At 34.5% G+C, this 115,343-nt stretch carries 113 protein-coding genes and 2 tRNA genes; 54 read left to right on the top strand and 61 right to left on the bottom strand.

What is annotated here, in order from left to right:
• Window positions 1-167: 167 nt before the first annotated feature.
• The gene (locus tag A6I66_RS08565; protein WP_084399593.1) at window positions 168-638 is read right to left on the bottom strand and encodes an OsmC family protein; all 471 of its coding nucleotides are present in this window, start codon (window positions 636-638) and stop codon (window positions 168-170) included.
• Window positions 639-787: 149 nt separating this feature from the next.
• The gene (locus tag A6I66_RS08560) at window positions 788-1,945 is read right to left on the bottom strand and encodes a THUMP domain-containing class I SAM-dependent RNA methyltransferase (protein WP_067147792.1); all 1,158 of its coding nucleotides are present in this window, start codon (window positions 1,943-1,945) and stop codon (window positions 788-790) included.
• 173 nt (window positions 1,946-2,118) lie between these two features.
• On the opposite strand from A6I66_RS08560, the gene A6I66_RS08555 reads away from it, so the two are divergent.
• The 5 genes from A6I66_RS08555 (at window position 2,119) to A6I66_RS08535 (ending at window position 6,866) form a co-directional block, all read left to right on the top strand.
• Window positions 2,119-2,850, top strand: a complete 732-nt coding sequence (locus A6I66_RS08555; RefSeq protein WP_067147789.1) for a class I SAM-dependent methyltransferase — start codon at window positions 2,119-2,121, stop codon at window positions 2,848-2,850.
• 49 nt (window positions 2,851-2,899) lie between these two features.
• Complete coding sequence (locus tag A6I66_RS08550; RefSeq protein WP_067147786.1) at window positions 2,900-3,574, top strand: ZIP family metal transporter; 675 nt, start codon at window positions 2,900-2,902, stop codon at window positions 3,572-3,574.
• A 277-nt stretch (window positions 3,575-3,851) separates the two neighbouring features.
• Window positions 3,852-5,678: a DUF885 domain-containing protein gene (locus A6I66_RS08545; RefSeq protein ID WP_067147784.1), complete on the top strand. Its 1,827-nt coding sequence runs from the start codon at window positions 3,852-3,854 to the stop codon at window positions 5,676-5,678.
• Between the two features lie 228 nt (window positions 5,679-5,906).
• Complete coding sequence (locus A6I66_RS08540) at window positions 5,907-6,287, top strand: nuclear transport factor 2 family protein (RefSeq protein ID WP_067147780.1); 381 nt, start codon at window positions 5,907-5,909, stop codon at window positions 6,285-6,287.
• Between the two features lie 150 nt (window positions 6,288-6,437).
• Window positions 6,438-6,866: a DUF4268 domain-containing protein gene (locus tag A6I66_RS08535; RefSeq protein WP_067147777.1), complete on the top strand. Its 429-nt coding sequence runs from the start codon at window positions 6,438-6,440 to the stop codon at window positions 6,864-6,866.
• A 130-nt stretch (window positions 6,867-6,996) separates the two neighbouring features.
• On the opposite strand, the gene A6I66_RS08530 is transcribed toward A6I66_RS08535, so the two are convergent.
• From A6I66_RS08530 to A6I66_RS08520, 3 genes are read right to left on the bottom strand one after another with little or no spacing between them, the layout of a single operon-like run.
• The gene (locus A6I66_RS08530; protein ID WP_067148092.1) at window positions 6,997-7,497 is read right to left on the bottom strand and encodes a GNAT family N-acetyltransferase; all 501 of its coding nucleotides are present in this window, start codon (window positions 7,495-7,497) and stop codon (window positions 6,997-6,999) included.
• A gap of 14 nt (window positions 7,498-7,511) precedes the next feature.
• On the bottom strand, window positions 7,512-8,138 hold the full coding sequence (trhA, locus tag A6I66_RS08525; protein ID WP_067147773.1) for a PAQR family membrane homeostasis protein TrhA: 627 nt from the start codon (window positions 8,136-8,138) through the stop codon (window positions 7,512-7,514).
• On the bottom strand, window positions 8,139-8,816 hold the full coding sequence (locus A6I66_RS08520; protein ID WP_067147769.1) for a DUF4294 domain-containing protein: 678 nt from the start codon (window positions 8,814-8,816) through the stop codon (window positions 8,139-8,141).
• Window positions 8,817-8,993: 177 nt separating this feature from the next.
• Here A6I66_RS08520 and A6I66_RS08515 point away from each other — a divergent pair, with 177 nt between their 5' ends.
• The gene (locus tag A6I66_RS08515; RefSeq protein ID WP_067147766.1) at window positions 8,994-10,082 is read left to right on the top strand and encodes a M42 family metallopeptidase; all 1,089 of its coding nucleotides are present in this window, start codon (window positions 8,994-8,996) and stop codon (window positions 10,080-10,082) included.
• A gap of 68 nt (window positions 10,083-10,150) precedes the next feature.
• Window positions 10,151-10,702: an NUDIX hydrolase gene (locus A6I66_RS08510; protein ID WP_067147764.1), complete on the top strand. Its 552-nt coding sequence runs from the start codon at window positions 10,151-10,153 to the stop codon at window positions 10,700-10,702.
• On the opposite strand, the gene A6I66_RS08505 is transcribed toward A6I66_RS08510, so the two are convergent.
• The 3 genes from A6I66_RS08505 to A6I66_RS08495 form a co-directional block, all read right to left on the bottom strand.
• The gene (locus A6I66_RS08505) at window positions 10,699-11,280 is read right to left on the bottom strand and encodes a YceI family protein (RefSeq protein ID WP_067147761.1); all 582 of its coding nucleotides are present in this window, start codon (window positions 11,278-11,280) and stop codon (window positions 10,699-10,701) included. The two genes, A6I66_RS08510 and A6I66_RS08505, sit on opposite strands and share 4 nt — an antisense overlap.
• Window positions 11,281-11,378: 98 nt before the next feature.
• Window positions 11,379-12,656, bottom strand: coding sequence for a hypothetical protein (locus A6I66_RS08500; RefSeq protein WP_067147759.1), 1,278 nt, complete (start codon window positions 12,654-12,656; stop codon window positions 11,379-11,381).
• 28 nt (window positions 12,657-12,684) lie between these two features.
• A complete protein-coding gene (locus A6I66_RS08495) occupies window positions 12,685-13,269 on the bottom strand; it encodes a YceI family protein (protein ID WP_067147755.1) in 585 nt (194 codons plus the stop codon).
• A gap of 407 nt (window positions 13,270-13,676) precedes the next feature.
• On the opposite strand from A6I66_RS08495, the gene A6I66_RS08490 reads away from it, so the two are divergent.
• From A6I66_RS08490 to A6I66_RS08480, 3 genes are read left to right on the top strand one after another with little or no spacing between them, the layout of a single operon-like run.
• On the top strand, window positions 13,677-14,162 hold the full coding sequence (locus tag A6I66_RS08490) for an acetyl-CoA carboxylase biotin carboxyl carrier protein subunit (protein ID WP_067147752.1): 486 nt from the start codon (window positions 13,677-13,679) through the stop codon (window positions 14,160-14,162).
• A 53-nt stretch (window positions 14,163-14,215) separates the two neighbouring features.
• A complete protein-coding gene (locus A6I66_RS08485) occupies window positions 14,216-15,664 on the top strand; it encodes an acetyl-CoA carboxylase biotin carboxylase subunit (RefSeq protein ID WP_067147749.1) in 1,449 nt (482 codons plus the stop codon).
• A gap of 11 nt (window positions 15,665-15,675) precedes the next feature.
• Entirely contained in the window at window positions 15,676-17,217 is a 1,542-nt protein-coding gene (locus A6I66_RS08480; protein WP_067147747.1) for an acyl-CoA carboxylase subunit beta, read from the top strand.
• Window positions 17,218-17,297: 80 nt separating this feature from the next.
• On the opposite strand, the gene A6I66_RS16910 is transcribed toward A6I66_RS08480, so the two are convergent.
• The 5 genes from A6I66_RS16910 to A6I66_RS08455 all read right to left on the bottom strand — a co-directional run bounded on the left by A6I66_RS16910 (window position 17,298) and on the right by A6I66_RS08455 (window position 20,204).
• Complete coding sequence (locus A6I66_RS16910; RefSeq protein WP_245683446.1) at window positions 17,298-17,483, bottom strand: hypothetical protein; 186 nt, start codon at window positions 17,481-17,483, stop codon at window positions 17,298-17,300.
• 330 nt (window positions 17,484-17,813) lie between these two features.
• On the bottom strand, window positions 17,814-18,434 hold the full coding sequence (locus A6I66_RS08470) for a DEAD/DEAH box helicase (protein ID WP_067147741.1): 621 nt from the start codon (window positions 18,432-18,434) through the stop codon (window positions 17,814-17,816).
• Window positions 18,435-18,561: 127 nt separating this feature from the next.
• Entirely contained in the window at window positions 18,562-19,143 is a 582-nt protein-coding gene (locus A6I66_RS08465) for a YceI family protein (protein ID WP_067147738.1), read from the bottom strand.
• Between the two features lie 28 nt (window positions 19,144-19,171).
• The gene (locus tag A6I66_RS08460; RefSeq protein ID WP_067147736.1) at window positions 19,172-19,525 is read right to left on the bottom strand and encodes a SnoaL-like domain-containing protein; all 354 of its coding nucleotides are present in this window, start codon (window positions 19,523-19,525) and stop codon (window positions 19,172-19,174) included.
• A gap of 94 nt (window positions 19,526-19,619) precedes the next feature.
• On the bottom strand, window positions 19,620-20,204 hold the full coding sequence (locus A6I66_RS08455) for a Crp/Fnr family transcriptional regulator (protein ID WP_067147733.1): 585 nt from the start codon (window positions 20,202-20,204) through the stop codon (window positions 19,620-19,622).
• A gap of 105 nt (window positions 20,205-20,309) precedes the next feature.
• Here A6I66_RS08455 and A6I66_RS08450 point away from each other — a divergent pair, with 105 nt between their 5' ends.
• Window positions 20,310-21,521 (top strand): multidrug effflux MFS transporter, encoded by a 1,212-nt coding sequence (locus A6I66_RS08450; RefSeq protein ID WP_067147730.1) that lies wholly within the window; start codon window positions 20,310-20,312, stop codon window positions 21,519-21,521.
• A 1-nt stretch (window position 21,522) separates the two neighbouring features.
• Here A6I66_RS08450 and A6I66_RS08445 read toward each other — a convergent pair whose 3' ends face one another.
• Window positions 21,523-22,041: a DinB family protein gene (locus A6I66_RS08445; RefSeq protein ID WP_067147727.1), complete on the bottom strand. Its 519-nt coding sequence runs from the start codon at window positions 22,039-22,041 to the stop codon at window positions 21,523-21,525.
• Window positions 22,042-22,062: 21 nt separating this feature from the next.
• Complete coding sequence (locus tag A6I66_RS08440) at window positions 22,063-23,835, bottom strand: ABC transporter ATP-binding protein (protein WP_067147723.1); 1,773 nt, start codon at window positions 23,833-23,835, stop codon at window positions 22,063-22,065.
• Between the two features lie 220 nt (window positions 23,836-24,055).
• Here A6I66_RS08440 and A6I66_RS08435 point away from each other — a divergent pair, with 220 nt between their 5' ends.
• From A6I66_RS08435 to A6I66_RS08425, 3 genes are read left to right on the top strand one after another with little or no spacing between them, the layout of a single operon-like run.
• On the top strand, window positions 24,056-24,670 hold the full coding sequence (locus A6I66_RS08435) for a fumarylacetoacetate hydrolase family protein (protein ID WP_067147720.1): 615 nt from the start codon (window positions 24,056-24,058) through the stop codon (window positions 24,668-24,670).
• A gap of 17 nt (window positions 24,671-24,687) precedes the next feature.
• Complete coding sequence (locus A6I66_RS08430) at window positions 24,688-26,607, top strand: DUF294 nucleotidyltransferase-like domain-containing protein (RefSeq protein ID WP_067147717.1); 1,920 nt, start codon at window positions 24,688-24,690, stop codon at window positions 26,605-26,607.
• On the top strand, window positions 26,608-27,273 hold the full coding sequence (locus A6I66_RS08425) for a 3'-5' exonuclease (protein ID WP_067147715.1): 666 nt from the start codon (window positions 26,608-26,610) through the stop codon (window positions 27,271-27,273).
• Between the two features lie 8 nt (window positions 27,274-27,281).
• On the opposite strand, the gene acs is transcribed toward A6I66_RS08425, so the two are convergent.
• Window positions 27,282-29,189, bottom strand: a complete 1,908-nt coding sequence (gene acs / locus A6I66_RS08420) for an acetate--CoA ligase (RefSeq protein ID WP_067147712.1) — start codon at window positions 29,187-29,189, stop codon at window positions 27,282-27,284.
• A 504-nt stretch (window positions 29,190-29,693) separates the two neighbouring features.
• Here acs and A6I66_RS08415 point away from each other — a divergent pair.
• On the top strand, window positions 29,694-30,788 hold the full coding sequence (locus tag A6I66_RS08415) for a heparan-alpha-glucosaminide N-acetyltransferase domain-containing protein (protein WP_084399573.1): 1,095 nt from the start codon (window positions 29,694-29,696) through the stop codon (window positions 30,786-30,788).
• 135 nt (window positions 30,789-30,923) lie between these two features.
• Window positions 30,924-31,721 carry a carbonic anhydrase gene (locus tag A6I66_RS08410; RefSeq protein ID WP_067147709.1) on the top strand — a complete coding sequence of 266 codons (798 nt, stop codon included), beginning with the start codon at window positions 30,924-30,926 and terminating at the stop codon, window positions 31,719-31,721.
• Window positions 31,722-31,912: 191 nt separating this feature from the next.
• Here the strand turns inward: A6I66_RS08410 and A6I66_RS08405 are convergent, their stop codons facing one another.
• From A6I66_RS08405 to A6I66_RS08380, 6 genes are all read right to left on the bottom strand, one after another.
• Window positions 31,913-32,866, bottom strand: coding sequence for a phosphoribosylaminoimidazolesuccinocarboxamide synthase (locus A6I66_RS08405; RefSeq protein WP_067147706.1), 954 nt, complete (start codon window positions 32,864-32,866; stop codon window positions 31,913-31,915).
• A 205-nt stretch (window positions 32,867-33,071) separates the two neighbouring features.
• Window positions 33,072-33,758 (bottom strand): hypothetical protein, encoded by a 687-nt coding sequence (locus tag A6I66_RS08400; protein ID WP_067147703.1) that lies wholly within the window; start codon window positions 33,756-33,758, stop codon window positions 33,072-33,074.
• 156 nt (window positions 33,759-33,914) lie between these two features.
• Window positions 33,915-34,649, bottom strand: a complete 735-nt coding sequence (locus A6I66_RS08395; RefSeq protein WP_067147700.1) for an SDR family oxidoreductase — start codon at window positions 34,647-34,649, stop codon at window positions 33,915-33,917.
• Window positions 34,646-35,047 (bottom strand): MauE/DoxX family redox-associated membrane protein, encoded by a 402-nt coding sequence (locus tag A6I66_RS08390; protein WP_084399571.1) that lies wholly within the window; start codon window positions 35,045-35,047, stop codon window positions 34,646-34,648. The genes A6I66_RS08395 and A6I66_RS08390 overlap by 4 nt, the downstream gene beginning before the upstream one ends.
• A gap of 147 nt (window positions 35,048-35,194) precedes the next feature.
• Window positions 35,195-35,995, bottom strand: a complete 801-nt coding sequence (locus tag A6I66_RS08385; RefSeq protein ID WP_067147694.1) for a haloacid dehalogenase type II — start codon at window positions 35,993-35,995, stop codon at window positions 35,195-35,197.
• Window positions 35,996-36,048: 53 nt separating this feature from the next.
• On the bottom strand, window positions 36,049-36,651 hold the full coding sequence (locus tag A6I66_RS08380) for a TetR/AcrR family transcriptional regulator (RefSeq protein ID WP_067147691.1): 603 nt from the start codon (window positions 36,649-36,651) through the stop codon (window positions 36,049-36,051).
• A 406-nt stretch (window positions 36,652-37,057) separates the two neighbouring features.
• Here A6I66_RS08380 and A6I66_RS08375 point away from each other — a divergent pair, with 406 nt between their 5' ends.
• Complete coding sequence (locus A6I66_RS08375; RefSeq protein WP_067147688.1) at window positions 37,058-37,480, top strand: hypothetical protein; 423 nt, start codon at window positions 37,058-37,060, stop codon at window positions 37,478-37,480.
• A 180-nt stretch (window positions 37,481-37,660) separates the two neighbouring features.
• Here A6I66_RS08375 and A6I66_RS08370 read toward each other — a convergent pair whose 3' ends face one another.
• The 6 genes from A6I66_RS08370 to A6I66_RS08345 all read right to left on the bottom strand — a co-directional run bounded on the left by A6I66_RS08370 (window position 37,661) and on the right by A6I66_RS08345 (window position 47,189).
• The gene (locus A6I66_RS08370) at window positions 37,661-37,906 is read right to left on the bottom strand and encodes an AbrB/MazE/SpoVT family DNA-binding domain-containing protein (protein ID WP_067147685.1); all 246 of its coding nucleotides are present in this window, start codon (window positions 37,904-37,906) and stop codon (window positions 37,661-37,663) included.
• Window positions 37,907-38,047: 141 nt separating this feature from the next.
• A complete protein-coding gene (locus tag A6I66_RS08365) occupies window positions 38,048-40,051 on the bottom strand; it encodes a S41 family peptidase (protein ID WP_067147682.1) in 2,004 nt (667 codons plus the stop codon).
• 1,015 nt (window positions 40,052-41,066) lie between these two features.
• Complete coding sequence (locus A6I66_RS08360) at window positions 41,067-42,377, bottom strand: hypothetical protein (protein ID WP_067147680.1); 1,311 nt, start codon at window positions 42,375-42,377, stop codon at window positions 41,067-41,069.
• A gap of 67 nt (window positions 42,378-42,444) precedes the next feature.
• Window positions 42,445-42,969, bottom strand: coding sequence for a hypothetical protein (locus A6I66_RS08355; RefSeq protein WP_157614150.1), 525 nt, complete (start codon window positions 42,967-42,969; stop codon window positions 42,445-42,447).
• Window positions 42,970-43,269: 300 nt separating this feature from the next.
• Window positions 43,270-45,801 carry a T9SS type A sorting domain-containing protein gene (locus A6I66_RS08350; RefSeq protein WP_169815719.1) on the bottom strand — a complete coding sequence of 844 codons (2,532 nt, stop codon included), beginning with the start codon at window positions 45,799-45,801 and terminating at the stop codon, window positions 43,270-43,272.
• A 434-nt stretch (window positions 45,802-46,235) separates the two neighbouring features.
• On the bottom strand, window positions 46,236-47,189 hold the full coding sequence (locus A6I66_RS08345) for a PhoH family protein (protein WP_067147670.1): 954 nt from the start codon (window positions 47,187-47,189) through the stop codon (window positions 46,236-46,238).
• 211 nt (window positions 47,190-47,400) lie between these two features.
• Between A6I66_RS08345 and A6I66_RS08340 the strand changes: the two genes are divergently transcribed.
• The 7 genes from A6I66_RS08340 to A6I66_RS08310 all read left to right on the top strand — a co-directional run bounded on the left by A6I66_RS08340 (window position 47,401) and on the right by A6I66_RS08310 (window position 53,992).
• Complete coding sequence (locus A6I66_RS08340; protein ID WP_067147667.1) at window positions 47,401-48,297, top strand: SAM hydrolase/SAM-dependent halogenase family protein; 897 nt, start codon at window positions 47,401-47,403, stop codon at window positions 48,295-48,297.
• A 239-nt stretch (window positions 48,298-48,536) separates the two neighbouring features.
• Window positions 48,537-49,250 carry a gliding motility-associated ABC transporter permease subunit GldF gene (gene gldF, locus A6I66_RS08335; protein WP_067147664.1) on the top strand — a complete coding sequence of 238 codons (714 nt, stop codon included), beginning with the start codon at window positions 48,537-48,539 and terminating at the stop codon, window positions 49,248-49,250.
• Window positions 49,251-49,252: 2 nt separating this feature from the next.
• On the top strand, window positions 49,253-49,738 hold the full coding sequence (locus tag A6I66_RS08330; protein ID WP_067147661.1) for a hypothetical protein: 486 nt from the start codon (window positions 49,253-49,255) through the stop codon (window positions 49,736-49,738).
• On the top strand, window positions 49,731-51,398 hold the full coding sequence (gene gldG, locus A6I66_RS08325; RefSeq protein ID WP_084399569.1) for a gliding motility-associated ABC transporter substrate-binding protein GldG: 1,668 nt from the start codon (window positions 49,731-49,733) through the stop codon (window positions 51,396-51,398). The genes A6I66_RS08330 and gldG overlap by 8 nt, the downstream gene beginning before the upstream one ends.
• Before the next feature lie 175 nt (window positions 51,399-51,573).
• Window positions 51,574-52,692 (top strand): DNA polymerase III subunit beta, encoded by a 1,119-nt coding sequence (dnaN, locus tag A6I66_RS08320; RefSeq protein WP_067147658.1) that lies wholly within the window; start codon window positions 51,574-51,576, stop codon window positions 52,690-52,692.
• A 226-nt stretch (window positions 52,693-52,918) separates the two neighbouring features.
• Window positions 52,919-53,281, top strand: a complete 363-nt coding sequence (locus A6I66_RS08315) for a CidA/LrgA family protein (RefSeq protein ID WP_067147655.1) — start codon at window positions 52,919-52,921, stop codon at window positions 53,279-53,281.
• A gap of 3 nt (window positions 53,282-53,284) precedes the next feature.
• Complete coding sequence (locus A6I66_RS08310; protein WP_067147652.1) at window positions 53,285-53,992, top strand: LrgB family protein; 708 nt, start codon at window positions 53,285-53,287, stop codon at window positions 53,990-53,992.
• A gap of 54 nt (window positions 53,993-54,046) precedes the next feature.
• Here the strand turns inward: A6I66_RS08310 and A6I66_RS08305 are convergent, their stop codons facing one another.
• Entirely contained in the window at window positions 54,047-55,636 is a 1,590-nt protein-coding gene (locus A6I66_RS08305) for an aspartate:alanine exchanger family transporter (protein WP_067147649.1), read from the bottom strand.
• Between the two features lie 208 nt (window positions 55,637-55,844).
• Between A6I66_RS08305 and A6I66_RS08300 the strand changes: the two genes are divergently transcribed.
• A complete protein-coding gene (locus A6I66_RS08300) occupies window positions 55,845-56,858 on the top strand; it encodes a M28 family metallopeptidase (protein ID WP_067147646.1) in 1,014 nt (337 codons plus the stop codon).
• 272 nt (window positions 56,859-57,130) lie between these two features.
• On the opposite strand, the gene A6I66_RS08295 is transcribed toward A6I66_RS08300, so the two are convergent.
• The 14 genes from A6I66_RS08295 to rlmF form a co-directional block, all read right to left on the bottom strand.
• Complete coding sequence (locus A6I66_RS08295; protein WP_067147644.1) at window positions 57,131-57,739, bottom strand: hypothetical protein; 609 nt, start codon at window positions 57,737-57,739, stop codon at window positions 57,131-57,133.
• Between the two features lie 375 nt (window positions 57,740-58,114).
• Window positions 58,115-59,407, bottom strand: a complete 1,293-nt coding sequence (locus A6I66_RS08290; RefSeq protein WP_067147641.1) for a cryptochrome/photolyase family protein — start codon at window positions 59,405-59,407, stop codon at window positions 58,115-58,117.
• Window positions 59,397-59,882 (bottom strand): SRPBCC family protein, encoded by a 486-nt coding sequence (locus A6I66_RS08285; protein WP_067147638.1) that lies wholly within the window; start codon window positions 59,880-59,882, stop codon window positions 59,397-59,399. The genes A6I66_RS08290 and A6I66_RS08285 overlap by 11 nt, the downstream gene beginning before the upstream one ends.
• A 3-nt stretch (window positions 59,883-59,885) precedes the next feature.
• Window positions 59,886-60,359, bottom strand: a complete 474-nt coding sequence (locus A6I66_RS08280) for a TspO/MBR family protein (protein WP_067147635.1) — start codon at window positions 60,357-60,359, stop codon at window positions 59,886-59,888.
• Window positions 60,352-61,047 (bottom strand): lycopene cyclase domain-containing protein, encoded by a 696-nt coding sequence (locus tag A6I66_RS08275; RefSeq protein ID WP_067147632.1) that lies wholly within the window; start codon window positions 61,045-61,047, stop codon window positions 60,352-60,354. The genes A6I66_RS08280 and A6I66_RS08275 overlap by 8 nt, the downstream gene beginning before the upstream one ends.
• A 2-nt stretch (window positions 61,048-61,049) precedes the next feature.
• Window positions 61,050-61,499, bottom strand: coding sequence for a sterol desaturase family protein (locus A6I66_RS08270; protein ID WP_067147629.1), 450 nt, complete (start codon window positions 61,497-61,499; stop codon window positions 61,050-61,052).
• A complete protein-coding gene (locus A6I66_RS08265) occupies window positions 61,496-61,933 on the bottom strand; it encodes a hypothetical protein (protein ID WP_157614148.1) in 438 nt (145 codons plus the stop codon). The genes A6I66_RS08270 and A6I66_RS08265 overlap by 4 nt, the downstream gene beginning before the upstream one ends.
• The gene (locus A6I66_RS08260) at window positions 61,933-62,775 is read right to left on the bottom strand and encodes a phytoene/squalene synthase family protein (RefSeq protein WP_067147623.1); all 843 of its coding nucleotides are present in this window, start codon (window positions 62,773-62,775) and stop codon (window positions 61,933-61,935) included. Before A6I66_RS08260 ends, A6I66_RS08265 begins: the two co-directional genes overlap by 1 nt.
• Window positions 62,759-64,240, bottom strand: coding sequence for a phytoene desaturase family protein (locus tag A6I66_RS08255; RefSeq protein ID WP_067147620.1), 1,482 nt, complete (start codon window positions 64,238-64,240; stop codon window positions 62,759-62,761). Before A6I66_RS08255 ends, A6I66_RS08260 begins: the two co-directional genes overlap by 17 nt.
• A gap of 49 nt (window positions 64,241-64,289) precedes the next feature.
• On the bottom strand, window positions 64,290-65,258 hold the full coding sequence (locus A6I66_RS08250) for a fasciclin domain-containing protein (protein ID WP_067147616.1): 969 nt from the start codon (window positions 65,256-65,258) through the stop codon (window positions 64,290-64,292).
• Between the two features lie 203 nt (window positions 65,259-65,461).
• A complete protein-coding gene (locus A6I66_RS08245; RefSeq protein WP_067147613.1) occupies window positions 65,462-66,355 on the bottom strand; it encodes a MerR family transcriptional regulator in 894 nt (297 codons plus the stop codon).
• 155 nt (window positions 66,356-66,510) lie between these two features.
• Window positions 66,511-66,586, bottom strand: a tRNA-His gene (locus tag A6I66_RS08240).
• A 113-nt stretch (window positions 66,587-66,699) separates the two neighbouring features.
• Window positions 66,700-67,416: a bacillithiol biosynthesis deacetylase BshB1 gene (bshB1, locus tag A6I66_RS08235; RefSeq protein ID WP_067147610.1), complete on the bottom strand. Its 717-nt coding sequence runs from the start codon at window positions 67,414-67,416 to the stop codon at window positions 66,700-66,702.
• 367 nt (window positions 67,417-67,783) lie between these two features.
• The gene (gene rlmF, locus A6I66_RS08230) at window positions 67,784-68,644 is read right to left on the bottom strand and encodes a 23S rRNA (adenine(1618)-N(6))-methyltransferase RlmF (protein ID WP_067147607.1); all 861 of its coding nucleotides are present in this window, start codon (window positions 68,642-68,644) and stop codon (window positions 67,784-67,786) included.
• 241 nt (window positions 68,645-68,885) lie between these two features.
• Here rlmF and A6I66_RS08225 point away from each other — a divergent pair, with 241 nt between their 5' ends.
• Window positions 68,886-69,542 carry an HAD family hydrolase gene (locus A6I66_RS08225; protein ID WP_067147605.1) on the top strand — a complete coding sequence of 219 codons (657 nt, stop codon included), beginning with the start codon at window positions 68,886-68,888 and terminating at the stop codon, window positions 69,540-69,542.
• Here A6I66_RS08225 and A6I66_RS16750 read toward each other — a convergent pair.
• Together A6I66_RS16750 and mscL are read right to left on the bottom strand one after the other, a co-directional pair.
• Window positions 69,539-69,703: a hypothetical protein gene (locus tag A6I66_RS16750; RefSeq protein ID WP_169815718.1), complete on the bottom strand. Its 165-nt coding sequence runs from the start codon at window positions 69,701-69,703 to the stop codon at window positions 69,539-69,541. The genes A6I66_RS08225 and A6I66_RS16750 overlap by 4 nt on opposite strands.
• A 7-nt stretch (window positions 69,704-69,710) precedes the next feature.
• Window positions 69,711-70,154 (bottom strand): large conductance mechanosensitive channel protein MscL, encoded by a 444-nt coding sequence (gene mscL / locus A6I66_RS08220; RefSeq protein ID WP_067147602.1) that lies wholly within the window; start codon window positions 70,152-70,154, stop codon window positions 69,711-69,713.
• Window positions 70,155-70,361: 207 nt separating this feature from the next.
• Here mscL and A6I66_RS08215 point away from each other — a divergent pair, with 207 nt between their 5' ends.
• Together A6I66_RS08215 and A6I66_RS08210 are read left to right on the top strand one after the other, a co-directional pair.
• A complete protein-coding gene (locus A6I66_RS08215) occupies window positions 70,362-70,964 on the top strand; it encodes a SatD family protein (RefSeq protein ID WP_067147598.1) in 603 nt (200 codons plus the stop codon).
• Complete coding sequence (locus tag A6I66_RS08210; protein WP_067147595.1) at window positions 70,958-71,674, top strand: DUF3307 domain-containing protein; 717 nt, start codon at window positions 70,958-70,960, stop codon at window positions 71,672-71,674. The genes A6I66_RS08215 and A6I66_RS08210 overlap by 7 nt, the downstream gene beginning before the upstream one ends.
• Here the strand turns inward: A6I66_RS08210 and A6I66_RS08205 are convergent.
• The 3 genes from A6I66_RS08205 to A6I66_RS08195 all read right to left on the bottom strand — a co-directional run bounded on the left by A6I66_RS08205 (window position 71,671) and on the right by A6I66_RS08195 (window position 76,172).
• Window positions 71,671-72,078: a DM13 domain-containing protein gene (locus A6I66_RS08205; protein WP_067147592.1), complete on the bottom strand. Its 408-nt coding sequence runs from the start codon at window positions 72,076-72,078 to the stop codon at window positions 71,671-71,673. The two genes, A6I66_RS08210 and A6I66_RS08205, sit on opposite strands and share 4 nt — an antisense overlap.
• A 72-nt stretch (window positions 72,079-72,150) precedes the next feature.
• Complete coding sequence (gene ccsA / locus A6I66_RS08200; protein WP_067147589.1) at window positions 72,151-75,354, bottom strand: cytochrome c biogenesis protein; 3,204 nt, start codon at window positions 75,352-75,354, stop codon at window positions 72,151-72,153.
• Window positions 75,355-75,776: 422 nt separating this feature from the next.
• Window positions 75,777-76,172, bottom strand: a complete 396-nt coding sequence (locus A6I66_RS08195; RefSeq protein ID WP_067147585.1) for a group III truncated hemoglobin — start codon at window positions 76,170-76,172, stop codon at window positions 75,777-75,779.
• 57 nt (window positions 76,173-76,229) lie between these two features.
• Between A6I66_RS08195 and A6I66_RS08190 the strand changes: the two genes are divergently transcribed.
• The 12 genes from A6I66_RS08190 (at window position 76,230) to A6I66_RS08135 (ending at window position 89,622) form a co-directional block, all read left to right on the top strand.
• Window positions 76,230-76,997 carry a Rossmann-like and DUF2520 domain-containing protein gene (locus A6I66_RS08190; protein WP_067147582.1) on the top strand — a complete coding sequence of 256 codons (768 nt, stop codon included), beginning with the start codon at window positions 76,230-76,232 and terminating at the stop codon, window positions 76,995-76,997.
• On the top strand, window positions 76,978-77,508 hold the full coding sequence (locus tag A6I66_RS08185; protein WP_067147579.1) for a KdsC family phosphatase: 531 nt from the start codon (window positions 76,978-76,980) through the stop codon (window positions 77,506-77,508). The genes A6I66_RS08190 and A6I66_RS08185 overlap by 20 nt, the downstream gene beginning before the upstream one ends.
• Before the next feature lie 175 nt (window positions 77,509-77,683).
• Window positions 77,684-78,610 carry a geranylgeranylglycerol-phosphate geranylgeranyltransferase gene (locus A6I66_RS08180; protein WP_084399590.1) on the top strand — a complete coding sequence of 309 codons (927 nt, stop codon included), beginning with the start codon at window positions 77,684-77,686 and terminating at the stop codon, window positions 78,608-78,610.
• Window positions 78,611-78,614: 4 nt separating this feature from the next.
• Window positions 78,615-79,208 (top strand): Maf-like protein, encoded by a 594-nt coding sequence (locus A6I66_RS08175; protein ID WP_067147577.1) that lies wholly within the window; start codon window positions 78,615-78,617, stop codon window positions 79,206-79,208.
• 30 nt (window positions 79,209-79,238) lie between these two features.
• Entirely contained in the window at window positions 79,239-80,198 is a 960-nt protein-coding gene (locus tag A6I66_RS08170; RefSeq protein ID WP_067147574.1) for a septum formation inhibitor Maf, read from the top strand.
• Window positions 80,199-80,538: 340 nt separating this feature from the next.
• On the top strand, window positions 80,539-81,090 hold the full coding sequence (locus tag A6I66_RS08165; protein WP_067147570.1) for a mechanosensitive ion channel domain-containing protein: 552 nt from the start codon (window positions 80,539-80,541) through the stop codon (window positions 81,088-81,090).
• An 80-nt stretch (window positions 81,091-81,170) separates the two neighbouring features.
• Window positions 81,171-82,247, top strand: coding sequence for a magnesium/cobalt transporter CorA (corA, locus tag A6I66_RS08160; protein ID WP_067147567.1), 1,077 nt, complete (start codon window positions 81,171-81,173; stop codon window positions 82,245-82,247).
• 294 nt (window positions 82,248-82,541) lie between these two features.
• Window positions 82,542-83,360 (top strand): hypothetical protein, encoded by an 819-nt coding sequence (locus A6I66_RS08155; protein ID WP_067147564.1) that lies wholly within the window; start codon window positions 82,542-82,544, stop codon window positions 83,358-83,360.
• A gap of 147 nt (window positions 83,361-83,507) precedes the next feature.
• A complete protein-coding gene (locus A6I66_RS08150; protein WP_067147561.1) occupies window positions 83,508-83,759 on the top strand; it encodes a hypothetical protein in 252 nt (83 codons plus the stop codon).
• A gap of 547 nt (window positions 83,760-84,306) precedes the next feature.
• A complete protein-coding gene (locus A6I66_RS08145) occupies window positions 84,307-86,823 on the top strand; it encodes a PIG-L family deacetylase (RefSeq protein ID WP_067147558.1) in 2,517 nt (838 codons plus the stop codon).
• A 122-nt stretch (window positions 86,824-86,945) separates the two neighbouring features.
• On the top strand, window positions 86,946-88,667 hold the full coding sequence (locus tag A6I66_RS08140) for a sodium:solute symporter (protein WP_067147555.1): 1,722 nt from the start codon (window positions 86,946-86,948) through the stop codon (window positions 88,665-88,667).
• Window positions 88,636-89,622 carry a Gfo/Idh/MocA family protein gene (locus A6I66_RS08135; protein ID WP_067147552.1) on the top strand — a complete coding sequence of 329 codons (987 nt, stop codon included), beginning with the start codon at window positions 88,636-88,638 and terminating at the stop codon, window positions 89,620-89,622. Before A6I66_RS08140 ends, A6I66_RS08135 begins: the two co-directional genes overlap by 32 nt.
• Before the next feature lie 111 nt (window positions 89,623-89,733).
• On the opposite strand, the gene A6I66_RS08130 is transcribed toward A6I66_RS08135, so the two are convergent.
• Window positions 89,734-90,585, bottom strand: a complete 852-nt coding sequence (locus tag A6I66_RS08130; RefSeq protein ID WP_067147549.1) for a DUF2911 domain-containing protein — start codon at window positions 90,583-90,585, stop codon at window positions 89,734-89,736.
• Between the two features lie 358 nt (window positions 90,586-90,943).
• Between A6I66_RS08130 and A6I66_RS08125 the strand changes: the two genes are divergently transcribed.
• Complete coding sequence (locus A6I66_RS08125; protein WP_067147546.1) at window positions 90,944-91,159, top strand: hypothetical protein; 216 nt, start codon at window positions 90,944-90,946, stop codon at window positions 91,157-91,159.
• A 204-nt stretch (window positions 91,160-91,363) separates the two neighbouring features.
• Here A6I66_RS08125 and murA read toward each other — a convergent pair whose 3' ends face one another.
• The 3 genes from murA to A6I66_RS08110 form a co-directional block, all read right to left on the bottom strand.
• On the bottom strand, window positions 91,364-92,674 hold the full coding sequence (gene murA / locus A6I66_RS08120) for a UDP-N-acetylglucosamine 1-carboxyvinyltransferase (RefSeq protein WP_067147543.1): 1,311 nt from the start codon (window positions 92,672-92,674) through the stop codon (window positions 91,364-91,366).
• Window positions 92,675-92,679: 5 nt separating this feature from the next.
• On the bottom strand, window positions 92,680-93,333 hold the full coding sequence (locus A6I66_RS08115) for a DUF4290 domain-containing protein (RefSeq protein WP_067147540.1): 654 nt from the start codon (window positions 93,331-93,333) through the stop codon (window positions 92,680-92,682).
• Window positions 93,334-93,399: 66 nt separating this feature from the next.
• The gene (locus A6I66_RS08110; protein ID WP_067147537.1) at window positions 93,400-93,693 is read right to left on the bottom strand and encodes a DUF493 family protein; all 294 of its coding nucleotides are present in this window, start codon (window positions 93,691-93,693) and stop codon (window positions 93,400-93,402) included.
• Between the two features lie 179 nt (window positions 93,694-93,872).
• On the opposite strand from A6I66_RS08110, the gene A6I66_RS08105 reads away from it, so the two are divergent.
• The 5 genes from A6I66_RS08105 (at window position 93,873) to A6I66_RS08085 (ending at window position 98,445) form a co-directional block, all read left to right on the top strand.
• A complete protein-coding gene (locus A6I66_RS08105; RefSeq protein WP_067147534.1) occupies window positions 93,873-94,412 on the top strand; it encodes an AAA family ATPase in 540 nt (179 codons plus the stop codon).
• Between the two features lies 1 nt (window position 94,413).
• The gene (locus tag A6I66_RS08100; RefSeq protein WP_067147532.1) at window positions 94,414-96,321 is read left to right on the top strand and encodes a RecQ family ATP-dependent DNA helicase; all 1,908 of its coding nucleotides are present in this window, start codon (window positions 94,414-94,416) and stop codon (window positions 96,319-96,321) included.
• 30 nt (window positions 96,322-96,351) lie between these two features.
• Window positions 96,352-97,299, top strand: a complete 948-nt coding sequence (gene fmt, locus A6I66_RS08095; protein ID WP_067147530.1) for a methionyl-tRNA formyltransferase — start codon at window positions 96,352-96,354, stop codon at window positions 97,297-97,299.
• A 190-nt stretch (window positions 97,300-97,489) separates the two neighbouring features.
• Window positions 97,490-97,762: an HU family DNA-binding protein gene (locus A6I66_RS08090; protein ID WP_067147527.1), complete on the top strand. Its 273-nt coding sequence runs from the start codon at window positions 97,490-97,492 to the stop codon at window positions 97,760-97,762.
• A 122-nt stretch (window positions 97,763-97,884) separates the two neighbouring features.
• Window positions 97,885-98,445, top strand: a complete 561-nt coding sequence (locus tag A6I66_RS08085) for a YqgE/AlgH family protein (RefSeq protein ID WP_067147524.1) — start codon at window positions 97,885-97,887, stop codon at window positions 98,443-98,445.
• On the opposite strand, the gene A6I66_RS08080 is transcribed toward A6I66_RS08085, so the two are convergent.
• Both A6I66_RS08080 and A6I66_RS08075 read right to left on the bottom strand, forming a co-directional pair.
• Window positions 98,442-99,284, bottom strand: a complete 843-nt coding sequence (locus A6I66_RS08080) for an aminotransferase class IV (RefSeq protein WP_067147521.1) — start codon at window positions 99,282-99,284, stop codon at window positions 98,442-98,444. The genes A6I66_RS08085 and A6I66_RS08080 overlap by 4 nt on opposite strands.
• 70 nt (window positions 99,285-99,354) lie before the next feature.
• Complete coding sequence (locus A6I66_RS08075; RefSeq protein ID WP_067147518.1) at window positions 99,355-99,747, bottom strand: START-like domain-containing protein; 393 nt, start codon at window positions 99,745-99,747, stop codon at window positions 99,355-99,357.
• A 131-nt stretch (window positions 99,748-99,878) separates the two neighbouring features.
• On the opposite strand from A6I66_RS08075, the gene A6I66_RS08070 reads away from it, so the two are divergent.
• From A6I66_RS08070 to A6I66_RS08060, 3 genes are all read left to right on the top strand, one after another.
• Window positions 99,879-99,952 (top strand) — tRNA-Met (locus A6I66_RS08070).
• Window positions 99,953-100,623: 671 nt separating this feature from the next.
• A complete protein-coding gene (locus A6I66_RS08065) occupies window positions 100,624-101,433 on the top strand; it encodes a transporter family protein (protein ID WP_067147515.1) in 810 nt (269 codons plus the stop codon).
• A 365-nt stretch (window positions 101,434-101,798) separates the two neighbouring features.
• Window positions 101,799-104,015 (top strand): FUSC family protein, encoded by a 2,217-nt coding sequence (locus A6I66_RS08060; protein ID WP_067147512.1) that lies wholly within the window; start codon window positions 101,799-101,801, stop codon window positions 104,013-104,015.
• Window positions 104,016-104,062: 47 nt separating this feature from the next.
• Here A6I66_RS08060 and A6I66_RS08055 read toward each other — a convergent pair whose 3' ends face one another.
• From A6I66_RS08055 to A6I66_RS16635, 3 genes are all read right to left on the bottom strand, one after another.
• Complete coding sequence (locus tag A6I66_RS08055; protein ID WP_245683445.1) at window positions 104,063-106,330, bottom strand: TonB-dependent receptor family protein; 2,268 nt, start codon at window positions 106,328-106,330, stop codon at window positions 104,063-104,065.
• Window positions 106,331-106,379: 49 nt separating this feature from the next.
• Window positions 106,380-107,675 carry a PQQ-dependent sugar dehydrogenase gene (locus A6I66_RS08050; RefSeq protein ID WP_067147506.1) on the bottom strand — a complete coding sequence of 432 codons (1,296 nt, stop codon included), beginning with the start codon at window positions 107,673-107,675 and terminating at the stop codon, window positions 106,380-106,382.
• A gap of 306 nt (window positions 107,676-107,981) precedes the next feature.
• Window positions 107,982-108,149: a lmo0937 family membrane protein gene (locus A6I66_RS16635; protein WP_157614146.1), complete on the bottom strand. Its 168-nt coding sequence runs from the start codon at window positions 108,147-108,149 to the stop codon at window positions 107,982-107,984.
• 411 nt (window positions 108,150-108,560) lie between these two features.
• Here A6I66_RS16635 and A6I66_RS08045 point away from each other — a divergent pair, with 411 nt between their 5' ends.
• Genes A6I66_RS08045 through A6I66_RS08035 form a run of 3 tightly spaced genes read left to right on the top strand, consistent with a single transcriptional unit; the run spans window position 108,561 to window position 111,867 of the window.
• Complete coding sequence (locus A6I66_RS08045) at window positions 108,561-110,693, top strand: catalase (RefSeq protein ID WP_067147503.1); 2,133 nt, start codon at window positions 108,561-108,563, stop codon at window positions 110,691-110,693.
• Window positions 110,694-110,712: 19 nt separating this feature from the next.
• Window positions 110,713-110,994, top strand: coding sequence for a SemiSWEET transporter (locus A6I66_RS08040; RefSeq protein WP_067147499.1), 282 nt, complete (start codon window positions 110,713-110,715; stop codon window positions 110,992-110,994).
• Between the two features lie 24 nt (window positions 110,995-111,018).
• Window positions 111,019-111,867 (top strand): SDR family oxidoreductase, encoded by an 849-nt coding sequence (locus A6I66_RS08035; RefSeq protein ID WP_067147496.1) that lies wholly within the window; start codon window positions 111,019-111,021, stop codon window positions 111,865-111,867.
• A gap of 9 nt (window positions 111,868-111,876) precedes the next feature.
• On the opposite strand, the gene A6I66_RS08030 is transcribed toward A6I66_RS08035, so the two are convergent.
• The gene (locus A6I66_RS08030; RefSeq protein WP_067147493.1) at window positions 111,877-112,413 is read right to left on the bottom strand and encodes a hypothetical protein; all 537 of its coding nucleotides are present in this window, start codon (window positions 112,411-112,413) and stop codon (window positions 111,877-111,879) included.
• 276 nt (window positions 112,414-112,689) lie between these two features.
• On the opposite strand from A6I66_RS08030, the gene gntA reads away from it, so the two are divergent.
• Window positions 112,690-113,370: a guanitoxin biosynthesis heme-dependent pre-guanitoxin N-hydroxylase GntA gene (gene gntA / locus A6I66_RS08025; protein WP_067147489.1), complete on the top strand. Its 681-nt coding sequence runs from the start codon at window positions 112,690-112,692 to the stop codon at window positions 113,368-113,370.
• Between the two features lie 3 nt (window positions 113,371-113,373).
• On the top strand, window positions 113,374-113,967 hold the full coding sequence (locus A6I66_RS08020; protein ID WP_067147486.1) for a DUF1989 domain-containing protein: 594 nt from the start codon (window positions 113,374-113,376) through the stop codon (window positions 113,965-113,967).
• A gap of 93 nt (window positions 113,968-114,060) precedes the next feature.
• On the opposite strand, the gene A6I66_RS16630 is transcribed toward A6I66_RS08020, so the two are convergent.
• The 3 genes from A6I66_RS16630 to A6I66_RS08010 are packed head-to-tail and all read right to left on the bottom strand — an operon-like array spanning window position 114,061 to window position 114,969.
• Complete coding sequence (locus tag A6I66_RS16630) at window positions 114,061-114,213, bottom strand: hypothetical protein (RefSeq protein ID WP_157614144.1); 153 nt, start codon at window positions 114,211-114,213, stop codon at window positions 114,061-114,063.
• Window positions 114,214-114,240: 27 nt separating this feature from the next.
• Complete coding sequence (locus tag A6I66_RS08015) at window positions 114,241-114,543, bottom strand: HPF/RaiA family ribosome-associated protein (protein ID WP_067147483.1); 303 nt, start codon at window positions 114,541-114,543, stop codon at window positions 114,241-114,243.
• A gap of 18 nt (window positions 114,544-114,561) precedes the next feature.
• Entirely contained in the window at window positions 114,562-114,969 is a 408-nt protein-coding gene (locus A6I66_RS08010) for a VOC family protein (RefSeq protein WP_317047674.1), read from the bottom strand.
• Window positions 114,970-115,343 lie beyond the last annotated feature (374 nt).

Raw genomic sequence — 115,343 nt, 5'->3', positions numbered from 1 at the left:
CTATCGATTTTAAATTATGCCAGAGAATTTAAGAAAATGAAACCTAGGTATTTGGTTGATTATAGTTAGCATATAGCTTACCGCCTATCTCATACAGCCCATCAATGTCACACTAGCTTGTGGAAGTGTTACCGAATTGCTTTTGCAACTTTAAAACTCCAAAAGCCTCAAACCAAAACCTCCGCTTCATGCGAAATAGGAAAATTACACGAATTAGCAATAAAACACAGTTTATTTGCTTTTTCATGTAAACTGAGAGCTAAATCTTTTTGCGACTTATCTTTAATAGTAACGAGGGGTTTTAGTTGCACACTTGTAAATTGGCCGCTTCCATTTGTATTTACTTCTAAAATACCTTCGGCATCGTCAGAATAGCTTAAAACTTCTATTTTATGCTGAGCACAGACATATAAATACGACATCATATGGCAGGAAGCTAAAGCGGATAAGAGCAAATCTTCGGGGTTATAACAACGTTCATCACCTCTAAAAGCTTTAGCAGCCGAAACCTTTAATGCCTCCGCTTTATTAGGTACAGTCACCTTATGATTTCTGCTAAAGTTTCTCGGATTCGCTGTCGAATCACCTTCAGATAATTCCCAGCGTATATGCGTCTTAAACTTATGGTTCTGTAACATAAATGATAGTGATTTGTTTTTCTTAGATTCAGGAGTCAATCAAAAAATCTGCTTCAGTTTGAAAACTAATCATTCAAAACTTTAAAGCTAGCAGACCTATCCAATCTAAAATCTAGAACTTTAAAATTAGAACCCTGTCTTCCGAAGCACTAATTCATATATTTCCCCTTCTTGCTTCCTTCATACATCACGTATTTTACCAAACGTGATTCTAGCTTAGCATTGAATAATTGTATTTTGCGAGAAGGTCGTAATCCTACAAATTTAAGGGCATCCAAATTGGATGTAATAAACCAAGCATCGGTACCTGGGTAATTCTGTTTTAGGGTGTCGCCAATGTTTTTATAAAAGTCTTCCATATCAATATTTAAACGCTCACCGTAAGGGGGATTAAATACCATGTGTAATTTTTCGTCGCCACCTTTTTGGGTTTTAAAGAAATCTTCATGTTTAATCTCTATAAAATCTTCTAACTGGGCATTTTTCACATTTTCCTTAGCCTTAGCAACAGCACTAGGGGCTTTATCGTAACCTATAATTTTATGATGAAAATCCCTTGTTTTACTCAGAAGCGATTCTTCAATTTTCTCAAATAAATCAACATCCCAATCTTCCCAGCGCTCAAAGGCAAACTCCTTTCGCATTAGATTTGGTGGAATGTTACAAGCAATCATAGCCGCCTCAATAAGCATGGTTCCCGAACCACACATAGGGTCCATAAAATCGGTTTGTCCGTCCCATCCAGAAAGCATAATCATACCAGCCGCTAACACTTCATTTATAGGTGCAATATTGGTAGCTGTTTTATACCCACGTTTGTGTAAGGAATCGCCCGAAGAGTCTAACGAAATGGTGCAACGGTTTCTATCGATATGCACATTAATTTTTAAATCTGGAAATTTTAAATCCACGTTAGGACGCTGTCCATCGGTATCTCTAAATTTATCTACGATAGCATCTTTTGTTTTCTGAGCTATGAATAAAGAATGTGAAAACAAATCGGAGTGAATGGTAGCGTCTATAGCCAAAGTCCCAGTCGGTTTCAAATACTGAGACCAATCCATCGCATAGATTTTATTGTATAAATCTTGCTCGTTTTTCACATTAAAAGCATGGATCGGTTTCAAAATTTTAATGGCCGTACGTAAGCCTAAATTCGCTTTATACATAAAGCCTTTATCGCCCGAAAAAGATACATTTCGCACTCCTTTTTTAATATACTGTGCGCCTAATTGTGTTAGTTCTTTTTCCAATAAATCTTCAAAGCCAAATAATGTTTTGGCTACCATATTAAAATTTTCTCCCATATTTTACGTCTGTTGACTTTTTTAAGCCCAATAGATTGCAAAAATAATGTAATTTTGTGGCAAACGTAAAGTTTATTGATAATTCGGGGGATTAAGAATTAATACCAACAAGTTAACACGATGTATTATGCGCCCCACAAACAAAAGAATTTCTGTTTTCACAGAAAATATTTATGACAAATAATACAACAACTTGGTTTACTTCTTGGTTTGACACGCCTTTTTACCACATTTTATACAAAGATCGAAACGACAGGGAAGCCCATGCTTTTATGGACACGCTTACCAACTACCTAAATCTTCCGGAAAACGGTAAAATATTAGATTTAGCCTGCGGAAAAGGACGCCATTCCCGCTATCTTAACAAAATTGGCTACGATGTAACTGGTGTTGATTTAAGTGAAAACAGTATCAAATTTGCCAAGCAATTTGAAAACCATAGGTTAAAGTTTGAGAGGCATGACATGTGTAAACCGTACCACAAACAGTTTGATGCGGTTTTTAATTTATTTACAAGCTTTGGCTACTTTGAGGATGATGCCGATAACCTAAAAACAATTGAGGCTATTAAACAAAATTTAAACGAATTTGGTTTTGGCGTTATCGATTTTATGAATAGTGAATACGTCATCAATAATTTAGTCCCAGAAGAAACTAAAGTGGTTGACGATATTGAATTTTACCTCAAACGTTATGTAAAAGACCAATATATTATAAAAGATATTACTTTTACTGTCGACGAAAAAGTGTATCATTTTCAAGAACGCGTTCGTGCTTTTACTTTAGCCGATTTCGAAGCCTTATTTGAACAAGCTGAAGTCTATTTACTAGATGTTTTTGGCGACTATAAACTCAATAAATTTAGTCCGAAATCATCAGAACGCTTAGTCATGATTTTTAAATAGTGAATTTACCATATCTAATTTTGCTCGCTCAATGAGCCGTTTTTATTGAATGAATAAATTTTTACTTCCCATACTCGCCGTATTTTTAGGTTTTGGAATTGCCTTAGTCTCTAAAAAACAAAAATCTTGGAATACCAAGCTCCTACTCTCTTTCAGTGGGGCCTTTTTATTAGCCTTAACGCTTTTTGAATTGCTTCCAGAAGTCTATCATCATTTAGATACCAAACTGGCAGGATTACTTATTATGGGAGGTATTTTACTGCAAATTACCTTAGAGCTCTTTTCTAAAGGTGCCGAACATGGGCATGTACACATTCATAAAGACCACTCGACTTTTCCGTGGACCCTTTTCATCAGTTTGTGTATACATAGTTTTCTTGAAGGTTTTTCAATTCATGACCATAACGATATGGTTTATGGCGTCCTAGTACATAAAGTTCCAATTGCAACGGTTATAACCCTGTTTTTAATGCAATCGAACTACACAAAACTTCAAATTGGTGCTTTTTTATTAGTCTTTGCTTTTATGACACCATTAGGGACGTATATTTCAAACAATGCTCATGCTGTTCATGTTTATACTAATGTGATTAATGCCATAGTGATAGGAATCTTTTTTCATATTTCAACCACCATACTGTTTGAGAGTGGCGACGGACATAAATTTAATTTATCAAAATTTATAGCCATCATTGTTGGTGTAGGCATTGCCTATATGATTTAAAGTCTTGCCAATCAAAAATGGATTGTATGACACGTTTTAAGTTTTTTGACTTCAATTAAATACTTAATTTTCATTATTGCTATATCAAAACTTTTTTAAGACTATTAAAGAGTCACACGTTTAAGTGTTACAATTTAAAACAATATTACTGTTTTTTATTACACATTGAAACAATCAAAAATTCTACTGTGTTAAAAACCAAGATTATTTAGCACTATTCATGTCGATTTATAACTTTACGGCTTCAAAATTGATATTTATTGTAATACTTACCTAAATGAAACAAAATTTCTTTAAACTTTGCTTGTCACTCTCTATAATAGCTTTAACTATTTCTTGTAAAAGGGAAAGTAAAACAACCTTAACGGAAGAAGCTATGACTAAGGAATCTAAAAAAGTTAATGATTTCTTCCAAACTACCTTTAATGCCTTTGTAGATCGTCATCCCGAGTTTCAAACACGTTTAGGTATAAAAAAAGATTATGATAAATTAAATGATAATTCGCCTGCTGCGGCAGAAAAAGAATTAGAAATCAACAAACAGGGTTTAAAATGGTTAAATGATTCTGTTCAAGTTGAAGCGCTTTCTAAATCAACGTTACTAAGCTACAAACTTCTTAAACAAAAGTTAGAAAACGACATTGAAAACTACAAATACAGATTGCATAATTACCCTGTAAACCAAATGTTTGGTGCGCAATCTGGTAAACCTGCTTTTTTAATAAACATGCATCGTATCGATGATTCGAAAGATGCTGAAGCTTATATTTCAAGGTTAAAAGCATTCAAACCTTACTTTACACAACTTGTAGAAAACTTAAAAGCCCGTGAAGCTATTGGTGTAATACCTCCAAAGTTTGTATACGATAAAGTGATACAGGATTCTGAAAATATTTTAGTAGGACAACCTTTTGAAGCTTCAATCTCTAAAAGCACCCTTTTGGAAGACTTCATGACTAAAGTAAACAAACTTGATAGCGACGAAGAAACTAAAAAGGCTCTAGAAGCAAAAGCCAATGATGCTTTGTTAAACTATGTAAAACCGGCTTACCATACCTTAATCACATTTATGAAAGCCCAAAAAGAAAGAGCTAACACCGATGCTGGTGTTTGGAAATTCCCTAATGGTGAGGCTTTTTATAAAAGTGCTTTATTCAAGACTACCACAACGCATTTAACCGCCGATGAGATTCACAATATTGGCTTATCGGAAGTGGATCGCATTCATAATGAAATGGACGCTATTAGAGTTAAAGTTGGTTTTGAAGGGGACTTAAAAGCCTTTTTTAACTTTATGCGCACCGATAAACAGTTTTATTACGCTGATACTCCAGAAGGGAAAGCCGCGTATTTAAACAAAGCTGTTCATATTATAGACAGTATGAAAACCCGCTTAGACGAGATTTTTATCACCAAACCTAAGGCTGATATTATTGTGAAAGCTGTAGAACCATTTAGAGAGCAATCGGCCGGAAAAGCCTTTTATAATCGTCCTGCTGCCGATGGTTCTAGACCCGGAATATATTATGCTAACCTATACGACATGGCCTCTATGCCAACTTACCAAATGGAAGCCTTAGCCTATCATGAGGGGATTCCTGGTCACCATATGCAATTAGCCATTCAGCAGGAATTAGAAGATGTTCCGATGTTTAGAAAATTTGGTGGCTATACAGCGTATACAGAAGGTTGGGGACTATACTCTGAGTTTATTCCTAAAGAAATGGGCTTCTATGCCGATCCGTATTCAGATTTTGGAAGATTAGCTATGGAACTATGGCGCGCTTGCCGATTGGTTGTGGACACCGGAATTCACGCTAAAAAATGGACACGTGAAGAAGGTATTAAATACTATACCGATAATACGCCTAACGCCGAGTTAGATGCTGTTAAAATGGTTGAAAGACACATTGTAATGCCTAGTCAAGCGACAGCATACAAAATAGGAATGCTCAAAATTTTAGAATTGAGAGAAAAAGCCAAAACTGCTTTAAAAGACAAATTCGATATTCGCGAATTTCATGAGGTGGTTATTTCCCAAGGTGCCATTCCTTTAAATGTTCTAGAAGAATTTGTAGATGCGTATATCGCTTCAAAATCGTAAGTACTGCGTTTCTTAAATACGCTTAAAGGAGGCTATTTGTAAAGTATACTTTATGTTATATTAAGCCTGTCGAAATATTTTTAATTCACTGATAATTTTTATCGGTTTCGACAGGCTCAACTTGACTAATCAAATATTATTGACTTTTCAAACAGCCTCTTATTATTTTTAATGAAAAAATGTATTTTAAAAAATTTATAATACTTTGGATTCCTAAAGTGTTATAACATGGTCAAAATAATCACAAATACAGACTGCGGTAATGCACCCAAAAAGGAATTCATTAAACAATTCAATATAGCATTTGCTCAAGGAGATATCGATTTTATATCTGAAAATGTTACGGATAATTTTGAGTGGCAAATGATTGGAAAAAAGCAAATAAAAGGTAAATCGAATTTCATAGAAGCATTAAAAGAGATGCAAGCTGAAGACGTTGTTGAACTCATTCTAGAAAAAGTATTAACCCACGGAAAAGAAGGTGCTGCTAGTGGAATTTTGAAGATGAAAAATGGAAAAGATTATGCGTTCTCCGACTTTTACACCTTCAGTAGTGCTAAAGGTTCGCAGATTAAAGCATTGACCTCCTATGTTATTGAAATTTCATAGAATTATAAAAACCTTTTATTAGGAATACTTTCAAAAACTAAATATCATAGTAACTTTGTAATCTAAATAAAAGTTATTGGTTTAAATGTTTTAAACGTCATCTTTGAGAGATAAAACAATTTTATAAAACCATTTTCAAAAACAAACAACGTGTTTTCAAAAGAAGAATCTAGACGATTAAAACAAGAATTTTGGACCAGCTTCGGAAAATCTTTTCCTCGAAAATGGATCTTATATAACACAAAATTAAAAGGGTTTAGCTTTAAATTTCACTTCGATAATAAAACTGCTTTGGTCGCTTTAGATGTGGAAGATGATTTGGAACACCGTATTAAATATTGGGAAAAGCTCCTAGCTTTACAATCTATTTTGAAGGACGAATTTTTACCAGAAGTGATTTACGAAGAAGAATATATTCTTGAAAACTACAAAGAGATCTCTAGAATTTACGTACCTCTAGAACAAAAAGTATCGATACATAACAAAGATTCTTGGCGTGATGTCATGACGTTTTTCAATGAAAAAATGAGCCTGTTTGAGGCTTTTTTTGAGGAATACAAGGATATTATTGAAGGATAATGAAGGTAAAAGTTTGATATTAGATGTTAGATAGTAGATAGTTTAAAGTTAGGGCTTTTGTTTCAATATTTACGTTGTTCCACTGCTTATAGCCTACAGCTTAAAGCGTACCGCCTAAAGCATGCCTAACTTACCTCCTATCAACACGCTTACTCATTTCGTAATCGTCCATAACAAATCCTTGCCCGATGTCGGCTACTAACGGACGGACAATTTTAAAGCCCATATTTTCATAAGCACTTATGGCGTTTTTATTATTGATGTTTACAGTCAAACGTATTTTATCACGATCACATTTTCCCGCCATATCCTCTACAAAATGTATCGCTTGCTTGCCTATATTTTGTCCTCGAAAGGCTTTCAGTATATAAATTTTACTTAAAAACAAAGTGTCTGGTTCTTCTCGAATCGCCAAATATCCTACGGCCTGTGTTTTCCATACCATGGTATAATAATGAAAATCGTTTTCAACCTGTTGTGCTATCGCTTCAGCCGATTGAAATTTATCTAACATATAGTCAATTTGAGGCTTGCCAACTATAGGAATATAATGTTCACGCCAAATGGTATCAGCTAAAGCTTCAATCAATATATAATCAGTGGCATTTTCAGCTTTACAAAATTCAACCATAAGCAAGGTTTTATTCAAATGATATAAAGAAAAATCATTAAAAAATGACAAACAGCACCAGCTAATACAAAAAGGTGCCAAATAACATGATTATAAGGAATTTTTTCAAGGGCGTAAAAAATGATTCCAAACGTGTAGGACCCACCCCCTGCTGCTAAATACCACATCCCTTGAGGACCAATAGCTTCCGATAAATTCGAAATATCTAATACAACAAGCCAACCGGTTATAAGGTATAACAAGGTTGAAAAGACTTCAAAACGTCCTGTGAAAAATAACTTTAATACCGCGCCTAAAAGCGCAATACTCCAAACCGTACAAAATAAAAACACCCCTAAGCTATCATTTAAGGCTATTAGGCATACGGGGGTGTACGTTCCGGCTATAAGCAGGTAAATACTAATATGATCAATAATTCTAAAATAATGTTTACGTTTCTCACTTTTAGAGGCATGATAAAAGGTTGATGCACAAAATAAAATAATTATGGTAATCGCGTAAATAACAACACTTACTAAACTCCAGGCTGTTTTCTCAGAATTATAATGCACCAAAAGATACAGAGCCACCAAACCGAAAAAAGCTCCTAAACCATGCGAAAAAGCATTTAATTTTTCTTCTAATGGTGTTTGAATACGCATTTATTCAGGCGTTTTTTGATAAATCCACTTATCGGTTAACTCGTAAAAATTAAATTTAATGGCAGGAGGCTGAGGCTCTAACAAGCCATTTTGAAAAGCACGAAGTAGAATATCTTCAATAAGATAATCTTCCTTGACATTAACAGGGTCAAACTCACGTTTTAAGGAAATATCGAACATACTTGCTGTAGTATTGTACCAAAAGGCACGCCATCCACTACGTAATTCTTTCACCAAATCGAAGGCCGTTGTACCTGTTTGCCGGTGAATTAATTTTACTAAAATTTGCCCCTCAGTACGTGTTAATTTCTTTAGTTCATCAGAAAACTCACCTTCGATATATTTTTGAATTTGTTTCGTGTAACGTTTCTTCTGACGATTTTTTTTTAGAGTAGACAATCTCGTGTTCATAGAATCTAAGCGTTCGGCAGCCATTTTAGCATAAGGGTATACTTTTAAGGTCTTTCTTCTTAAAATTAAATAGCGAACCCGTTCTTTTCGGCTATCAAACTTTAATCGGTGTAATAATACCACCTCATCTAAATTAATAGACTGCCTTGGTATCGAATCCCCTTCAATAATCAGGTATTCAATAGACGTAGTATCCTGTTCGATGTTGTTAATTTGCGAAAAAACTAAAAACGGACAAAAGACCAATAAATATTTTAAACAATTCATTTATTTAAAAGTGGGGCATTTAACAGGTAAAAATAAAGAAATTATAATCACTATTAACCTTAGGCATTTATTATCTCACTTTTGTTTTATTATTTTTAACAAATTCTGTATTACAATATCCATTTTAAACCTTTTCATCTCTATTAATATTGTTATTTTAGTGCAAAACTTTTTTAAATGGCAAACAAGAGCATTCTTAACAAAAAGTCGATTGACTTTTTAGAAAAATATTTAAATAATGCAGCCCCAACAGGCTACGAGTGGACAGGTCAGAAGATCTGGATGGATTACCTAAAACCTTATGTAGATACTTTTATCACAGACACTTACGGAACTGCTGTTGGTGTCATTAATCCTGATGCTAAATACAAAGTGGTTATTGAAGGACATGCCGATGAAATTTCATGGTATGTTAACTACATTTCAGACAACGGTTTAATTTATGTGATAAGAAACGGAGGTAGCGACCACCAGATTGCGCCGAGTAAAGTAGTAAACATTCATACTAAAAACGGTATCGTAAAAGGTGTGTTTGGTTGGCCGGCGATTCATACCAGAGATAAATCGAAGGAACAAGCTCCAAAACCAGACAATATTACCATTGATGTTGGTGCAAAAGATAAAGAAGAAGTAGAAAGTTTAGGAATTCACGTAGGTTGTGTCATTACTTACCCAGATGAATTTCATGTACTAAACGGCAATAAATTTGTTTGTCGTGCTTTAGATAACCGTATGGGTGGCTTTATGATTGCTGAAGTGGCTAGGTTGCTTAAAGAAAATAAAAAGACCTTACCATTTGGATTATACATTACAAACTCGGTTCAAGAAGAAATAGGTTTACGCGGTGCTGAAATGATTACACAAACCATTAAACCAAATGTGGCAATCGTAACCGATGTAACCCATGATACTACAACGCCTATGATTGAAAAAACCAAGGAAGGCGATTTAGAAATAGGTAAAGGTCCTGTTGTTGCTTATGCCCCAGCGGTTCAGCAAAAATTACGAGATTTAATTACAGATACTGCTGAAGCGAAAAAGATTCCGTTTCAACGTTCGGCCTTATCAAGAGCCACAGGAACAGATACCGATGCTTTTGCTTATAGCAATGGTGGCGTAGCTTCTGCTCTAATCTCTTTACCGTTGCGTTACATGCATACCACGGTAGAAATGGTACACCGCGATGATGTTGAAAATGTGATTAAATTAATTTATGAATCCTTACTCAACATAAAAGACGGCGAAACCTTTAGCTATTTTGAATAATATTTAAATTTAATGGCGCATGACAAGATTTGAATATTCATTTTTTGTCATGCGTCTTTTTTATACCCATGGACGAATTAATTGATGTTGCCGATAAAAACGGAAAACTTTTAGGCGTTTCTGAATTAAAATCTATAATCCACCAAAAAGGATTGTACCACCATACGGTTCATATTTGGTTGTACACAAATAAGGGTGAAGTTTTACTATCGCAGCGCTCGGCTAAAAAGGCCATTTGTCCGCTTATGTGGGATGTGTCGGTTGCCGGACATGTAGATGCTGGAGAAACATTAAAACAAGCTGCCATTCGAGAAATTCAAGAAGAAATTGGCTTGTTAGTTACCGCAAAAGACCTTCAACAAATAGGTGTTTTTAACTGTTTTCAATCGTATGAAAATGGTATGATAGACAACGAATTTCACAATACTTTTTTAGCGGAATTAAAGGTTCCTCTATCCGAATTAAAACCTCAGGAAGAAGAAGTAGAAGCCTTAAGATTAGTAGATTTAAATGAATTTGATCAACTCATTGAAAACATACATGAAGACAACCTTCATTTTGTGCCCTCTAACCAAGCTTATTATGCATTTGTGTTAGAAGAAATAAAAAATCGGCTTTAAATGCTTTCCAAAAACAGTTGAAACTCAATCTCAACATGATTTCCAAGCTGTACTAATCCAAACAGTTTAGTTGGTGCTATAATATTAAAATCATCCAAAGCTAAATCTAATTGTCCACTTACTTCTAGTTTGTTAGAAACCTTATAAGCCACTGGAATTCTATAATGATTGGTAACGCCAGCTAAAGAGATATCAACCAAAACCTCAACTTGTTTTTTCTTATTAAAATTAAGAATCTCTTTAAGGCTAAGTTTTATCTCTGGATGTAAATCGGTTTTTAAAACCTCATTAAAATCGCGATTTATTCCTCTCCCGCCACAATTAAAATTTATGTTTTCTAAAATTAAATCTGACTTGGAAAACAGCATTTTATCGCCATCAACATTGTAGTGCACCGGAATGGCATTATCAAACTTAGTAATATCATATTTACAGGTAAAACCGCGTACATTACTTGTGCCTATAACCGACAAGTGACTACCGGGACCTATTTTATAGGATCTATTTTCTAGTACCGTATCTCGGTTGGCAAAACCTAGAGTAACAAATATTAATATTAAAAATAGAATTTTTTTCATGCCTAAATTTTAAAAATAAAAGTTAAAAGAAAGTCTCAGAATATAGCGGCTTTATCGCTACACCCTGAGACTTTTTTATCATAATCGAACTCAGGTTACTAGAAACTAATAGCAGCCTCTAACATAAATCCGTTAAATTTACCCGCTTCAAGAGCGCCACCAAAGCCTTTGTAATCTTGGTTCACGTATTCAGCTTTCATTAAAATGTTTTTGGTCATAAACCATCCTGCACCAATTTGAGTTCTATTAATGGTTATATCTTGTGCTTTATCATCATACTCTGAATCCACGATATTATAACGACCACCTACATAAAAATTATCCGTTTTACCAAATCGGTATAATAACTCACCTGCATATTGATTTGTTACTCCTTCTATATCAGCTCCAGCATCAACATTTGTAGCGCCACTAGCTCGTTCTATAGTTCCGAAAAACTCAAATCCTTTATAACGTATAAATGGGTTAATCATCACAGCAGTTACACTATTTTTAAAGCTAGGTGAAAAACGACCAGATCTAAAGTTATCAGAGGTTGCTCCTTCTTCCTGCATCACGTGGTAATATCTAGAACCAGCTCTATCGGCATTATATAAATATAAATTTGGTGTATAACCAGTATTATACAATGATCCTGTTAACCTTACTCTTAAATCGTCATTCAATTGCTTATCATAACCTAATTTTGCTAAAAAAGAAGCACCTCCAGTAGTACCGTTATCACCAGCGACTACAGACTGATTCAATTTACCATTAGAAAAACCAACCATTCCTAAAAATCCGTTTCTTCTATAATAAAGCTCTGCCCCTACTTCGGTGGTAAATGAATCCATGATTAGGTTACCTACAAATGGGTTAAATATTGTTTGCGCATTATCACTTCTTCTAAAATGTGCATCACCATAGTTGTTCTCCATATGACCAATTTTAATAGTCGTGTATTGCATCAAATCAGACAAAAAGCCTTCACTAATAAAATCCAATTTATCAATTTGAAAATACCCACCTTTCACATATGGCTCTGGGTGGTGACGTGATGATAGATATGTTCTTAAGTGCATTCTAACACCATCGGCAAGTGCCACATCTAAATCTAAGTTTGCCGTTGGTAAGTTAAAATTAGATCCTAATTCTACTAAAGGGACTGCACCAGAGTTTTCATGATCTAATGCTTGAAATTGTAAAGAAAAAGAGCCTCCTACCCTAACTTTTACACCATCGAATGTGGTTTCAGTATCCTTTGGGGATTCAAAAACATTAATTCCAGATTTATCAGGTGCTCTGAAATTGTCGATATGTCGCTTGTCTTGAGCATATATGCTTAAGCCTGCTAAAACGAATACTCCTAAAACTAAATTTTTAATTATCGATTTCATAGTTATACTAATTTATAGTTGTTGTTACTTATTTAAATGTTGTTTTAAATTTTATGGTTAAATCATCTCCCGTAGTTATGGCTCCCAACATAGCTGTAGGTGGATCTACATTAAATTGAGTCATTTTAATTTTCTTCTCGCCATCTAAAGTAGCCATTGCGCCCTTTACTGTAAGTTTAAAATCAAGAGCTATACTTTTTTTAGTTCCGGCAATGGTTAAATCACCAACGGTTTTCAAATCGTAAACACCATTGCCCTTTGCGTTTACACTTTCTACTTTAGTTAATTGAAAAGTAATTTGCTTGTGTTTTTTAGTATTTAGAGCCTTGTAGGTATTCTTATCCATACCACTCTTACCACTTTTTAAGCTTTCGGCTTCAATAGCTATAGACAAAGCCTCTATTTCTCCGGTTTCGAGGTTGCTAAAAACTATTTTTCCTGTTTGACTTTCGGCATCTTCCTGCCAATCGTGAATGCTAGATGTTCCGTAAATCGTTAATGACGATTCACTGTTTACTAACTTTAATTCTTGTGCTTGTATTAAATTAACAGACAGAAATAAAAGTGCTATGCAGCTTAAATACCCCTTAGTTTTGTTGTTTATCTTCTTCATTTCATTTGTTTTTGTTTAATGCAAATATCGAGAGGTTCTACATATGAAAACATGACGTAAATCATATTCTATTCTGAAATATTTAACATATTAATTGTTAAGCAGATATGAAAAACTCCTACACAAAAAACCCTTTAAATTGTTGAATTCTCTGTAGTTTTCTCCTTTTTAGAAAAAAATGCATTTGTTAAAACAAGATCTCATTATTAAAAATAATTGTTAAAACACAAAAAAACCTTCCTGACTCCACTTGCTCTTGAGTTTTAAACACATTCTGCCCAATAGAATTGATTCTTCACTTAGAAAAACAAACGGCTATAATTGCTTAATTTCCAGTCTTTTTTATATAGTTTAAAAAATTTACACTGTAATAAATTGCTTATATTTAATAACAATAATTTTCTACTATGGGCAAAACATACAACGTGCATGTTAATGACAATCAGGAGTTCGTTATCGAACCACAGGAGGTTTCAAGTCTTAACCTCATTAAAACGTCTCATAATAATTACCACGTACTTCAAGAAAACAAATCCTTTAAGGCTGAAGTATTGCAAGGCGATTTAAACACCAAGCAGTATTTAGTAAAAATTAACGGAAGCGCGTACCAAGTCAAAATATTAGATGATTTAGATCTTCTTATAAAAAATATGGGATTTAGCAATGCTGTTTCCCATCATACCAATACCGTAGTGGCTCCTATGCCTGGTTTAATTTTAGACATTTTTGTTGAAGTCGGCCAACAGGTTGAAGAAAACAGTTCTCTACTCATTCTTGAGGCCATGAAAATGGAAAATAATATCCTCTCTCCAAGGAGCGGCACTATAAAATCTATAGAAGTTAAAAAAGGGGAAGCCGTAGAAAAGAGCCATCTTTTAATCGAGTTTGAATAAGCTTACTATCATTTTAAAACCACTTCTTAAAAGCACCAACTAAAAACACTTTTATGAAAAAAATATTAGTTGCTAATCGCGGTGAAATTGCCCTTAGAGTCATGCGAACGGCTAAAAAAATGGGCATTAAAACGGTTGCTATCTTTTCTGAAATTGATAGAAATGCACCCCATGTTAAATTTGCTGATGAGGCGATTTGCATCGGACAAGCGCCGTCCAATCAATCGTATTTAAAAGCTGATAAAATTATTGAAGTTGCCAAATTACTGAACGTCGATGCCATTCATCCTGGTTACGGTTTTTTAAGTGAAAATGTACTGTTTGCTGAACTGTGTGAAGCTAACCAGATTATTTTTATTGGTCCGAAATCCAAAGCCATAAAAATTATGGGCAGCAAATTGGCAGCTAAAGAAGCTGTTAAAGCATATAATATTCCTATGGTTCCAGGAATTGATGAAGCCATTACCGATGTTTCTAAAGCCAAATTGGTGGCCGCAGAAATTGGTTATCCCATCCTCATTAAAGCTTCGGCAGGTGGTGGCGGAAAAGGCATGCGTATTGTTGAAACCGAAAACGACTTAGAGTCGCAAATGAAACGTGCCATTAGCGAAGCCACTTCGGCTTTTGGTGACGGATCGGTATTTATTGAAAAGTATGTACGGTCACCAAGGCATATTGAAATTCAGATTATAGCCGATACACACGGAAAAACCTTGCATCTTTTCGAACCGGAATGTAGCATCCAACGCCGACATCAAAAGGTGATTGAAGAAGCACCGTCATCGGTTTTAAGTGAATCTTTGCGTACTGAAATGGGAAAAGCAGCCATAAAAGTTGCACAATCATGTGATTATATTGGTGCTGGTACGGTTGAGTTTCTATTAGACGAACAACACAATTTTTATTTCTTAGAAATGAATACCAGATTACAAGTGGAACACCCGGTTACGGAATTCATCACAGGATTAGATTTAGTCGAACTTCAAATTCAAATTGCACGTGGTGAAGTGCTACACATTAATCAAGCTGATTTAAAAATTAAAGGCCACGCCTTGGAGCTTCGCGTTTATGCCGAAGACCCTTTAAATGATTTTTTACCTAGCGTAGGGCTTTTAAAAACTTATAAAATTCCTAGCGGACAAGGCATTCGTGTTGATAATGGTTATGAAGAAGGTATGGAAGTTCCTATTTTTTACGACCCCATGCTTTCCAAACTCATCACTTACGGTAAAACCCGAGAAGAAGCCATTCAACTTATGAGAAAGGCTATTGATGATTACAAAATAGCAGGCATTAAAACGACGCTGCCTTTTGGCAAATTCGTTTGCGAGCATGAAGCTTTTAAATCGGGGCACTTCGATACGCACTTTATTAAAACCTATTACACTTCTGAAGCTGTAAAAGACTACGCCATAGAAGAAGCCAAAATGGCGGCACTTATTGCTGTTAAGCAGTTTTTTGAAGATCGAAACACCATTAATCTTCCTCATTCTAATTCATAAATATATACTCCATGAGTTCTAAAATAGAAAAACTAAAACACCTATATAACCTTGCTCGATTAGGAGGCGGCCAGGAGCGTATTAACAAACAGCATGAGAATAATAAACTTACTGCTAGAGAGCGTATACAATATTTATTAGACGAAGCCTCTTTCGAAGAAGTAGGCGCCTTAGTAACCCACAGAACCACCGATTTTAATATGGCGTATAAGGTGTTTTACGGCGATGGTGTGATTACGGGTTATGGAACCATTAACGGCCGTTTGGTATATGTTTACGCCCAAGATTTTACGGTTTTTGGCGGTTCATTATCAGAAACTCATGCCGAAAAAATATGCAAACTCCTAGATATGGCCATTAAAGTTGGAGCGCCCGTTATCGGGTTAAACGATTCAGGAGGCGCCAGAATTCAAGAAGGTGTGCGCTCGTTAGGAGGTTACGCCGATATATTTTACCGTAATGTACAAGCTTCCGGTGTTATACCACAAATATCTGCAATAATGGGCCCTTGCGCTGGTGGTGCTGTTTATTCACCTGCCATAACCGATTTTACCATTATGGTAGAAAATTCAAGTTATATGTTTGTTACTGGTCCGAGTGTGGTTAAAACAGTAACCAATGAAGATGTTTCTAGCGAAGAACTTGGTGGCGCCCATACGCATGCCTCGAAGTCTGGCGTGGCGCATAAAAAGTCTCTAAACGATGTGCAATGCCTAGACGATATAAAAAAACTTTTGAGCTACCTCCCTCAAAACAACAAGGAAACGGCTAAAAAAATAGATTACGCTTTAAATGATGAGGTACGTGAGGTTTTATCGGACTGCGTTCCAGAAAACCCCAACAAGCCTTACGACATGAATACCGTTATTGAGGGGATTATTGACACCGATTCCTTTTATGAAATCCATAAAGAATACGCCGAAAGTATTATTGTTGGTTTTGCTCGCTTAGGCGGAAGAAGCATTGGTATTGTAGCCAATCAGCCCATGTCTTTCGCAGGGGTACTTGGCGTGCGAAGTTCCAGAAAAGCGGCCCGTTTCATTCGTTTTTGCGATTGTTTTAATATCCCATTGCTGGTTTTGGTTGATGTACCAGGCTTTCTTCCTGGCACCTATCAAGAATGGAATGGTATTATCACGCATGGTGCTAAATTACTTTACGCATTTAGTGAAGCGACAGTGCCTAGGATAACTGTCATTACCAGAAAAGCCTATGGAGGTGCTTACGATGTAATGAACTCCAAACATATTGGTGCCGATTTAAACTTTGCTTGGCCAGGTGCCGAAATTGCGGTTATGGGAGCTAAAGGTGCGAGTGAAATTATCTTCAAAAAAGAAATATCTAAAGCCGCTAATCCTGAAGAAAAACTCATGGAGAAAGAACAGGAATACGCCGAAAAATTCGCAAATCCTTATGAAGCAGCCAAACGCGGATTTATTGATGAAGTCATTCTACCTAAAGACACTAGAAGAAAACTCCTTAAAGGTTTTGCCATGCTTGAAAACAAGATTGTTGAAGGCCCAAAACGCAAACATGGGAATATTCCTTTGTGATGTTTTATGGTTTTCTCTAGGAATTTAGGCTGAATTAAAAATCCATCAATTTATGAATTTGGACTGAGCCAAAACCCATATTAATTAAAGCCATTACTATGTGTTCCTTTTTTATCCCTACGTAGAATTATCCAAATTAGAAGCGCAGAAATAAGCGTCAGTAGTGTGAAAAATTTCTCGAAATTGGTTTCTGCTAAAAGATTTCCAACCGTATTCAATCCGAATAATATTAAAAATATCCATAAAATAATGTTGACTATTTTCATTGATAAAAATGCTTTTATGTATTTTCCCTTTATAAAAAGGATGACACATAAAAATAGATTTATTAATATCGAGATCGTTTCAAAAACATACATCTCAGAGTCATTTTTCAACCTCCCTCCCCAAGTTAATTCATAAGGAACTATTTTTAGAATAATGCTTAAATGAAAAAGTATGACTGCTAAAAGTATCCATAACATTATTTTAATAGCAGTTTTCGGATTCATTTTTAGCTTTCTCAGTAGTTTTATTAATAGTATTTAAAATTATGGTAACCAGTTTTTGGTTTTAAATTTAGACAAGATCAATAAATCAAAGCCTATGAATTTCCTTTAACCCTTTTTGTATGTTACTACTTCAGAGTTAAACATAAAACTGTCTTGCCAACGCTCAAAACGTTTATCAAAATGCTCGGCGAAAACCAAATATTGACATCTCCCAATACTTTCTGGGGTTCTAGTAACCTCAGCAAAATTATTATTTCTAAATAAGAAATCGGCATCCTCAACAATACACATTTGAAGTTTGTTTAGGTTGATGCCATTGAGGTAAAATATTCTGTTTAAACGCTTCGGAGTCGCAATAACCACATCTACCCCATCATAAATATCATCACGTTGTTGATCAATGTTTTTTTGATCATAAGCGCTATAAACACGTAAATCGGTACCCCGTAAAAATGCATTAAACTCCAATTCTAAGTCTAAGGCTGCCTGTTTATCTTTTACAAAAATTAAAACTCTAGGCGCATCTTCAAACGCTTTGCCTTTAAGTTTCTGAATCACACTAAGCACGATGCTCGTTGTTTTCCCAGAATCTTTTGGAGCAATACAAAACAGATTAGCGCCACCTTTAATTTTTGATAATATTAATTTTTGAACCCCAATAGGCTCATTAAAACCTTTACTTTTTAATGAATCTTTTAACGGCTCAATTAACTTTTTAAATGACATGCTTTATGGCTTTACGAACAACAAATATAAGGCAACAAGCAACAAAAACGGCTAAAAAATAATAAGGCACCCTAAATAGGGTGCCCTAAAACGCTAATAATCCTCTTTTTCAATAGGTGATTTTATACTAAAACTCTAAATCGGCTACAATATCAAATTCATCGTAAATGGCTTTTTCTTTTAAGTTATCAAAGAAATTAGATGATGCATATTGTATATCAAACTTTGTTCTATCAATTTTTAATGAGGCAGTGGCTTTACTTCCATAGATCGACATTGTAAATGTTACCGCATGTGTTTTACCTTTAATGGTTAAATCGCCTGTCACATCGTAAGCATTTTTACCGGAAGCTTTTACTTTAGTAAACACTAAAGACGATGTTGGATATTTTTCAACACCAAAGAAGTCATCGGATTTTAAATGGGCTTCTAATTTTGGTTTACTATCTTTTCCTTCTAAATCGGTACTCACTAAGCTTGTCATATCAATAACAAACTCACCTCCGGTTAATTTATCGTTATCGAATTCTAAAACACCAGATTTAAGTTGTACGGTACCTTCGTGAGACCCAAGCACTTTATAGCCTTTCCAAACGACTTTACTGCTTTCAATTTTAACTTGTTTTTTTTCTCCTTTATAGTTTGTAAATGCTGAAGTTACTACAACAGCTAATACTAAAATTGCTAAACTTTTAATGGTCTTTTTCATAAGTAATTTATTTTTAATGTTTAACCTGTTATGATCCGTAATACATGCGTTCTTTTACTATTTTTCCGTTCTTCCACTCCTGAACTACGACTTTATTATAATTAATGAGTCCTAAGTCTTTATGTGTCAAATCAAATGCCCATTCCACCATGGTAATTTTTTCACCAATGGTAACGTGTAAGGGTTTCGCCGAACGAAATGTTGTTATGCCCTGAAAAAATGCAGCTACCCTTTTTCTGTTTTGTTTTTTACCCAGGTATTCCATTCTATTATTTTCTTGCATAACCACATCATCATCATAATACAAATCAAACGCTTCAAGACCTTGGCCTTGAATTATAAGATCATTAAGGTTGCTAACCTGTTCAATTAATTTATTCATAATACATGATGAATTATTACGGTACAAAGGTCTGAAACGTCCCCGTGATATAAAATGAAGTAGTTTATTAAATAAAGTTAATCTAGATTAACATTTACTGCTCGAGAATAAGCTGGCTTTTAATTTTGCTTAAGAATTCCTTAGTAATACCTAGGTATGAAGCGATCATGTACTGAGGGATTCGTTGCTCAATTTTAGGATACTGATTTCTAAAATAAAGAAACCTGTCTTTTGCAGAAAGACTAAAACTTCTAATGATTCTTTTCTGTGAAGCTACTAAAGCCTTTTCGATGATACGTCTAAAAAAACGCTCTAGCTTTGGAATTTCAGCATATAGATTTTCTATCTCATCGTAAGAAAACATTATGAGCTCGGTATTTTCAATACATTGTATGCTAAAATCGGCTGGCGTTTGTGTTATAAAACTCCCGATATCGGAAGTCCACCAATCTTCAATGGAGAACATAACGATGTGTTCTTGACCTTCATCATCCACATAATATGTTTTTGTACAGCCAGAAATGACAAAACATTCGTATTTACAAACATCACCTTGCTGAACCACAAATTGCCCTTTTAAGTACTTTCGATAACTAACTTTCGATTCTAAAATCGCTTCTTCCTCCTTGGTTAGTGTAACATGCTGCCCGATGTAGTTTAAAAGTGGCTGTATATTCATAGGTGTGATTATGCTTTACTTGATATCAAATTTAACAATAATATCATTGTCTTAATATATCGTTAAGTTATTAAAAAAGGATTTTAATTGAATTACTTTTGCAAGATGCTAAAAAACCAACATTTTAAAATTGAATTTGTAGCCTTAATGGCTTCACTTATGTCAATTGTTGCCCTTTCCATTGATGCATTATTACCGGCTTTACCTGAAATCGGAGCTCATTTAGGGGTTATCGATGCCTCCGACAATCAGTTGTTAATTACCATGATTTTTCTGGGTATTGGTTGCGGACAGCTTATTTTCGGCCCCTTATCGGATAGTTTTGGCAGGAAACCCATTGTTTTTATAGGTTTTTCTGTTTTTATTATGGCTAGTATTATTTGTGTAACAACAACAAGTTTTGAGGTGATGATTGTGGGACGCATCCTTCAAGGTATAGGGTTAGCATCCCCTAGAAGTTTATCACTTTCTATGATTCGCGACTCCTATGAAGGGGATTATATGGCAAAAATCGTATCAATTGTGGTGATGTTTTTTATTCTTGTACCTGTAGTGGCTCCTACCCTTGGGCACCTCCTCATGGCTTATTTTAGTTGGAAATCCATTTTCTATTTCAACCTCATTTTTGGAATGATTATCATGTTCTGGTTTTGGCAAAGACAACCTGAAACTCTTCCTAAAGAAGGACGAATTAAATTCTCGGCGAATCTATTTTACGACGGCACTCGAAAATTCTTTAAGGAGCGTGAAGCAGTTGCTTTTACCCTAGTTTCGGGATTTATTACGGGATCATTTATGGTGTACCTCAGTACAGCACAGCAGATCTTCCAGGTACAATACCAGATGGCTGAAATGTTTCCATACATTTTTGCAAGTTTAGCCATCTCTATTGGTTTAGCTACTTTTATGAATAGCCGATTGGTTGAGAAATATGGTATGTGGCGTATTGCCTATACTGCTACCGTAGGTTATGCCATCGTTTCGGTGCTTTACGTGATTTTATTTTGGTCTGGCAACAATCCTAGTATATACATTTTACTCATGTTTTTTGCAGCTCAATTTTTTGCTGTTGGTTTTCTCTTCGGAAATCTAAGAGCTTTAGCCATGCAACCTCTAGGTCATATTGCGGGCATTGGCGCAGCAATAAACGGCTTTGCTTCAACCATTATGGCGGTTCCTATAGCTAATTATATTGGAGGCTACATCAAACACTCGGTACTCCCCATTTTTATAGGATTTTCGGTATTTGGCGTTTTATCTTTATTGGTTTTCACTTTATTGAAACGCAAAAGGAAGTTACTTACTACAAAGGCCTAAATTAAAGATATTTCTGTTGTAAGACTTGCAGGTGATGTATTTCATGGCCCACAATTACAAAGGCCGCGGCTCGGGCAGACATGGGGTTACCGCTAACCATACCCATATGTTTAAATTCGGTTTCCGACATTTCATTTAGTAGAACCATAGTGTTTCGACGCACGGCTTCATAAGCTTCTATAAGATCTTTTAATGATTTTTCGTTAGCGTTTGAAGTGGCCACAAAATCATCTTGCTCATAACCAGGAAGATTGGTTTTGTCTTGGCGAGAAATTCTAAAACAACGGTAACTAAAAACGCGCTCGTTATCAATAATATGCTGAAGCACTTCTTTAATAGTCCATTTTCCAGGCGCATAACGCCAGCTTAATTTAGCTTCTGGAATGCTTTTAAAATCATGTAAAACAGTTGTTCTCCCTTTTTCAAGAGCCTCTAACAAATCTAAATCTGTAGGGACTTTATCAATATAGGTTTTATAAAACTCAGGATATTCTGAAGGGCTTAAACTAGCTACTTTCATCTTAATTAAAATTAGGTTGAACTATATTTTAGCTTGATAGGTGTATAAATCGTAATACCTTCCTCCAACGGCAATTAATTCGTCGTGGGTTCCACGTTCTACGATATTTCCGGCTTCAATTACTAAAATTTGATCGGCTTTTCTAATGGTACTTAATCGATGCGCTATAACGATGGTGGTTCGATCTTTCACCAATTCATTTAAACTCTTCTGAATTAAGGCTTCACTTTCGGTATCTAAATTTGAAGTGGCTTCGTCTAAAATAATAAGTTTAGGATCGGCAAGAATGGCACGAGCGATAGCCAATCTTTGACGTTGCCCTCCAGAAAGTTTCACGCCTCGTTCTCCTATTAAAGTTTCTAAGCCTTTGTCAAATCTATCGGTAAATTCATCTACATAAGCAGCTTTAACAGCATTCTGAAGTTCCGCTTCGGTAGCATTTGGCCTAGGGAAAAGGATGTTATCTCTAATCGTCCCTTCAAACAAAAACTCATCCTGTAAAACCACACCCAAATTTTTTCTAAAACTGTTTAATTTTACTTTAGATAAATCTTGTTGATCGACTAAAACGGTACCTGATTTCGGATTCAAAAAAGTAGCCGACAATCCCGCAATGGTCGATTTTCCCGAACCTGAACTTCCTACTAAAGCCGTAACGGTTCCGGAAGGTGCCTTGAAATTTATTTTGTGTAATACGTCTTTGTCTTCTTCGTAAGCAAAAGACACATCTTTAAATTCAATATCACCTTTAAAATTTTGAAGTTCTATGGTACGCTGTTCGTTGTCTTCTTCAGCAGTCATATTCATCAACTCTTCGGTTCTGTCTAATCCCGCTAAAGCTTCCGTCAATTGACTCCCAATATTACTCATTTGCACTATAGGCGCAATCATAAATCCGAGTACCAAAGTGAAAAACAAAAAATCACCCGTTGTCATGGCATTTTGCATCATATAATAACCACCAATCCCCATAATTCCTGTGGTGGCCACACCAATTAAAAAAGTCGATGAGCTGGTCATGATAGAGGTTGCTGTTAAACTTTTTTTCACGTTTTGAAACAAGCGCTCCACCCCTTGTTCAAAAACAAGATTTTCTTGTTCTTCAGCATTAAACGCTTTTATAACCCTTACCCCGGCTAAAGTTTCGGTAAGTCTGCCTTTAACTTCTTGATTAATTTTCCCTCGGGTTCTAAACACTGGACGAATGTATTTAAAGGCACGCAAGGCGATATATCCGAAAATGGAAATCGGCACGAACACAAAAAGTGTCATCCAGGCATTCAACTTTATTAAAATTATTAAAGAAACAATGGCTGTGAACGTCCCTCCTACTAATTGTACCAAACCTGTGCCTATTAAGTTTCTTACCCCTTCCACATCACTCATGATTCGAGACACTAAACCGCCAGTTTTATTGTTATCAAAAAAACTAATGGGTAAAGACAGTACTTTTTTCTGTACTTGGGCACGTAATTCACTGATTAAAAATTGCGCCTGAACGCTTAATATTTGCGTTAATGCGTATGATGTTAAGGCTTGTACTAAAATAGCCGATAGCACAATGATTATTAAGCTGTAAAGCTGCGACGGATCATTACTTGGCACAACGTCATCTAGAAGTACTTTACTTTGCCACGGTAAAATAAGTCCGGCTAAACTTCTTATTACTATTAACAGTAACCCTAAAAAAACCAAATTTCGCCTTGGCCAAATAATGGTTTTAAACGCTTGTGTCATGGTCACTTTAGACTTTCTTTTATCTTTTTTTGTAGTCGTGGAACTGAGGTGCTTCATAGAATTCTTTTGAACGCGAAGTGAGTTATGTAAATCAAACTTTATCTATAGCAAAAATAGACCTAAATTCTTTTCTAACGCTGCCTTATCTCTTTTTTTGAATAAGCGCGATAACTCGATACGCTAACGGTATAAAATTTATATAATTTGTAGGACGAAAAATAGCTTAATTCATTACTTTTAGTGTCTGAAAATTAACAATTAAATTTATACAAAAATCATGAAAATTATAGGCATTGGTAAAAACTACGTAAATGATAAAAGTGAAGTTGCAGCGCTTAAAACTGGGGCACAAACCATCTTTTTAAAAGCTGAAAGCACTTTAGTTGAAAACAACGCAGACATTGTTTTTCCATCCATAACAGAGCAATTAATTTACGAAGTAGAATTAGTCGCTAAAATCGGGAAGCAAGGTAAAGATATTTCTGAAGCTGATGCAGCCTCTTACATTAGCGAAATAGGTATTGGTATCGATTATACTGCTAAAGATGTACTTGCAGCAAGTCGTGAAAATAAAGGTCCGTGGGCATTAGCAAAAGGTTTTGACGGTGCGTCGCCAGTGGCTGGTTTTAAATCGATTTCTAATTTCCCAGATTTGAATGATATCAACTTTAACCTATTAATAAATGGTGAAGAAAAGCAAGTTGGTAATACAAGTGATATGATTTACAACTTCGAGGAAATTATTGCTTATGTGTCTAAATTTATGACTTTAGAACCTGGTGATTTAATTTTCACAGGAACGCCTGCAACTGGTGCTGGTCAAAACGTAAAAGGCGATCATTTACAAGCTTCTGTTGAAGGTGAATTGTTATTAGATTTTAAACTTATTTAATCTGGTAAGCTTACCTCATGAAAAATTCTATTGCAGAACGTGTTCTTGATTTCTTAATTAAGTATCCGCCTTTTAATTTACTAAGTACCAATGATTTGTTTGAAATATCTAAAGAGGTTTCAATCATTTACATGGAAAAGGGTGATACACTGTTTGAAAGAGGCGATGCTGCAAAATCAGATTTTTACATGGTAAGAAATGGTGGTGTAAAATTGTTACACACCATGGGCGACAATACCCAAGAAATTATTAACATTAGTGATGCTGGCGATGTTTTTGGAATACGCCCACTGATAGCGAAAGAAAACTATAAACTCACGGCTACCGCCAATGAAGAATCTATAGTTTACGCCATTCCTATTAGTGTTTTTACGGCCGTTACCAAAGACAACGCTAGCATTAATAAGTTCCTTATTACGGCGTTTGCAACCAATGCATATGACCCTTACACGGCAGAGGAAGCTGGTAAAATATTTGTGGACTATTTACCCAATAGTTCGCAAGATATCGTCAATTTTCAAACCGCCAACTACACCAAAAACCCCATCACATGTGCTGTAGATTCAACCCTAAAAGATGCCGCTATAAAAATGCGGGATCATAAAATTGGTTGTATAATCGTGGTCAACAATGTAAATAATCCTGTAGGTATAATTACCAATAGCGACATCAAAAATAAAATTGCTACGGGCCTTTTTCCTATTGACACCCCCGTAAATAATATTATGACCTCGCCTGTTATAACTTGTAAAAAGGGCTTAACGGTTGCCGACGGACAACTTCAAATGATCAAGCATCACATTGGCCATTTGTGTGTTACTAAAGACGGTACAGTAAACTCGAAACTGGTTGGTGTTTTAACACATCATGATGTCCTTGTTACATTAGGTAATAGTCCGACTGTTATTTTAAAAGAAATTACTCGTGCCAACAGAACTAAAAAGTTGCGATCGGCACGATTAAAAGCCAATAGTTTACTAAAAAGCTATTTAGAGCAAAATATACCTGTAGGGCACATTGTGAAAGTTATAGCCCAAATTAATGATGCCGTAACGGTTAGGGCTATTGAAATCGCCTTAAAAAAAATGCCTAAGAATCCGCCTGTGAAATTTTGCTGGATTGGATTAGGTAGCCAAGGTAGAAAAGAACAGATGCTTTTTACAGATCAGGATAACGCCATTATTTTTGAAGATGTTCCCGAGGATCAATATGAGGAGACCCAAACTTATTTTCTAGAATTGGCAAAACTGGTAACTAAATCTTTAAACAAAATTGGTTTTGAGTATTGTGAAGCCCATATGATGGCCAGTAATCCAAAATGGTGTATTTCACTAGCACAATGGAAACAACAATTTGACGATTGGATTTCAAAACCTGATGAAAAAGCTATTTTGCTCTCATCTATCTTTTTTGATTTTAGCCCCATTTATGGTGAAGAATCTTTATCGGAAGCGCTTTCAGATTCTATTTATAAGACTTTAGAGAAAAGCAGTTTGTTTTTTAAATTTTTAGCACGAGATGCCATTAAAAATCCGTCGCCACTAGGTTTCTTTAAACAATTTGCTGTAGAAAAAAGCAGAGAACAAAAAGACCTATTCAACATAAAAAACCGTTGTATTATGCCTTTGGTAGATGCGGCACGTTTGCTCACCTTAAAAAACAACACCCGAGGAATCAATAATACCTCCGAACGTTTTGAGCAATTAGCGATTTCAGACCCTAATAACAAAGAATTATACCATTCATGTTCTTACGCTTTCAAAGCCCTTTCTAAATTTAAAACCAAACAAGGCATTCTTCATAATGACTCTGGAAAGTTTATTGATATAGAAAGCTTAACCAAAGAGGAACAACTTAAGTTAAGACGCTGCTTAAAACCCGTTCACGAAATCCAGGAAGTGCTTAAAATACGATTCGATTTAAAAAACTTTATTTAGATGGCTTTTTTCAAATGGTTTTCGGAGAAAAAAAAAGACTATCCTGACTTTTGGTTAGACTATCTCGATGAATTTAAAGACAAGGTGAATGCGGATATTAGCAACACCAGATTCATTGCTTTTGACACTGAAACTACGGGATTTGATTATACAGAAGACCGCGTCTTATCTATTGGAGCCGTATCTTTTATAAATAAAAAAATTGATGTTAATCAATCTCTAGAACTGTATATCAAACAAGATGTTTTTAAGGCTGAATCTGTAAAAATTCATGGTATTTTAAAAAATAGTAAGGTTGATAAACTCACAGAACTAGAAGCTATAAAAGCCTTTTTAGCCTATATCAAATCGGATATACTTATTGCGCATCATGCTGATTTTGATCGTAATATGATTAATAAAATACTTGAAAGACACGGTTTAGGTCAATTGAAAAATAAATTTATCGATACGGGAGCCCTTTATAATAAATCGGTCCATGTCATTTATCGAGACGAGCAAAAACCGTACAGCTTAGATGAATTGGCCAAAGAGCTCAATGTCCCTTTAGTAGACAGGCACACCGCCACTGGCGATGCGCTTATTACTGCCTTGGTATTTTTAAAAACATTGGCTCGTTTAGACAAACGCAAGCATCTAAACTGGGGCTATTTAATGCCTAAATAACGCCTGTATTACAAGGCGTTATCTATAATTTCTTGAACCACTTCTGGATTTAATAAAGTACTGGTATCTCCTAAGTTACTAATATCTTTACAAGCTATTTTTCGTAAAATACGACGCATAATTTTTCCAGATCGCGTTTTAGGTAATCCTACCGTAAACTGAATTTTATCCAGTTTGGCAATCGGCCCAATATGCTCGGTAATCATTTGGTTAATTTCATTACGTACATTGTTTTGATCTCTACTCTCGCCAGTATCTTTTAAAATAATATAACCGTACAGCGCATTCCCTTTGATATCATGAGGAAAACCAACAACTGCAGATTCTGAAACTGCTGGATGCTCATTTATAGCATCTTCAATAGGTGCGGTTCCTAAATTATGCCCTGAAACGATAATAACATCATCAACACGACCTGTAATTCTATAGTAGCCTACTTCGTCTCGTAATGCGCCATCACCTGTAAAATATTTATTTTCATAAGCAGAAAAATAAGTCTCCTTATAACGTTCGTGGTTATTCCAAATGGTTCGTGCCATACTTGGCCAAGGGAATTTTATACACAAACGCCCTTCTACTTGATTACCTTTTAATTCTTTACCCGATTCATCCATTAAAGCGGGCTGTATGCCTATAAATGGCAATGTCGCGTAGGTTGGTTTTGTTGGTGTTACAAACGGAATTGGAGAAATCATAATTCCTCCTGTTTCAGTTTGCCACCAGGTATCTACAATCGGACTGTGTTTTTTACCAACGTTATCGTTATACCAGTGCCATGCCTCTTCATTGATAGGCTCTCCTACCGACCCCAATACTTTTAAAGAAGATAGGTCGTATTTCTCAACCAAGTCTACACCTTCCTTGGCCAAAGCGCGAATGGCTGTTGGCGCGGTATAAAACTGTGTTACTTGGTGTTTATCTACAATTTCCCAAAAACGACCAAAATCTGGGTAACTTGGTACGCCTTCAAACATCACTGTAGTTGCCCCATTAGCTAAAGGACCGTACACAATATAACTGTGTCCCGTAATCCAGCCAATATCTGCCGTACACCAATAGATGTCGTTTTCTCTATATTGAAATACATTTTTAAAAGTATAAGCTGTATACACCATATACCCGCCTGTGGTATGTACCATCCCTTTAGGTTTACCGGTTGATCCGGACGTGTATAATATGAACAAAGGATCTTCAGAATTCATTATTTCAGCTGGACAATCCTCTGAAGCGCTGTCTAAAAGCGGTTGCAACCACTCATCGCGCCCCTCCTTCATAGGTATTTCCGATTGAATGCGTTTGGCGACTAAAACAGAATTCACACCAGGGCAATCTTCTAATGCATCATCAACAATACCTTTTAAATCGATGGTTTTAGCGCCACGGTAAGATCCATCACTTGTAATTACCATTATACAATCGCTATCGTTGATTCTTGTAGATAAGGCCGTAGATGAAAATCCTGCAAAAACCACAGAATGAATGGCGCCTATTCTCGCACAAGCCAGAACGGAAATGGCTAATTCAGGAATCATAGGTAAATAAATACACACCCGATCGCCTTTTTTTACGCCTTTAGATTTTAAAACATTCGCAAATTGATTGACTCTTTTATAAAGTTGACTGTATGAAATATGTTCGGCAGGCTCATCGGGGTCATTAGGTTCAAACAAAATGGCTGTTTTATCCCCGCGAGTTGATAAGTGTCGGTCAATACAGTTTTCTGTAATATTAAGCTGAGCCCCTTCAAACCATTTAATTTCAGGTTTGCTAAAATCCCAACTTAATACATTATCCCATTTTTTACGCCACATAAAATGTTCTTCGGCAACCTCTTCCCAAAAATTTTCTGGCTCTCTAATGGATTTTCGATAGACTTGATAATATTCTTCTAGGTGTTTTATGTGATAATTACTCATAAATTAGTTTGTTTTTTAGTTTAGTAGCTTAAAATTAAGAACTTTTAAGCGTTTTCTAAATTATAAATTTATTGTGGTTTCTCTAAGCTTTTTCTACGGATTACGTGTATCTGTAGATGAACATCAGCAAATAAGCGACCTATTTACCTCCTTAAATCACAACAGGAATGTCTTAAAATAAAATAGGATGTAATTAAATGATAATTTTAATTACATCCTGTTTTTACAAAATGGTTTAGAATAGTTTAGTTGGTTCTTAAACCTTTAATTTAATAGCGATAAAGCCGTACTTACGAATTAATAAATTCTTTATTTAGCACCTTTTAATTTATGGCTATAATAAATTAAACCTCAAGAGTTGCTAAAATAATAATTACATTGTTAAAACCTAATAAATAATACAATTTTAACACACTTACTTTTTCAACTGACTTTCAACAGTGCTTTTCGTCCGATACAATGTAATTTTTAAAGTATCTTTGTGCGCAACCAAATCAAAAAACATTGCAGACCAACCGTCTTTATTTTATTGATGCTGTAAGAGCATTTGCTATTTTAATGATGCTTCAAGGGCACTTTATAGACACGTTACTTGACCCTGTTTACAAAGACCCGAACAATACTGTTTTCAGTATATGGAACTATTTTAGAGGTGTCACAGCTCCTATGTTTTTTACCATTTCTGGATTGGTTTTTAATTATTTATTGCTTCGAGCCTATGCTAAAGGGGACGATAAACCCCGCATAAAAAAAGGTCTATTTCGCGGACTCCTACTCATCCTTATCGGATACAGTTTACGAGTAAATCTGCTTAGTTGGTTTTCTGGCTATTTTAACCCTTATTGTTTAGTTATTGATGTCCTTCAGTGCATTGGTTTATCGCTCATATTATTAGTTGGTTTCTATGTATTATTAAAAAAACACAGTTATTTATTTTCTGTAGTCTTGTTTACTGTAGGTTGCCTCTGTTTTATAACAGAACCAATTTACAGAGATCTGACCTTAGAAAACATACCGCGATTTTTCGCCAACTATATTTCAAAAAGTAACGGTTCGATTTTCACTATTTTACCGTGGTTTGGATATTCGGCATTTGGGGCTTTTTTATCAACAATATTTTTTAGGCATGCACACCGGGAGCGCTTTCAATTGCTCACCATTATTTCATTTTTTATGACGGGTGCATTTTTAATATACGGCTCATCCCCTTTTCTACTGGCTTTAAACGAGCTTACTGGTATTGAGCTTTTCGAGCGCAGTGCGAACTATAATTATTTGTTTAGACGACTGGGTGATGTACTCATCATTTTCAGTATTTTTTACAGCTTAGAACGTTTTTTAAAACGATCATACATTTCTAAAATTGGGGAAAAAACGTTATCCATTTACGTCATTCATTTTATTCTACTTTACGGAAGCTTTACAGGCTATGGTATTAAACGATTTTTAAACAAATCTTTAACCCCAACTGAAGCTGTTTTTGGAGCACTCTTATTTATGGTGGTCGTTTGTTTTATTGCTTTTCACTATGCCAAAACCAATGCATTTCTCTATAAATTAAATAGGAAAGTGATGGATAAAATCAAACCAAACGAATAATTATTCATAGAATACCTCAAATTATAAAAGTTGTCATTAAAAATGACATTTTTTTTTACTGAACTAACAAAAGTCAGTTTTATTTTCATGTTGTGCCCTTAATTTTGAGCTTGTAACCAAGTTAATCAACGTATTATGAATTCTAAATTATTCACAGTCATACTATTATTTATAGGATTGGCAACCTTTCCTTATCACCAATATGCTAATCAACATGAATCGCATTCGGCAAAAAACCATAACAGTAAAAAACATTGGAGTTACTCTGGTGAGACCGCTCCAGAAAATTGGTCGGAGATCGAAAAGCAATCCGATTGCAACGGTATGCAGCAGTCTCCTATAAACATCATTCATATAAATTCTGATTCGACTCATGTTAAAAATGAATTGCAGTTTGAATATGCTCCTACCACACTAATTGACGATGTTGAAAATAACGGCCATACCATTCAGTTTGATTTTGAAACGGGCGATTATATCAACTACAAAAACGAGCGTTATTGCTTAAAACAAATTCATTTCCATGAGCCCTCTGAGCATAAAATCGATGGCGTTACATATCCGATTGAAATTCATTTTATACACACCAATGATGAGGGAAAAATGACTGTTTTAGCTTTATTAGGTAAAGAAGGTAAGGAGAGTGAATTGTTCGAGTTTTTTGAAAGTTTTCTCCCTTTAGAAGCGGGCGCAAAAAAAGAAATTCATCAAGAAGTTGATTTATCCAGTCTAGAGCTTGAAAACAGACATTACTACTCGTACGGAGGTTCGTTAACCACACCACCTTGTTCGGAAAGTGTGAACTGGATTGTTTTTAAAGAACCTGTTATTTTATCGGTAGATGAAGTTTTAAAGCTTAAAAACAACATGCCTTTAAACAATTATAGAAATGAGCAACCTCTTAATCAAAGAATTGTACATTACCATATTTGATATTCAACTTGTTTAAATGTGTAACTGTTGAAGTGTTTATTCGCTACATTAGTACGTGACATCATTCAAACAGCTTCACATAAAAAAACCTGTCGACGTCTTTTAAAACAAAGGCAATTCGACAGGTTTTTTAGATTTATTATTTTAAAAACATAGATTGATCATTCAACTAAGATCGGTGCCTAATGGCTTTATTTTTTCTTTAAATAATCAAGAACATTAGCTTCAATACGCTCCTGGATACCGCTTACATCGGCTTTCACAAAGGTTTCTCCTGTGATGTTTTCATAAAGCTCTATGTATCGATCGCTAACGGTTTGAATGTATTCATCGCTCATAACCGGCACTGTTTGTCCTTCTAAACCTTGAAATCCGTTAGAAATTAACCACTGACGTACAAATTCTTTACTTAATTGCTTTTGAGCTTCGCCCTTATCTTGACGCTCTTGGTAGCCTTCAGCATAAAAATAACGTGAAGAATCAGGTGTATGAATCTCATCGATTAAAACGATCTTTCCGTCTTTAGTTTTTCCAAATTCATATTTTGTATCCACTAAAATCAAACCTCTGGACGCAGCGATTTCAGAACCACGTTGAAATAATTTACGGGTATAATCTTCAAGAATTACATAATCCTCCTCAGAAACAATACCACGTTTTAAGATGTCTTCACGAGAAATATCCTCATCATGATCACCCATTTCTGCTTTCGTTGCAGGGGTAATGATTGGTTCTGGAAAAGCATCATTTTCTTTCATACCTTCAGGCATTGGCACACCGCAAAGCATACGTTTTCCAGCTTTGTATTCACGCGCTGCATGTCCCGACATATAACCACGAATAACCATTTCAACTTTAAAAGGGTCGCATAAGTGCCCTACAGCCACATTAGGGTCTGGCGTTGCCGTTAACCAGTTAGGCACCAAATCTTCGGTAGCCGCCATCATTTTTGTAGCTATTTGGTTTAGGATCTGTCCTTTATAAGGGATCCCTTTAGGCATCACAACATCAAAAGCAGATAGTCTATCGGTTGCAATCATAACCAATTCGTCATCATTAATGTTATAAACGGCTCTTACCTTTCCTTTGTAAAGGCTTTTCTGTCCTGGAAAATTGAAATTAGTATCAATTATTGTGTTACTCATTTTTAATGGATTTATTGTCTTGTGCTAGATACTTATTAATTACATTTTCAATCAACCTTATTTTTCAAACGCTTCATTTTTAAAACGAAAGAAAGCTCAAGAGCTCAATGAAAATTTTACGCAAAATAAAGTAAAATATCTTAATTCTATAGATTGAATTTACACTATTACAATTTAGCTAAAGTAAGCAACCAACAAAAGCCATCTATTCTAACTCAAAAATATATTCTTTATAGACATCATTGGGATGATTTTCTGAATATTTCTTAACATATAATGGATAAAATAAGTCCAGTAAATACCGATTCGTAAATGCAGGATTGTAATTTAAATCTATTTCCTCAGTGACATACATTTCCACTAAGCCTTTTGCAGCGCCTTTAACTCTAATTTTAACTCTATAGCACTCGAATCCACAAATTGTTTTTATGTCATTTTTATAGTACTCAAGGATCTCAAATTCTTCCTCGGTATGTCTATTAAAATTCCATTTATTTTCCACCACTTCAAAAGAATAAGGCTCAAAATTAGAGGCTAGTAACGTTTCTTTATCAACTTTTAGAATGTGATTTATTTCTCTACCAACATCACATTTAACCGTATATTGTGTGTAGAATTCGGGCTTAACAAAGAAGTGAATATTAGATTCCCTTTTGTAAACTTGAACTAAAGGAGGCTTTGGAATTTCGAAATCTGAACTATCTAACTTCGCTGATGAAATAGACCAAATACTATCAATCCTTGAGTTTATCAAATCAGCATAATCTTGTGTCACTTCATCGGTTACTTTGATAATAAAATTTCCAAAGTTTTTTTCATTAGCTTCTTTGGGTTGACAAATTCCGTTTTGATAAAAAGTCAAAAAAAATAATAAGGTAAATGCTATTTTCATTTTAGAGTATAAAAACCACATCGCTTTGGTGAATGATTTGTGGTTTAATTAAGCCCCTAAATTAGCAAATATATGCCTAATACAATATTTATGATGATTTAAATATTAGGGCCTATTTACAAAGAATTCGTGGATGAATTCACTAGAATTTTTAAACTAAACCAACGCTCCATTAGCACCTATCACCTGACCTGAAATCCATTTAGAATCATCATTAGCTAAAAACAATACTATTTTGGCAATATCAATCGGTTCGGCTAACCTTCCAAAGGCGTTCATTGCACTCAATTTATCTATAGTTTCTTGAGATTTTCCATCCAAAAATAATTCGGTAGCAGTGGCACCAGGCGCAATGGCATTAACAGAAATCCCTCTACCAATTTCCTTCGAAAACACTCTAGTTATTTGTTCCACAGCCGATTTCGTTGCCGAATACAAGGCGTAGTTTGGAAACATTAATTTAGCTGTACTAGACGAAAAATTAATTATAATTCCATTATCTGCTAACTTGCTTTCTGCTTCCTGAAGTGTATTAAAAATGCCCCTTACGTTAACGTCAAAAAGTTTAGTAAATTCGTCTTGCGTATTGTCCTTTAATAATTTAGTAACTAGTATTCCAGCATTGTTTACCAATACGTCTACTTTCCCTAAAACTTCAATCGTTTTGTCAAAAAGATGGGTCACTTCATGTCTTTGGCTAACATCTGCTTTTATAGCCAAAGCGGTTCCGCCATTTTCTGTAATAGACTCTACGGTTTCGTTGGCTTCAGTTTCGCTATTCGAGTAGTTTACAACAACTTTTGCTCCGTTTTCATCTAATAAAACGGCAACTTCTTTGCCAATACCTCTTGAAGCACCAGTTACTATAATAACTTTATTTTGTAGTTTCATACGGTTCGATTTTTTTTGGTTTCATTCGTAAAATAAAGCAATAAAAACAAAAATCCAATATAGGTAGCTTGTAACCCTACAAGGTCCCATTTTTGGGCAAAAGAGCTTCCAATCACCAAAATATTCAAAAGCATAAATGTGCCGATGATTGTTTCTCGCGTGAATTTGTTAATCAAAAGGAAGATGCCAATAATTATTTCAGCAAACGGAATCATGTATGCTAAAGGGGTTACTAAAAATTCAGGTAATAGGGTGTCTTGAAATGTGCTTTGCATTCCCGTAACAAACTTCTCCAAATTTGGCATTCTAACTAATCCGTGGAAGAAAAAGTTTATTCCGAAGGAAATACGAAATAGATGAACAGCTAGCACTTTATTGTTTAAGTTAGGTAACATCATTTTATTTGTGTGTTATATCTGAAAGTTAATAAAATAGAAAAGAATATCAGTTTCATTCAAATGATTACATATACCATTTTGGTCTAAGTCGAAAAAAAAAACCAGACCAAAATGGTAATAACTTTAATGGTTTGATTTATTGATTTTTTATTTCAATGCCATTAATTTTCTTGCTGTTAGGGCTAAGTCATTTTCATTTATTTCTGGTTTTGCAGCGAGTGGATATAATTGAGCGCCAGGTCTACTGATAAATGCAGCTCTCCAACCTGCCCAAATGGCACCAGCAATATCCCAACCGTGAGCCGCTACTAATAAGCACTCGGAAGGATTCACCCCCATTTTTCTTGCTGCCCAATCGTAGGCATCTGTATGTGGTTTAAATTTCCCTATATCTTCAATACTTAATCTTTCATCAAAATATTCGATTAATCCTGCGTTTTCAAACTGTGTTTGCACACCTTTGTTGGATGAGTTGGTAAACGACACCAATTTATATCCAGCCTCTTTTAATGCTTTTAGGGAATCTTTTACTTCGGGATGAGTCGGTAAAGACCGAATTGGTCCTAAAATAGCTTCACGTGCTTCTTTTTCGGTGACTTTAATACCATGATTTGCTGCTACCATTTGTAAAGCAGCCGAACCAATAATACCAAAATCATTGTATTGTCTTCCCACTGTAGAAACCAATGAATATTGAAGCATCGTAGTAAACCAAAGCGGCAATAATTCGCTTCTACCATTAAGCACATTTCCCACGCTTTTTTTCATGGCTGTTAGGTCTAATAATGTTTCGTTAACATCAAAAAACAAAACCTTAGGTCTGATTGAGGTATCCATTTTGATTACCTCTTCAGGTTTTGTTGCTCCAAATGCTATTCCTGGTAATGTTGCTCCTGTAACGCCAAGTATTGCCGATTTTTTTAAAAAGTTTCTTCTAGTTCCTTCCATATAATATGTGTTTTTAAAAACATTTCTGTTGGTATGTTTTTGATTAAAAAAAATTATGATTTTAATTGATTAATATATAATTCTAAACCAGAAATATATTGATCCAGTATGACATCATCCTCATATATTTTTCTGATTCCTCTAATACCTTCAAAAGCACTAATTAAATAAACGGCTACCGATTCGCTAGGCGTATCATTTTTAATAGTCCCCTCTGCTTTGCCTTTTTCTATCAATGTAACCAAGGCAGACTTCCACTTGTCTATGATACTTTTTAAAGCTAATTGGTAACCAACTTCATCATGGTCAATTTCGTTAATGAAGTTATTCATTGGACATCCATTTTGCTTATCGTATAAAGGGAAAGATCTAATTCTGTTTAAAAAGGTGTCCTTTAAAATGTCAATGGCATGACCAGGTTCAAAAAGCGGCATAATCATCCCATCATGCACACGCTTTTGTATTTTTTGTTGAATAACCTCCAGTACAAGTTGTTGTTTATTTTTGTAGTGATGATAAAATGCACCTTTTGTCATTTTCGTAGCTTTCATGACATCATTAATACTGGTAGCTTTATAACCATTTTCGTAAAATAGCTTAAACGCCTCATGCACAATGTGCTGTTTCGTTAACTCCGATTTTAATTCTTGTTGCATGGTACAAACTTAAAAATAAATACCACTTGGTATGTTTCCCCCAAAGGCTTTAACAATTTTTTATAGTTTAAACAACAATTTGATGAGAGTACTATAAATAAGAAAAGCTTGCGGATTGTTGTAATTTTAATGCATGATGTTGATTTTTGGGCTTGTTACACATGGTAATACTATGATTTAAGAGTTGATAAAGCATAGGTGTTAGAAAATAAAGGCGGATAAGAGTATAAACTCAAATTACTTACGAAATAGATTGTAGCGGTTCCATTTCATGTAAAATCGACCCTTTCAAATTACTAATTTTTAATAAGTTAGTATTTTTTCGTAACTTTTGTTTTCGTTAGGAGAATGATAATTTGCTTCAAATCAATCATATAAAGTATAATTATTAAAAAAAATGTATCCTATGAAAACAGTAAAACCAATACTAATCCTTCTGATATTATATTTGAGCTTTTCAAATCATGCTTTAGGACAAGCTTTAACAGAAGCGCAAAATCAATCTGCTCAAGAATTATATGATTTTCATATAAAGAAAAAGAAAACCAATAATACCGTTGCTTGGATTGTATTAGGCAGTGGAGTAGCAATGATTGTTGGAGGTTATGGAATTAATATGAGCGGAGGCATTATTGATAATGATTCTACAAATAACAATAAAGGACTTTGGTTATCTTATTTGGGTGGCGCTGTTACTGTTGCCAGTATACCACTATTTATTTCAGCAGGAAAGCATAAAAGAAAAGCTAAAATTCAATTACAAAACGGAGCAATAGGATTTGATCACAATATTAATTATTCAGCCGTTTCTTTAACCTATTCATTTTAATAGCCACTTTAAGTGATTAAATACTGCTTAAAAATCACTTCTGCTTATTGATGAGCGCAAGTTTTTAAATATTGTTCAGAGTGCGTGTGCTTTATTTAGTCAACAAAAGTTTCCTTTATCACCGCTTTACATTTTTCTATTTCGATTTTGTCAGATTTTCAAAAACGATGGTGTATTATTTTAATTCCATTCCTCAAGGTTTTCGTCGTCGAACACATCGTTCATTAGCAACTTATCATCTCCGTTTTTACTCATATTTTTAAATTTCTGTTCCCAATTATTTCTTGGAGAAGGAATAGGTTTAAGAATTATCTGCCCTTTTTCTAGAATGAGTTCCACTTTGTCCTTGATATTATATTTTTTCAGAATGGTCTGACTTAAACAAAGTCCTTTTGAATTTCCTATTTTGATTATTGATACTACCACAATTGCTACACGATATTATAAAATAAGTACATTCTGTTAGAATATAAAAATTTGTTACGTTTTAATACAAGCGGTTTTATTTTTGTTTTCTAACATATTTAAGCACCTAAATTAGTTTGATTTAGATGTAAATTACCCCATTTATTCTTTATCCGAAGTCAAAAACTCAATAGCGGTTTGAAGCACGACATCTTCACATTGTTGTTTTTTTAATTCATTTTCTAGGGTAATTGGCACGCGAATATCAGGTGTCACACCTTTTCCTTCCAAATTAACCTCCTTGGTATTTGCAAAATAGGTTTGACCACCTGTGTAAGTAAACATTTGTTTTTTAGGTAATGTAACCACCGCTAAAATACCACCAGCGCCTTCAGTTCCATGTTCTGCTATAACGGTTGCTCTGTTTTGAGATTGTAAATATTGTGAAAAATATTCGGCTGCACTAGCCGATTTATCATCCACTAAAACAACTATTTTACCAGGGTAATAGAGGTTTGAGTTAGGTGAGTAGATTTTCATATTATTACTCCCTGCCTTTATAAATTCGTGCTGTCTCGGATCGTAATTATATAAATCTAACCAATTAAGCGGTGCTGGATTTTGCTCTGGAAAAAAATAAGAAGTCATCGTATACATCAAAATAAGAAGGCCTCCAGAATTACCTCTTAAATCTATAATTATGCCTTTTCTATCATTTACTTTTAATAAAAAATCCTCGTAGGTCGCCAAAGTCACAGGTATTTCCTCGAAATTTTTCCAGCGGATGTAGCCAATATTGCCCTCGTTGAAAAACTTATAACTTATTTGTGAATCAGTAGCATTACGGTCGCAAGATTTTTCGGAATAAGTGAAACTGTCAACATCCTGGGTAACTAATTGAACTTTTTGAGGTTTCGTTTGATTAGGATTCTTAAAAGCTACAGCAACATTGGTGCCTATCGGGAAATTGAAAAAGAAGTTTATGCGCTCTAAAGCAATAGATTCATCTGTGCCTTTACTAGTATTAATGGGGATATCCTCCATACGCTCTGCAGGTTTCTTTCCATTAACACTTACGATTTCGGTACCTACTACCCAACCTACTTTTTGGGCTGGTGAGTTTTCTGTTATATTGGTTAACACAAAACGACCATCTGTTAGTTCGACAACAGTTACACCAAGCGATCCGCCCCAAAGTTCCCCCAGTTTTTTATAGTACTTACTCACCAAGGCCATATCATAACTCGATGTTTGTACGTGGGCATCTTTAAGTGAAATAGATAGGTCTTTTATAGCAATAAAATAATCTCCAGTATCCTTTCTTTTTTCCGCGGCTTCTATCTCATCCAGATACTTGGCTCTAATTTTTTCCCAATCGAGGTTTCTCTTTTTTGTATAGGCATAGCGTTCTTTTAGGAGATCGATAAGTGCATTATAAGCTTCAACCAAGCCCATTTGAGAAAAATCTGGGGTATCGTTTTTGGCTGTTGGCTCCAATAAATCCATAACACCATTAGAGTCACGACTAAATTGAATAGAACCATCACCTTTTATAGTGGCCAAAGTATAGCCTGTTTCCAGATTGGTTACTTCGTCATCGGCTGTAAACATTTTTTTATCCTTTCCCCAATTTTTAGGGAATACCTGCTTATTGTCGGATGCATAAATTAAAAGGGTGCCTTTTGAAATTTGTTCCGTTTCAGAATTTAATGTTACCGATTGATACCCGTTTTGTTCTAATTGATCTAAATAGGAATCGCCATACATATTGAGCCCTATTTGCGCATAAAAAACTTGAACACCTTGTTTCGAACTGTTTTTCTTATCAAAATTGACGAACCTCGCATTTGGTTGGATGGGTAAATCTATTTCGAAGGTTGTTGGTGAAGGATAAATGGGACTTGTAGAGCGTCCTAAAATCTGACTTTTTATAGGTACAAATAAACTATCGGCATCGCCTTTAATAGCATAGGAAAAATCCATTAAGGCAAAGGTGGGACTATGGTAGTATTTAGGAATCAAATAACTTTTATAATCTAGTTTTCCTGATATTTTCTTTACACCATTTCCTGATTGTGCTTCCACCCCACTACCTAAAAACAAAAGTACTAACGGCAAAATTGCGAGTTTAAAAATTTTAAAATCTAGATGTTGTTTTGCTTTCATTTGATTGGTGTTGTTTATTTGAATTTTGAAGAACTGTGCTAGTGCTTTACATAGGAGCCAATGTTGCTAACAGTGATTTTGTATTCATTTTTATTTCAAATTATTAGGTTAAAATTCACCATACTTATACACTAGTATAACTAGTGTTCCATAAAACAAAATTAAATTTAGTATAACAAAAAGAAAACGTTTGAATTTGGTCAATTCAAAAGCTTTGGAGTTCCAAATAATAACTAATGTATGATATAGAATATAAAAATATTGTTCAGTTCTATTATTATTTACTGTTAAACTCAAAATTACTGATATTGGAAAAAAAACAATTACCCATAAGCTTACATTGTAAATATTTAAAATTAGATGTTCATACAAATTTTCTTGAATTGTATATAGAGTAAAAAACTTGAAAGGGTTAATAAGAGAATATTTACTAATAAAATCACGAATTGTGAAGAAATATTACCCGTTACTACAATACCCAGAAAATCATTTGCTATTGAATAGTGTAATACAAGAAATAAAGATGCTATAGTTAAGAATTTTCCTGGACTGTAATAAAATTTCCGAAATCCATTCCAATAATTTAAAACTAATGTTTTGGGTTGGCTTAAACCAATTCGAATGTTTAGTAAAAAAGATTTTTCTAATGAAAAAATACTGTCAAATAAATCACCTAAAAATGTAGTGAAATTAATTCTTTTGTCTTTATAATATTGTCCGCAGTTTGGGCAATATTTCTCATTTATTTCACTTGAACATACAGAGCATTTCATATTCCTATTTTTAATTCAAGTTTCACTTCGTACATTGTTTACCACGGCTTAGGCTATGATTAATACGGAAATAAAAAAGAAATTAAATTCCGATTAAGCACTTAGGCAAAACTTTTTATTTTGTTTTATCTTCTTTGTTCTAAAGCCAAATCAAAAGGTTTGGCGGATATTCTAAAAATACACTAAACTTTGGATTAGACACCTATACCCGTATTAATTATAGCGAATGTTAGCCAAAGTTTTTATCTAAAACTCTGTTCAGCTGGAAATTCTGATATAGGTAATATTCCACTAGATGATATAAAAGATTTAAGTATTCTTTCCCTTTTAGATGAACTTAAATAAAACGGTGTAGAATTTCTTAATACACTATAAATGTAATCATGATAGTTGTCAAAAGATTCATAGTCTTCCGCGACTACTTGTACCATTCGTAAGTTTCCATTGTTTATGGTTTCCGTAATTTCTTCAGTTAATAAACCATCTGGTATTTCGGGAAGTATAACTTCTGTAGAAGCACCATCAAATATGCATTCTATATTCAGGTTTAAGTTATAGTTATCCAATCTCACTCTTCCAACTTCATAATCTTCCACACCATGAAACGTCACATTATTATCATAAAATGATGCCGATACTGTTTTGTTTGGCACTACGATTTCTGAAGGAGGCAACCCTACACCAAATAGGGAATAATTAGTAAATGATAAAGAATATGCCATTTTTTCAAAAATATTGGCGTAGGAAAAATAATGGTTGCCGCCAAAACCAAAGGCAGGAATATAACTTGCATAAATTTCATGCCCAGCCATATTATTAAAATATAATTCTTTTTCATAACCATAAAGTAATAATAATGGTAATTCACCAGGCACATTTGTTGTAAGCTGTTTGTATTCTACATTATCCGTATTAAAATTGATTTCATCCAATAATGTTACTTCAGATAAATTATCAATTAACATCCATTTATAACTGTCGTTTATGACATCAGCTCGGTCGTAATATTTAATAAAAACATTTTCAGAGCTTAAATCGTTATTAAATTTGGAAGTATAATGTCCAGATAACTTATTATCAATACGTACCATAGAATACCCTAATCCCCTAGCACTTAGTATATCATAATTCAAGTTATTTGTGGCAACATCTACCACTTTACCCTCTACCGGAAATGCACCTTCTTTAAATTGTATACCTCCTTCTAGCATAGATGGCGTAACATTTGAATATACAAACAAGTTATACACAACATCACTGTAAACCATAATAAAAGTAAGTGTATAAGGAGTGTCTTTATCAAAACTCTCTTTGGTGTAAAAAGTAATATCTTCTTTAACATTAGCATGAGTTTTTACTTCTATAACCTTGCCGTTAATATCGGATAGAACAACATGACATTTTGCTGTACCACGTTTAAAGTTATCCGGAAAGGAAATGGCAAAAATTTCCTTTTCCTCAATTTCTTCTTCCTCAATTTCCTCAATCTTACTATCGGATGAACACGAACAAATTAAAATAAAAGTAAGAAGTAATAATTTTAAGTTTTTCATTTATCTATTGTTTTAAATTTTTGCTAACGGCTTAGGTTATGGTTTGTAGCATGTTACAGCAATGATTTTAATTTTCAAGCAATTCATTAATCATTTTTGGAACTTCTTTTTCAGGAGTGGGATAATTATGCAATTCTTTGTTTTTGTAAATACTAAAATTGGATTTAGCTAAAATTTCATCTCCATTTGGTGAAATAAACAATATCTCAAGTTCGTCAAGAATCTTTTTGAAATCCCATCTCCATTTGTCTTTATATTCAACAATCAGGTCAAAGTCTTTTGGTTCTTCTCCCTTTTTTCCAATAATAGCTTTAATTCCGTGATTCTCCAGTTCTTGTTTAATTATGGTGTCCGTATTTCCGATGACTTTAGTTTTTTCTAGTTCATCATCGATTGGTGGAACGTAACCACCATATTGAAATCTTCCAAATTTAAATTTTATGTATTCCGAATTTTCTGAAGATATGATATAAGCTCTCTTAAAGCTGTCTTTATTTTGATTAGAATATTTTATTGTATCAATAGTTCCTTTGCAACCACCTAAAATCATTGTTATAATGATTAGATTCAATAAAACGAGGCTTTTTTTCATTTAAGCTGTTTTTTAATGTTACACAACGGTTTAACCTATGGTTTCGTTGCGGAATGGTTCATCCAGACTATTCCGGCGTAAACCAAAGCTAGCCAATACACAGGAATTTCCTCTCAGAAATTCCGTCCTAATAAACTATAAGCAGTGCTGTAAGCCGACTTTTTTTATTTTTAAAATTTGCACCAAGTTTTTTTGGGTTCTATGGGTAGAATTTCTTTTTCAATTAATCAAAGCCGCCGTAATTGCGGTTTTGCTTTGTTGTAGCAAGTTTTTTTACCTATTATCATTAGATTTATAAATTTACTTCTTAATAATTTTATAAATCCGTTCAAAACCAAATTTACTTTCTTTTATAGCAAAAAAGTAAACTCCACTATTGAAAGAGGAAAGATCTAGGTTGTTTTCTGAAGTATTTTTTTCAAAAATTAATTTTCCATCTTGAGAAAAAAGTTTTACGTTATAGATATTGTTTGCACTACTATTCCAACTAACAGAATTCACGAAAGGATTAGGATATATTTTTAATTGATTTAAATTATCGCTACTTCTAATTTCTTGAACTCCTAAAGTTTCCGAAACATTTTGATAAACAGATATTAATCCATTATATCGAGAAAAGTTGTCAATAAATAAATCCTCTTTATCATCATTGTTATAATCAAATAAAACAATATCACCTCTAGATCTTCGGCTTGAACCGTCGTAATATGCTGTATAAGAATCAATTTCAACCTTATGAAAATTTAAGTAGTCTGTTGTTCTATAATAAAAGATATTATTCTTGTATGATTTCACATCATAGTTCCAAGCATATATTTCATATAAACCATCACCATCATTATCGTAAAATTCAACATCTTCAATATTCAAATTTTCAATCATAATTGAATCAAAGTTATTTTGACCATCATTTTTGAAAAATAACAATGGATAGTCATAATATTGATTCGTATCTATGTTGTATACAAAAAAATCTAAATCACCATCTTGATCAAAATCCTTTATTTTTAAATTACTATTGGCATAATCACCTGTAAACTTTGCCAAACTTTTACCAGAAAATTTTGCGCCCTGATTCTCTAACAAATTCACTTCTGTTATCCATTCACCGTTTTCCTGAAAATAATAATTCAAAATCAATATATCCGTTTCACCGTCATTATTAAAATCATCAAAAGCGAAAGTAACTGGCGAAATAGTTTCAACACCATTAATTATTAAAGGTTGTAATGTCCCGAAATCGACACCATCAATATTTTTTACCCAATAAATCCCGCTATTGTATGTATAATCAAATGTATTGTAAAAGATCAAATCTTTATAAAAATCACCATCTATGTCCGCAAAATAAACATCAGTTGCAAAAAAATTATTTGGAAGGTTAAGGGATTGAATAAATTCAAAATTATCGTTTCCTGAATTTTTAAAAAGTTTAACACTATCTGTTGAACTCTCAAAATCAATTACATCGCCTATGCCATCATTGTTAAAATCAATTATATTGTAATTTGGGTAAGAGACGGTATTAGGATTTGCCTCTACTCCAATTAAATTTTGCATTTCGCTTAATTCATTATTAGGTGTTTTTTCAAAAAAACCTAATCCACTTTTACCTACGCATAGATCTTCAACACCATCACCATTCATATCAATAACGGAAAAATCATTTGGGGTTATAGCCTGCTGAATGCAAATAGTCTTGTCTACAGGATCATTTATATTATGATTGATAAGAATCATGTCATTTTGATTAGAGCTAGTCGTGAAGGTGAAATCTATGCTATCATCGTTATTTAGGTCTAAAAATTTAAATTGACTTAAACTAAGTGAATTTAACTCAAAATTTGCCAATACTATCTCTACATCTCCAAATACACCATCTTGTATTTGGAATTTGTATATGTTAGATTGATTTTGTGTGTTTCCGGCTATATAAACTGAATACATGCCATTCTCATTATTTTCAACATGAACCTCATAGTGGCTATTAGCATTTAAAGAAATATTATCAACAACCATCATATCCTTTAATACAATATATTCATCTTCCTCTAGATCTTCACCCCCTTTTAAATCAAAATATTTCGCCCAAATCGCGCCATCCTTGAAATACAAAATATCTTTAAATCCATTTCCGTCTAAATCCAATATGCCAAATGATCTTAGGGAAGATGTGCAGTCTAGTGCTATAGGATGAAAGAAGTCCTTAATATTTTCATCATACAAGTGAATCTTTATTTTATTATAATCCCAAATATAGAAATCCAAATCTCCATCATTGTCAAAATCATCAATTTTATAAATGAAGTTAAAAGTACCTACCGGAATTAAAAACTCAGCGGGCTTCAAGCCACCCGATTGATTGTTTAGCAACAAGTAAGCATCTTCATTATTATTTATAACAACCAAATCCATGAAGCCGTCACTATTGTAATCAACTTTTATTGGATCGATCGTGTATGAGCCATTAAAACTCTGAACTATTTCCTCGTTACTAAACGAGTCATTCTGTAAATTATACAAAACACCAATTTTATCAAACTGTCTATAGGTTATTAAGTCGGGAAAACCATCATTATTTAAGTCTAAAGATATAATAGGATTTTTTCCAGAATCAATCAAAATTGATGGATCAATATTAAAAATTCCATTTTGATTTTTCTGAAGTAAAACATTAGATGAATTAATGGTACCATGTTTTATGATATCCAAATCATTGTCATTGTCGAAATCGTCATAAATAATATTAGTACTTACAGTAAAAAAATCATAAATGTTGACTTTATCTTCAAATCTTATTTGCCCAAAAGTTGTATTGAATACAAATAGCATTAAATTAAAAATTAAAAATTTCCTCATTATAGGTGTTGGAGTTTTATAAATTAAATAACTTCAATTAATATTGACATAGTTTCTTGTTTCGATTGACACTGTTGAAATTTTCTCCAACAAAAGTATATCAAACATATACTCCTTTAAAATTTTTAATTCAACCCTAAAAATCAAAATCTATACAATTTTGGGGCTAATCTTAAAAAAAGATGATGGTATGTTTTTCACAACCATCATCTTTTATGTTTTTTAATATTTTAATGTTATCAACCAAGTATCATGGTTTTTCAGGTCTTAAACTTTATACTCCTGCCCCTAGCCCTGATTGTAGTGGCATCCTTTTTTGCCACTTAAAGGGCGAAAAAGACCTGCCTTGCCGGCAGGCAGATAAAACGGAAAGCAGGTTTCTGCTCCTGAAAAAAATTATGACATCTTTAATCAGCGTTTTCAATGCTTTTATAGGCTTCGATGACTTTTTTAACGAGTTTATGACGAATCACATCTTTATCGTCTAGGAAAATCATACCTACACCTTCCACATTTTTTAAGATGAGTAAAGCTTCTTTAAGTCCGGAAATGGTACGGCGCGGTAAATCGATTTGACCAGGGTCGCCCGTTAATAGGAACTTGGCGTTTTTTCCCATACGAGTTAAAAACATTTTCATTTGGGCGTGGGTGGTGTTTTGCCCTTCATCTAAAATCACGAAGGCATTATCTAAGGTTCGTCCACGCATAAATGCCAATGGCGCGATTTGAATGGTACCGTTTTCAATATAATGCGCGAGTTTTTCTGGAGCAATCATATCCCTTAGCGCATCGTATAAAGGCTGCATGTAAGGGTCCAATTTTTCTTTTAAATCGCCCGGAAGGAATCCTAAATTCTCTCCGGCTTCTACGGCTGGACGGGTTAAAATGATACGCTTAACTTCTTTGTTTTTTAAGGCTTGAACCGCCAAGGCTACGCCGGTATAAGTTTTTCCTGTTCCTGCTGGACCAATGGCAAAAACCATATCATTTTTACGCATAAGCTCTACCATTTTACGCTGATTTGGTGTTTGGGCTTTTATGAGTCGGCCGCTAACCCCATGAACGATAACTTCGCCACTTTTTTCGGAGGTGGTATAATCATCGCTACTTTGACTGGTTAAAACACGCTCGATAGCATTTTCGTCGAGCTTATTATATTTTGCAAAATGCTTTAGGAGCATAGTGAGGCGTCTATCAAATTCTTCCAGCAATTCTTCATCGCCAAAAGCTTTAATTTTATTCCCGCGGGCTACAATTTTTAATTTAGGAAAGTACTTTTTAAGAAGTTCAATATTCGTGTTTTGGGCTCCAAAAAAATCTTTTGGAGAAATCTCTTCAAGTTCGATGATTATTTCGTTCAAAGGCGTGGTTTTAGGTTAAAAATTAATGTATAGCTGTTCTGTTATTTTTCTGTGCTTCTAATTTAATGAATAAGATTTTATGGCCTCATATTTTTCATTTAAATTATAAAAACGAAAATGAAAATTTGTAGGTTTGTATCTTATTCATGACTCTCTCAAATTTAAGTAAAATTGAGGGACTTAACGTTAAAAACATATCAACAATTTGCCCATGGCAATTATTACACTAACAACCGATTTCGGAGAGAAAGACTACTTTGCTGGCGCTACACGAGGCGCTATCTACAGTGAACTTTCTAATGTTAAGATTGTTGATATCTCACATGCTGTATCGCCTTTTAACATACCTGAGGCGGCTTACATCATTCAAAATGCTTACAACAGTTTTCCTAAAGGCACCATACATATTATTGGTATTGATTCGGAACTCAATCCCGAAAACAAACACATCGCTGTTAAGCTAGATGGACATTATTTTGTGTGTGCTAACAATGGCATTATGAGTATGATTTGCTCGGAAATTGCTCCAGAACAAATTGTAGAAATTAATATTCACGATAAAATAACAAGCAGTTTTACAGTATTGGATGTTTTTGTGCAGGTGGCCTGCCATATAGCTCGTGGTGGTACGTTAGATGTGATTGGAAAAAACATTTCGGGTATTAAGCCTATTAAAAACATTACACCTTACGTTAATGACGATAAAACCCAAATTATTGGTTCGGTGATTTATATTGATAACTACGGAAATGTGGTGACCAATATTAAGCGTCATTTTTTTGAAAGCGTACAAAAAGGAAGACGTTTTGAAATTACAGCGCGTCATTACACCTTTAAAACTATATATCATAAATACAGTGATATTGTTAATTTTGACATTCCAGAAAACAAACGTCATGATGAAGGCAGACGCTTAGTGGTTTTTAATTCTGGTGATTTTTTAGAAATTGCCGTTTATAAAAGTAATAGCGCCACCGTTGGTAGTGCTTCTACCCTTCTCGGACTCGGACTAATGGACGCGATAAGCATTAAGTTTATTCCAGATCCTATTAATTTACAGGATGTCGATTACCCGCAGCAGGTTCATAAAATTTCTGATTTCGAATAATAATAAAAGGGTTATGTTTGTTAGAATAAGGAAAAATGACGGGAGACAGATGAAGATTGACGGAAGACCGATGACAGGAGACGGGAGAAAAGTGACAGATGAAGAATGACGGAAGACAGATAACGGGTGACTGATGACTGGTGACGGCAGCCAAAAACCAAAAACCAGTAACCAGTAACCAGTAACTAATAGAAACTTTTAACTTTTAACTTTTAACTTTTAACTTTTAACAAAACTAAATGTTCGCCATATTAAGAAAAGAAATAAATTCATTTTTTGCCTCGCCAATTGGATATTTGGTTATTGCTATTTTTTTAACGCTTAACGGCTTATTTCTGTGGTTGTTTAAGGGGGAATTCAATATTCTAGATTATGGTTTTGCCGATTTGTCTTCTTTTTTCTTACTAACACCATGGATTTTAATTTTCTTAATTCCGGCCGTGACAATGCGAAGTTTTTCAGATGAAAAAAAGCAAGGCACTTTGGAGCTATTGCTTACCAAGCCCATTTCATTATTCCATATAGTTTTAGGGAAATATTTTGGCGCTTTTGCACTTATTCTTATTGCGCTCATACCTAGCTTATTATACGTTTACACGGTTTACGAACTTGGGAATCCTGTTGGGAATTTAGATATGGGCAGCACTATGGGATCGTATTTCGGACTCCTATTTCTCATCGCGGCTTATACAGCCATTGGTGTATTTTCATCGACTTTATCCGACAATCAAATTGTAGCTTTTATTACGGCTGTTTTTATATGTTTTATTTTTTATATCGGTTTTGAAGGTGTTGCCGACTTCCTTTCTAATGATTTCATTAATCAATTAGGCATGAGCGCGCATTTTAAAAGCATGAGTCGTGGTGTGATTGACACGAGAGATTTGGTCTATTTTATAAGCTTAACGCTATTCTTTTTAATGCTAACTAAAATAAATTTGAACAAAGCATAACCATGGTTTTAACTCCGCTTTTTATTATATCAATACTTATTGTATTCGTTCTGGTTTGGTTGTTTGTTAATACTATAGATAAACGCAAATGGCTCACTTTTATAGTCAGTTTGGCCTTAACCCCTTTGGCCTACTTTTATGTTTTTTATCCCGTTATCAATATTTTTAGCAACTACCATCATGAAAAGTATTTCAATGCTGAAGCTTGGGAGGAAGATCCCGAATTGCGTTTTGAGATGCTCAATAATATTATAGAAGACAGTTTACTTATTGGAAAACCCAAAAGTGAAGTAAAACAACTACTTGGTGAAAGCGAATGGTATGGTTGGGATGATAGCATCAAAGCCAATTCTGAAGACCAATGGAATTATAATTTAGGGTTTAAGCCTGGTGCCTTTAACAAAGACCAGGAATGCATTGAATTGCTGTTTACTAACGACAAAGTAACTGCCCTAAGAACCTACAAATTAGAGAAAACCTTTGAATAACACTATCAAAAATATAGCCCTACTTATAATCGCCTTAATTGGGATTAACCTCATAAGCAGTTTTGTTTTTGAACGTTTTGATTTGACTGCCGATAAACGTTATACCTTAAGCCCTTCAGCCATTGAAACTATAGAACATGTTGATGCGCCGCTTATTATTGATGTGTTTTTAGAGGGTGATGATTTCCCTTCGGAATTTAGACGCCTTAAAAAGGAAACTCAACAACTCCTTGAAGAGTTTTCTGCTGAAAACAAAAACATCATTTTCAACTTTATTAACCCTGTTGAAGATGAAGACACCCGCGAGCGTAACATACAGCAACTTACTCAACGCGGTTTAACCCCTATGCAGTTAAGTGTTACCGAAAGTGGAAAATCGTCAAAGGCCATTATTTTTCCTTGGGCCCTTGCCAGTTATAACGACCAAACGGTTATTATTCCGTTAGTAAAAAACAAAATTGGGGCCACCCAGCAAGAGTTGGTAAGCAATTCGGTGCAACACCTGGAATATGCTTTTGCCGATGGTTTTAGCAAACTAACTACGCCTAAAAAACGTAAAATTGCCATCTTAAAAGGTAATAAGCAACTTGAAGATCGATACATCGCCGATTTTGTAAAAAAAATAGGCAATTACTACTTTATTGCACCCTTTACACTGGATAGCATTACTAACAATCCGCAAAAAACGCTTCAAGATTTAGAGGCTTACGATTTAATCATCTCGGCGAAACCTACCGAAGCTTTTTCCGAAGAAGAGAAGTACGTTTTAGATCAATACACCATGAACGGCGGCAAAAGTTTGTGGCTTATCGATGCCATTGCCATGGAAAAGGACAGTTTATACAACGATACCGGCAGTAACGTCGCCATCCCCAGAGATTTAAACCTAACAGATTTTTTCTTTAAATATGGAGCTCGTGTGAATCCCGAAATGGTAAGCACCCTATATTCAGCACCCATTACTTTAGCCATTGGTGAAGGGAGTCAGTCGCAATTTCAGCATTTACAATGGCCCTACTCCCCGCTTGCAGGAAGCCAGAGCAACCACCCTATTGTAAACAACTTGAACTTGGTAAAGTTTGATTTTGCAAACCCAATCGACACCTTAAAAAACAACATAAAAAAGACCATTCTGTTGCAGTCGGCACCTCTATCAAAATTAGAAGGTACTCCGAGAAAAATTAGTTTAGAACTGGTTACTAAGGAACAAAATCCGCAACTTTTTAATGCCGGAAACCAAAATTTAGCCGTTTTACTCGAAGGCGCATTCAACTCGGTTTACAGTAACCGAATCAAGCCTTTTGAGCTTTCAAACTCAAAAAATAAAAGTGTGCCAACAAAAATGATTCTAATCGCCGATGGTGACATTATAAAAAACGATGTGATACGAAATGTGCCGCAAGAATTAGGTTTCGACCGCTGGACGGGCCAAACTTATGGGAACAAAGAATTTTTACTCAATGCCGTAAATTATTTGCTAGATGATAACGGACTTATAAACATTCGGTCGAAAGAAATTGCCGTTGCCTTTTTAGATCAGCAAAAAATAGCTGCCGAAAAAACCAAGTGGCGCCTTATAAACATCGTACTACCACTGGTTTTACTCGCGATTTTCGGCATGGCTTTCAACTATATCAGAAAGAAAAAATACGCCGCTTAAATGTTAATAAGTTTGTTTCCAAATATAAGCCGTTTAGAATATATTTGTATGAAGCATAATGTCAATAAAAGCTAGGTTTATTTATTTTTAATGATTTGTGTGAAACTGCTAGTTTATTTTTAAGAAAACTACAGGAACATATTGAAAATCAGCTTAGCAAACATAATATTCTCAGATGAAATTTATAGTATCAAGTACTTATTTATTAAAGCAATTACAGGTTTTAGGAGGTGTGATTAACAGTTCGAATACCTTACCTATTTTAGATAATTTTTTGTTTGAACTAGACCAAAACGAACTTACCGTTTCTGCTAGCGATTTAGAAACTACTATGGCTTCTAAATTAGACGTTGAAAGCGATAGTCAAGGTAGCATTGCTATTCCTGCGCGTTTGCTCTTAGATACTTTAAAAACCTTTCCTGAGCAGCCTTTAACTTTTGTGGTTGAAGACAACAACACCATCGAAATTAGTTCTAACCATGGTAAATATGCTTTAGCTTACGCTGATGGCAAAGAATTCCCAAAGGCTGTGGCTTTAGAAGACCCAAGTAAAACCGTAGTAACTGGCGATGTTTTAGCAACTGCTATTAGCAAGACTATTTTTGCCGCTGGAAACGATGATTTACGTCCGGTAATGAGTGGTGTCTTTTTTCAGTTTTCTACAGAAGGCTTAACTTTTGTTGCTACCGATGCGCATAAGTTAGTGAAATACACACGTGAAGATATTAAAGCCAATCAGGTTGCCGAATTTATTATGCCTAAGAAACCTTTAAATCTTTTAAAAGGTATTTTAGCTGCTAGTGAAGACGAAGTAGCCATTGAATACAATGAGTCTAATGCCAAGTTTACTTTTGAAAATTCAGAGTTAATTTGCCGACTAATTGATGGTAAATATCCAAATTACGAAGCAGTTATTCCAAAAGAGAATCCGAATAAACTAGTGATTAGCAGAAATCAATTTTTAAACTCGGTACGCCGTGTTAGTATTTTCTCTAACAAAACCACACACCAAATTCGTTTAAAAATTGCTGGTGCCGAACTTAATATTTCTGCGGAAGATATTGATTACAGCAATAAAGCCGAAGAGCGTTTAACTTGCGATTACCAAGGTGATGATATGCAAATCGGATTTAACTCACGTTTCTTAACTGAAATGTTGAATAACCTAAATTCTGATGATGTACAACTAGAAATGAGTATGCCAAACCGCGCTGGAATTTTAACACCTGTTGATGGTTTAGATGAAGGCGAACAAGTTACCATGCTAGTTATGCCTGTTATGTTAAACGGATAATTTTTATAATTAGTCTAGAAGAAATTTTAGCTCAAAATATAGAAAAGCAGCATCATAATTTTGATGCTGCTTTTTTGTTTGTTTTCAAACATTTAAATAAATGCACTTACCATGCGACAATTATTAACCACCTCAGGTTAAATTACAATTATTAGCATATTATACAGATGCATCGTATTTTCGAAAATAATATTCACAAGTAGCAATACAAAATCAGTTTAAAACCATGAGGCAAGTCGTAATTATATTAGGCTGTTTACTTTTTGGAGAAGTTGTAGTCCATCTAACTGGCATAAAAATGCCTTCTAGTATTATTGGCATGATCCTATTAACCGTTTTATTAGAATTGGGTTGGATTAAGTTAGCATGGGTAAGCGGATTGAGTCATTTTTTAACCAAAAACATGGCCTTCTTTTTTGTACCGCCTGGTGTAGCCATTATGTTGTATTTAGATTTGATAAAAGCTTCCTTCTGGCCTATTATCGTGGCTTCTACCCTAGGCACCATCATCGTTTTTGCCTGTACGGGCTGGACACATCAGTTGTTTATGAGACATAAAAACACCTTCAAAAAAGGCAAAAAATCATAGATTATGGATGCTGTTTTAAACACCGAAATATTTATTCTCACGCTGACTTTTGTAGCCTATTTTATAGCTCAAAATCTGCAGAAAAAAACCAAGTCCATTTTCTTAAACCCTGTTTTAATTGCCATTATTCTCATTATAGGCTTTTTATGGCTTTTCAAAATCGATATTGAGGTTTACCAAAAAGGCAGTCGTATGATTGAGTTTTTATTAAAACCAGCCATCGTCGCCCTTGGTGTCCCGCTGTATCAGCAATTAGGAAAAATAAAAAAACAAGCCATACCTATTATTGTTTCCCAATTGGTAGGTTGTATTGTAGGTGTTATTTCGGTGGTTTTAATCGCCAAATTTATGGGTGCTCCCAAAGAGATTGTTTTTTCTATAGCACCAAAATCGGTAACCACTCCCATTGCCATGGAAGTCTCTAAAACTTTAGGTGGTATTCCTCCTCTAACCGCTTCTGTAGTGATTCTTTTTGGAATTATTGGCTCTATATTTGGTTATGAAATCATGAAAATAACACGCATTAAAAGCGCTATTTCTCAAGGTATTTCTATGGGTACTGCTGCTCATGTATTAGGCGCGTCCAAATCCATGCAAATTAGTGGGAATTTTGGAGCACTATCCAGTATCGGCCTTATTATCAACGGAGTTTTTACGGCCATATTAGCCCCTTATATCATTTCATTTTTAAGTATCTGGATTACTTTTTAAATCCGTAGAAATGGCATTTTTACTTAAACAGAAAGCGACACTAAATATAACGGCTTAGAATAACAGCCCGAGCACCTGACAACATATAATTAAAAGCACCATGGCAATCGGGTAAACGGTAGCATAGGCCACTGAAGGCGCATCCGTTTTAGTCATGCTATCTACAGCAGCCAAACCTGGCGTACTTGTCATCGATCCTGTTAAAGTCCCTAAAAGCGTTAAAATATTTATTTTGAAAAACATACGGGCTACGATAGCTGCTAAAACCATAGGAATAAAGGTTATTAATCCGCCTATTAAAAACAATTTAATACCATATTGCGAATAGGTTTCAACCAAGGTTGCTCCTGCATTTGTTCCAACAACGGCTAGAAAAAGCATTAGTCCGAATTGTCGTAACAAGTGATTAGAGTTACCACTCATTACCCAAAGCATATTACCTGTTTTTCCTATACGTCCTAAAATCATAGCGACTATAAGTACGCCTCCTGTTAATCCCAAATTAAATTTAAATGCATCTCCAAACGATATAGAAACACCACCTACAAGAATACCAATAACAATACCTAGAGCTAAGGGGAAAAAATCGGTATCAGAAAGTTTACTTTTATTATCCCCAATAAGTCTGGAAATCTGTTTGGCACTACTCTTCTGACTAGAGATCATTAATTTATCACCAATTTGCAATTTAAGGTTAGGATTAGGCGATAAATCGATACCACTACGTCGTACTCTAGTAACCGTAGCATTAAAGGTATTTTTAAGGTTTAATTGCCCTAAGGTTTTATTTACTAATTCTGTTTTTGTTACCAAATATGACTGTACAATATAGGCCTCTCCTAGAGATATTTCAACATCAATCCTAGGTCCAATTAATAATTCTATGCGATTTAATGCGTCTTCGGTCCCCACGACTCTTATATAATCACCTTTATGTAATACCGTATTTTTTTTAGGCACGAAAGCTTCATTTTTATGCTTTATTCTCGAAATCACACCTTTAGTCATCGATCCAACTTGTAAATCTTCAATCGTTCTATCGATAACCCCTTCATTTTCAACAACAAAATTAGCACGTGTAATGGTTTCTAAATTCCCATGCGCCTTTTCTTCGTATTCAGCTTCTTCTTTTGTTAAGTTTATTTTAAAAATTTTAGGATAGAGTTTCACAAATAAAATTACCCCAATAACCCCAAATGGATACGCAATACCATAACCAATGGATGCTAAAGGTGAATGAGTAACATCAATAGCTGTAGCCAAACCAGGGGTACTGGTAAGTGCTCCCGCCATTAAACCTATGGCAATTGACTTATCGATACCTAAGAATTGAATGGAAAGAAAAGTAATAATGGCCGCCGAAAACACTACCAATGCAGCGATTATGACTAGGTTTTTACCATTTTCTTTAAAGGAGTCAAAGAAACCTGGACCGGCTTGTAAACCAATGGTGTAAATAAACAAAATGAGTCCGATTTTTTGTAAAATATCTGGTAAAGCAACACCATAATGACCAAATAATAAGGCAACGAAAATAATAGCAGAAACATCTAACGAAATCCCCTTAATTTTAATGTTTCCTATAATAAATCCGATACAAATAATTAAAAATAAAGCGAGATACGTTGCGTTTAAAAACTCCATCAATTAAAATTTTAAAATCAAGTTACAAATGTAATTTATAAAAAAGATAGCTATACTGACTTTTATCATGCCTTGTTTTTTGTCGAAATAATAATTATTTAAAATTCCGGCCTAATTCCTTGACAATTGTACTGTTAAAATGAAATAAAACATAATTTAATAAATTCATTTTTGTATTATAGCTTCAAAATTATAAATAAGATTAAGTTTGAAACATTTTATCACCCTTTTTTGTGCTGCATTTTTACTAAACTCATGTAACAGTAACTCACAGAGTAAAACCCTTAGTAAAACCTCTATTGATCCTGAACCTTATGCTAAAACTATATCTGCAGAAAGCTTAAAGAAAAAGCTATACACTTATGCTTCCGATGAATTTGAAGGACGTGGCACTGGTGAACCTGGACAAAAAAAAGCTGTTGAATTTTTAAAAAACTTTTACATCGCTAATGAAATTTCGTCACCCCTTGGAGAAGGCAACTATTTTCAAAAAGTGCCTTCCTCTTTTCTTCCAACAGGTACAAAAGATTCAGAAAATGTTTTAGCCTATATTAAAGGTTCTGAAAAACCTGATGAAATTTTAGTTATTTCAGCGCATCTAGATCATATTGGCGTGTCTTCAAATGGAGATATTAACAATGGTGCCGATGATGATGGTTCTGGAACGGTAGCTATTTTAGAAATAGCTAAAGCTTTTAAAGATGCCGAAAAGGCTGGTCACGGACCAAAACGAACCATTTTATTTCTACATGTTACCGCTGAAGAAATTGGATTACAAGGTTCTAAATATTATACCGATGTGGAGCCTATTTTCCCTTTAAAGAATACGGTAACCGATTTAAACATCGATATGATTGGTCGTGTTGATGACAAACATAAAAACGGAAAAAATTATTTGTACTTAATAGGATCTGATAAATTAAGTAAGGAACTCCATGACGTTTCTGAAGCTGTTAATAAAAAATATGTAAATATGGATTTGGATTATACCTATAATGATGATAACGATCCAAACCGTTTCTATTATCGTTCTGACCACTATAATTTTGCAAAAAACAATATTCCTGTGATTTTCTATTTTAACGGAACTCATGACGATTACCACAGACCAAGTGATACACCAGATAAAATTAATTATGAGTTTTTAGAAACCCGTGCACGTTTAGTTTTTTACACCGCTTGGGAATTGGCAAATCGTGAAAATCGTGTGAAATTAGATTAACGATTCATACACCTTAGCAAATAGGTGATTATTTTGGAATTACACTTTTTGTGCGCAATTGTTTTTGCTCACGAATCAAGATAAAAAGAGGCTGAATTAAAGTTAATTTTTTCGTCAATCTGAATTTATTTCAGATTCTCATAATTATTGATATTCAATATGATGAGATTCTGTGTCGAGCACAGAATGACGAGTGTTTTTAACTTTAAACCAGCCTCTTTTTTAGTATTTTAAGAACTTTTCAGTTTGTTAGCTTACTAAAAAACCAGCAATTACTTCAATCCTTTTTTCTTTAAATCTTTAGCGAATTCTTTCGCTAGTTTAGCATAACCTTCAGAAATACGGTATCCAGAGTTATAATCGAAGCCCATAGCTCCTTGACCTTCAACTTTAGTGTACATTCCAGAAAATAATATTTTATCTGGAGCACTATTTTCATAAATAGTAATAAGAGCTTCTATTTTAGCATTTTGTCTCATGACACCCACATTATAACCTGCGTACATTAAAGTTGTTTTTATAACCATAGTGTGCGTAGCAGTGGCTTCTTTAGTAACTTTTACTTCACCATCTTCAAATCTTTTATTGAAAGACTCTATAAACTTTGGCTCATAAACATTTTCTCTATCTGCAAACCATGATTTTTTAAATACCTCTCCTGCCCCTGCTTCTTTTTCCTCTCTCTTGGCCATTTTATCCTCAAGAAACTCTTCTTCAGAATCGTATTTTGGAATTTCTACTCCAACGTAGTCAAAAACTAAAGTGTACTCTTTAATATCCTTTAAAGACTTAAAAGATCCTTCTTTTACTTTTAATTTTTGAGCGTAACCTGCTGTTGTAGCTAATAATAAAATTAATGCGAATTGTAATAGGTTTTTCATTTTTACTTTTTGGTTAGTTAATGTATGTTAATTTTTAGTTGGGCCAAATATAACCTTTAATGCATCTCATCAAAGTGATCATTTCATTATTTATCATAAATATCCACGGAATGGAGAATACAGACCGACAAACAGTTTGTTTATTGATTTTGAGAATAATTTTTAAAACTTTTTAACCATTAAGCACCGAAAGAAAATCACCATTTTGCACAAAGGCTATTGCTCAAAGATTACTTACTGTGTCAGTTGAAGCATTAAAAGACTTAAATATGTCAAGGGGTTAAAAAGGGCTTATTACAGCAGTAGTTACAAGACTTGGCTTGTTCTTAATTGTTTTTCGAAATCCCCCAACACTAAAATTAATCCGCTTTATGATTAATTTAATGCATCGCGATAAACTTGTAAACAGCGTTCACGGGCAGCTTTGTGTTCGATAATAGGTTTCGGATAATCTAACTCCTGAAACTCCGGCACCCATCGTTTTATATATTCTAAATCTTTATCAAACTTTTTAATTTGAGTTGTAGGGTTAAATATTCTAAAATATGGCGCTGCATCGCAGCCTGTACCTGCTGCCCATTGCCAATTACCGTTATTAGAGGCCAGCTCGAAGTCTAATAGTTTTTCAGCGAAATAAGCCTCACCCCAACGCCAATCGATTAACAAGTGCTTACATAAAAATCCTGCTGTAATCATGCGTACACGATTATGCATGTAACCCGTTTTATTGAGCTCACGCATACCGGCATCAACTAATGGATATCCGGTTTCTCCTGCACACCATTTTTTAAAATCAGATTCATCATGCCTCCAAGTAACATTATCGTATTTGGATTTAAAATTTTGAGTCACCACTTTCGGGAAATGAAATAATATCTGCATAAAAAATTCACGCCAAATCAACTCACTTAAAAACACAGCATTGGTTTGATACGCGTGGGCAACAATTTTACGAATACTAACTAGACCAAAACGTAAATATGGCGATAAATTCGAGGTTTTATCTAAGGCTGGATAGTCTCTCAGCTCATCATACGCTTTTAAATCATTTAATTGATAAGGTTTTACTTTGATATCGCTTTCCTTAAAACCAAGTTTTTCCAGTGCTGGGAAAGTACATTGAAACTCTAAAAACTGTAACTTAAGATTTAAACAATCGTAAGTGGCCGTATGCACTTTTAAACTGAAATGCTTCAACCACTGATTGTTATAGGGCGTATAGACGGTATACGGACTTTTGTCTGCTTTTAAAATCTCATGTTCTTCAAAAATAACCTGATCTTTATAAGAATGCGACTGTATATTTTGAGCATTTAGAAACGTGGATACTTGATGATCTCTTTTCATAGCATAAGGCTCGTAATCCTTATTAAAATACACCTTTTCAACGCGATATTCAGAACATAGTTTCTTCCAAATATTTAAAGGTGTTCCTTTTAAAACGAGAAGAGAGCTTCCAAAGGACTTAAGCTGTATATCTATTTCCTTTAAGCTGTTATAAATGAAGGAAATTCTAGCATCACTTTCAGGGAGTGACTCAACGATATCCTCATCAAAAATAAATATGGGTAAGACCTTATTTCCTGAATTAAGAGCAAAATGAAGCGCGGCATTATCCTCCAAACGCAAATCACGGCGAAACCAAAAAACAGTTATATTATTTTCCATTGAATCGTTCTTCTAGGACCTCATGCCTATATTTAAATATAGCCTTAAGCTCATTCTTCACATAAAAACGGTGTGTCAAATCCCCTAAAATCCCAAAAGGTAATTTATAGGATATTTTATCTTTCATTAAAGTTTTTCCTTCAGACAAAGCTTCAAAAAAATGTTCATGATGCCATAAATTGTAAGGCCCAAATCGTTGTTCATCTATGAAATATTCCTGATGCTTAACTTGCGTGATTTCTGTAACCCAGTTCTGCGTTATTCCTTGAAACAACCCCACTTTATAAGTGATTATTTGTCCTGGATAAGCTCTTTTATCTACTTTAGATGTGATTTCAAAGCCCATTTTAGGAGGCGTGATTTCATTAAGGTTTTCCGGAGCACTAAAAAACAACCAAGCTTCCTCTATGGATATATTTAGAATCTGTTCTGTATAAAGTGTGTATAGTCCAGAATGTTTTTCGAATTGCATCATGCCTTAATTATTGAAAAAAATGTAAGCATTTAAACTTGTTGCAATAGTCATCCAAATCAAATAAGGGCATATTAAAAGCGTATAAAACTTAAGCTTCTTAAGAAAACCTAAAGTAAAAAAACAGACGAGAAGCCAGAGCAGCACAATAGTAATGAGCCCTATCAAAACCTCATGTTTATTAAAGAAAATGTAATTCCAACTCACATTTAATACCCATTGTAAACTATAGAGTGCGATAAGGTATCTACTTAACGCTTCAAATTGAAAACTAAGCTTTGTCATGTAAAAGGCAAAGAGAAACATGATTGTAAACCAAGCAGCTCCAAAAACCCAGCCTGGAGGTGTCCAAGGCGCCTGATTTAATGAGGTGTACCATTCAGATTGTGGTCCATTATTCATTAATACGGAACCAATCACTAAGGCTAGTATATTTGTAACTAAGAAAATGGCAAAACGGATGTATTTATTTTTAAGCATGGTATTTTCTTTTAAAAAAATTAAAAAGTAATTGTACAGAAAACAGCAAGTTGAAAGCGTAAAAAGCATCTTCAAAAGGAATGGTAAACAAACGAAATCCGAGGTTTTCAGAATCGTCATAAAACACGACTGGCGCTTCAGTAAAACCACCTGTAAGCACGCCATTAACTATAAAAAATGGCACTAATATGATACAAAATACCGGCAAATACCTTCTTAAAGTCTCCAAGTGCCGTAGCACCCCATACCCCATCAGGAGTATAAAAAATATAAAATTGATGGTCGTATACCATTTCCCGAAATGAAATAAAAGCAAACTACTTGCTAGTACTATTAATATCCAACTCACCGAAGACGCCACTAAGCGCGATGTTTTTAAATTAGGAAAATAATATTTAATAACTTCATACGTAAACAAACAAGCATAGGGAATGCAAAAGAAAAACAGCCATTCTTCTATTGGCATTTTAAAAATTAAAAATGATAAATGGTAATATGAATTAAATCCCCAAACCCCTAATGATGTAAACCAAGCATCCCAAATTAAGAAAGGTATAGCTACCAATAAAATGCTATAAAAAGCGGATTTAAAATACTGTATAAAGTGAAATTTTTGCTCAAAAACACTGTACAGCAAAGGGATACTTAAACTGCCGAAATTTAATATTAAGTATAAATAGTGATTCACTTTTATCTTTTAAAATATTTGAAAGGCACCAATAACATCCCAAAACATTCACCGTCGGGTTTATCGAGGTGTTTGTGGTGGATGCGATGGGCTTTTCGTAACCCCTTTAAATACCAATTTTTGGTGTTTTTAAACCAATTAAAACGCTTATGTATTAAAACATCATGGATTAAAAAATAAGCCACACCATAACAAAAAATGCCTAATCCTACGAAAAAAAGAGGGTTTAACATTGGGGTCACTCCAAAATAAAATAACAAAATGCTGGGTATAGCGAAAATCACAAAAAAAGCATCATTTTTCTCAAATACATGCGGATAACCGGGTTGGTGATGATCGGCATGTAAAAACCAACCAAAACCATGCATAATGTACTTGTGAGTACACCATGTAACGCCTTCCATAATCATGAAGGTTAACAACGTTGTTCCTATATAAATCAAAACATTCATATCGAGGTGTTTTTTACAATAAAATCATCCAAATAATCCGTTTCATCTTGATGCTTCATTGCTTTCATTAAAAGGGCTTTATCTTGTTCAATATCAGAATTATAATTTAAAAAACTTGGAATATTTTCTTGAATAACGAGACGCACATACCTTAAATGTACGTTTTTATCATGTTTTGAAATGAGCTCATCCAATTGATTTTTATACCTATTAAACACTTTTACTTTATTCCATGGTAAACGTTCGTACTTAGCTTGCTTCATTTTAAAAGAAATGACGTAAGCTTGAACATCAACATCAGAATCATTTTCATATTTTGAAATAAATTCCAATTCCTTTTCTGGAGTTAAAGCCTCGTGATATTCCAGAATAAAACTTGGCGGATTCGCACCTAACAGCATCATAATGATCAGGTTTAAAAATACAAATTTCATTAAATAATATTTAATTTATACTTGACATAGCTCCTTGCTAATAAATTCATCTTCATAGCATTAGAAATCCTAATTCTAGTTTTCATAATTTCAGAAAAAGACACCTTTTTTAATTTTTTTAATAATCTTAAATAGTAACGATACGCCATATAGACTCCAAATTTGGCTTCCACCGGTAATTTCAATACACCGTGATGAAAAGCATAATCAAAATCTTCTTCAATTTCTTTTATAATAGTTGCTTTAGAATGATCGTCTAAAGAAGAAAAATTAACATTTGGAAAATATGAACGGTTTAATACCTCGTAATCATCTTTTAAATCCCTTAAAAAATTCACCTTCTGAAATGCAGAGCCTAAGCGCATGGCAGCATCCTTGAGCTCATCGTATTTTTGTTGATTTCCATTTACAAAAACTTTCAAACACATGAGTCCTACCACATCTGCTGAACCATAAATATAAGCCTTGTATTCATCAACATTCGTATAAGCTGTCTTATATAAATCGGCTTTCATGCTTTTTAAAAAAGCCTGCACCAAATCATCTTGAATATCATATTTATCTACCGTATGAATAAAAGCATTTATTACAGGATTTAAACTAATGCCTCTGCTTTTAGATTCGTAATATTGATTTTCAAACTCTGCAAACAAATCCTCTTTATTGTAATCGTGAAAGGAATCTACAATTTCATCGGCAAGGCGAACAAAACCATAAATATTATAAATATCTGCACGTATTTTTGGTGCCAACATTCTGGTAGCCAAAGTAAAGGATGTACTATATTTTTGGGTAACAAGCTTACTGCATGAGTAAGAAACATCATCAAATAACTGTTTCATTTTTGTAAGATTTTAAAATTGAATCTGATGCGATTTTTCCGGAGATTAATGACGGTGGTACTCCGGGACCTGGCACTGTGAGTTGTCCTGTAAAAAACAAGCCCTTCACTTTTTTACTTTTTATTTTTGGCCTTAAAAAAGCCGTTTGTGTTAAAATATTAGCCAAACCGTAGGCATTACCTTTATAGGAGTTATAGTCCTTTATAAAATCGTTGACACAAAAACTCTCTTTAAAAATGATGTGTTCACGAACTTTTTGATTTGTTAAGCGTTCTAACCGTTCTATGATCAGATTAAAGTATTCTTCTCGAATTTGAGGCGTATCCTTTATGCCTGGTGCTAAGGGGATTAAAAAAGTCCCCGCTTCTTTACCTTTTGGTGCGAAACTAGCATCGGTAATAGATGGAAAGCTAGCATAAAACAAGGGTTTTTCTGGCCATTCTGGGGTATCGTAAATACTTTTAGCATGGGTATCAAAATCGGTGTCAAAAAACAATGTATGATGACAAACATGCTCTATTTTTTTATCGAAACCCACATAAAATAGCAAGGAAGACGGTGCAAACACCTTAGAATTCCAATAGGTTTCAGAATATTGTCGGTACTTTTTAGGTAATAGCGTTTCGGTATGATGATAATCCGCGCCACTTAAAACCATAGAGGTTTCTAGTCGTTCTCCATTTACCTTCAAAGCTTCAACTTCTCCTTGATCATTTACTTTTATTTCTTCAACATTCGCATCCGTTTTAAAGACTACACCTAACGATTTTGCTAAAGACACCATGGCCTCTATAACCATATACATACCACCTTTCGGGTGCCAAGTTCCTAATCCGAAATCGGCATAATTCATAAAATTATAAAACGCAGGGGTGTTACTAGGTTTTGCCCCCAAGAACAAAACCGGAAACTCTAAAATTTGAATCAGCTTTTTACTCTTAATATGCTTTCTTACCTGCGATCTTAAACTTGAAAAAAACTGAGTAATTTTAGTTATAGTCTCCGGAGTTACTAATTCTAAAGCTGAGGCTCCTGGTTTATAAACCAAGTTATTAATTGACACATCATAATTATAGGCGGCAGACTTAAGAAAAGCTTGAAGGTGTTTAGAACTTCCTGGCTCCTCCTTTTCAAAAACCTTATAAATAGCCTCCAGATGCCCTGGAATGGTAATCGCATCTGCCTCATCAAAATAAACCTGATAAGCAGGGTCTAACCTTTCTAGTTCATAAAAATCGCAAGGCTTTTTATTAAAATCTGAGAAAAATTTCTCAAACACATCCGGCATCCAGTACCATGTCGGTCCAATATCGAATGTAAATCCGTCTCTAAGAAGCTGTCTTGCACGGCCTCCAACGGTTTTATTTTTCTCTAGAATCGTTACGTGATATCCTGCTTGCGCTAGATAACAAGAAGCCGATAATGCTGAAAATCCAGAGCCTATTATGTATATATTTTTTTTCAAATGTGAGGTATTAATTGCCTAAGCTTGTTGTGAAACAAATCTGTCTTGATTAAGGTAAAAGCACAGAATCAATAGCATGGATAACACCATTTGTCCCCTGCACATCACTTGTTTGTGGACTAACAATAATATTAACTGTTTGATTGCTACTCGTCATTATTTGTGCTCCACTGGATAAATCTATGGTGATTTCGCCACCACTTAACATGGTAACATCGCCGTTACTTAATTGATCTGACTGCACATTAGCAGGTGTGATAACATGATATTTCAACACAGCATCTAAAGTTGCAATAGGAATATCTGCTAAAGAGTTCCAAGCGCTATTAGAGTCTAGTAAATTTTGAAAAGCTTGATTTGTAGGTGCAAAAACGGTGAAAGGACCATCGCCTGAAAGTACTGAAACAAAATCTGTAGTATGTCTGCTGTCGGTTAAAGCTGCCACTAATGAAGTAAAGCCATTATTATTTAAAGCCAACATCACTATATCACTAGGCAACATAACTTCATCAATAATATGTACCACACCATTTGTAGCATCATAATCGACACTTATGGGCTGAGCACTACCATTAAAAACAACACCACCAGTGGTTTCAACTTGTAGTGATAAAGGTTCACTATTTGGCCCGGTAGACAAGGTGTTTACATAGGTGTTTGACAAGTCGGTAGAATTAATTTCATCACCAACAACATGAAATAATAAAACAGCTTGAAGGGTCTCTACAGGAACATCAGCTAAGGAATTCCATGAAGCATTGGAATCTAATAATGCTTGAAAGGCTGAATTATTAGGCGCGAATAAGGTGAAACTTCCCGAACCATCCAAATCATCATCCAAACCGGCAACCTCTAAGGCAGCGGCTAAACTAGATAATTCAGGTTTTTCAGATACAATGTCTGTAATAGTTGAAGGTTTTTCTCCATTATTAGAATCATCATCACTGCTACAAGAGGATAATGAAACTAGTAACAGAAAGCATAAAGTAAGTCTGATTAATTTTCTTTGAAATAACATAAGGTTTAATTTTTTAATTAATACTCGTTTGAATAAACACTGCCTTAAAGAGTAGTTTTGTTTAGTATTTAATAGTTTTAATTAAACAAAAGTATACAAGGCCAAAAAAAATAGTGCCTTCTAACACTAAAACACATTCAAAGATAATAAATTTTGTTTAACAATTACAAAATAAAGTTAAACAAAATAATTTAAGGACGGTATTAAAGGCTTTGCAAGAGTTCGAGAAGTGAAGGATATGTAGTGATATTTGCTGTAAAATCAACATCTTTCACTAATGCTGTTTTTTCGCCAGTAGCAATGAGTTGATGCTTGGTATCTTTTAGAATGTCATTAATTTCCTGAAAATACCCGATAACTTTATCATCGTAGGGCATGACCGTTAAACAGGTTACAAAACAAATGGCATCTTCACTTTCAAAAAAGTAATCCAGATTATTAAGCGGTAGACTTTGTCCGAGGTAAATCGTTCTATGACCACGTAGCGTCAATTCGTAGTTTAAAAACATAAGTCCCAATTCATGAATTTCGTTTTCCGGTAAGAACAAAACATAAATAGAACTAGAATCTACGGGGTGTGCTGCCAACTGCTCAATATTGATTTGTATTTTCTGAACAATCATATTAGATATAAAGTGTTCATGTGCTGGCAGTACAGTTTCGGTTTGCCATAGTAGGCCAATGTGGTTCAAGAAAGGAATAAACACATCTTTAAAAATCTCTCGAAAACTCTTTTTTTGAAGCAGTTTGTTATAGGCATTATTAAATAAAACTTTATCAAACTGAAACATCGATATCTTAAGCGCATTAATAGCTTCATCGTTTATCGCGTTGTGAATAGCCAATTCTTTTGTTTTGATACGAATGGTTTCATCAGACATCTCGGCAATCTTTGAAATCTTATAATTGTTGTTATTCAACAAAACAACATTTAGTAATTTTTGCAAGCTTTTCGCCGAATAGCACCTAATATTGGTGTCGGTTCTTTGCGGGGATAGTAAACCATATCTTTTTTCCCAAATACGAATGGTATGCGCTTTTACACCTGAGAGATTCTCAAGGTCCTTAATTGTAAAGTCTTTTTTAATATTGTTCAACTATATACAGTTTTTATTAAACAAATTTAAAATTTAAAATAGATTAATAGTGTTTTTAGAAGATAGAAATTTTAGAAATAAATTAAAACTCTCCCTTTTCTTGAAGAATTTAAGCACAAAAAAAGCCTTTCAATTTCTTGAAAGGCTCTTGTTTTGGGTGGAAGATGGGATTCGAACCCACGACCCTCGGTACCACAAACCGATGCTCTAACCAACTGAGCTACAACCACCGTGTAACTGCATTTTGTAATGCGTGTGCAAATGTAAACGTTTTAAGTCTTTCCAACAAAGACTTTTTTAAAAATTTTACAGAAATTTTCATTTTTTTTCCGCTTGAAAGCTAACTACTTTAAATCGAACAAACTACTAACAGCGGGATATCGCTCTACTGTGAAGCCCTCGCCATGCTCGGTTCCTATCAATCTCCCTAGGTCTCTGGCTCTATAAATAACACTATCGGTAAAATTTTTGCTAGATATCGGTGTTTCAGGCGCTTTACTTTTAGGATCGAAAAATTGGGTTTTATAGGCTAAAACCGCATCCATTTTTTTATCGATAAAACCAGAAACATCAACGACCACATCGGGTTCTATATTTTTCCATTGGATGTAGTGATAAACAAACTTTGGTCGCCATACCTCTTGTAAAAAGCCGTCTAAGGTAGTTTCTATTTTGGTTAATCCGCTTAAAAAACAGGCATCACTAACCAATTTACTGGCTTTACCATGGTCTATATGTCTGTCATCAATAGCATTACAAAGCACCATCTCTGGTTTGTATTTTCTTATCATTTTTATAACTTCCAACTGATGCGCTTGATCGTTCACAAAAAAAGCATCAGAAAAGCCTAAATTTTCTCGAACCGAAATACCTAAAATTTTAGCGGCATTGGCAGCTTCCACTTTTCTAGTTTCGGCGGTACCTCTAGTACCTAACTCCCCTTGTGTTAAATCGACAACACCTACCTTTTTGCCTTGAGCAACTTCTTTGGCTATGGTGGCGCCACAGCCTAATTCGACGTCATCGGGGTGTGCGCCTATGGCTAAAATATCTAACTTCATTTATTTAATTTCAATAAAATATACAAATTAATAAATTTTCATGGCTTCAATTCATGCCTATCCTAATTAACTTTGCTGTTCATTTTTTTCATTGATAAAAAAACGAACCAAAAAAATCTAGGCTGACGAATCTTTATCTAAATTTTTCATTCGACACCTAAATTTCAGGAACTCGCTTTTAAAACTTATAGCAAATAACAAAATTCCGTTAAGCTCAAACAGCCTGAAATTTCACGGTGTATTCATTTCAAATTTTACGATAAATTTTCGATAGGCCGTAAAAGTACGCTTTATAAAAAACATACCTTAAATCAATACAATAATTGAATTTCTATCTAATTATTGACTCTAATCTTATTTTATAAAATCATTTAAAAGTCCAAGCTATAATTCGAGACAATTTATTGCCTTGTCCCATCTCTATAACTTTTACTTCGGTAGCACCTAATTTTTTAAGCGAAGTTTTTAAACCACGTATCAAGTCTTTTTTAGACACTAAACTTGTAAACCAAAGGCATTGTTCTTTATAAAAGGTACTTTCAAAAATATAATTATGTAAAAAAGCCTTCTCGCCTCCCCGATACCATAATTCATTTTGGGTACCAGAAAAGTTTCGGATCACTTGCCCTGCTTCATTTTTTAAGCCTTTTAACTTTTTTATAGTGGCTTCTAAAGCTTCGGCTTCCGATTTAAAAAATGGCGGATTACAAAGCGATACCGAAAAACTATCAGCTTCATTTACCACACCTTTTAAAATGTGAGAAGCATCTTGCTGTTTCCTTAGCTTTATCGCAGTATTCAACTTGTTTTTATCTATGATTTTCTGAGCACTAGCTAAGGATTTATCATCAATATCGGTGCCCACAAAGATCCATCCATATTCTGCTTGTCCTAAAATAGGATAAATACAACTTGCCCCAGTACCAATGTCTAAAACCTTAATACCTTCGTTAATTCCTGAGGCTTCTAAAAAACTTGCTATATGATGAATATAGTCTACGCGGCCAGGGATAGGCGGACATAAATTGGTGTCTGGAAACTCCCAGAACTTTATGTTATAATGTTGAAAAAGCAAAGCCGTATTCAAAGCCTTAACCGCCTTAGGATTCGCAAAATCTATGGTTTGGGTGTTGTATTTATTTTCAAAAACATAGGTTTTCAATTCGGGATACACGAGTATTAAGGCCTCAAGATCGTAGCCCGATTTATGCTTGTTTTTGGGATGCATATTTGAATGTGTTTTGATAGTAATTCAATTAAATGATAAAATACACGCTTTAAACGCCTTCAGGCTACAAAGTTTAAAATAATTTCGCTTTAAAGGAGTCTTATTTTCAAATTATGCAAGGTACTTGTAAAAATTAGTGTTTTTAAGAGTTCGCTTTCGCGGAATTAGTCTCACTTCAATTTTCGAGAAACTAGGCCTTTTAAACTTTTTAATCTTATTATATTTACACAAAAAAATTGAGATGTTAAAAGCGGTTATTTTTGATATGGATGGGGTAATTATTGACAGCGAACCCATGCACAACAAGGCTTATCATGATATGTTTGATGAAGTTGGTATTGATGTTTCAAAAGAACTATACGAATCCTTTACTGGGCAATCTACCATTAATATTTGTAAGCGTTTGTGTGATCATTTTAATTTGGACCAGGCTCCCGAAACCTTAGTTCAGCGTAAGCGTCATTATTTTAAACATTTTTTTGAACACAACTCTTCTTTGGGGTTAATTGACGGGGTTTTAGAATTAATTAAGGATTACCATAGTAATGGTTTAACTTTAGTTTTAGGATCTTCTGCAGCGATGACCAGCATCAATCAAATTTTTGATAGATTCGATTTGCATCAATATTTTACAGCGAAATTTAGCGGTGGTGATTTAAAAGAATCTAAACCACATCCAGAAATTTTTATTAAATCTGCTGAAGCTACGGGATTCAAAAAAGAAGAATGTATGGTAATTGAAGACTCTACCAATGGGATGAAAGCGGCCAAAAATGCTGATATTTTTTGTGTGGGTTACGACAGCTTCCACTCTAAAAATCAAGATTACTCTATTGCCGATATGGTTATTACCGATTTCAAAGAGATTTCGTACGATAAAATAACAAAGCTTTTTTAAGCATCACCATCATCTTTTTGCGCATTAGCTTTTTGAATAATGGCCTTTAAACGCTCTTTTCGCAAAGTAGCTTCTGCTCTTTTTTTGTTTTCTTTTCTAGCCATAAGCTTGGAATGTTTGGCTTTATTTTTTGTGTTTTTTTCTCTTCCTGTTTTAGCCATAGCCATTTTATTTTTTAGATTTTAATAACGCGTTTTGCTCTTCCATAAGTGAGGTAAGTCTGGATAATAACTCAATATCTTTAGGAGGCGCCACTGCCTTATCCTTGGTATCGTGTGCTCTTTTGCGCAATCGGTTCATAAATTTAACCACTACAAAAACGGTAAAACCTACAACTAAAAAATCGACAAGCGCTTCACCCAAAGCCCCATAACCTATTGCAATTTCTTCCTTGGCAATTGCTCCAGAAGCATCTAAAACAGCGTCTTTTAGAATCAGTTTTTTATCTTCAAAATTAACGCCATCAGTTAGTAAGGATAAAGGTGGTAAAAATATTTTTTTCACTAAAACATCAATCACCTTATTAAAAGACGCCCCTATTATAATCCCCACTGCCATATCTATCATATTCCCCTTTACGGCAAATTCTTTAAACTCTTTTAGTAATTTCATAGGTTATTAATCGTGATTTTTAAGACCGCAAAGATATTCTATTTCAGAAAAAATATTAAAAATTCAACTGAATGATTTTATCACCTCAAAGACTAATAATTACAAATATTAGTGAATTAACTAATAATTGAGTTTATTAGGTTTTAAGCTAATAATTTGCTGTATTAAATAAAAAAGAATACATTTGATAAAACATTAGTTTTTAAAATGATAAGCATTATAACAGGCGACATAATAAACTCTAAGGAAAGCTCTCCCCAAAACTGGCTGGAAGCCCTTAAGTCTATTTTAAACCATTTTGGTGAAACGCCTAGCCAATGGGAGATTTACAGAGGTGATAGTTTTCAATTGGAGGTTGCTCCTAGTGAGGCTTTAAATGCCTGTATTTTAATAAAAGCGACTATAAAACAGTTTAAAAACATTGATGTACGCCTCGCTATTGGCCTTGGAAAAAAGTCGTTCACCTCAAAAAACATCACAGAATCTAACGGAGAAGCCTTTATTAATTCTGGCGAGTGTTTTGAAAATTTAAAGAAAACCACTCTAGCCATAAAATCGCCGTTTACTGAGTTTGACACCACCATAAACATTATGTTAGAATTGGCGCAACTCACCATAAATCATTGGACGAGCACTTCGGCAACCTTAATAAAAACCACTTTAGAGCACCCTAACTACAATCAAAATGAATTGGCAGAACTCCTTGATAAAACCCAAGGAAACATCAGTCAGGGTTTAAAACGTGCCGGCTTAGACGAGCTCAACAAACTTTTAAACTACTATAAAACACAAATACAAAACCTATGTTAGTTCTGGCTCTTAAATTATTTTTAGCGCACTTTATTGGTGATTTTGTATGTCAGCCAAACGCATGGGTTCGTCATAAAGAAAAACACAAACACCGATCTAAATACCTTTATTGGCATGTTTTTGTACATTTTTTAGTCCTAATTATTCTGTTGCAATTCGATTTCAGTTATTGGATAGGTATTACACTTATTACGGTTTCGCATTTTATAATAGATCTGGCTAAACTGCATTTAAACGATCGCACTAACAATCGCATACTATTCGCTCTAGACCAATTGGCTCACTTTATTATTATTGGGCTTGTTCTGTCTATTTATTACCCTTTTAAAGTTGACCTCCACTTTATTTTTGAAGCCAAGACCTTACTACTTCTAACAAGCTTTGTTTGTTTAACTCAGGTGACTTCAGTAGTTATGAAAACCATTATTTCTAAATGGGATTTGAAAGATTTTGATAACGAATCTTCACTAAAAGATGCGGGTGCATATATAGGCATTTTAGAACGCTTGTTTGTATTTATGTTTATTATAACTAACCATTGGGAAGGTGTAGGTTTTTTAATAGCAGCAAAATCGGTATTTCGTTTTGGAGATTTATCAAAAGCAAAAGACCGAAAATTAACAGAATACGTTTTAATTGGTACCCTATTAAGTTTCGGTCTTGCTATTTTAATAGCTTTAGGCTATAATTATATTTCAAATTTAATTTAATTCATTTCCAGAACGGCCTGCCCAAAATTAACTCCAAAAGGCACGCACCAAACGATAACATGGTTATATTCTGAAAAATCTACATTGTCTGGGATATCATATTCATAATTCCCATCTAAGCCTTTTATAGCTCCCAAGGTAATATAATTCGTTGCGTTTTCATCGGTAGCTAAATACAGTTCCAATGAAGGCCCTGAATCTGACTTAAAATTAGTAAGATTTAAAAGGGTATGTTCTTCATTTATATCGGCAATCCCCGATGTTGGGTGCGCCTTAGATTCAAATTCTCCTCGGTACGAAGCCTTCTCCGGCATCATATCATCCGTGCTATCGTTACTATCATCATCAGAAGAGCAAGCAGCTAAAGTAAATACGCTTAAAAAAAGTAATAAATAGGTTTTCATATTATTAGTATAAAGTTAGTACGCCTTTTAAGTCGGAAAAAACTTCAAACTTTACACCAAGCTCACAAAAATTTACTTTTTATAGTATTTCGCATATCCTCGGTAAGAGAAAAATCCTAAAATAGCGATTAGAACGCAAGCAATCGCAATAAATTTCACACTTACAATTTGATCACCACTAGCATAACTGTGCAGTCCAGCCAGGTAGAAATTCACCCCAAAATAAGTCATTAAAATACTCGCAAAAGCTACAATTGAAAGTAGGTTATAAATCCAACGTCCACGTAAACCAGGTACCAAACGCATGTGAATTACAAAGGCGTAAATCATAATACTAATAAGCGCCCAAGTTTCTTTAGGATCCCAACCCCAATAACGTCCCCAGCTTTCGTTAGCCCACATACCTCCCAAAAAGTTTCCAATAGTAAGCATCACTAAACCAACAGTAAGTGCCATTTCGTTTATTACGGTAAGCTCCTTAATGTTTAAGTCCATTTTAGTTTTATTGGCCTTATTCGTGAAAATCATTAAAAACAGCGATACAATACCTAAAATCATCCCTAAAGTAAAAGGACCATAACTTGCCACGATAACCGCCACATGAATCATTAACCAATAACTATTTAATACAGGTTGTAGGTTTGCAATAGCTGGATCCATCCAATTCCAGTGGGCAATCATCAATATCATAGACGTCACAAAAGCCGTAGAAGCCAATGTTAAATCACTTTTTCTTCCAAAAATTAATCCGAATAACATGGTCGCCCAAGCCACATAAATCATCGATTCGTAAGCATCACTCCAAGGTGCATGTCCCGAAATGTACCACCTTGTAATTAATCCTGCGGTATGTAAAACAAACAGTGCCACAATGATATACTTAAATATAGTTACACCGGTGTTTACCCATTTGCGTTTATCGTTAAAAATCTGAACAATAAGTAACACAAACATGAAGGTTCCTGCATACATATACCAGCTAAATAGCTTTTTAAAGATATCGTATTTGTTATATAGGATTTCGGTTTTAATTTTTTTATCGCTTAGCATCACCTCGGCGCCATAACGTTCTTGCGTTTTCTTAAACGCCGTTAGCAGTTTATTGGCTTCATCGAAATTCCCTGTTTGTTTGGCTTCATTAAGCTTGAATAAATACGTTCTGAAACCATTTTTCACAAAATTGCTGTACAAAGAATCTTTAATCACCGAGATATCCTGAGCATAATCGTAAGTAGAAATCCACTTATTATTTGAATCTTCAGGGATTGGGAAAATTTTTAAAGACATCCCTTCAATAGCATTATAGAGCAAACTAACACGTTGGTCGGTTTCCTTAAATTCCTTTTGAAATCCGTTTGGCACTTGTGCTTTATAGGCTTCTTCTAAAAACGGTGCTAACCTATACTCGCCTCTTTCAGTAAAGAAATCGGCTAAAGCCACGTACTTCGCTTCTTTAGGCGCATTAATTAAATGTCTAATAGAATCGCCCTTTTTAGGCTTTAGGTAGATGATAGGTACATTATACCATAACATCGGACTCTCTTGAATGGATAAGAAAACTTGATTGGCATCAAAATTTTCATAATCATCATGCTTACTCAACTTACGCAATAACTCGGATGCATAGGTGTTTATAGGCATCATACGTCCGCTTAAATCCTGAATCACTAAGTGACCAAATTTATCGGCGTGTTCTTTAGGGGTTATGTTTTTCTGAAGAATAGAATCGATTTGTTCCTTTGTAGGCTTGGAGTGATTATGACCGTCGTCTGGGCTATGCGCACCATGATCATGGTTTTGAGAGATTCCCGATAAACTGAAACAAAGCGCCAATACCGTTAACAGTTTAGCCTTTTTAGATTTTATTTTAGCCAACTGTCTTCTCAAGTCTCCAAATCGAGAATGTTTAGTGAAAATGATAGCAAGCAAACCAAAGTACAGCATGAAGTAACCAATATAGGTTATTAAAGTTCCCCAATAATCGTGGTTTACAGATAGAATAGTACCTTTTTCATCGGGATCAAAACTCGATTGGAAAAAGCGAAATCCGCGGTGATCTAAGATATTATTCATATAAATTTTATAATCGAAATCATCCTGAGTGTCATCAATAACGGTTACTTCACTAGAGAAAGCAGCGTATCCATTTTCTGTTCCTGGGTAACGTTCGGCTTCAAAATCATTAAGTTTTATTGCAAAAGGCAATTCTAAAACTTTAGAACCATATTTCAAGGCAATATCTAAACCTCCAACTGAAATTTGTTTAAAAGTTCCGCTACTTCCTTTATTTCCAAGAACAGCAACAGTTTTTGACTCGCCATTAGAGGTTACACGTAGTTTAACACCATCGGTAGAACTATTTTTTAATAAGGCAGATCCTTCAACAACATCAAACTCTCCTTTTACAACCGGTTTAGGAAATACCATTTGCATGTTCCCTATAACATAACGAGAACGCAAAATTAAAGGTTGTAAGCTGTCTTTAACCAATTTACCTTGAGCCATAGTGGCCATGGTCATGTATTCACCTTCAAATGGCGATTTAATAGTAAGCTCGTCATTTGCATAGGTGATATTAATCGCGCCTTCAGTAGGTTTATTTAAAGCCACTAAAATACCGTGAACACTTTGCACCTCACCTACTTTAAGAAAATGATTATGAGGTCCACTGCTTCCTGCTTCTACTAATTTCAAGTATTCTTCGCCGTTTTCATTCGGGACGATATCTTCTTCAGCACCAACAATAAATTTTTCTAAAGTGATCTTTACAGGCTGCTGATTGTATTTGGTGTCTATTTCAAAATGATTTTCCATACGTCCTGAAAAATCAACCTCACGCTCTATTGGTAAACGCTGTGGGACCCCATCAATTTCATAATCGCCATCAATAAAAGCTGTAATGTATGTTTTTTGAGAAAGGAACGTGTTTTCGGTAGCACCCTCACGAATAGCCATCATCCCTTCGTAACTAATATATCTTGTGATAAAAGCACCTAAAAGAATAAAAATAAAAGCCAAGTGCAGAATAAAAGTTGCCCATTTTTCCTTTTTGTACAAACGAAAACGCACCACATTCCCTAAAAAGTTAACAATAAAAAACCCCATGATGGCTTCAAACCACCAAGCGTTATAAATTAGGTTTCTAGTGTAAGGTGTAGGTGATGTTTCTTGTCCGGCATCTAAAAAAGTCCCTACCGCCATAGAAGCTGCAAATACGATAAATAAAACGGCTGTAACTTTGGTAGAAAATAAAATGTTGGCGAGTTTTTTCTGCATAATGAATTGCCTTTTTTGAGGTCGCGCAAATTTAAGGATTTAAGTTTGTTTTGAAGTGTTAAAGTATTCAAAAAATAGAGGCTAATTCAATGAGTTGTAGGTTGAATTGCTGCCTTTATATTGGTAACGCCATTCTTTCTGAAACTTTGAGGTATGTATTATTTTATTGGGATATACAAAAGCTTCATTATGTAATTTAATCTCTGTGTTGCTTTGTGTAAAAATGTTATTTCACTGAGATCCGCTGAGTTTTCACAGAGACACACAAATACTTCTATTTGCTTTTAAACCTCCGTAAAACTCTGCGTTTTCTCTGTGTAGCTTGGTGTAGCTTGGTGCAAGAATGTTATAACACCGAGATTCGCTGAGTTTACACAGAGACACACAGAGAAAAATTATGTGATTGTAAAATACGATTAAACCTACCCCAGATTCCCTCGCGCTTCAAAAATTTTTAGGTATAAAAAAGTGCCCATTTTACGAGCGCGGTGCTTGGCATTTTGGGCGTAATCGCCTTCAAAAAGTTCGTCAATCGTTTTAAACCATAGGTTAAGCCACAGTCCGAAATGACGCTCATTTATGATATGATTATTTTCTTGATCGACTTTTATATGCGCCTCTAAAGGATTACCCAAGTACTTGGTTTTTAGAAACAAACTGGCTTCCCAGAAATTGGTTAAATTTTCGATATGCGCAGGCCAATCTTTAATTAAATTATTAAAAAACGGACCTAATTCTGCATCGCTACGGATTTTATCATAGAAAGAGGAGACTAACAAAAACACGTCGTCTCTAGTTTTTATATCTTTTTTCTCCATAACACAAAGATAGAACAATAGGTTTTTAAATAGGCTAATATTACCTATTTTAGCGGCATGATTTCAGTAGTAATTCTTGGCGCGGGAAACGTGGCCACACACTTATTTAAAGCGTTTAACAAAACGAACGAAGTTTCTGTAATACAATGGTATAACCGGACTTTAGACAAGCTAAAACCATACAACAAACAGGTTAACACCTGTGATAATCTAGATGATTTAGTTGATGCCGACCTATATATTCTAACCGTTAGCGATGATAGCATAGCCGAACTTTCTTCAAAATTACCTTTTGAGAACAAGCTGGTCGTGCATACTTCGGGAAGCGTTGGTGTTTACGATTTGGATAAAAAACTCAAACGTGGCGTGCTGTATCCTTTACAAACCTTTAGTATGGATGCCGATGTCGATTTCGCCAATGTACCTATTTGCATTGAAACCATTGATAAAAAAAGTTATCCTTTGCTTAAAAAAGTAGCTGTAAGTTTAGGGTCTCCAACCAAGCGGGTGAATAGCGATCAACGTCGCACCCTGCATTTAGCTGCCGTTTATGTGAATAATTTCACCAACCAGCTTTACCGCATTGCTCATGAAATTACTGAAAGTGAAGGTGCCGAATTCGACATGCTAAAACCTTTAATTCTGGAAACAGCTAAAAAAGTTCAAGACATATCGCCATATATGGCACAAACAGGCCCCGCTAAGCGCAACGACAAAAAAACTATAAATGCGCATTTAAAATTATTGCAAAAACAAGAGCATAAAGACATCTATAAGCTACTAACAAAATCAATCCAGAACACCCATGGAAGAAAAAAGCTATAAAGAATACCTAGAACATATCACCACATTTATTTTTGATGTTGATGGCGTTTTAACAGACGGATCGGTAACCGTTACCACATCTGGAGAAATGTTAAGAACTATGAATACGAAAGACGGCTACGCTTTGAGTACTGCCGCAGCGCAAGGTTATAATATTTGTATTATTTCTGGTGGAAAAAATGAAGGTGTTCGTGTTCGATTAGAAAACCTGGGTATTAAAGACATTTACTTAGGTGCTAAAAATAAAATTGAACAATTAGAGGATTATTTTAAAAAGAATAACATCAACGCTGAAAACGTCCTATACATGGGCGATGATATTCCAGACTACCCGGTGATGCAAATTATAGGCCTACCTTGTTGTCCGCAAGACGCCGTACCTGAAATTAAAAACATTTCAAAATACATTTCACATAAAAAAGGTGGCGAAGGCGCTGTAAGAGATGTTATTGAACAGGTTCTGAAAATTCAGAGTAAATGGAGTGGGAATTTTTCGGCGCATCATCATTAGTTTATGGGTTTCAGGTTTAAAGTTTAAACGATATTAAATATTAGATAGGCAGAAAAAATTAAGCACAGTTTAAAAGTCAATAGTCAATAATAAGTTGCCCTATGCTGTAAGCAAACAAATAACCAGTAGTAGAAGAAGGCAACTTGAAACTCAAAACTTGAAACCAAACACCCCCATGCCCCCGATCAAAGCCTTTTTAAATCTTATTCGTTGGAAAAACCTGATTATGATTGTCTTAGTACAATTCCTAATCAAGTACGCGCTTTTGGAGCCTTTTGGAGTTGATACGGCTTTGGATTTTGTAGGGATTTCAGTTTTGTCACTAGCGACCATTTGTATTGCTGCAGCTGGAAATATTATCAACGACATTAATGATATTGAAACCGATTTCGTTAATAAGCCCGATAAAATTATTGTTGGTTCTGGCATTTCAGAAAAAGCAGCGTATAATCTTTTCATCGCTTTTAATATTATTGGTGTTGCCTTAGGGTTTTACTTGTCACACGCCGTTAATAAAGCGCCATTTTTCACCATTTTCGTTTTAATATCCGCTTTGCTTTATGTGTATTCCTCCACCTTAAAACAAATGCCTTTAATTGGTAATTTGGTTATTTCAGTACTGGTTGGGTTAAGCTTAATTATTGTAGGTTTATTTGATTTATTACCTGTGATGACGCCTCAAAACCGCGAGATACAACTCACCCTTTTTGAAGTCATTTGGCATTATGCCTTATTTGCCTTTATGCTCAATCTGCTTCGAGAAATCGCAAAAGACCTAGAAGATATTAATGGCGACTACAAAGCTGGCATGAACACATTACCCATTGCTATAGGAAGAGCCCGAACCCGAACGATTTTAATAATTTTGAGCCTCATTCCGCTCCTAGCCGTTATTAGTTATGTTATCAATAATTTATATAACGTTCAAGTGGCGGTAATTTATTTTTTAGTTCTGGTAGTCGCGCCGCTAATTTTCACCTTCATTAAAACCTGCTACGCCAAATCGAAGCAAGATTACCATCAACTTAGTAATCTCTATAAATTAGTCATGCTATTCGGGATGCTTTCCTTACTTTTATACAAGTTTGCAATTCTTAATTAAATTCATGATTAACGACGCTTTAAAAAACTTTCATATTATCTTGGCTTCTGGATCGCCACGCCGACAAGAATTCTTTAAGAATTTGGATTTAGACTTTGAAATTCGTTTAAAACCCATAAAAGAGGAATATCCGTCAAGACTCACCCATTTTGAAATCAGTAATTATTTAGCCCAGCTGAAAGCCTTACCGTTTAAAGATGAGTTACAAGCCAAGGACATCCTTATTACCAGCGATACCATTGTTTGGCACAACAACAAAGCCTTAGGTAAACCAGAAAATGCAGAAGAAGCCTTCAGTATTTTAAAATCCCTTAGCGATACGACACACGAAGTGATTACATCGGTGTGTTTTACAACCCCGACCTTCGAAAAAACCTTGCATAACATCACAAAAGTTACTTTTAAACCTTTAAGTGATGATGAAATTTCATACTACATTGATAAAGACCATCCTTTCGATAAAGCAGGTGCTTACGGTATTCAGGATTGGATCGGACAAATTGGTGTGACCAAAATAGAAGGTTCTTATTTTAATGTCATGGGACTGCCTGTACATCTGGTTTATAAAACTTTAAACGCCATTGCAGAAGAAAAATAAGATTGTAACTTTAGGGGTAAAATCCTTGTTATGAAACTATTTACTTCTAAACCCTTTATAAAACAGAGTATCTTTGGGTTATGCGTTTTGATGCTATCCTGCAACCAAAACCCTTCAGCAGAACATAAATCTTCTAGTTCGGAAGTTGATGTAACTGAAACGAAATCCGTGAAAACGTCATCAACAAAAACCCCATTATCATCAGAATTTAAAAGCTATTGGTATGCCGGTGAAGCTGAAATATCTTCATACAAACTAGAACAAGCCCGTTACGGAGAAATTCGCCAAGGTACAGCCGTTTTAATTTTTGTTACTGAAGATTTTCTTCCAGATATACAAGTTAAAGCCGATCGCCGAAATGATGAAACCATTCCCGTTTTAAAACTAAACGCTACAAAAAACTTCAATACGGGCATTTACCCCTACAGCATCATGCAGAGTGTTTTCTATCCCGTTTCTAACAATCAGCATGCTTTAAAACTTTCTACTTCGGTGCAAGAATGGTGCGGACACGTTTACACGCAATTGAATAACAAAACGGCTTTTGAAATCGCTTCCCACTCCTATTTTCAGGGCGAAGCCGATAAACATTTCCGACTCAATAAATCTATTTTAGAAAACGAACTTTGGACACAGCTTCGTATCAATCCGCAATCACTACCAACGGGCAACTTACAAATCATTCCAGCTTTTGAATTTATCAGATTAAAACACAAACCATTACAAGAATATGCTGCAACAGCAACTTTGGAAGCGGATAGCTATACTGTACATTACCCAGAATTAGAACGCACCTTAAAAATTATGTTTAATCCCAAATTTCCTTATGATATTTTAAGTTGGGAGGAAACCTTTAGCAGCGGATTTGGTAATCAAGCAAAAACACTTACTACCAAGGCAACCAAACTAAAAACCATCAAATCGGCCTATTGGAATTTAAATCATAATAAAGATGAAAAATTAAGAGAATCGTTACTTTTAGATTCTTAACACACTGAAATCGTTCCTTTTTTATTTAAAAGATTTAATTTAAACTATCAATCTAAGGATTGTTTTTCAAAGGTATGCTTTTGGCCTATCGAAAATTTATCGTAAAATTTGAAGTGAAGTACCCGCAAAATTTTAGGCTGTTTGAGCCAACTAGGGCTTTCCGGAAATCACAGAATTTAATGGCGAGTTCCTAAAATTTAGGGAACAAACAAAAAATTTAGATAAAGTTTCGTCAGCCTAGATTTTTTTGATTCGTTTTTTCATCAATGGAAAAAATGAATTATTAGGACGAAATAAGATTCCAATGTATCTTTGATTAACTAAAAACGACTTATTTTATATGCTTGTAAATTTTCAAGAAGCTTATCAAAACGAACTTATTGTATCGGCAATAGTCATTTTTTCACTACTGATTTTGCGGTACATCATTAACTTCACCATTACTAAAGTGGCTCGAAAAAACGGCATTAACGATGCTCGAATTCGCTTAATGAAACGTTATGTTACGGTTAATTTTTTATTGGTAGGTCTTTTAATCGAATCGCTAATTTTCGGAACCGAATTTAAAGAACTGGCGGTTGTTTTTTCTTCTATTTTTGCAGTTATAGGCATTGGGCTTTTTGCCATATGGTCTATTCTTAGTAATATCACTTCAGGTATTATTATGTTTTTCAACTTTCCTTATAAAGTGGGTGATAAAATAGAAATTCACGATAAAGATTTCCCTATAACTGGTATTATCGAAGATATTAGAGCCTTTCAACTTCATTTAAGATTGGATAACGGAAGTTTGGTAACTTACCCTAACAACCTCATGCTTCAAAAGGCAGTGTCATTAATTCAAAAAGACGCGATTGATGACATTCATGACGATGATGGCGATGCTGTTTAATTCATGAAGTTTCATTAACTTAGTCGGAAACCGTAATCAACCACTCATTATACTTTTTAACACAGACTACTTTCTTTTCCATGGCAAAAAAAACGAGAACAAAGCATTCTAAAAAAAAATTAGGTCAAGCGCCTGGAAGTGCAATATACACCGGAGAACGCACTAAAGAAAAACTGTTTATTGAAGCCTTCGATTACAATACAACCCACTGTATTGTTAAGGAGCTGAATTCGGTTGAAGAGAGTTATAACTTCAAAAACTCCGATTCGGTGACATGGGTAAACCTCAACGGATTAAACCATGTGAATGCCATTGAATCTTTAGGAAATCATTTTAATTTACACCCTTTAGTGGTTGAGGATATTGTTAGTATTTCCCAGCGCCCTAAACTCGACGACTATGGTGAATACCTTTTTGTGGTGTTGAAAATGCTATATTATAAAGATGATGATGAAGAAAACATCATTTCGGAACAAGTGAGTTTTGTGTTAGGGAAAAACTACGTACTCACATTCCAAGAATCGGAAGGTGATGTTTTTGATGCCGTTAGAGCACGCATAAAAGCAGGCCGCGGAAGAGCCAGATCATTGGGTTCTGATTATTTATTATACATTTTAATTGATGCTATTGTAGACCATTACTTCAGCGTCATAGAATTATTAGGTGATAAAGTGGAAGACTTTGAAAATGCTATTTTTTCAGGAAATGTTGACGATCAAACTAGTAAAAAAATTCGAGATTTAAAACATGAAATTCTTCGAATGCGCCGCTCTATTTTTCCACTTCGAGAAATCCTTATCAAAATTGATAAAAATGAAAATCCGCTTATCGAGAAAAAAACGGTTACTTTTTTTAGAGATATCTACGACCATTTAATTCAAGTTTCCGAGAGTATAGACATTTATAGAGAAATGGCTTCCAGTTTAATGGATATGTATATGACCGCCATTAGCAACAAAATGAACGAAGTCATGAAAGTACTAACCATCATGGCCTCCATTTTTATTCCACTAACCTTTATTGCTGGTATTTACGGCATGAACTTCGAATATATGCCGGAATTAAATTATAAATATGGCTATGTTGTAGTTTGGGGTGTCATGATTGCCATGTTTTTAGGCATGTTATATTACTTTAAGCGTAAGAAGTGGTTGTAATATTGATTATTGTTTATTGATTATTGATTATTAATCTCTGCGGATTTCTAACAACGAGCTTGATGAATGGGCTATGAATATTGAAAGTTAGAAAGTAATAATTAATAGTGAAGAATGAAGAATTTAATTTGGAGGTAGAAGTAAATTATAAGACACTCTGTTAGCTATTTTATATAGCATAGTTGTACCAAAAAAATCAACCCAAAACTATCCGAATAATCCCATTAGCTAACGGCTGAATTTCAAAGACATATTTAGATCAAAATTTATCGTTAGTCAAGAAAAACACAGAAAATGACAAATCCGTTAAAAAAGGAAATTGATGACTTTTTGAATAAAATAGCTTTGTATGAATCCTTACATTATCAGACCAAAGTCCATTTGTCCAATACGATAAAACAAATTGAGAAAAAGAATGAATCAAATTCAGGTATTGAGCCTTTCATAGGAACTAAGTTGATTATTGGTGATTTAACAGGAAAAAGTGCTAACGGCTGGAAATTAAACTATCCTACTGAGTTTCAAATAGAAATTAAAGGTCAAGAAGAGATGATAAAAAGCATAGATACTTTAATTTCTCAAAATGGAATGACTTTTTTAGCAAATTGTTACGAAATATTGGAAAGTTTTTTATTCAATATAATTGGAGAATTCCTTAACGTATACCCTACATACCAAAAACATTTAAAAGTTAAAAAAGAACTCTTAACTGATCAAAAAGAATTTCTACGAAAATATTACAGATCAAAGAATAATACAGCGTTATTAAAACTATTACGCGAAATTAGTCCTAACTATAAAGAATCTGAGAATCTAAATAATACTGATATAAATTTGAATGATTGGTATTATGTAATTACAAATGTTAGACATTCAATTGTACATTCACTTCACTTATTAGATACAAAAAAGCTAAATTTTAGTAAAAATCAAATGTTCATTTATAAGACATTCTTTTCACACGAGGAAATTCAGGGTTCTTGGAAATTAATAATGACATATGAAGAAACAAAAAAACAAATAAATTTAATCGCAGAATTTGGGTTTATGATTTTCAAATCTTTATCTAATGAACAAAACGAAGACTGGAAAATCTTACACAATTTAAAATAAAAACCTTGGACAACACGGATATAATTTATTACTAGTTCTAGTCTACTCACAAAAATCCTTTCGGATTTTTTAATCGGTTTTTATTTAGTAAATTAGCTCATTAAATACGTTAGTCTTCATTAAGCATAACCCTTAAAAACAAAACATATGAGTAGTTTAAAAGACCTTAAATCTGAAATTGAAAAATATGCAAAGGACTCAAACCTCACTGAATTACAAGTTATTGAGAAACTAGAAAAACACTACTTTAATAAAAAAGTAAACGATAATTTAAAGTTGTATAAAAAAGGGCAGAAAAAAGTAAGTGACATCACCAAAGACTTAAAAATCTCGCCTAGAAAGTTTTACGGCATTTTGAAAACCAAAAACATTGAACATAAGAAATATAATAAAGAGTAATTTTATTATATTACGTTGATTTTTAGCTCACTTGATGAGACAATCCGAAAATGGAGCTAAAAACCTAAACCCAAATTGATTTCACAGTTACTCACGTAATAGGAATGGAAATAAACTACAGCAACCTATGAAAAATATCTTCGTTTATTATCTAACTATTTTAATACCTTTTACATTCATAATCTGGTTAATTAAATCCAGCTCAATAAATTCAACATATTTAGTAGGATTATTATTTGTTTACTTATTTATTTTCAGAACTTATGTGGACGGTAAAAGACTGTCAGATAAAAATATAATTCCCAAAAAAGATATTTGGAAAATGATAATTCCTGGAAAACGCTTCGAATATTTTAAAGAGCTTTATTTGAAATAATTTGCAATTGCGTATAAGTTGAATGAAAATCGAAATGCCAACAAGGACTTTAATTCTTCTTTGAAACTTTGCAGCTTTACAACTCTCCCAACCCGAACCGTTAAAGAAACACTAAAACCTTTTAACGCAGCATCAACTTTGGTATATTTGATTTTTTAGCGAATAACCAAAATGAACAAAAAACGCCTTTCTTTTGCAATAGCTTTACTAACGCTATTAATTACCTACGCACAGAAACCTATAAAAAGCTCATCTTCTGAAATTTACGAATCCGTACAAAAACTCAACTTTTTAGGTTCTGTTTTATATGTTGCAGCGCATCCAGATGACGAAAACACGCGACTAATCGCATACATGTCTAATCACTTAAAAGCACGAACTGCTTACCTCTCTTTAACTCGTGGTGATGGCGGTCAGAATTTAATAGGATCCGATATAAGAGAATTACTAGGTGTTTTAAGAACTCAGGAATTGCTTGCTGCCAGACGTGTTGATGGCGGTGAACAACTATTTACAAGAGCCAACGATTTTGGCTACTCCAAACATCCTGATGAAACTTTTGAAATTTGGGATAAGGACATGGTTTTAAGCGATGTCGTTTTGGCTATTAGAACATTTCAACCCGATATCATTATCAACCGTTTTGACCATAGAAGCCCTGGTACTACCCATGGTCACCACACAGGATCGGCCATGCTAAGCGTTGAAGCCTTTGAGTTAGCTAACGATAAAACGGCTTTCCCAGAACAATTAGATAGAACCACCGCTTGGCAACCTAAACGCTTATTTTTTAATACGAGCCATTGGTTTTATGGGGGACAAGATAAATTCGATGCGGCCGATAAAAGTGATATGATTAGTTTCGACATAGGTACTTTTTACCCGCTTAAAGGCATGTCTAACAACGAAGTGGCTGCCATTGCTAGGAGTCAGCATTTATGTCAAGGATTTGGTAATTTAACCCAGCGAGGCACTCAAAAAGAATATGTAGAATTTCTTAAAGGTGATCCATTAAAAGATAATGACAACATTTTTGAAGGCATTGATACCACATGGAACCGCATTAAAGGCGGACAAGCCATTGGCGAGATTTTGTACGCTGTAGAAAAAGATTTCAATTTTAAAAACCCTTCAGAACATATTCCGCAATTGGTTAAAACCTATCAACTGCTTCAAAAAGTAGATAATGAACATTGGAAAAATCAAAAATCTAAAGAGCTCATTCATATAATAGAAATGTGTGCTGGTTTGTATTTAGAAGCTTCGGCAGAAACCAATTGGGCCACGCCTAGCGAAGCTGTAAAAATTAACATCGAAGTGCTTAACCGAAGTGACATACCGATGCGTTTACTCAGTTTTGAAACTTCAGAAAAACTTAATGTTTCAAAAAACATCGACTTAAAGAATAACATAAAATACAACTTTGAAGAAGTTTTAAATATTAAAGAAAATCAGCAACCAACAACACCATACTGGCTCAACAAAAAGGGAAGCCTTGGTATGTATCACGTGGATAACAAAGATTTAATTGGCCTTCCAGAAACCCCTAGAGCTTACGAGGTAAAGTTTAATTTACTCATCAATAATGTGCCTGTAAGTATTTCAAAAGAAGTGGTTCAGCGTTACTCCGAACCCGATAAAGGCGAATTGTATCGTCCGTTTGAAATCATCCCAGAAGCTTCAGCTAGTATTACAGAAAAAGTCATCATTTTTAATTCCGATAGCAAAAGAAATATCCAAGTCATTGTAAAAGCCGGACATGACAATTTGAAAGGCTCTGTTGAAATTGAACATCCAGAAGGTTGGCAAGTATTTCCTAAATCACAACCCGTATCTATTATTCATAAAGGCGAAGAGCAAAGCTTTAATTTCACGATAACACCGCCTAAAAATGGCAATGAAGGCTATATTAGCCCTGTGGTTTTCGTTGGAAATCAGGCCTACAACAAAGAGCTTATAGAAATTGATTATAGCCACATTCCTAAACAAACCGTTATATTACCTAATGAAACAAAAGTTGTGCGTTTGGATATTCAGAAAAAAGGAAAACATATCGCTTACATACAAGGTGCCGGTGATGTGGTTCCTGAGAGTCTCGAACAAATTGGATACGAGGTTCAGTTTTTAACACCTGCTGAAATTTCCGCAGAAAGCTTAAGTCATTTTGATGCTGTTGTTGTTGGAATTCGTGCTTACAATACTTTAGATGACTTACAGTTTAAACAGCAAACGCTTTTTGATTTTGTAGCTCAAGGCGGAAATATGATTGTACAGTACAATACGAGTCACCGTTTAAAGGTAGACAACATCGCACCTTATAAATTAACTTTATCCAGAGACCGTGTTACCGATGAAAATGCTAAAGTTCGCTTTTTAAGTCCGAAACACCCCGTTTTAAATTACCCTAATAAAATCACTCAAAAAGATTTTGAAGGCTGGACGCAAGAACGCGGATTATATTTTCCGAATGGCTGGGGCAAGGAATTCACCCCTATTTTAGAAATCCACGATAAAAAGGAATCCGATAAAAAAGGAAGCTTACTTGTCGCGAAATATGGTAAAGGCTACTATATTTACACAGGACTCAGCTTTTTTAGAGAATTTCCATCAGGTGTTTCTGGAGCCTATCGTTTGTTCGCAAATATGCTTTCATTAGGCAAAGAAGACCTTAATCAAACCGAAAAATAAACCAACTTATGAATAACGAAGAACCACCAAAACAAACTTGGCTAGCCTTATATTCTGTTGTTTTAATAGTCAATGTACTATATTTCATTGCGTTTTACTTCATCACAAAATCCTTTTAAAATATGCAAACTTTAAGTTGGATTGACTGGACCGTACTATGCTCTACCCTGATAGCTATTGTCGCTTACGGAACTTGGCAAACAAGAGGCAGTAAAAACGTAACAGATTATCTTCGTGGCGGGAATACCTCTAAATGGTGGACCATTGGTTTATCGGTTATGGCAACACAAGCCAGTGCGATTACCTTTTTATCGACACCAGGACAAGCTTTTAATGACGGCATGGGATTCGTACAATTCTATTTTGGCTTACCTATTGCCATGGTGGTTATTTGCATGGTTTTTATTCCGCTATATCATCGATTAAAAGTTTATACAGCCTATGAGTTTTTAGAAAATCGATTCGATTTAAAAACCAGAACCTTAGCAGCTATTCTATTTTTAATTCAGCGAGGGTTGGCTGCCGGCATCACCATTTTTGCTCCTGCCATAATTTTATCGGTTGTTTTAGGCTGGGATTTACTCACCCTAAACATCATCATTGGCTTATTGGTTATCGTTTATACCGTTTCTGGGGGAACCAGAGCTGTTAACGTTACTCAAAAACACCAAATGGTCGTTATTTTTATTGGTATGTTAGTGGCTTTTTTCTTGATCGTAGATAAACTTCCGCAAGACATCACTTTTACAAAAGCTTTAGAAATCGCTGGAGCTAGTGGTAAAATGGAGGTGCTTGATTTTTCATTCGATCTGAATAACCGTTATACCTTTTGGAGCGGTATTATAGGTGGTACCTTTTTAATGCTCTCTTATTTTGGAACCGACCAAAGTCAGGTACAACGCTACCTCTCAGGTAAATCGGTAAAAGAAATGCAACTGGGACTCATTTTTAACGGTATTTTAAAAATACCGATGCAGTTTTTTATCCTTCTTGTTGGGGTTATGGTTTTTGTGTTTTATCAATTTAACAACTCCCCTATTAACTTCAACCCTACAGCAACCGAATTGGTTTTAAATTCGGAATATGCTGACGACTACAAAACACTTCAAAAGGAACAAACTCAAGTGTTTGATGATAAACAAAAAATTATACAATCGTTTATCACAACTCAAGACGAAACGGCATCAAAATACATATCAATAGCAAATGAAGCTGAAGAAGATATTAGAAATGAGGCTAAAGTTTTAATTGATAAGGCCTCACAAAGTCAAGGTGTTAAAGTTGAAAGCAACGATAAAGATTATGTCTTTATACATTTTATTTTGAACAATTTACCACGGGGATTAATTGGTTTGTTATTGGCTGTAATTTTAAGTGCTGCCATGTCTAGTACGGCCAGCGAATTAAACGCTTTAGGCTCAACAACAACCATGGATTTATACAAACGTAATACAAGCGAAAAATCTGAAGAAGCTATGGTTAAAGCCTCAAAATGGTTCACCTTTGGTTGGGGATTAATCGCCATTGGTATTGCCTGTGTGGCGAACCTAGCTGAAAACCTTATTCAACTAGTTAACATTATTGGTTCTATATTTTATGGTAATGTATTGGGGATATTCTTACTAGCCTTTTTCTTCAAGTTTGTTAAAGGTAATGCGGTTTTTATAGGAGCCTTAATCACCCAAATAATAGTAATCGCTTTGTTTTTACTTAATCAATATGAATACATTAACCTGCCTTTTTTATGGTTAAATTTTGTAGGGTGCCTAATCGTTATTACCTTGGCATGTATCCTTCAATCCGTATTACCAAATGACAAAGCAACCAGATCAGAAAATAATTAACTGGGGCATTATTGGCCTTGGAAAAATCGCTAATAAATTTGCCACAGACCTACAAACTGTGCCGGGGGCAAAATTGTATGCTGTAGCCTCTAGAAGTATTGAAAAAGCAAAAGATTTCGCTGAAAAGTACGATGCAACTAAAACATACGATAGCTATGAGCAATTAGCAAAAGACGACAATATCGATGCGGTTTATATCGCAACACCACATGCTTTGCACAAAGAAAACACCTTACTATGTTTAGAGCATGGTATAGCCGTACTCTGTGAAAAGCCATTCGCCATGAATGCGGAGGAAGTCGAAACCATGATTACTATAGCCCAATCTAAAAACGTGCTTTTAATGGAAGCACTTTGGACCTACTTCTTGCCGCACTACCAATTTGTTTTAGATGCGGTAAAAAACAACACTTATGGCAAGTTGCTTAAACTTGAAGCTGATTTCGGGTTTTATAGAGATTTTGATAATAGTTCGAGACTCTTCAATAAATCCTTAGGTGGTGGTAGTTTATTAGACATAGGCATCTACCCTATTTTCGCCGCTTTATCGACTTTAGGACTTCCCCATAAGATTGAAGCTGAAGCCACATATTTTAAAAACGGCGCGGACGCTTCTTGTGATATGACTTTTAAATATGAAGACGGTGCTATTGCAGAATTAAAAAGTTCCTTGGTTGAAGATTTAAAAACGGAAGCTATTTTTAACTTTGAAAAGGCTACACTGAAGTTAAACACCATGTTTCATCAACCTTCAACAATTACATTATACACAGAAAAGGAGGAAAAGACCTTAGATTTTGATTACAAAACCATAGGCTACAATTACGAAACCATCCACTTTAACAATTTACTGCGTCAAGGAAAAACTGAAAGTGATGTTATGACGTTCGCATTTAGCAAACAACTGATAAGCACTCTGGATAAGATAAGAGCACTTATAAATTTGGAGTACTAGTACAAAGTATTTGTTGTAGCAATTTAGTTTTTATTGAAACAGAAAAATGGCTGTCTTAAAAACTTAGGACAGCCATTTTTTAATAATCTTTATTCAAAGTATGGTTTGAAACTACTCGCCCAACCACTCTTTTAAAGAATCCTCATTCATTTTAACATAATCATCATTACCTGCAATTTTAGCTAATTCTAATGATTTTCTCGCTGCTGCAATGGCTCCTTTTGAATCGCCAGCTTTAGCATGAATTAAAGATTGTTTTCTTAAATAGTAAAAAAGCGGTTTTTCTTTAGTCATGTCTACCGCTTTGTCAATCCATTCCATAGCTTGTTTTGGATTTTTACTTTCTTGTAAGTAATATGAAGCAGCTGCATAATAATCACTTGCTTTAGGTGAACCACTCATCACATCATTAATACTTGCTAAAACAGCATCATCAGTTGGTACTGTAAAAGGAATAGCGATGTATGTTTTTTCCCAAATAAGTTCAAGATTAGCCCCTCCATTAGTGATACTATTGATATCTAATGTAAACGTTTCTACATTAAAAGGCACTTCGTGAGCTTTTACAGAAGTTACAGCCACTACTTTAGATTCATCCCATTTTTTAGGAGTACCCCAGTTTTCGGTATCTGCATAAAAATACACTTTCCAAAGACTTTCTCCTGGCTCTGTAAAGATCGCATAAGAACCTGCTTTAATTTTATAATTTGAGATCGTTGCGTCTGTACTGAAAGTAATAATGGTATTTTTATTAGCACCTGTACGCCAAACTTTACCATATGGCACCAAATCACCAAAGATTTTACGGTCTTTTACGCCTGGGCGTGAGTATTCAAGAGTTACATCGGTTAACCCAACTTTTTGTTCAAGTTTTGCTGCAGGGCTTGATTGCGGTGTGTTTACCTGAGCATTAACAGTATACACTGTAGCACAAGCCATAAAAAGTAATAGTAATTTTTTCATTTAGATTGTTTTTTTTGAATTTTTCAATAGCTATAAAATTAAGTATCGAAAATTCGATTATTGTTAACAAAAACATAAAAATAGACTATTTACACGCTTTACACCTACAAAAACCTCTATAATTTGCAATCCTGCTTGATGTTAAGTCTAAATGTATCACAAGTTTCAAAATTTGGAAATTGGGCTATATAAATTAAAAAAAACGAAAAAACAAGTACTTTTGTTCTCAGAGTATTAAAATTTTTATAATTATTTGAGATAAAAATCGAAAATTTCATATATTTCATTATATTGGCAAATTGTGATGATAAACTACTCGTCACGTCCCTTAAAATTGATTAAAGATTAAATACACCGTATGGAGATAATTGACCGAGCTTTAGAATTCGAGCAACGTAAACACACGTTTAAAACGACTAGTGAGCGCATTGAATCCTCAAGAGAAGTAAAAGACCTAATATTAAGTTTAAACACCATTTATAAAGAAGAAAAAGATCCTGAAATTATGGATCTTATGAAACGTTTGACGGCGATTAAACAAAAAATTGAAAAAAGGTTAAAAGGTAGACCTTAACAAAAATTACACCCTTGCTAATTTTTTATTATGCAAGGGTTTTTTATGACCTGTTTTAACGTATTCATCCTTCACGCCCCTCAACCTACTTCATAAATCCATTTTATAGTTCATTTACAAACCTTGTATGATGGACAAAAAAAAGACTTGCTTTAAATTAATAAAACAAGTCTAAATTCTGTATAAATATTTTGGGTGTATTTTTTATTCTACACGTTCTATTTTAGCTCCAATAGCACGTAAACGTTCGTCGATATTTTCATATCCGCGATCTATCTGTTCTATGTTTTGAATAGACGATGTGCCTTTCGCTGAAAGTGCTGCTATTAACAATGAAACTCCCGCCCGAATATCTGGCGACGTCATTGTTGTTGCTTTTAAAGTCGATTTAAAATCATGACCAATAACCGTAGCTCTATGCGGATCACAAAGTATAATTTTTGCCCCCATGTCTATGAGTTTATCCACGAAAAACAAGCGGCTTTCAAACATTTTTTGATGAATTAAAACACTACCTCTAGCTTGGGTAGCAACAACCAATATGATGCTTAATAAATCTGGAGTAAATCCAGGCCATGGGGCATCAGAAATACTTAAAATCGAACCATCGATAAAACTTTGTATTTCATAACCGTTGGTATGAGCAGGGATATAAATATCATCACCACGCTTTTCAACAGTAATTCCTAATTTTCTAAACGTTTCTGGAATTAACCCTAAATCATTCCAAGATACATTGGTAATAGTAAGTTCACTTTTAGTCATCGCTGCTAAACCAATCCAACTTCCAATTTCAATCATATCAGGAAGCATGGTATGCTCGGTTCCGCCAAGACTTTCAACACCTTCAATCTCCAACAGGTTAGAACCAACACCACTAATTTTAGCCCCCATTCTATTCAACATCTTACAAAGTTGCTGTAAATAAGGTTCGCAAGCGGCATTGTATATGGTTGTTTTTCCTTCAGCTAATACAGCTGCCATCAATATATTGGCAGTTCCAGTAACCGAAGCCTCTTCAAGAAGCATAAATCTTCCCTTTAATTTTTCGGCTTCAACACCATAAAACTGTTCTTCTTTACTATATCTAAACTTCGCGCCTAAATTAATAAGTCCTTCGAAGTGCGTATCTAAACGACGACGACCAATTTTATCACCACCAGGCTTAGGAATGTAACCTTTGCCAAAACGGGCTAATAACGGACCAACGATCATGATAGAACCACGTAAACCACGGCCGTCAATTTTAAATTGATCGGATTCTAAATATTTTAAATTGACCTCATCGGCTTGAAAAGTATAAGAGCCCTTGCCTAGTTTATTAACTTTAACACCGAGGTGTTCTAGCAACGCCATTAACTTGTTAACATCAATAATATTTGGAATATTATGAATTGTAACTACTTCAGGTGTTAATAAAACAGCACATAAAATCTGTAAAGCTTCGTTTTTAGCACCTTGAGGTTGTATGCTTCCCTTTAATTGGTGACCGCCTTCAATTTTAAATGTTCCCATGGAATTTAATAGCGTTTTCTTTGTCGGTTATTAGAATTATTCTTCTTATGATGGGTTTTCTTGGTGTTATTACTTGTAAACTTCGTTTTAGAACGCATCAAACTATTAGCATCTGACAAATCTTCTTCCGAGTTTTTCAAATTAATTTTCCCACCAGAAAGTTCATATAAATGATCGTAAATCACAGTATCCTCAACCGTATCTTTGTTCCAGTTTAAAAAACACTTTTTCATATGATTTGCAATCGTATAAATTAAAGCCTCTTTTAAATCTCCGTCTTCCCAAGTATTAGCCACGTCAATCATGGTTTTAATATTATTTCCATAAAAACGGTATTTAGGGAAATTTTGCGGGTATCTTAACGGTTCAGGACGCTCTTCGTAGATTTCCTTTGTTGGAATAGGGTAAGGTGAATCGGCATCTAATTCAAAATTAGACATGATAAACATTTGATCCCAAAGCTTATGTTGAAAATCTGGAACATCTCTTAAATGCGGTTGCATATTTCCCATGACCGCAATAATACCTTTTGCGACTTTATTACGTTCTTCTTTGGATTCTAGGGATTTGGCGTAATTAATCATTTTCTGCATATGCCTTCCGTACTCCGGAATGATTAAATGTTCACGCTCTGTGTTATATTCTAAATTATCAATCAAAATAAATGTGTAGAGTTTTATTGTATTGCATGAAGTGTTTCTGCATGCGCAAAGTACAAAAAAAAACTAAAGACTTATAACGCCTTCAACATTTTCTGCAACTTCTTTGTACTTGGCAATAACAGCTTCAGGGTCTTTCATACTAACATTAATTGAAACACTCGTATATTTCCCATTTTTGGACTCTTTTGTATCAATTACTGCTCCCAAATTATCAAAAATATTTTCTATTTGAAGTATTTTTTCAGGAGTTGAAAGGACTATAAATTTATATAGATATTCCGATGGCCATTGTGCTGTATCGTATAATTGTTCTTTTAATTTTTTATAAAATTCTTCTGAATTAGGAGCTGGGTTCATAGGCTTTTTTTCTTATACAAATATACAATATCATCTATTCTTATCGCTATGATTTTCTTGATGAATTCTTCAATAAAACCAAAAAGATAAGGAGAAGTTGGCTAATAAAAATAGCTAAGGTGCATTTCAATTTTTTTTATAGCCGCTAAATTCCGATTTTTACAACAAATATCGCCGATTTGAACACGAAAAAAATTCTAATAACGGGAGGTCCTGGCACAGGAAAATCAACATTAATTAATGAATTGATTAAAAGAGGATTTCCTTGTATGGAAGAAATTTCTCGTCAGGTTATTATTGAAGCCCAAAAAAAGGGCATCGATCAGCTATTTTTAAGCAATCCGCTCATGTTTAGTGATATGCTGCTTAAAGGCAGGCTTCAGCAATATAAAGACGCTGAAATCCAAAAGGATAAAACTATTTTTTTCGATCGCGGTGTTCATGATGTCTTGGCTTATATGGATTTTATAGGAGACCGTTATCCCATCGCATTTAAAAATGCTTGCGAAAACATAAAATATGACCTTGTTTTTATTTTAAAACCTTGGGCTACCATTTATACGAGTGACAGCGAACGCTATGAAACTTTTGAACAAGCCGAAAGCATTCATAAACATATTGTAAACACTTATAAATCTTATCACTACAATTTAATTGATGTACCTTTCGATACCGTAGAAAATCGCACGGATTTCATCTTAAAATCCATAAATCTCTAATTTGGAACATCCTATAAACATATTAGAACGCTATTGGAATTACACCAGTTTTAGACCCGAACAGGAAGCTATTATCAATGCGGTTATAGAAGGTGAAGACACTTTCGTTTTGTTACCAACAGGAGGTGGGAAGTCTATATGTTTCCAAATTCCGGCCTTAGCCAAAGAAGGCATTTGTATTGTGGTTTCGCCATTAATTGCCTTAATGAAAGACCAAGTACAAGCCTTGAATGAAAAAGGGATTAAAGCCATGGCACTTACCAGCGGGATTAGTTACAGCCAGTTGGACACGATGCTAGACAATTGTATTTATGGCAACTACAAATTTCTCTATTTATCACCAGAACGTTTGCAGCAAGAGCTCGTTCAGGATCGTATACGACTCATGAATGTGAATTTAATTGCCGTAGATGAAGCACATTGTATTTCTCAATGGGGCAGTGATTTTAGGCCCGCCTATAAAAACATAACCTTGCTAAGGCGTTTACGTCCCTCGGCCAATGTTGTGGCCCTAACTGCTTCAGCAAGACCAGAAGTTATAAACGATATCGTTAAAGAACTTGATTTTATTCAGCCTAAAATTTTTAAAAATTCCTTTTTAAGAACGAATCTGGCATATATGGTTTTTCATGAAAATGATAAACATTACCGATTGGAAACCATTTTAAAAAAGAATCCTGCTCCTTCCATTGTTTATGTTAGAAATAGAAAAGCGACTATTGAAATATCGGCATTCTTAAAATCTAAAAACATAAGTGCTACTTTTTATCATGGCGGATTAAACAACGATGAAAAGGATAAAAATATGACGGCTTGGTTGCAAAACCAATCCCAGGTTATGGTAGCCACAAATGCCTTTGGCATGGGGATCGACAAACCCGATGTAAAAACCGTTATTCATCTCAGTTTACCGGAAAGTATAGAAAGCTACTTCCAAGAAGCAGGCCGAGCAGGAAGAAATGGCAACAAGGCTTTTGCTGTGATATTAAAAAACAACAGCGATGAAGCCATGGTTAAAAACCAATTTTTAAGCACGCTTCCGGATGTTGATTTCATCAAACAAGTGTATAGAAAGCTGTGTAGTTATTTCCAAATCTCATATGGTGAAGGGGAATACGAAACCTTCGATTTTGATTTTAATAGTTTCTGTAAGACTTATCAATTTCCATCCGTTTTATGCTATAATGCCCTGCTTTTCTTAGACAGAAACAGTGTTATTACGTTATCTAAACAATTCAAAAATAAAGTCACCTTACAATTTATCATTTCAAACAATGCGCTTTTTAATTATTTAGACACACATGAAGACTACGGAATTATTGTAAAATCGATTTTAAGAATGTATGGCGGTATTTTCGACAATCCGACTAAAATAGATTTAAAAAAGGTGGCTAAAAAAGCATCGATTCATGAATTTCAGTTAATAAGCACCTTGGAACAGCTTGAAGACGATGAAATCATCACTTTAAACCTAGCAAAAACCGATGCTCAGGTCACATTTATTGAACCTCGGGAAGATGAAAAAACCATCAACAGAATTGCTCCAATAATTAAGCAACAAAATAAACTGAAACAAAATCAAGTAAAGGCCATGCTCGATTATATTGAAAATGATTCGATATGTAAAAGCGTCCAACTGCTCTCCTACTTTGGTGAAACAGATATTGAAGATTGTAACATTTGCTCGGTGTGTATACAAAAGAAAAACAAAAAGACTGCGGCATCCGACCTTCAGGAACTCAAAAAACGGGTTATTGGTGTTTTAGAATCTGGCGATTTTTCTTCAAGAGCACTTTTAGAAGCCATTAATTGTTCGGAAAACGACTTAAAGTCCGTTTTAAAACTACTTTTGGAACATCAAATTATTAGCATCACACAGAAGAACACATATAAATTAAGTCATTTATAAAATGACGATCCAATAATAAAGACATCAGAAATGAAAGATTTAAGAATCGTATTTATGGGCACCCCAGATTTTGCCGTAGATACCTTAAAAACCTTAGTAGAACATCATAAAAATATCGTTGGGGTCATTACAGCACCAGACAAACCTGCAGGACGTGGGAGAAAACTCAATGAAAGTGCTGTGAAAAAATATGCGCTTTCTCAAAATTTAAAAGTTTTACAACCTACGAATTTAAAGAGCGAAGATTTTTTAGAGGAATTAAAAGTATTAAATGCGAATTTACAGATTGTAGTTGCTTTTAGAATGCTTCCGAAAGTGGTTTGGCAAATGCCTGAATACGGCACCTTTAATTTACACGCCTCGCTACTTCCTAACTACCGTGGTGCAGCCCCTATAAACTGGGCGATTATAAATGGCGAAACAGTAACTGGGGTTTCTACCTTCTTTATTGATGAAGAAATTGACACTGGTGATATGATTTTGCAAGAAAAAGTACCTATCGATGCTCATGAAAATGCAGGAAGTCTTCATGATAAACTCATGCTTACAGGAAGCCAGTTGGTAGTAGAGACTGTTAACGCCATAGAAAAAAATGAGGTTACAACAATGCCACAGATCATTTCAGAAGACATAAAAACAGCCTATAAACTCAACAAAGAGAATTGTAAAATTAATTGGAATGCTCCTATTGACGCTATTTTCAATCATATTCGTGGCTTAAGCCCCTACCCTGCAGCATGGTGTACTTTAGTTAATGGAGAAGAGCAACTAGATGTTAAAATTTATGCTACTGAAAAAGAAATAGAAGACCACAATTTAAGCACCGGAACCATTGTGGCCACCAAAAAAACGTTAAAAGTAGCAGTAACAGAAGGTTACCTTATTTTGAAAGAAATTAAGCTTCCTGGGAAACGCGCCATGGACATTCCGTCGCTTTTAAATGGATATACTTTTGAAGAAAACGCAAAAATGCTGTAAACCCTTGTTACCATTGATATTGTCAAATATCCGATAAACAACATCGTCTTTATTAACAAATGCACTAAGTTATTAACAAATCTAGGCATTTCCCTTGCTATTACTTGCATGATTTGATAATCCGTATAAATTTGTAAAGGATTTAAACAAAAATGTTATCCAACTTTTATTAATAATTAAATTATACATTATGAACAAAACAGATTTAATCGACGCAATGGCAGAACACGCAGGAATCACTAAAGCTGCTGCAAAAAAAGCTTTAGAATGTGCGTTAACTGAAATTGAAGGAGCTTTAAAAAAAGGAAATAGAGTTTCTTTAGTAGGATTTGGTTCTTGGTCAGTTTCTAACAGAGCTGCTAGAGACGGAAGAAACCCTCAAACAGGAGAAACTATCAAAATTGCAGCTAAAAACATTGTAAAGTTTAAAGCTGGTTCTGATTTATCAAACGCAGTAAACTAATCATTTACTTCTTTATATCTTACAAAAAGCCTCCAAAATGGAGGCTTTTTCTTTATATATCGCTAAAAGAGTTGCATTATTAATAAATTAATATTAGTTTTAGTTACTAAATTCCTCGACATATGGTGACAATAAAACCCAAAAAAGGAGATTTATTAATTGCAGAACCTGCAATTATTGGTGATGTTTCTTTTAACCGTTCTATAGTCTTATTAGCTGATCATTCGGAAGAAGGGTCCATAGGCTTTATTCTCAACAAACCCCTAGATTATACAATTAATGAATTAATCCCAGAAGTTCAGGCTACTTTTAAAGTTTATAATGGTGGTCCTGTAGAACAAGACAATTTATATTTCATCCATAAAATACCTCAACTCATCCCTAATAGCATTGAAATTTCTTTAGGTATTTATTGGGGCGGAGATTTTAATCGTGTTGCAGAACTTATAAAAGGGAATGTCATTAACGAAAATGATATTCGTTTCTTTTTAGGTTATTCTGGTTGGGACACCAATCAATTAGACTCGGAGTTAAAATCACATTCTTGGGTGGTTTCGGAAAACATTTACGAAAAGGATATCATCGAAAAAGACTATGAATCTTTTTGGAAAGAAAAAATGTTAGAATTTGGAGGTGAATATAGTATTTGGTCTAACGCCCCTGAAAACCCGAGTTACAACTAATTCAAACGAATTTTCACATTTAGTTTTTGAAGCAAACTTTTTGCTATGTCATTAGCAAAGGTTTTCTTTCTATATTTACTCACGGGCTGTATACCAACCATAACATTGGTAATAAACATTTCATCTGCTTTTTGAAGTTCAAAAGGTGAAATTGAATCTTCCACCAATTCATACTCCGGAAGTGCTTTAATAATTTCAATAAGTTGTGTTCTCATAACCCCTTTTAAACATCCATCTGTTAATGGTGGTGTTTTTATGGTGTTCCCTTTAACAAGAAAGATATTTCCATTTAAGGCCTCAACAACTTGTTTATTGGTATTTAGTAAAAGACAATTCTCCAAATCGTTCTCTTTAGCATAAATACTACCCACCACATTTAAAGCCTTATTATTTGTTTTAAGGGTCGATAATAAACTTGGCGACACGTAATAGTCTTTAAACAAATCAACCTGATATAACCCCTCTGAAACGGTATAAAAACTTTCAGCAAGCGCATCGGTAGCAATCACAAAACTCACTTGATTGGTTTGTGGTGTATAAAGACCACCTTCATTTCTATGCACACTCAGTTTAACACGGGCAGATTGCTTTTGAAGACCATTAGCTTCAAGGGTTTTCTGAATTTCACTTTCTAAAAACTCCATGGTAAAAGTCATCGGGATTTCCATACGCATGATGCGCATAGAAGCCATCAAACGAAAATAATGATCTTCCCAAAACAAAATTTTTCCGCTACTCGATTTTATGGTTTCAAAAATAGCGTCGCCATAAGCGTATCCCCTATTTTTAATTGATAAAAAAGCATTGCCGTCTAAAAGTGTTCCGTTAAAATTTGTCATAAAAAATCCCGCTTACGACGTTTTTTTTGCGTAAGCGGGACAAATATAATTTAAAATATGCTATTTGTAATTAAGCAGAACCTAATACTTGCTTTAAACTTGAAATTTGGTTGGTCCAAAGCATTTTAGCCTCATCAACCTCATCATCATCAGCAAAGTCTGTTATAATTAATGATACATCTTTAGTGATTTCATCAACTTGGATTCGAATTTCAAAATAACAAGTAAGTCCATCTTCTTCATCAGCGATCCATCTAAACTTAACACGTTCACCACCTTTCTTATTTAAGAGTTTTGCTTTTTCTTCGCTACCATCCCAAATAAAAGTAAAGAGTTCACCTCGTGAATTTACGTTATCCGAAAACCACTCTGATAAACCCGAAGGTGTAGAAATATATTGATATAAAAGCTGAGGGGAAGCGTGTATTTGAAATTCTATATCAAATCTAATTTTGTCGTCCATATGTAATTTAGAAATTTATATTGCCAATATATACATAAATTGATAAGTGAGGGTATAAAATTTAATATTATTTTTTTTGCGTTCTGTTTGGTAACATTAATAATGTTTATATATTTGCAGCCTCAAATTATGGCGAGGTAGCTCAGCTGGTTAGAGCGTCGGATTCATAACCCGGAGGTCGCGGGATCGTGCCCCGCTCTCGCTACAAGTACAAAAATGGGTTTCAAGAAATTGAAGCCCTTTTTTTATTCTAAAAAATAGTATGAGTACAAAATAGGTACAAAATTTATATTTTTTATAGCAACTCATACCAATTGTCTTTAATTGACTTTTTTTGATGTCAAAAAATAATATGTACTTGATTTCTCAGTAGCAAATTAAGTTTTTATAGGTTTAAATCCGGTAAACTAAAAAATTGTTAATCAATTATATTCATCCGCTTTTAACTTCTTTCTTAGAGTATTTATTTGGATTTTCATTATGAATAACTCTAGGATCAAGACCAAAGGCTATATTTATACTGAAAAAGTAGCATTTCTTAGAAGGAAGAAGACCATATTTTCTCCTCGCTCATTCTAATAGCTATTGACTAAGATCTAAAGATGTATAGATTAGCATTAGAGGGATTCCGTTGAAGCTTTTACTTTTATTAAGTACTATTTTTAGGAAGAGTAGATTAGTTTAATGTTATGGAAATCTTAGAGTCACTTCATTAGGAAACCCTATAAAAAAATCGATGTAAACAAGTTTGACCATGCTTTAAATAAAGCTACAGATAAGATTGAATATCACAGATTTGGCATAAGACTGAAAGATTTTTTATCCACACGCGTTAAAAAATTAAATTTAAATATCTTTGTATATAATCCTATTCTTATGAAACTAAATCTTATAGTACTTTTCATTCTTTTTAGTCTGCCTTTATGTGCCCAAGAATCAAAAGAAGCTGCTCCAGAATCTAAAACATCGGTTAAGCAGTCTCAAGAGATTATGAACCCTACAACATTGGCTTGGCAATTACAATTAGAAGAATATGCTATTTTTGATACTGAAGGCCAAGACGGCTTTGCTCAGAATTTTCGATTTAGAGGTATCATACCTGTAAAAGAGGGACTTCTTATTCCTTTACCACAACTTATTAGAGTCATTGCTTTTGTAAATACAGCTCCAGACGGCACTACGGGTTTAGGAGATTTAACCCTTAACCAGTTCTTTATTGTAAGTAAGAAAAAATGGGGACAATTTGGCGCCGGTTGGAATTTAACTGCACCAACAAACACGTCTCACAAACTGGGTTCTCCACAATGGTCTATAGGTCCAGCCTTTACCATTACCTTTACAGATTTAGGAAACTGGCAGATGTATTGGATTTTAGAAAATTTCTTTTCTATTAGTAAAAACGATACCTACGGACACAGCAACTACGCAGTTTTACAACCTAATATATTTTATACCTGGGCCAATGGTATTTATGCTGGTATAGAACCAGAATGGCAATTCGACTATAACACAGGGAAGGTTGCTATGCCTATAGATTTTAGAGTAGGTTACATCTGGTCGGGAAAACTAAAATATAACGCTTATATAGAACCAGAAATTATGGCCTACCGCTCTGAAGGTTATACCAGAAACCTAAGTAATTTTGGAATTCGTTTTGGTTTTAGATGGTACATCCCTATGAACTAAACTTGTTTCTATAAGTGTTAGATTAGGTTTACCAAAGCATTAATTTTAGGGACTTTACAAGAATTTAACTTCCCAATTTACCATTTAATTATCCGTGTTTTATACCCTATTGCACCCTGATAGAGATTTCGTATCGATATCAACTCTATTAATTAATTAATTAATTAATTAATTATTTTGTTATTTATTAGTTACTTCTTTTATAGTAAATGCTTTAACTTCAAGAAGTTTATAGTACACTAATATCCTACAAAATTCATACACACGCTTTTTACAAGTACGATTCAGGTTTCATACACATTTATTTACATGAACTATGTATGGATTGAATATTTACTTCTTAAATTTGAGGGATAAAGTAGCATATGGTTAAAAATTTACTTCGATATTTTAAGAGCATCCATTTTACAAAAGCTTTTTTAGTCGCTTTTGCTATGGCAATCCCTGTTTTTATTTCTATTTATTTTTACGATAGACTAGATATAGGTTTTAGCATGGCTTTAGGTGCTATTTTATGTGCTCCATCTGATGTGGCTGGAAGTTTAAAACATAAATTCTATGGCATTTTAGCTTCAATAATATTAACCTTTATAACAACGTTTTTAGTAGGCTATTTTAGCGCTTATTTATATATTCTCATTCCTGTACTCGTTGTACTTGTTTTTACAATTTCTTATATTTCTGTTTTCGGTTTTAGAGCTTCCCTGGTGTCTTTATCTGGATTATTATCCCTCGTATTAGCTTTTGCCCAACATAGTACAGAAACCTCTAATTTTGAACATTCTCTATTTATAGCTTTAGGAGGGTTTTGGTTTTTATTCCTAACGATTTTAATGCAAATTACCTTTCCTAAAGTGGAAGTAGATTCTATGTTTGTTCAGTTACTCGAAAAAACATCTGCGTTTATTAAAATACGAGGAAAGCTCCTAGAGGAAAGCCAGGATAGAACGTCTCTTTTTGAAGAAATATTCAAATTACAAACCGAAATCAATGAGCTTCATGAAACCATTAGAGAACTCATATTTGAAAAAAGATTAAGTTCTGGGTTTAGTAATAGAACCCGTAGACAACAGCTTTTCTTTGCAAAAATCATGGAGATTTATGAATTGGCCATTTCTAATACCATTGATTATGATAAATTAGATGGCTTGTTCGAGAAACATTCCGAAATCATACATGAATTTCAAAATTTGATTTTTGAAATTTCAGACCGATTAGATCATATTTCTAAAGTGATTTTGAAAGCCCAAAAACTTTCCTTTCATACCAATTTCAAAATTTTACTTTACAATATTGAAAATCATATTAATGAGTATAAATTCAGCGTAGGATTACCAGAATCAAGGGAAGGCACAATATTTTTATTGAATTATAAAGCATATCAAGATAAGCAAATAAGCAATCTTAATGATATGGCGAGGATATTAAACAATTACTCCAAAAACGATAAAATTAGAGGCGTTAAGGATGCCGAACAGTTTATAACGCCACAAGATTACGACTTTAAAAAGCTTAAGGCTAATTTTAGCTTTAAATCTCCAATTTTCAGACATTCCATACGATTAACATTAACCATGTTAATTGGATTTATTATAGGACATGTCATTGAAATGCAACAATCGTATTGGATTTTACTCACGATTGTAGTAATCATGCGACCAAGTTATAGTTTAACCAAGGAACGAACAAAGCATCGCGTTGTCGGCACACTAATTGGAGCTACTGTAGGCGTAGGCATAGTCCTGCTCACACAAAATACTATTGTTTATGGTATTATTGCGGCCTTATCATTAATTATAGGTTTTTCACTAGTAAAGCAAAACTATAGAAATGGCGCAGCTTTCATTACGCTCTATGTGATATTCATGTATGCGTTAATTACCCCCAATATATTAACCGTAATAAAATTTAGAGTTATTGACACACTAATAGGATCAACATTAGCCTACATGGCGAACTACTTTTTTTGGCCAGCTTGGGAATCCAAAAACATCAAGGAGTTCTTTGCCAATAGCATTGAGGCGCTATCGGAATTTTTAAAAGAAGTAGATAAACTCTATCATAAAAAAGGAGAAGCTCCAACCACGTATAGTCTAGCTAGAAAGGAAGCATTTTTACAAATAGGCAACCTAAATGCTGCTTACCAAAGACTAGTACAAGAACCTAAGTCTAAACAAAAAGACAGTGCCACGGTATATGAATTAACAACTATTCTAAATACTTTCCTTTCTTCGCTATCCTCTTTGGGTATGTATATAAGAACAAATGAAACTGGAGAAGCTCCAAAGCATTTTGAAATTTATGTGAAGCACATTTTATTTAATTTAATAAAATCGATTGCGATTTTAAACAATGAAGATTCAAAAAAGCAATTGGAAAGTCAGGAACTAGATCGAGCAACTCGTAGTTACGAAAACTATTTTCATGACTTAATCGAAGAGCGCGATAAAGAAATAGAAGAAGGTCTACCTATTACAGAAACTATGCGATCTCAATTACACGAAACGCAATTAGTTTCAGATCAAGTAAAGTGGTTATTTAACCTTTCGGAAAATCTAGTAAAAAAGGTGAAACATATCTAATCCCATTTTAGTACAGGTTTCTTTTATTGAGTTTGCCATCTACTATTTTAAATATCATAACCTATTTTAATACCTACATACCAATTTCTGGGCATTCCTGGGTAATAATAACGTGGCTCGGAGCCACCAAATCCTACAGCATTAATAAGAATGGATGAAGCATAAACCTCATTAGTGAAATTATTTACACCAACGTTTGCGCCTATAAAAAAGTGATCGGTAATATGATTTTTATAAGACAATTTGGCGTTAAAAACGGTATACGGATTGGTATAAAGCGTATTGGCATCGTTCATTGGCATATCGCCTATATAGAGAAAATTAGTGTTGAAGTTCAAATTTTTATATGCTAAACGTATTCCTCCGTTAACTTTGTTATCAGGCACACCGGTAAGAGCATTCCCTGAGTAATCATGATCTCGATCTACGAAATCTATAAATTTATTATCGGTAATTTCAGCGTTTAGGTATGGTGACACCTTTAACCCGTTTGTAAAACGGTGCGTATAGGACATAGCGAATTCTATACCTTTATGCTGCGTTTTACCTGCATTTCTTCCTATGTACTGATCTTCGCCTACTCTATCGGCCACTAGTAAATTATCAATATCTAGCAAATAAACCGACAACTGCATGTACATCGCTCTTTTAAAGAAGTAAATTTCGGTTCCTACTTCATAATTGAAACCTTTTTCCGGACCTAAATCTGGGTTAATAACACCTTCGGGCGTTAGTGTTTCTTCAATAGAAGGGTAATTAAAACCACGGCTTACATTCACATAAGCTTCAGCATCAGAAGTAAATTGATATAACACATTGAGGTTGGGTGCAAAAATAGGGTCGAAATTGCGGTTAGCATCCTTATTATCGGCTCCTGTATTAAATTCATCAATAAAATCATATTGAGTTTTATTAATGTTAATACCCAACTGTGCTTTTAATTTTTGAGTGAATGGCAAGGTTACCGTGGCAAACACATTTAAATTACTACGATCTTCAATATTATCGCTTAGTAAATCTCCTGCCAAGCTTCCATTTCCATCATTATCTTCATATAAATTCTCAATGGTTTTCCATTGGTATTGATCCTGATAAAGTTCGCCCCCAAAGCTCAAATTTGCGGTATTTTTTAAAAAATTAAAATCTTTGGCAAAAAGCGTTCGTGCACCATAACCGTTTGTAATTTCATCCAGAATGTTAAATGGCCTTGGCTCATAATGGTCTAAGTAATTGTAAAAAACTGACGTGGTATTACTAAAAGTTTCCGAAAATCGATGGGTATAATCTAGGCCTACTAAAACAATTTTATTGGCTTCGTAACCTTGAGCAGCACCCCAAGTGTAAGCCGATTGTGTAGGATCTTCATCAAAAGCCGTTTTACCAATAGAACTTGGTATTTGCGCATCGTAATCGGTATAATTAAATAAAACCCCAATGTCATTTTTCTCATTGAAATTATATCGCGAAGTTAACAACACGGTTTGTCTGTTGTATGCATTATTATCCCGAAAACCATCAGAGGCCATATAGTCATAATTCAGATTAAAAGCCAATTTTTCATTGGCCGTAGCGACCGATATACTATTTTTTATTAAACCAAAACTACCTACAGTAAGATCATTTTTAGCAAAAGTTTCACCTGCTAAAGCCTGTTTCGAGTTAAGTAGTAATGTTCCACCTAAATTGGTGCCATACTGTGTTGCTTTCGGCCCTTTTACAATTTCCATATTGGCAATATCTTCAGGATTGTATGCATCTATATCGGTTGATCCTGTTCCGTTAGTTATGGGAATACCGTTGTAGTAAGCCCTAATTTTATTAGTACCATACAAAGTTCGAGAGCCCACACCACGAATAACCACTCTATTGGTATTTAAAGCCCCGCTTTGCACGTAAACGCCAGGTGTTTCATTTATTGCTGAAATCAAATCAACGGGACTATATTCCTCAAACTTAGCCGATGTTATTTTAGATGTTGGAATAATAACTTGACTTTCCTTTTGATAGGTTGAGGAAATAATCACCTCGTTGAGATGTTCACTATGATTTAAAGCAGTCAGCTCAAACACCTCATTATTTTTTGATACGGTAAATGATTTGATATAAAAATCGGGGTGCTTAAATTTTAATTCTAAAGGCAGTTGATACGAATGAGATAAGGTAAATGCACCTTCAGAATCTGTTTCCGAAATCATTCTATCATTCAAAAGCACCATCACATTTGGAATCGGCGCATCTAAATTATCTGTCACCGTCCCACTAATATGTTGTGCGCATAATGGGTTTGTAAGTCCGATTAAAAAAATAAATGCCATGATGTTTAGTGGTAAACATGTCATAGAATTTCAAAATTAGTTATTAAAACTACTTGGTGTAACTTACTTTCCAAATCGTGTTACCAGAATCGTCGTTTACTAATAAATCACCTGATGGCGTAACGGCAACACAAACGGGTCTTCCATAAACTTCGGTATCACTATCTTCGGCTATAAATCCGGTAAGGAAATCTTCTGGTTTCGAGGTAGGTTTACCATTTTCAAAAGGAATAAACACCACGCGATACCCCGAAAGCACCGAGCGGTTCCACGAACCATGTTGTCCTACAAACATACCATTTTTATATTTTTCAGGAAAGCTCTCCTTATCGTAAAACGTTAGGCCTAAAGAGGCCGTATGTGGTCCTACAGATACATCGGGCACTATGGTTTTTTCAACTAATTCTGGTGCTTCCCCTTTTAATCTCGGGTCTGGAATGGCACCATAATAAGCGTAAGGCCAACCATAAAAACCACCTTCTTTAACGCTGGTTACATAATCGGGCACCAAATTATCGCCAATTTTATCACGTTCGTTTACGGCAGTCCAAAGTGCGCCGTTAACAGGATTCCAATCCATTCCAACCGGATTTCTTAATCCGTTAGCATATATTTTTTCGTTTTCTCCGTTTAAATCAACTTCCAAAATATTGGCACGACGAATTTCTTCTTCCATTCCATATTCGCCAACATTACTTGCCGAACCTACAGAAATGTATATTTTATCTTGAGCTTTGTTCGTAATAATATTTCGCGTCCAGTGGTTATTGTAACCTCCGGCAGGAAGTTCCACTATTTTTTCGCCACTATTTGGTTTTAATTTCGTTTGTCCTTTTTTATAAGGGTATTTATAAAGGCCATCGGTATTGGCCACGTAGAAATGATTTTTAATCACTAACATCCCTAGTGGTTGTTTTAATTCGTCGAGAAAAGTTTCTCGCAATTCGATAGTTCCATCATTATTTTCATCTCTTAACAAGGTAATGCGTCCTGCACTGTTTTTAGTATTGGATTCACACACAAACATATCGCCATTAGGCGCAATGTACGTCCATCGCGGATTCTCAAATCCATCGGCCAATTTGGTTACCGTAAAACCTTCGGGTGCTGTTGGTAATTTGCCTTCCGGCCAATCTACAAGTTTATTTTCCTTCCTTACAGATTCTGTGGCGTAAGGTTTGGGCAAGATTAGCGGACCTATAGCGGTCTGAACCGTATCGGCAGGTTGTTGAGAAATCATCTCTTTTTCTTCTTCAGGAACTTCTAACTTTTTCTTAGCCTCCGATTTACAGGCTACAAAAGTTATTACTGTTATTAACATTAAAAGGCGGGTAATTCTTTTCATAATTCTAGCTTTTTTTTTGAAAATAAAACATTCGAAATAAGGACTTTAACTCAATCGCGTTTTTAAAATAATTTTAACATTCATAATAAATCTTTTCCCTTTTATCCATAAAAAAAGCTGCCTGAAAAGTGATTTGATATCCTATTAAACCTGTTGAAACAATTTCGACCAGATTAATGGGATACATCAAATTTTATTCACTTTTCAGACAGCCTATCCTTTTACTACTATAACACAACCTGATAATTAGTTTTTTTTTATAATGCCATAGCGCATTTATATTTCAGAGGTAGAATTTTATAGAATTTATAAAGGTTTTCTTCCAGTAATAATGTTGTATAAAATAGCGATTACAGCTAATACTAATAGGATGTGTATTAAACTACCGGTAGCTAATCCTGCCACAATACCAAAAAACCCTAACATCCAAACGACAATACAAATAACGGCTACTAACCAAATTAGACTTCTCATAATATTTAATTTTTAAAGTTAAATTATTTATCCATCCTAAATATCTGTTAGGATGTAGGATAAAATTACAGTAATTCACTTTACCTCTTTAACTGTAAAGCAAACGGTTTTGCCCTAATCCGTTTTTATACTGATAAGCTATTTTGTGAATGTCAAAAATGCTAACAACCCATTTTAGCATCTTCCCTATTATTTATTGTAAGCCATACACCTATTAATATGTCCAAAAAATAGCAGCTATCAAATGACTAAATCATGACAATATGAAGCCAAAATATGTTTTTTAAATTTCTTTTTGATTGCGCTAATTAAAATATGCATCGTGTTAATATATCTCACTGGTAATTAAGACTTTCGAAAGCGAATCAAACATATTATTAAGACTTGTAGAACACTTTAAAATTAGAACCAATGGCAAAGGAAAAAAATCAAAAATCAAAAAAAATAAAATACTTGAAATCTGCATATAAGGAATCGGAAGGAAAAACCATGACCACCAATCAAGGCTTAAAAGTTAACGATACCAATAATTCATTAAAAGCTGGAGAACGAGGTTCAACCTTATTAGAAGACTTTCTACTTCGTGAGAAGATTACCAGTTTCGATCATGAGCGCATTCCAGAACGTATTGTTCACGCCCGTGGTAGCGGAGCTCATGGTATTTTTGAATTGTATGAAAGTATCGAAGAGTACACCAAAGCCGGTATTTTTACAGACACTTCTAGAAAAACACCCGTGTTTGTACGTTTTTCAACCGTTGCAGGATCTAAAGGTTCTACCGATTTAGCTAGAGATGTAAGAGGTTTTGCCGTAAAGTTTTATACCGATGAAGGAACCTGGGATTTAGTAGGTAATAACATGCCTATCTTTTTTATTCAAGATGCTATGAAGTTTCCAGATTTGATTCATTCGGTGAAACCAGAACCTAATAATGAAATCCCACAAGCAGCTTCGGCACACGATACCTTTTACGATTTTATTTCCCGTTCTACCGAAACGCTTCACAATCAAATTTGGGTAATGAGCGACCGCGCCATTCCGCGTAGTTTACGTATGATGGAAGGGTTTGGTATTCATACCTTCAGGTTAATTAATAAGGAAGGAAAATCTCATTTTGTAAAATTCCATTGGAAACCAAAACTAGGCGTACATTCGGTAACTTGGGATGAGGCTGTAAAAATTAGTGGCGCCGATTCCGATTTTCATCGTCGCGATTTATGGGAAGCTATCGAAGCTGGACATTATCCCGAATGGGAATTAGGACTGCAAATTGTTCCGGAAGAAGACGAGCACAAATTCGATTTCGATTTGTTAGACCCTACCAAATTAATTCCAGAAGAAATGGTACCGGTAAAGATTGTAGGTAAAATGACCTTAAACCGTAATCCTGAAAACTTTTTTGCGGAAACCGAGCAAGTGGCCTTTTTACCTGGACATATCGTGCCTGGTATCGATTTTACAAACGATCCCCTTTTACAAGGGCGTTTATTCTCGTATCGCGACACCCAATTATCACGTTTAGGCGGACCCAATTTTCATCAAATTCCTATTAACCGCCCAGTTGGCGATACTCATAACAACCAACGTGACGGACTCATGCAAACCGAAATTCCTAAGGGGCAAACAGCTTATTTTCCAAATAGTTTGGGTGGTGGTTGTCCGCACTTAGCAAAAATGGCCGAAGGCGGATTCACATCTTACGAAGAGCGCATCGATGCCAAAAAAATACGAACACGAAGTGAAAGCTTTAGTGATCACTTTTCACAACCGGCTTTATTTTATCGCAGTTTATCAGACTGGGAACAGAAGCATGTTATGGAAGCCTATACCTTTGAATTAGGAAAATGTAAACATCAGCACATCCAAGAACGTATGCTATGGGTAGTATCTCAAGTAGATGAAAAACTAGCGGCAGATGTTGCAAAAGGACTAGGACTAGAGGTACCAAAATCTATAGAACAACCTATAAACCAAGCCATAGGTGCCGATGCCGAAGTTGAAAAATTTCAGCCAGGAAAAAAGAATATCTATTTAGATAAAGCTCCTACTTTAAGCCAATCTCAAACCAATTTTAATAGTATTGCTACGAGACAAATTGCCGTATTGGCTGCCGATGGTTTTTCGATGAAAGATTTTGATTCTATGACTAAAGCGTTAGAGGCCGAAGATGCTATCATAAAAATTATAGCGCCACATGGCGGAAACATAACCTGTACCGACGGTATGAAACACAAAGTAGATGCTGCCATTAGTACTACAGAAAGTGTATTGTTTGATGCCGTGTATATTCCCGGTGGGGCAAAATCCATGGAATCCCTTTTAGCTTCTAAAAAGTATATCAAATTTATTAATGAAGCTTTTAAACACTGTAAAGCTATTGCTGCCGATCATGAGGGTGAAGATTTAATTGATAAAACCTATGTTTCTGAATATAAAAACGATGAAGCGGTATTACTAAACACCGAACCAAAAGCCTTTATTGAAGCTATCGCAAAACACCGTAATTGGAAACGATTAGATGTTGTAGAGACTATTCCTGTTTAACATTAAGCAACAAGCATCCATGAACTTAGATCAAACCATTGGCATATTAGCCAGCATTTTTACCACGATTGCCGTATTGCCTCAAATTATAAAGGCCATACGCACAGGTAAAGTACACGATGTGAGTCCGTGGATGTACATTATTTTATGTCTTGGCGTTGCCCTATGGGTCGTATATGGTATTTTAAAACACGATTGGCCTATTATAATTTGTAACGCCATTTCTTTAATTTTTAATGGTATCATGCTTTACATTTTAATAAGCTCAAGACTCAATAAAAACGTGAGCACTTCAAAATAAAATTCAAATTAAAACAAATAAAAAATGGCAAAACCAGATAAATTTCCAGAGCAAGAGCAATCCAAACCTGGAATGCAACATAAAATGACTCCCGAACCCGAATTAATACGTAAAAATTACAAGGGTTCTAATAAACTAAAAGGAAAAGTAGCTTTAGTGACTGGCGGCGATAGTGGCATAGGCGCTAGCGTAGTGCTACATTTTGCTAAAGAAGGCGCCGATATTGCCCTTGTTTATCTCGAAGAAGATAAAGATGCCAACATAATTAAAGAACAGGTAGAACAAGAAGGCCGCAAATGTTTACTTATTAATACCGATTTAAAAACGGAGGAAAATTGTATAAAAAGCGTAAAAAAGTGCCTGGAAACCTTCGGACAATTGAATATATTGGTGAATAACGCGGCAACACATTTTCCTAAAGATTCTATTTTAGATATTACTAAAGCAGATTTACACAAAACTGTTGAAACGAATTTTTATCCATACGTCTATTTAGCACAAGCCGCACTAAAGCATCTTAAAGCCCATGATGTTATTATAAACACGAGTTCTGTAACAGCTTACCGAGGTAGCTCCCACCTAGTAGATTATGCAAGTACTAAAGGTGCTATTGTAAGTTTCACCCGATCATTATCGGCGCAGTTGGCCGAGAAAAAAATTAGAGTAAATGGGGTTGCTCCTGGACCTATTTGGACACCTTTAGTGATATCATCTTTTAATGAGGTTTCTAAGTTCGGTAAAGACACGCCCTTAGGTCGTGCTGGCCAGCCTAGTGAAGTTGGTCCCGCTTATGTATTTTTAGCATGTGAAGATAGTAGTTATATAACCGGACAATTTATTCATGTAAATGGAGGGGAAATTATTGGAGGCTAATCATCGCGATTACTCCTCTAATTTTTCATCCTTTTTTTCATCTATAGCCAAAGGATGATCGGTTATACCCAATCCCATAATTTTTATAATACTTACTATAGTGCTATTAAGCATTAAAACTACAACAATTAATGCCGAACTTAAAATACTCGAAAGCGTCAATGAACTATAATACATCACTGAAAACCATGATGCTGGTATTTCCTCCGAATCTGTGATGGGCAAATTAAATAATAGAAAAGATATCATGGAAGCGACAAAAACTATAGTATCTAGTTTGGCTATGAAAAGGATGTGTTTGTAATGTTCCGATTTTATCTTGGATGTATTGCTAACCCCAAGCAGGGTTAATAATAATGCCAAAATCGTTGCGGAAGCTAAAGTAATGGTATTGCATAAGGTGTTAATACCATCGATAGAATTTTCAATAAGAATTTTGGCTTTGTATCCTGATAACTGCCCCAGTAATAACGTCCCCAAAAAGATAATAACCATTGAAATGACTCCACCTACAACGGCTCGTTTTATATACCTATTAAATGCCATGGTTAAAATGCTTTTTCTCTAGTTAGTTTGGTATTAAAATTAATGAAACAGAAGCATACGGCTTTGCTGTATTGCGCTTAAATGTAACGCTATGCAAGAAAAAAACGAATTAACCCCCACAACTGTTTTGAGTTAATAATCAATCCATTAGCATTTATAAAGTATAACATATTCCTATAATTTAGTGCTATACACGATTAGAAATCACAGGGCAAAACAGGCCACTTTTAATGGTGTTGCACTTGTAAATGGATCTAAAGAAAAACACTATAAATTATGGGTACTTTAAATAAATATACCATTCTTGAAACCAAACGGATTGAAACCGAATTCAAAAATTTCATTCTCAATAAAGAACATCCTTGTGTGATGGCTAAGGCTGTATTTTCAAAAAGTGCGCATCACATCAGAATTTATGAAAGCATGGCCGATAAGTCTTGTGCGTTAACCTTATTGTCGGATTTAGAACATTACATCAGACAGTACAATTTCAATTCGAATGCTTTTGAATCGTTTATAGCTGTTTTTCCTTCAGCTGAATTTTCTACAGAAATAGCCTTCGAAACCCAATTATGGACACTACTCCAACAATTACATGATTTAGATGATACAGATTGGGATCCTCTAGTGAGTAAAAATCCAGAATCTCCAAATTTTAGCTTTAGTCTTAAAGGCAAAGCCTTTTATATTATTGGTTTACACCCCAATAGCTCACGAAAAGCAAGGCAAAGTCCTTACCCTGCTATAGTTTTTAACCTGCATAGTCAATTTGAAAAATTAAGAGATTTGGGAGCTTACGATCAAATAAAACAGCGCATTAGAAACCGTGATAAAGAGTGGCAAGGACATATCAATCCGGTTTTAAAAGATTTTGGCCAGGAATCGGAAACAAGACAATATAGCGGACGAGCTGTTGAAAAAGGTTGGGTATGCCCTTTTCAATCTAAACATAAATAACCTATGAGTAAACAACACATTATAAACAAGCAAAGCGGAAAAGCCATACACTTAAAGAAAGGTGATATTCTCAAGGTTATAGATCCGCAAGGCCAACAAGTAAGTGATATGGTATTATTCAATTCTAGTGATACCAAAGAAAAAATATCATCTGGAAAAACTTTAGATTTTGAAGCGTCTATTTTATTAACAACAGGGAATTTTTTATGGAGTAATAGGTCTCATAAAATGATGAAGATTTTAGAGGACACCAATGGAAGAAACGACTTTTTATTAGCGCCTTGCAGTGCAGAAACGTTTATAGTCTTGTATAATAACCCAGATTATCATCCAAGTTGTTTAGAAAATTTAACCACTAATTTGAAACCTTTTGGTATTACACAAGACGAAATTCCAACTGCGTTTAATATTTTTATGAATGTTCAATTTGATGAAAAAGGCAAGTTATCCGTATTACCACCAACTTCTAAGGCTGGTGATTATGTGACATTTGAAGCGCTTATGGATCTCATAGTTTGTCTAACCGCTTGTTCTGCTGAAGACAGTAATGGTGGATCCTTCAAACCCATTCATTTTGAAATACATTCCAAAAACTAGCCATGATTACCTCCTTTAATAAAAGTAAAAAATCCTGATAGGAGATACTATAATATCGCCTATCAGGATTTAAATTTTTCAAGTTTGGTATTATTATTTATTTAAAACCTTTGAATGTTGAATTTCCTTTTTATTTTGAAAAAACTTATAGGTTAAATAACCAAGTTGTAATGCAACAAATGCAATTTTCATTTTTTCGTTTTTAAAAAGTTTGGATGTTGCTCCTAATACTGCTGATGGGTCCATCTATTATTATTTTAGTGTTTGATTTTATTAAAATGATTTCATTTTTTCCTTACGTTTTTGCAACTGACGTTCGAGATCTCTTATAGATTCAGTTAAGGAATCGACAAAATTATCATGACTCGATTCTGCAAATAAACGTGGTCCAGGAAGACTTAATCTGATATTACATATTTTACCTGTATCATTCGAAGTTGTATTTTCTAATTTAAAAAACACATCGCCCCGAATAACCATATCGTATTTATCTCCTAGGTTTTCAAGCTTTTCACGCGCTAATGTTTCTAATGAGTCACTTGCTTGTACATCGTGGTACTCAAATATAATTTGCATAAGATTTATGTTTTTTAATTAATCTGGATTATTACAATTTACCATCCAATTGATTCCATACTTATCAGTACATCGTCCAAAATGACCCCATGATCTTTCTTCAAATTCATGGTGTACTTGACCTGATGACGATAGTTCATGAAATAACTTTTTGGCTTCATTTGGTGTCTTTAAATCGACACTCATATGAATTTTGGTCCCTTGATTTAATGGCGTATCGGGTGCGGCATCATATGCCATAAAATGCACTCCTTTTCCTTTTAACTCAGCGTGTTGTAGTTTTTTACGATATGAGTTAGGCAAATCAATCTTACTATCTTCATAAGTTTGCTTATTTTTTATTTCAGCATTGAAAATATCACTATAAAAATTTAGAGCCTCATGGCAATCTCCATTAAAGGCTAAATATGCTTGTACGTTCATCATGTTTTGTTTTTAATTTATATCTAAACTAAGGCCTTTGCCTTGAAAGTCTTAACCCAAAGAATTTTTCTTTTAGCTGAAAAGCTTCAGTATAAGTTGTTCGTGATATATCACCTAATTTTATGACAATACATATAAAAATCTTAAGGTAATAGATTTGACTGCAGGTTCCTTTGATTTGGAAAAGTAAATACCTTTTAAAATACTCCAATTTTGTTTCATAATCTAAATTCAAAAAACAATGAATACAAAATAGTTACCACTGGTCGCAATACGGATAATTTTGCAGTTTTCGGTTTTTTAAACTTTATACCAACTAATTGAGATAAAAAAGCAGGGTAATTTGGTTGTTAATGATAAGTTAGGAACTAATTCAA

This window comes from Pseudotamlana agarivorans (assembly GCF_001642835.1).
GTDB lineage: Bacteria > Bacteroidota > Bacteroidia > Flavobacteriales > Flavobacteriaceae > Pseudotamlana > Pseudotamlana agarivorans.
Note: the sequence above shows the minus strand (reverse complement) of the source record. Positions and strands in the feature narration are given on the sequence as shown.

Coding starts and splice junctions, on each gene's coding strand:
- A6I66_RS08565 (WP_084399593.1), bottom strand. CDS start 638: ATGTTACAGAACCATAAGTTTAAGACGCATATACGCTGGGAATTATCT.
- A6I66_RS08560 (WP_067147792.1), bottom strand. CDS start 1,945: ATGGGAGAAAATTTTAATATGGTAGCCAAAACATTATTTGGCTTTGAA.
- A6I66_RS08555 (WP_067147789.1), top strand. CDS start 2,119: ATGACAAATAATACAACAACTTGGTTTACTTCTTGGTTTGACACGCCT.
- A6I66_RS08550 (WP_067147786.1), top strand. CDS start 2,900: ATGAATAAATTTTTACTTCCCATACTCGCCGTATTTTTAGGTTTTGGA.
- A6I66_RS08545 (WP_067147784.1), top strand. CDS start 3,852: ATGAAACAAAATTTCTTTAAACTTTGCTTGTCACTCTCTATAATAGCT.
- A6I66_RS08540 (WP_067147780.1), top strand. CDS start 5,907: ATGGTCAAAATAATCACAAATACAGACTGCGGTAATGCACCCAAAAAG.
- A6I66_RS08530 (WP_067148092.1), bottom strand. CDS start 7,497: ATGGTTGAATTTTGTAAAGCTGAAAATGCCACTGATTATATATTGATT.
- trhA (WP_067147773.1), bottom strand. CDS start 8,138: ATGCGTATTCAAACACCATTAGAAGAAAAATTAAATGCTTTTTCGCAT.
- A6I66_RS08520 (WP_067147769.1), bottom strand. CDS start 8,816: ATGAATTGTTTAAAATATTTATTGGTCTTTTGTCCGTTTTTAGTTTTT.
- A6I66_RS08515 (WP_067147766.1), top strand. CDS start 8,994: ATGGCAAACAAGAGCATTCTTAACAAAAAGTCGATTGACTTTTTAGAA.
- A6I66_RS08510 (WP_067147764.1), top strand. CDS start 10,151: ATGGACGAATTAATTGATGTTGCCGATAAAAACGGAAAACTTTTAGGC.
- A6I66_RS08505 (WP_067147761.1), bottom strand. CDS start 11,280: ATGAAAAAAATTCTATTTTTAATATTAATATTTGTTACTCTAGGTTTT.
- A6I66_RS08500 (WP_067147759.1), bottom strand. CDS start 12,656: ATGAAATCGATAATTAAAAATTTAGTTTTAGGAGTATTCGTTTTAGCA.
- A6I66_RS08495 (WP_067147755.1), bottom strand. CDS start 13,269: ATGAAGAAGATAAACAACAAAACTAAGGGGTATTTAAGCTGCATAGCA.
- A6I66_RS08490 (WP_067147752.1), top strand. CDS start 13,677: ATGGGCAAAACATACAACGTGCATGTTAATGACAATCAGGAGTTCGTT.
- A6I66_RS08485 (WP_067147749.1), top strand. CDS start 14,216: ATGAAAAAAATATTAGTTGCTAATCGCGGTGAAATTGCCCTTAGAGTC.
- A6I66_RS08480 (WP_067147747.1), top strand. CDS start 15,676: ATGAGTTCTAAAATAGAAAAACTAAAACACCTATATAACCTTGCTCGA.
- A6I66_RS16910 (WP_245683446.1), bottom strand. CDS start 17,483: ATGAAAATAGTCAACATTATTTTATGGATATTTTTAATATTATTCGGA.
- A6I66_RS08470 (WP_067147741.1), bottom strand. CDS start 18,434: ATGTCATTTAAAAAGTTAATTGAGCCGTTAAAAGATTCATTAAAAAGT.
- A6I66_RS08465 (WP_067147738.1), bottom strand. CDS start 19,143: ATGAAAAAGACCATTAAAAGTTTAGCAATTTTAGTATTAGCTGTTGTA.
- A6I66_RS08460 (WP_067147736.1), bottom strand. CDS start 19,525: ATGAATAAATTAATTGAACAGGTTAGCAACCTTAATGATCTTATAATT.
- A6I66_RS08455 (WP_067147733.1), bottom strand. CDS start 20,204: ATGAATATACAGCCACTTTTAAACTACATCGGGCAGCATGTTACACTA.
- A6I66_RS08450 (WP_067147730.1), top strand. CDS start 20,310: ATGCTAAAAAACCAACATTTTAAAATTGAATTTGTAGCCTTAATGGCT.
- A6I66_RS08445 (WP_067147727.1), bottom strand. CDS start 22,041: ATGAAAGTAGCTAGTTTAAGCCCTTCAGAATATCCTGAGTTTTATAAA.
- A6I66_RS08440 (WP_067147723.1), bottom strand. CDS start 23,835: ATGAAGCACCTCAGTTCCACGACTACAAAAAAAGATAAAAGAAAGTCT.
- A6I66_RS08435 (WP_067147720.1), top strand. CDS start 24,056: ATGAAAATTATAGGCATTGGTAAAAACTACGTAAATGATAAAAGTGAA.
- A6I66_RS08430 (WP_067147717.1), top strand. CDS start 24,688: ATGAAAAATTCTATTGCAGAACGTGTTCTTGATTTCTTAATTAAGTAT.
- A6I66_RS08425 (WP_067147715.1), top strand. CDS start 26,608: ATGGCTTTTTTCAAATGGTTTTCGGAGAAAAAAAAAGACTATCCTGAC.
- acs (WP_067147712.1), bottom strand. CDS start 29,189: ATGAGTAATTATCACATAAAACACCTAGAAGAATATTATCAAGTCTAT.
- A6I66_RS08410 (WP_067147709.1), top strand. CDS start 30,924: ATGAATTCTAAATTATTCACAGTCATACTATTATTTATAGGATTGGCA.
- A6I66_RS08405 (WP_067147706.1), bottom strand. CDS start 32,866: ATGAGTAACACAATAATTGATACTAATTTCAATTTTCCAGGACAGAAA.
- A6I66_RS08400 (WP_067147703.1), bottom strand. CDS start 33,758: ATGAAAATAGCATTTACCTTATTATTTTTTTTGACTTTTTATCAAAAC.
- A6I66_RS08395 (WP_067147700.1), bottom strand. CDS start 34,649: ATGAAACTACAAAATAAAGTTATTATAGTAACTGGTGCTTCAAGAGGT.
- A6I66_RS08390 (WP_084399571.1), bottom strand. CDS start 35,047: ATGATGTTACCTAACTTAAACAATAAAGTGCTAGCTGTTCATCTATTT.
- A6I66_RS08385 (WP_067147694.1), bottom strand. CDS start 35,995: ATGGAAGGAACTAGAAGAAACTTTTTAAAAAAATCGGCAATACTTGGC.
- A6I66_RS08380 (WP_067147691.1), bottom strand. CDS start 36,651: ATGCAACAAGAATTAAAATCGGAGTTAACGAAACAGCACATTGTGCAT.
- A6I66_RS08375 (WP_067147688.1), top strand. CDS start 37,058: ATGAAAACAGTAAAACCAATACTAATCCTTCTGATATTATATTTGAGC.
- A6I66_RS08365 (WP_067147682.1), bottom strand. CDS start 40,051: ATGAAAGCAAAACAACATCTAGATTTTAAAATTTTTAAACTCGCAATT.
- A6I66_RS08360 (WP_067147680.1), bottom strand. CDS start 42,377: ATGAAAAACTTAAAATTATTACTTCTTACTTTTATTTTAATTTGTTCG.
- A6I66_RS08355 (WP_157614150.1), bottom strand. CDS start 42,969: ATGAAAAAAAGCCTCGTTTTATTGAATCTAATCATTATAACAATGATT.
- A6I66_RS08350 (WP_169815719.1), bottom strand. CDS start 45,801: ATGCTATTTGTATTCAATACAACTTTTGGGCAAATAAGATTTGAAGAT.
- A6I66_RS08340 (WP_067147667.1), top strand. CDS start 47,401: ATGGCAATTATTACACTAACAACCGATTTCGGAGAGAAAGACTACTTT.
- gldF (WP_067147664.1), top strand. CDS start 48,537: ATGTTCGCCATATTAAGAAAAGAAATAAATTCATTTTTTGCCTCGCCA.
- A6I66_RS08330 (WP_067147661.1), top strand. CDS start 49,253: ATGGTTTTAACTCCGCTTTTTATTATATCAATACTTATTGTATTCGTT.
- dnaN (WP_067147658.1), top strand. CDS start 51,574: ATGAAATTTATAGTATCAAGTACTTATTTATTAAAGCAATTACAGGTT.
- A6I66_RS08315 (WP_067147655.1), top strand. CDS start 52,919: ATGAGGCAAGTCGTAATTATATTAGGCTGTTTACTTTTTGGAGAAGTT.
- A6I66_RS08310 (WP_067147652.1), top strand. CDS start 53,285: ATGGATGCTGTTTTAAACACCGAAATATTTATTCTCACGCTGACTTTT.
- A6I66_RS08305 (WP_067147649.1), bottom strand. CDS start 55,636: ATGGAGTTTTTAAACGCAACGTATCTCGCTTTATTTTTAATTATTTGT.
- A6I66_RS08295 (WP_067147644.1), bottom strand. CDS start 57,739: ATGAAAAACCTATTACAATTCGCATTAATTTTATTATTAGCTACAACA.
- A6I66_RS08290 (WP_067147641.1), bottom strand. CDS start 59,407: ATGGAAAATAATATAACTGTTTTTTGGTTTCGCCGTGATTTGCGTTTG.
- A6I66_RS08285 (WP_067147638.1), bottom strand. CDS start 59,882: ATGATGCAATTCGAAAAACATTCTGGACTATACACACTTTATACAGAA.
- A6I66_RS08280 (WP_067147635.1), bottom strand. CDS start 60,359: ATGCTTAAAAATAAATACATCCGTTTTGCCATTTTCTTAGTTACAAAT.
- A6I66_RS08270 (WP_067147629.1), bottom strand. CDS start 61,499: ATGAATGTTTTGATTTATATAGGAACAACGTTGTTAACCTTCATGATT.
- A6I66_RS08265 (WP_157614148.1), bottom strand. CDS start 61,933: ATGAAATTTGTATTTTTAAACCTGATCATTATGATGCTGTTAGGTGCG.
- A6I66_RS08260 (WP_067147623.1), bottom strand. CDS start 62,775: ATGAAACAGTTATTTGATGATGTTTCTTACTCATGCAGTAAGCTTGTT.
- A6I66_RS08250 (WP_067147616.1), bottom strand. CDS start 65,258: ATGTTATTTCAAAGAAAATTAATCAGACTTACTTTATGCTTTCTGTTA.
- bshB1 (WP_067147610.1), bottom strand. CDS start 67,416: ATGAAGTTAGATATTTTAGCCATAGGCGCACACCCCGATGACGTCGAA.
- rlmF (WP_067147607.1), bottom strand. CDS start 68,644: ATGCATCCCAAAAACAAGCATAAATCGGGCTACGATCTTGAGGCCTTA.
- A6I66_RS08225 (WP_067147605.1), top strand. CDS start 68,886: ATGTTAAAAGCGGTTATTTTTGATATGGATGGGGTAATTATTGACAGC.
- A6I66_RS16750 (WP_169815718.1), bottom strand. CDS start 69,703: ATGGCTAAAACAGGAAGAGAAAAAAACACAAAAAATAAAGCCAAACAT.
- mscL (WP_067147602.1), bottom strand. CDS start 70,154: ATGAAATTACTAAAAGAGTTTAAAGAATTTGCCGTAAAGGGGAATATG.
- A6I66_RS08215 (WP_067147598.1), top strand. CDS start 70,362: ATGATAAGCATTATAACAGGCGACATAATAAACTCTAAGGAAAGCTCT.
- A6I66_RS08210 (WP_067147595.1), top strand. CDS start 70,958: ATGTTAGTTCTGGCTCTTAAATTATTTTTAGCGCACTTTATTGGTGAT.
- A6I66_RS08205 (WP_067147592.1), bottom strand. CDS start 72,078: ATGAAAACCTATTTATTACTTTTTTTAAGCGTATTTACTTTAGCTGCT.
- ccsA (WP_067147589.1), bottom strand. CDS start 75,354: ATGCAGAAAAAACTCGCCAACATTTTATTTTCTACCAAAGTTACAGCC.
- A6I66_RS08195 (WP_067147585.1), bottom strand. CDS start 76,172: ATGGAGAAAAAAGATATAAAAACTAGAGACGACGTGTTTTTGTTAGTC.
- A6I66_RS08190 (WP_067147582.1), top strand. CDS start 76,230: ATGATTTCAGTAGTAATTCTTGGCGCGGGAAACGTGGCCACACACTTA.
- A6I66_RS08185 (WP_067147579.1), top strand. CDS start 76,978: ATGGAAGAAAAAAGCTATAAAGAATACCTAGAACATATCACCACATTT.
- A6I66_RS08180 (WP_084399590.1), top strand. CDS start 77,684: ATGCCCCCGATCAAAGCCTTTTTAAATCTTATTCGTTGGAAAAACCTG.
- A6I66_RS08175 (WP_067147577.1), top strand. CDS start 78,615: ATGATTAACGACGCTTTAAAAAACTTTCATATTATCTTGGCTTCTGGA.
- A6I66_RS08170 (WP_067147574.1), top strand. CDS start 79,239: ATGAAACTATTTACTTCTAAACCCTTTATAAAACAGAGTATCTTTGGG.
- A6I66_RS08165 (WP_067147570.1), top strand. CDS start 80,539: ATGCTTGTAAATTTTCAAGAAGCTTATCAAAACGAACTTATTGTATCG.
- corA (WP_067147567.1), top strand. CDS start 81,171: ATGGCAAAAAAAACGAGAACAAAGCATTCTAAAAAAAAATTAGGTCAA.
- A6I66_RS08155 (WP_067147564.1), top strand. CDS start 82,542: ATGACAAATCCGTTAAAAAAGGAAATTGATGACTTTTTGAATAAAATA.
- A6I66_RS08150 (WP_067147561.1), top strand. CDS start 83,508: ATGAGTAGTTTAAAAGACCTTAAATCTGAAATTGAAAAATATGCAAAG.
- A6I66_RS08145 (WP_067147558.1), top strand. CDS start 84,307: ATGAACAAAAAACGCCTTTCTTTTGCAATAGCTTTACTAACGCTATTA.
- A6I66_RS08140 (WP_067147555.1), top strand. CDS start 86,946: ATGCAAACTTTAAGTTGGATTGACTGGACCGTACTATGCTCTACCCTG.
- A6I66_RS08135 (WP_067147552.1), top strand. CDS start 88,636: ATGACAAAGCAACCAGATCAGAAAATAATTAACTGGGGCATTATTGGC.
- A6I66_RS08130 (WP_067147549.1), bottom strand. CDS start 90,585: ATGAAAAAATTACTATTACTTTTTATGGCTTGTGCTACAGTGTATACT.
- A6I66_RS08125 (WP_067147546.1), top strand. CDS start 90,944: ATGGAGATAATTGACCGAGCTTTAGAATTCGAGCAACGTAAACACACG.
- murA (WP_067147543.1), bottom strand. CDS start 92,674: ATGGGAACATTTAAAATTGAAGGCGGTCACCAATTAAAGGGAAGCATA.
- A6I66_RS08110 (WP_067147537.1), bottom strand. CDS start 93,693: ATGAACCCAGCTCCTAATTCAGAAGAATTTTATAAAAAATTAAAAGAA.
- fmt (WP_067147530.1), top strand. CDS start 96,352: ATGAAAGATTTAAGAATCGTATTTATGGGCACCCCAGATTTTGCCGTA.
- A6I66_RS08090 (WP_067147527.1), top strand. CDS start 97,490: ATGAACAAAACAGATTTAATCGACGCAATGGCAGAACACGCAGGAATC.
- A6I66_RS08085 (WP_067147524.1), top strand. CDS start 97,885: ATGGTGACAATAAAACCCAAAAAAGGAGATTTATTAATTGCAGAACCT.
- A6I66_RS08080 (WP_067147521.1), bottom strand. CDS start 99,284: ATGACAAATTTTAACGGAACACTTTTAGACGGCAATGCTTTTTTATCA.
- A6I66_RS08075 (WP_067147518.1), bottom strand. CDS start 99,747: ATGGACGACAAAATTAGATTTGATATAGAATTTCAAATACACGCTTCC.
- A6I66_RS08065 (WP_067147515.1), top strand. CDS start 100,624: ATGAAACTAAATCTTATAGTACTTTTCATTCTTTTTAGTCTGCCTTTA.
- A6I66_RS08060 (WP_067147512.1), top strand. CDS start 101,799: ATGGTTAAAAATTTACTTCGATATTTTAAGAGCATCCATTTTACAAAA.
- A6I66_RS08055 (WP_245683445.1), bottom strand. CDS start 106,330: ATGGCATTTATTTTTTTAATCGGACTTACAAACCCATTATGCGCACAA.
- A6I66_RS08050 (WP_067147506.1), bottom strand. CDS start 107,675: ATGAAAAGAATTACCCGCCTTTTAATGTTAATAACAGTAATAACTTTT.
- A6I66_RS16635 (WP_157614146.1), bottom strand. CDS start 108,149: ATGAGAAGTCTAATTTGGTTAGTAGCCGTTATTTGTATTGTCGTTTGG.
- A6I66_RS08045 (WP_067147503.1), top strand. CDS start 108,561: ATGGCAAAGGAAAAAAATCAAAAATCAAAAAAAATAAAATACTTGAAA.
- A6I66_RS08040 (WP_067147499.1), top strand. CDS start 110,713: ATGAACTTAGATCAAACCATTGGCATATTAGCCAGCATTTTTACCACG.
- A6I66_RS08035 (WP_067147496.1), top strand. CDS start 111,019: ATGGCAAAACCAGATAAATTTCCAGAGCAAGAGCAATCCAAACCTGGA.
- A6I66_RS08030 (WP_067147493.1), bottom strand. CDS start 112,413: ATGGCATTTAATAGGTATATAAAACGAGCCGTTGTAGGTGGAGTCATT.
- gntA (WP_067147489.1), top strand. CDS start 112,690: ATGGGTACTTTAAATAAATATACCATTCTTGAAACCAAACGGATTGAA.
- A6I66_RS08020 (WP_067147486.1), top strand. CDS start 113,374: ATGAGTAAACAACACATTATAAACAAGCAAAGCGGAAAAGCCATACAC.
- A6I66_RS16630 (WP_157614144.1), bottom strand. CDS start 114,213: ATGGACCCATCAGCAGTATTAGGAGCAACATCCAAACTTTTTAAAAAC.
- A6I66_RS08015 (WP_067147483.1), bottom strand. CDS start 114,543: ATGCAAATTATATTTGAGTACCACGATGTACAAGCAAGTGACTCATTA.
- A6I66_RS08010 (WP_317047674.1), bottom strand. CDS start 114,969: ATGATGAACGTACAAGCATATTTAGCCTTTAATGGAGATTGCCATGAG.